Below are 115,343 nucleotides of genomic sequence, written 5' to 3'. Positions count from 1 at the left end.
TTCATTACATCTCCTGAAATTAATAAATAATGTCATTTGCTCTGGCAATGTAATATAGAATTAACACAATTAAGAGATTAAAAAATTAAACCTAGGTCACCAATATTGAACATTACTAAATAAAGAATGGATAGGTTTCAATATTGCTAAACATATCACCAATATTGAAATTAGTTTTAATTGAAGTGAACAACTTTCAATATTGCTACATCGATCAACAATATTGAACATAATAAAGATAATGGTATTTAACGTTCAATATTGCCACCAAGATCAACAATATTGAAAGACGGAATATAACAACCCTATTACATACAAGACGATAGATATAATTATCAATTAGTTACAATGAAAACGAAACGTTATAAAACGTAACATAAAATCGACAAAAAGAATAGTGTGAAGTGAATAACAGAATGGATTTCTTATAATATCCATTATTCATCATCATTAATCGATTTGTGGATTAGCCAATAACTTTATTTTTCTATTATGATGAAACGCCAATAGACGAAATACTCATAAATAAACTTAAGTGCTTTATTAGATATTAGGAATTAACACTACTTAAACTTCTGCGTTAAATATATTTGGAAAATTTACCTATGAGCAAAGATAATAAAAAGGCAGGAATAGAACCGAAGGTTTTTTTTCCGCCATTAATCATTGTTGGTATTTTATGCTGGCTAACGGTACGTGATCTTGACGCTTCAAATGAAGTGATTAATGCCGTATTCAGCTATGTTACCAATGTCTGGGGTTGGGCCTTCGAATGGTACATGGTCATTATGTTCGGGGGTTGGTTTTGGTTAGTCTTCGGTCGTTATGCCAATAAACGCCTAGGAGAAGATAAACCTGAATTTAGTACCGCAAGCTGGATCTTTATGATGTTTGCGTCTTGTACATCAGCAGCCGTCCTCTTCTGGGGTTCGATTGAAATATACTACTATATTTCAAGCCCTCCTTTTGGGATGGAAGCTTACTCAACTCAAGCTAAAGAAATTGGTCTTGCTTACAGCTTGTTCCACTGGGGTCCTTTACCTTGGGCAACTTATAGTTTCCTTTCTGTTGCATTCGCTTACTTCTTCTTTGTTCGCAAAATGGAAGTTATCCGTCCAAGTAGTACCTTAACCCCATTAATCGGTGAAAAACACGTTAATGGGATCGTCGGAACCATTATTGATAACTTCTATCTTGTTGCTTTAATTCTGGCAATGGGAACTAGCCTTGGTTTAGCAACACCGTTAGTGACTGAATGTATTCAATACTTATTTGGTATTCCTCATACCCTGCAATTAGACGCCATCATTATCTCTTGCTGGATCTTATTAAACGCAATTTGCGTGGCATTCGGTCTGCAAAAAGGGGTGAAAATTGCCAGTGATATTCGTACTTACCTAAGCTTCTTAATGCTGGGTTGGGTATTTATCGTTGGTGGTGCAAGCTTTATCGTCAATTACTTCACAGACTCTGTTGGTACATTGATGATGTATATGCCTCGTATGCTGTTCTATACAGACCCTATCGGTAAAGGTGGATTCCCTCAAGGTTGGACAGTCTTCTATTGGGCATGGTGGGTTATTTACGCCATCCAAATGAGTATCTTCTTAGCTCGTATCTCTAAAGGTCGTACTGTTCGTGAATTATGTTTAGGGATGGTTTCAGGTTTAACCGCAGGAACTTGGTTAATTTGGACAATTCTTGGTGGTAACACCTTACAACTGATTGACCAAAACATTCTCAACATTCCACAACTGATTGAACAATACGGTGTACCTCGCGCAATCATCGAAACATGGGCGGCATTACCGTTGAGCACAGCGACAATGTGGGGCTTCTTTATCCTCTGCTTTATTGCCACTGTCACCTTAATTAACGCCTGTTCTTACACACTAGCAATGTCCACTTGTCGCTCTATGAAAGAAGGCTCTGAGCCACCTTTATTAGTGCGTATCGGCTGGTCTGTGCTGGTCGGTGTTATCGGCATCATTCTGCTCGCACTTGGAGGTTTAAAACCAATTCAAACCGCCATTATTGCTGGAGGATGCCCACTATTTTTCGTCAATATCATGGTCACCTTGTCCTTTATTAAAGATGCCAAAGTACATTGGAAAGACTGATCCGCTATACGCAAAGAATGACATATTAAGAGGTTATTAACATGGATTTTAGATTGAATGATGAGCAGGAACTGTTTGTTGACGGTGTCCGCGAATTAATGGCCAGTGAAAACTGGGAAGCTTATTTCGCACAGTGTGATCGCGAAAGTAAATACCCAGAACGTTTTGTCAAAGCCTTAGCGGATATGGAAATTGACAATCTGCTTATCCCTGAAGAGCACGGTGGCTTAAATGCAGGTTTTGTTACTGTTGCTGCAATCTGGATGGAATTAGGTCGCTTAGGTGCGCCAACTTACGTGCTTTATCAATTACCGGGTGGATTTAACACCGTCTTGCGTGAAGGGACTCAAGAGCAAATTGATAAAATTATGGCGTTTCGTGGTACAGGTAAACAGATGTGGAACTCTGCTATCACAGAACCCGGTGCAGGATCTGACGTAGGTAGCTTACAAACTACTTATACTCGTAAAGATGGCAAAGTTTACCTCAATGGTAGCAAATGCTTTATCACCAGTAGTGCCTATACCCCTTACGTTGTTGTGATGAGCCGTGACTCAGCATCTCCAGATAAACCTATCTTCACTGAATGGTTTGTGGATATGAGCAAACCGGGTATCAAAGTAAACAAGTTAGAAAAACTGGGTTTACGTATGGATAGCTGCTGTGAAATCACTTTCGATAACGTTGAACTTGAAGAAAAAGACATGTTTGGTCGTGAAGGTAACGGCTTTAACCGTGTGAAAGAAGAGTTCGACCACGAGCGTTTCTTAGTGGCTCTCACTAACTACGGTACAGCAATGTGTGCATTTGAAGATGCAGCGCGTTATGCCAACCAACGTGTGCAATTTGGTGAAGCAATTGGTCGCTTCCAACTTATTCAAGAAAAATTTGCCCATATGGCGATCAAACTCAATTCAATGCGCAACATGTTATATGAAACTGCATGGAAGAGTGACAACAACTTAATCACTTCCGGTGATGCAGCTATGTGTAAATACTTCTGTGCAAATGCGGCGTTTGAAGTGGTTGATAGTGCAATGCAAGTGCTTGGTGGTGTCGGTATTGCTGGCGAGCACCGTATTTCTCGTTTCTGGCGTGACCTTCGTGTTGACCGTGTATCTGGTGGTTCTGATGAAATGCAGATCCTGACATTAGGACGTTCAGTACTTAAACAGTATCGCTAATTAATCACGAATAACTCTCTCATCCAATGATGAGAGAGTTTTCACTCAGACCACTTACGAGGTGACGCTATGACAGAACATTTACCAATGCCACAATTCGGCCCACTTTCAGGGGTTCGTGTTGTGTTTTCAGGAATTGAAATTGCAGGGCCATTCGCAGGACAAATGTTCGCAGAATGGGGAGCTGAAGTGATTTGGATTGAAAACGTTGCATGGGCTGACACCATTCGCGTTCAACCTCACTACCCTCAACTTTCTCGCCGTAATCTTCATGCTCTATCGTTAAATATCTTTAAAGACGAGGGTCGTGATGCGTTCCTAAAATTAATGGAAACAACCGACATCTTTATCGAAGCGAGTAAAGGCCCAGCCTTTGCACGTCGCGGTATTACGGATGAAGTATTATGGGAGCATAACCCTAAATTAGTTATCGCTCATTTATCTGGTTTTGGTCAATATGGCGATCCGCAATACACCAACTTACCGGCTTATAACACCATTGCTCAGGCTTTCAGTGGTTACCTTATTCAAAACGGTGACAAAGATCAGCCAATGCCAGCCTTCCCTTATACCGCAGACTATTTCTCAGGAATGACCGCAACCACTTCCGCGTTAGCGGCACTGTATAAAGTTCAACAAACAGGGAAAGGCGAAAGCATTGATATTGCTATGTATGAAGTGATGCTGCGTATGGGGCAATACTTCATGATGGACTATTTCAATGGCGGCGAAATCTGCCCTCGTATGACAAAAGGGAAAGATCCGTACTACGCAGGCTGTGGGCTTTACCGTTGCCAAGATGGTTATATCGTGATGGAAGTTGTCGGTATCACTCAAATTCAAGAAATTTTCAAAGATATCGGACTTGCTCATCTGCTTGGTACACCTGAAGTACCTGAAGGCACTCAACTTATTCACCGTATTAATTGCCCACATGGTCAATTATTTGAAGACAAATTAGATGAATGGTTAGCTAAGCAACCCATCACAGAGGTACTTAAACGTCTTTCAGAACTCAATATTGCCAGCGCTAAAGTGCTGACTATTCCAGAGCTTGAAGACAATCCGCAATATGTCGCACGTGAATCGATTACCGAATGGCAAACCATGAATGGCGAAACCTGTAAAGGGCCGAATGTGATGCCTAAATTCAAAAATAATCCGGGAAAAATCTGGCGTGGAATGCCATCTCACGGCATGGACACTAATGCAATTTTGAAAAATATCGGTTATAGCGACGAACAAATCAAGGGGCTGGTCGATAAGGGACTGGCTAAAATCGTAAAGTAACACTGTAAAATTCAGGCGTTGTATAGGCATAAAACACGTCTGAATTTACAGCAAAAGAATAGGGTAACAGTTTAATGGATGTGATTGGCAAACAAAACTTACGTCAAATGTGGGATGATTTGGCAGAGGTTTATGGTACAAAAACAGCGCTAATTTTTGAATCCGCACAAGGACACGTGAGACAATTTAGCTACAGTGAATTAAATGAAGAGATAAATAGAACCGCAAATCTTTTTCATGCTGGTGGCATAAAAAAAGGCGATCACGTTGCCTTACATCTTGATAACTGTCCTGAATTTTTCTTTTGCTGGTTTGGCTTGGCAAAAATTGGCGCTGTTATGGTGCCAATTAATGCGCGCTTTATGTATGACGAGAGCGCATGGATAATCAATCACTGCCAAGCCCATTACGTGGTCACTCGCAATAATTTTTATCCTATTTACCAACCTATGTTGCAGGATGAACAATGCCCTTTAACGCAACTGTTTTTAATAACAGAAAACAGTCTACCCGCTGAAAAAGGCGTTATCGACTTTTTAAAAGAGAAAGCCAAGCACCCTGTTACGCTTAATCATCACACACCATTAAGTGTGGATGATACTGCTGAAATTCTTTTTACCTCAGGAACAACTTCTCAACCCAAAGGCGTAGTTATCACACACTATAATCTACGCTTTGCGGGTTATTACTCATCATGGCAAAACGCATTACGTGAAGACGACGTTTATCTTACAGTTATGCCAGCCTTTCATATTGACTGCCAATGCACAGCATCACTCGCCGCATTTTCAGTGGGTGCCACTTTTGTATTGTTAGAAAAATACAGTGCCAGAGCCTTTTGGAAACAGATCCTTAAATACCAAGCAACGGTTGCGGAATGTATTCCAATGATGATGAGAACCTTAATGGCGCAACCTGTTTCATCAGAAGAAAAGCAGCACAAATTACGTGAAGTGATGTTTTATCTCAATCTTGCCGATGAAGAAAAAGATGCCTTCCTTGAACGCTTTAACGTGCGATTACTCACCTCTTATGGCATGACAGAAACCATTGTCGGACTAATTGGTGACAGACCTGGCGATAAACGCCGTTGGCCATCAATTGGTAGACCCGGTTTTTGCTATCAAGCTCAAATCAGAGACAAACAAAACAACGAAGTCCCTGATGGGGTTGTAGGTGAAATTTGCGTAAAAGGCGAGCCCGGAAAAACTATTTTTAAAGAGTATTACAACCGACCTGATGCCACAGCAAAAGCATTAGAGCCTGATGGTTGGTTACATACTGGCGATTATGGTTATCGTGACGATGAGGGCTTTTTCTATTTCGTTGATCGCAGTTGCAATATGATCAAACGCGGTGGCGAGAATGTCTCTTGTGTTGAGATTGAAAATATCATTTCTTCACATCCTAAAATTCAAGATGTAGCTGTAATTGGTGTACCTGACAATATTCGTGATGAAGCAATTAAAGCGTTTGTCGTGCTGGTTGAAAATGAAACCTTGAGTGAAGAAGAGTTCTTCCATTTCTGTGAGCAAAATATGGCGAAATTCAAAGTTCCCTCTGAAGTTGAATTTAGAGACGGATTGCCTCGTAACTGCTCAGGAAAAGTGATTAAAAAGCATTTGAAATAAGGCATAGGTAGGTTTAACCACAAATTAATAACCTCAATCATAAATGCTTATTTTTGATGACGAAAAGGAATACAACATGAGCCAATCATTACACCTAACAACTCGTGGTTCAGTACTTGAAATTGTATTAGACAGACCAAAAGCGAATGCTATTGATGCGAAAACAAGCCATGAAATGGGCGAAGTTTTTCTCCGTTTTCGTGATGATCCAAGCTTACGTGTCGCAATTATTACAGGTGCAGGCGAACGCTTTTTCTCTGCGGGATGGGATTTAAAAGCCGCGGCGGAAGGCGAAGCACCTGATGCTGACTTTGGTGCCGGTGGTTTTGCAGGTTTAACTGAGCTTTTCAATCTGGATAAGCCTGTCATTGCTGCGGTTAATGGCTATGCTTTTGGTGGTGGCTTTGAATTAGCACTCGCCGCTGACATGATGGTGTGTTCAGATAATGCTTCTTTTGCTTTGCCTGAAGCCCAATTAGGTATTGTACCTGACAGTGGCGGTGTTCTGCGTTTACCTAAACGTTTACCACCCGCTATCGTCAACGAAATGCTGATGACAGGTCGTCGCATGAATGCTGACGAAGCACTGCGTTGGGGTATTGCAAACCGTGTTGTCAGCTCCGCTGAACTTATGGACAGCGCACGTGAACTTGCAGACCAAATTGCCAACAGTGCCCCACTGGCTGTAGCTGCATTAAAAGAGATTTATCGTGCCACCAGCGAGCTTTCCATTGAAGAGGGTTACAAACTTATGCGCAGTGGTGTGCTAAAACATTACCCAAGCGTTTTACATTCAGAAGATGCCACAGAAGGCCCATTAGCCTTTGCTGAAAAACGCGCACCTGAGTGGAAAGGCCGGTAATTATCGTTGATCTCGATAATACAACAAAGAGGAAAACTGATGAGTATCTACGCGTTTGAAGGTCTTATTCCTGTGGTTCATCCAACAGCTTATGTTCATCCATCTGCTGTATTAATTGGTGATGTGATTATCGGTGCAGGTGTTTATATCGGTCCATTTGCATCACTCAGAGGGGATTATGGGCGCTTGATTGTTGAAACAGGTGCTAACCTTCAAGACGGTTGTATCATGCACGGTTATACCGATATGGATACCATTGTTAGAGAAAATGGGCATATTGGACACGGCGCAATTCTCCATAGTTGTATTATCGGGCGTGATAGTTTAGTGGGTATGAATAGCGTGATTATGGATGGTGCAGTGATTGGCGAAGAAAGTATTGTTGCCGCGATGAGCTTTGTGAAAGCAGGCTTTCAAGGACAACCTCGGCAAATGCTGATTGGTAGCCCTGCAAAACATGTACGGGATATTACTGATAATGACATGGAATGGAAGCGTATGAACACACGCGAATATCAAGATTTGGCCGTTCGTTGTCGCCAAAGCTTAGTTGAAACCACACCTTTAACCGCACCTGAACCTAATCGCCCACGTTTACGTGGCACAACAGATGTAAAGCCGAAAGGTCAGTAACAAACTACGACAGGCGTTGCGAGCGCCTGTCGTCATTATTCAAATTGTTTAGTATGAAACGAAGTCTCGTAAATTAACGACGTTGGGATTTTGACAACATCCATTGCCATTTTTGCTCATGGTTCAATCCATGAGGGATCATCGCCGCTAATTTTTCAGGAGAACTTTGACTACTTTTTTCTTGAATATGGCCTTTTAAACGTGAATAGACTTGAGGATCAATATGACTAACTTTGATCATCCGTTGACACTGACAGCCTCTACCTTCTAGTTGGTTAGGAACACTTTTCGTTTCACACTCAATTTCTTTTACATCAGAAAGAATGTAAGAAACGATATTAATTGCGTTGCATTGAGGAATATCGAATTTTTTTGCGATTTCCTTTGCACTTACCCAACGTTCTTGCTCTTGAACCCAGTCAGCAATTGACAGATAGAGTGGCTTACTCATGTATTCTTCACACATAATTACTCCAATATCACAAATGAAATTTATTTATCGCTAAATAAAGATAATAACTATATATGTTAATTATCATTGCACCGCGGAGTATCGGTTTTCCCTGTTAATTTGAGAAGTTAACAAACTTATCAAAATAATACTTAGTTTATTTTTAACAACCACACTCTTTAATTAACACGCCCGTCACAATTTATTATTTTGTTATTAAAGCCAAAGTAATAACAATTAAACCGAGTAAAAACAAAAAATTAATTAAATATAAAAATATAAAACATACTTTTAAAAACAGAATTTATCACATTGATTTTAAAAGCATTTCAAACAACAAAATAAAAAAGAAATAGATTATATTAATAATCCATTTATAGACTAACATTATAGTAATAGATTTTAATTTAGATTGCCAGAAAGGTGGCTTATTATTAGATGTAAATCAATAATCGTTTATCTTCACTTGCCGATAGGCCCATAAAAGATTCATTAGAAAAATTAAAGATTAAATAGAATGATAGGAAAGGATTTAATTTTAATACTCATTTACCTATTATATTATCAATAATGCATCTAGATAATAATAATTACAAATCATACATCTATAATATAATCCTATGAAATTAGCTAAAATAGGCAGATGATCGCTCTATTTAAAATCACTAATAAAAGAAGATTATTTCAACAAAGAACATCTATTTATTTTTATTTAAAAATAATGAAATAATATTTCAAATAAGACTCATTTACGCTTATCTCAAATAAATATCAACTAAGCGCTATATAAATAGAATAGCGCTTGATCATATAACGTTGAAGTAGATCCCATTATAAAAGGCGGCGATCAAATGCAGCTTGCCAATCATCGGCGAATCTATTTACCGCATCATCCACAACGGGTGAACGAATAATAGAGTAAGCAAGTTCAATCGGTAATGTCACCGAAGAAGCCCCCGCCAATAAACAATCAACAACTTGTCGTGGTGTTTTAAAACTCGCTGCTAGGATTTTTGTGGGTAAATTATGCATCGTAATCAGAGTTTGTAATTCTTTTACCACTCTTACCCCATCAGAGCCTTGTCTATCCATTCGATGTACATAAGGGGCAATATAATCCGCGCCAGCTAATGCTGCCATTAATCCTTGTGAGACACTGTAAATCGCAGTGCCCAATACCAGCATATTTTTTTGTTTTAATTGTTTAATGGCGACAAGTCCTGCTTCTGTAACCGGAATTTTAATCACCGTATTATCTGCAATATTTCCGATACGCAATGCTTCTTCAATCATGGTATCAACATCACTGGCAATGACCTGTGCAAATACCCGACCTTTACCGCCCATAGCTGCTTTTAATTCAGGTAGTAACGTTTCAATATTTTGTGCCGATTTAGCAATAATGGACGGATTGGTAGTGACACCTGCAATAGGAAGAACTTGAGAGAGTTTTCTGACTTCTTCGATATCCGCTGTATCTAAATAGATTTCCATAATCGCGCCTCAATAATGTTGGTTTTAAGCTAAATAATTATAGGTATAGATTAGAAAGTAGCATTGTAAGCGAGGGATTTCTAGTGGGATCAATAAAAATAGCGCCCGAGTAAAGGCGCTATTAATTAAATAACGATAATAAATAGTTATAGTTTTTATTTAATAAAAAAATTAGCACTTACCCAAATTTAGAATTCAGATTTATTATCCATTTATAATTTAAAATAAATAAGATTAACTACAATGCTATTATTGATATTAAATAATTTCTTACATTAAGTTAATTTGATTATTTTTTAAAGTCAGCATCAATAACTTGATAAAATGCATTATTTGTATCTGCAATATTCCAAACACCTAAAATAACCTGATAACCTGAACGTTCTGGTATATTACAGTTTAATTCTACAGTTGCTGTTGGTATTTTTCCATTATCATCTTGTTGGCAAAATGGTGTTAAATCAAAATCAGCACGAGTCAGTGGTTTATTGACATCCCACTCTGGTTTGGTAATAAAGAATTGCCATGAAGCTGTACTGTGTTTAGCGGTTAATGTCCATTTAAAGGTATTTTCTCCACTTTTCATTGCCACTTTATGCCAGCGATCAGCACTTTGTGCATTTAAAGCAGAAAAAACTTCTTTTCCACCACTAGCAATTTGACCATCAGCAGGTCCATCGTTAGGAAAGCCTTTTGTCCCTTCAATTGATTGAGGTTCATACTGTATTGGACCACAATTTTTATTTAAATTTTTCCCTTTTTCTGAACACAGGAAAGCTCTGCTGGGAGGGACATCAATATAGCCATGTTTTAACGTCACATCAGCTGACGCTGTTGAAATAAAACCCGCTGATGATAATAATAATGTTGCAGTGAATACCATAAGTTTATTTTTCTTCATAATAAAACCTCATAATTATTAATAAGTGTTTTTAAATATAATGATTGCATCAATCACAATATATATTAGTCAAAAAAAGATAATTAAATATTCCTTTATTTATATTTGTGAGCGACATCGCTATTTAATTTAATATTAAAATGGAACTAACACTGTTATTTAATATTTATTAGATGACTATCAATAATAAAAATAATAAATTAAATTGTTTTTATTACTTTTTTATATTTTATTAAAAGAAATAAAATCATCGATATAAAATAAAAACAACCCAAATAAGACAGAAATGCTGTCTCTCTGGGTTGCCTGTTTTGGGTGTACTCTAACAATACATAATTTGTGTATTAATGAGTCTTAGTGATGCAGCTCAATCTCCGAAGAAAACGATTTCCCCTAGTTAAACCATCTGAATGAGTTAATGAAGCCAAGTTATTACTGGTTTTATTTATTTCTCCATCACTCATCCCATATGTAGCAATTTCGCTATTACGGTCAACATGTTTCAGTCTTATATAGGTAATATATTGTTCCTTTCCTCTGTGATTATCACCACTGAAAGATGTAAAATTTATGATTTCGTATTGTCCATTTTTTGGTAACAGTACTTCACGCTGTGGCATGCTCACTGATGTAAATGGCCTGAACGGTAAACGTGTTCCCATAGTAGAATGAATATCATAAATAATGACCTGTTTGTGCATCTGATAAAACTGTTGCGTCTTGAGAGCACTGACACTACTCGTCGTGGATAAGTAAGCAGGGTCACCTAACCTATCTCCAATTTTCAATACTCCCGAAGCTAGTTTACTGCTAATTCCAGAATCAGGCACTGCACGAAGAAAATCCCCCTCTATTTTTGGCATCTTATTTAAAGCTTTTTCAAGATTATTTATTTTTTTTGTTATCTTTCTCGACAAATCGTTGGCATGCGGTCCATTCTCTCGCAAATAGGCATTTATTTTATTACTGTCCCCTGCGGTATAATCTTTTATAGCCTCCACGTATTTGCCAGCCATTTTTTTCGCTAAAGCACTGCCTTCGGCCAATTCATTATCTAAATTCACCATAACATCCTGATAATAAGAATCATTCAGCTGTTTAGGTGTCATTTTTTGTAATACTTCATCTTTTCTTCCTTCAGGCGTAAAGCTAGGATTTCTTCCATCTGGGTCTGTTATTGTAACTGGGTTATTACGCACCATTCGGTATAAATTCAGTCCATCAATCGTACCGGCTGGGTCGGCACTTAACCAACGACCAATCCACGGTTGATAATAACGATAACCGTAGTAATACATACCCGTAGCGTCTTTTTCTTTACCTGAGTAACGAATGGTTTTGTAATCTGCTTCTACCGCATTTTCGCTAGACCAAATCGCAGTGCCACCATAAGGGTAATACTCTTCATAGCTAACTAATTGCCCTTGACCATCGGTTTCTAATCCACTGTTGCCAATACCGTCATCATAGCTATAACGCAGTGAGTTATTTTCAATTCCTTTCGGTGTGCCAATCTCCCAACACAGCGCCCTGACTTTTGCACTCGTGCCTGCTTGAATATGAACCACATCATATTTTTCTGTAGCAGGATTGTTATTCACTTCCCATTGTTCAATATTCGGTAAATAGAGCGTAGTGACTCTTTCTAAATCACCGCCAGCAGCTTTACGCCCGCGTATTTTCGTCATACGTTGGCTCGCACTGTTATATTGATAAGTTTCGCCCTCAGACAAATGTCCACTTTCCATTATCTCTTTTGTGGCTTTCAAATGATTACGGCTATCCCAAATAATGGCATCACCATTAAGAAGCTGGGTTAAATTACCGCTCTCATCAAAATAGCTATCGACTTGCTTCGGATCAGAACATTGTGATTTAAGTAATGCCCGATTAGTTTTATTAGATATGGTTATATCTTGGGTAAAACTTTGTTGCGCAATAGCGGAGTTATGACGGATTTGCGTTAAATTACCACCGCGATCATAAGCGTATAAACGCGTGTAATTGGTATAACTTTGTCCATCTTTGACCAACGTGGTAATGGTTTGAGATTGCATTGAAGCAGGTGTTTTTTGATTGGCCGATTCACGACCTGTTGCACTCACTAATTGATACAGAGAGTCATAGATATAACGATTTTCAGGCACAATTTTCTGATTACGCCAGTAGCGAGTCGCTTCAGCATCATTTTTCAGACAAATAATATTGCCGACAGGATCGTACTCATAACGCAGATCTTGCATAATCTTCGCACCCAAAACATGGTTTTGTAGACGCACTGTTTTGACATGCAGTAAACGTTGCGTTTCAGGCTCATATTCATAAGTGGTGACTAAGCCATTACCCTGCTCTTCACGCAGTTTTTGCCCTGTCGCACTATAAGAGAGTGACCGTAAAATCACTTGTTCTGATTGCCCTTTTAAGGTCAACCAAGATTGCTTAACAAAGCCTGCAATATCATAGGCAATACGGCGTTTATTCCCTTTTGCATCGGTTTCTTCTAATACACCCCCTGTCGCATCATAAGTATATTGAGTGGTAAATTTTTCAGCTCGCTCAATACTCGCTTCTTCATTATTATTTGAATTCCAGTCAATAACACTGCCCATATGCAATTGTTGTGTTTCTGCAATAACATGCCCCAAGAGAGAATAATTGCTATACGTTTTTTTACCTGCCGTATCAAAGTGTTCAATACATTTTCCCACTTGATTGGTATCGATTAACTCACTCGCGTTTCCTTGTCCCCATTTAAATTTTTGAATAACCTTCGTGTCTGAATTCCCTAATTTTCCTTCTTTGACTTGCTCTAAATATCGCTCAACGCTGGGCTCAGAATATTCATACGTTGTCACCGTACCTTTTGCATTAATCTGTTGTGAAACGGTACCCTCAATATCATTAAGACTAAAGCTTGTACCATTATCAATCCCTTGAGATACAGCAATCGCGCCACCTAAACTCACCGTTTGTTGAATATTCGATTGAATTGCTGAATTTGATTGTTGTGCTTCATACAATCTTGCATCAATACTGCGTTCTAAATAACCGCGAGCATGATAATGGTGACGCGTAATGCGTTCATCCGTTTGGTTAACCGTATCAGGATGACGGCAATAGCTAATTTCACGGATTGTTGATCCTCGATTATCAAGAACTACTACCGTTGGCGTTCTTGTGTGTAATTGTTTATTTAACATATTTTTAATTCCTTTCAATTTTCTTTTTATAGATAATAAATATTTCGTTAGTGATTAATGGCGGTTAAATATATTGGGTCATGAAGATTTATTATTAATTTATTTCTAAACTAAATTCCTCATGATTAATTTAACCGCACTTATCGTCTAGCCTCTAAACATTATTAAGAGCGTTACAATAAGGTTATTCACGTATCTGTCGAATAGGATCATAGTCCATATTGGGCCTGTCATCTTTGGAACGACAAAATGAGCAGACAATATTGTCATATTTAATATTATTTACCCTTAAGTCATTGAAAAGTCTTCCCATTGTCGTAACTGAAGGAAAAGAAAGCCCATCAGAAGTGATCGTATCACTTACTGTGACAATATCCGTTCTTACTGTTTGATCTTGAATTGTTTGCGTAATCGCTCGATTGGCAGCCAACGCATTACCTATTTTATCGGGTGTATCGGCCTCATATGTGGTTAATCTATAATTTGTAATATTAATTCTCCCATTATTATCTTCTTCTGCTACTTTAGAATTCATATTATTATACTCGCCTGTCACTGTCCTTATTCCCAATAATTCCATTTCTTCAATCGCGAATTGATTATGTAACTCCATATGATGATTTGAAATGGAAAATAACGTAAGACTCTTTTCTATTGCGACATTATCAATCCCCGGATCCAATAAAAAAGTTCTGTGTGGATTTAAGAATTCTAATGTCATTCCATCGGGTATTGGAACCGCTCCACTGTTTAAGTTAAAACCACCATGGGCAGTAACAATGAGTTGTTTTGATGGATAATCAGGGGTTGAATAGAGCGAAAAATGCCGGCCTAACTTACTGACTGTATAGTGAGTTTCTCTTTTAAAGTCGAGTGAATCTTCTTGATTCCAAACCTCAGCCTGATTAATAACCTCCCTCGCCCAATTATTTGTTTTTATTTCATGAAATGAAGTCGGTAATCGATTGATAAAATGCTCACTTGTTGTTGCAGAAGTCGATGCGGTTGAAGGCGTGGGCGCTCGTCCATCCGGATCATGCAATGTCACTGGGTTATTGCGCACCATTCGGTATAAATTCAGCCCATCCACCGTACCGGCGGGGTCGGCACTTAACCAGCGACCAATCCACGGTTGATAATAACGATAACCGTAGTAATACATACCCGTAGCGTCTTTTTCTTTACCTGAGTAACGAATGGTTTTGTAATCTGCTTCTACCGCATTTTCGCTAGACCAAATCGCAGTGCCACCATAAGGGTAATACTCTTCATAGCTAACTAATTGCCCTTGACCATCGGTTTCTAATCCACTGTTGCCAATACCGTCATCATAGCTATAACGCAGTGAGTTATTTTCAATTCCTTTCGGTGTGCCAATCTCCCAACACAGCGCCCTGACTTTTGCACTAGTACCTGCTTGAATTTGTACAACGGCATATTTCTCTGTCACAGAACTTGTACTCACGTCCCATTGTTCAATATTCGGTAAATAGACCGTAGTAACTTTTTCTAAATCACCGTCAGCAGTTTTACGCCCGCGTATTTTCGTCATACGTTGGCTCACACTGTTATATTGATAAGTTTCGCCCTCAGACAAATCTCCACTTTCCATTATCTCTTTTGTTGCTTTCAAATGATTACGGCTATCCCAAATAATAGTATCCCCATTGAGAAGCTGGGTTAAATTACCGCTCTCATCAAAATAGCTATCGACTTGCTTCGGATCAGAACATTGTGATTTAAGTAATGCCCGATTAGTTTTATTAGATATAGTTATATCTTGGGTAAAACTTTGTTGCGCAATAGCGGAGTTATGACGGATTTGCGTTAAATTACCACCGCGATCATAAGCGTATAAACGCGTGTAATTGGTATAACTTTGTCCATCTTTAACCAACGTGGTAATGGTTTGAGATTGCATTGAAGCAGGTGTTTTTTGATTGGCAGATTCACGACCTGTTGCACTCACTAATTGATACAGAGAATCATAGATATAACGATTTTCAGGCACAATTTTCTGATTACGCCAGTAGCGAGTCGCTTCAGCATCATTTTTCAGACAGATAATATTGCCGACGGGATCGTACTCATAACGCAGATCTTGCATGATCTTCGTACCTAATGCATGACCTTGAGGACGCACCGTTTTGACATGCAGTAAACGTTGCGTTTCAGGCTCATATTCATAAGTGGTGACTAAGCCATTACCCTGCTCTTCGCGCAGCTTTTGCCCCGTAGCTGAATAGGTTAAAGCGCGTAAAATCACTTGTTCTGATTGTCCTTTTAAGGTCAACCAAGATTGCTTAACAAAGCCTGCAATATCATAGGCAATACGGCGTTTATTCCCCTTTGCATCGGTTTCTTCTAATACAGCCCCTATCGCATCATAAGTATATTGAGTGGTAAATTTTTCAGCTTGTTGAATATCATTTACTTCACTAGTTGAATTCCAGTCAATAAGACTACTCATATGCAATTGTTGTGTTTCTGCAATAGCATGCCCCAAGAGAGAATAATTGCTATACGTTTTTTTACCTGCCGTATCAAAGTGTTCAATACATTTTCCCACTTGATTGGTATCGATTAACTCACTCGCGTTTCCTTGTCCCCATTTAAATTTTTGTACTACGGCAATACGGCTTTCACCCAATTTTCTTTCTTTGACTTGCTCTAAATATCGCTCAACGCTGGGATCAGAATATTCATACGTTGTCACCGTACCTTTTGCATTAATCTGTTGTGAAACCGTGCCTTCAATATCATTGAGATTAAAGCTATTCCCATTATCAATGCCTTTTGAGAAAGATAATGCGCCCCCTAAACTCACCGTTTGTTGAATATTCGGTTGTATTGCTGAATTTGATTGTTGTGCTTCATACAATCTTGCATCAATACTGCGTTCTAAATAACCGCGAGCATGATAATGGTGACGCGTAATGCGTTCATCCGTTTGGTTAACCGTATCAGGATGACGGCAATAGCTAATTTCTCGAATAGCCGATCCTCGATTATCATGAACCGCCACCGTTGGCGTTCTTGTATGTAATTGTTTATTTAACATATTTCTATAATTCCTTAATTCGCTTTCTTTTATGATCTAACTCATGAGTACCAAGCTAATTTTTTGTTACCAATATTTCTGCTACCGCTTTTTTATCGGTATTACATTTCTCTAATACCAACATTAAACGTGCCACATAATCAGGATAATCCCCCCATACTTGCACATTAAAAAACGGTGCTGAACAGGGCTGTAGTAAGTGTGTTGGTACAAATTTTTCGGGTGCTTTAACGACGGTTAAGGGTGTTTTGCTGCAACTGGATAACAGCGTCAGGCACAGACTCATTAGCACAAGGCGTTTGAGCCAGAAGTAGCCGTAATTCTTGGCGTATTGCATGATTTTCTTCCTCTAAATATTGTTGCTCCTTTTGTTGATGAGTGAGCGTTTCAGAGATTTTTTCCGCTTGCTCGTGCCATTGCATTAATTGTGATTGCAATGTACGTTGTTGATATTCAAGCTGACTATTTTGTTCTGAAAGTCGATTAATTTGGTTGTGCTGATAGCGGATCACCAGAAGCGTGGTCAGAATGACTAACAACACGCCTCCTTTTAATCCCCAGCGTAGAAGCCAGGTTAAACTCATGAATATACCTCTCTAGACAGCTCATAATGAGGGCCATCACGAAACGATACCCAATCACCGCCCCAATTCATTGAAACACCCAATTGATGTGCCGCTTTTTTCATCACTTTTGATACAGATTCAAACGCAGACCAATCGTGCCAAGGGATCGAGCCATTCACTAACGGTACAATATCTACAGCATGACCCGTTAAATGACGGCTATTGAGTGTTTTGCTTTTGCCTTCTTTCATTAGCACTTTTTGGCGCGCGAATGAGCGTAGCCCTTCGATGACCACAAAATCATATTCACTCAATGTCAGCGCCTGATGAACCACTTGCACTAAATCTTGATGCACACCTTTTAAGTTGTTTTGACTACGTTGACTTAATGTATACGTATTCATTTAGGCTCCTTAAGGTTGTTCATGCCAAAAATACGATTCCATAGCCAAATCAATGTGGTACTTCCCATTGAGCCAAAAAGCCCTGCAATCATGTAAGACATATAGCGACTTGCACCACTTTCAAAACTCAATAATCCCCCTAATAATCCTGTGAATACTGAAATCACAATTTGGCTACCAATGCCACACCAAGACCACCTAATTTGTTTTTGCCTAATTTCCATTAAATACCTCACGATACCTCCCCAGGCTGAAAATCCACCGATAATCATCCAAGCCAGCGCATCGCTTTCAGATGGGATTGCTACCAGCATAATAAAATTCCTAAATAGAGCGGATAAATGGTGTTTCCCATTAATCCGCGTAATAAATAACCTACACTAAGGTGTCATTTTCATCTTCCTGAGCCACAAACCAAGGCGTCATCATCGTATAGCGGCGATATTGTTTTGCAGTAATCACTTGATATAAACGACCTAATGCATCGTAATAATAGGTATCCGCAAACCGATTAGGCTGAGATGAACTTTCCGAAACATAACGCCAATCATTCAGGAAATAAGGCTGGTAAACGCGCTTTACATTCCCTTTATTGTCATATTCGGTTTCACCTGAAATTGCCCAACGTGTTGTGGTACTTTTTTGCTGTGCTTGCTGTACACAGTCCACCACTAATTCCCCTTTTTCACTGCGCAAAAAAGACTCACCCGCTTCAACTCTGATAGAGGTTTGCAATAGGCGTCCAAAACCATCGCTAAACGCGATTTGTTGGCGAATTTGTTGTTGTGAGTCGCTGTCATAACGGTCAGTCATAATTTGCAGAGCGTGTGGAGGCAGTTTTGACGATGAAGACATCCAACTGTCCGTGACATAAACAAAACCCGTAGCAATAGGCAGAGTGGATGTCAGGACCAAAGCCTCATCGATAGTATTTGGCATCGTAAAGGCTTTATGGCTATAACCACTTTCCAGACCTTTTTCAGCCCCTGAAAAACGGGTTGTCGTTACACGACCAAAACCATCAAAGGTCACTTGACGAAGATTTTTGTTTTCATCTGTTATTGAATTAGGTGATAAAAAGCGCCAATCATAAGTAAGATGAAAATCTTGTGTATTTAAAGGAGATCCTTTACCCATTAATACACAGAATTGCTTATCCCACAGTAAGTTATAATCACAAGAAAGCTCTGTTTTTTTATACACCAGTGGCTTATAGAACTGGGCTAATGAACCATAGGCTTTAACGCCTAATAACGGTTTTACCCACAATTTTTTGCTTTTTTCTGTTTCATCAGCGAATAAATAGTCTTTTTGCTGATAACCTGCATTTTTCATCACGCCATCCAGTTTTAAATCTGGATAAGGTTGTGAAATGACTTTTGCGGTTTCTTCATCTAATTCCGCGGTTTTACTGTAAGCTAAACGTACAGGGAAATCGGGTTCTGCTAATGTTGCATTACCACTCACATCCAGATAAGCAAGCTGTTGTTGCCCTACAAAAACTGAAGCTGATTTTTGTGTGAGCAAATTATTGCTCGCTAATAATGCTTCGACATTCAGGCCTTCTTTCGGCTGCTTTTCCGCACCGAATATCCAACTATCTTGGCGACTGGCGTTGGTGATCTCGAGCTGATAAACCTGTTTTTCAGGATGAACAAGATGATGGCAAGTCTGACGCGACAAACCTAAACGCAGAGTGTGTTGTTGCTCATCATAACTGGATGCCCATAACGTCTCGGGTAGGCTTTCGTAGTGCTGATAAGGGTTTTCCCCCCCCTTAGCACGTCTTGGATAGTTAATCGAAACGGCTTTAGATACAAAACCATAACCGTCTTGCTCTAAGATAATGTGTTGATGACAAGCAGGATCAGAAGCAATACGCTCATAATGATAGTCACGGCTTTCGACTACAGAAGGCATCACCACTGGTGAGCGCCCTTGCGCTTCAATTAAACGCACTTGTGGCCGTTGTTCCGTAACGACATAAGGCACATCAGATACAACGGTATTGTCTAATCCATAGACCTCTTTTCTAAGCAATTGACCTTGCAGTCCACGCTCAAGCCAATAGGCGAGTTCTTGATGCACTGTGTTATCACACGCTTTTTCTGAACTTCCATCACCTTGGGTAAAGCGTGGTGAGAAGTGAGAAAACGCCGCACTGTCGCCTTGCCAAAACTCATTAAAAAACTGGTTATCAACTAAGGATTTTCCCGTTAAAAACCACTGACGCGTTAATGCACTTGGCGTTTTATCCGTGGTATTTTCTTCACTTTTAAAAGACTCGGCATTGGTGGCTTCTACACAGCCAAAACCACGAAACTCATTTTCTTCGCCATCCCAGACACCATGACGATAGTTGTAAGTTTGCGTTAAACGGCTTTGCGTGATTTCATCAATGGTTTCAATTTTCCACAACGTATGTAGTGCGAAAGGTAAGTGGCTAACCGCTTTAGCTTTATTTTGCTGTTGACGAGTTAATTTTTCATCTAACCAATATTGCGCTGAACTACGGTAATGCAAATTCTGAATAAGCCCCATATTGTTATTAATGGACGTTAATAACCACGGCTTTTTATTTTGTAACGAAAGCACCCAATGTTGCGGTGTTGGATAAGCTTTTGTCAGTAAAATACTAGCGACACCAAGACCTTGGATATCCGCCACTTGCAGTTGGTATTGGTTATCAAAACGCACACCTTTAGGTAATGCGATATCATCACCACGCACAAATTGATTACCACTTTGGTTAAAATACACCTCTAAATGAGTAGATTGAGCATAAATAATATCAGTCGTACCGCTACCATCTAAGTCTGCTAAATAGAATTGATTAGGATTAAATTTCAGACGATCCGCAGAAAAACCAGGGATCGTCATCGGAGTACTAAATCTCCCCTCACCTAAATGCACCCAACAGGTTACGCCTTGGTAATCCACTTTAATCAGGTGTTGTTGACCTGAACCCAATACATCACTAAATGCCACCAAGGTACGTCGATTAACGTTTTTAATCGGCAACGTCACGCCATCAGCCTGCATGATATCTTTGCTTTTTTTCCAGCCTTGCGCAGAGCCCGCATAAAGACGAATACTGCGAGGACCAATTAAAGCTAAATCAGCAAAACCACTGCCTGTTAATGAGGTGATTTCCGCTCTAGAATGAAAATATTCTACTGGCAGTGCATCAAGTGGCACAAAATTTAGCCAATTTTCTGCGTTGGTTTCATCTTGAGTGTAATAACCATTCACATCACCTTGAGTAACTAACCATTCCAGTTTTCCATTACCCGTCACGTCGGTCAGCATGGCTGAATTCCGCAATGACGGAATAACAGGAAGCTTTTTTGCTTTATCCCATGTTATGGCATTCGGATTTTGTTTATCTTCTTTTCTGACGGGGGCGCGATACCACCAAGCACCACGATCTTGATACAACACGCCAGCCAATCCTTCTCCTAATAAATCAACATATTGATAAGGCGGTTGTGGTATAAAAGAAGCAAGCTCATCCAGTGATTGCCACTGGGCTTGTTTAGTCGCCCCCACCATTTGCCAATCAAATTTAACCGGTGGCAATGTCACTAACGACTGCGCATCTTTATTATTGTTAAACGCGGATTTTTGTGCTGAGACTAAAACAGTACCTGATGCGGACTCATCGTAAGTGAGCGTTAATCGAGCGACTAATTCAGGGGTTTCTGCCAATACTGTTTGTTTTTCTAAACTTTCAAGACGGTGATACATCAGTACTTGGCGACATAAACGGCGAGTACGAACTTCAAAACCATAATGGTACAGCGAGAAACAGTCTTTACGCAGTGCCCATGCGGAATTACTTTGCCATTGTGGATAGGTGGCTAATGCGCTATCACGCTCACCGTAATCAAAGACCAAAGTAAACAAGGCATTTTTCGGTAAGGTGTTATCCGTTTTCGTACATGAAAAAGCACGCTCTCCCTCAGGGTTACCGTAATACACTTTCTCTAAATAACGCTGTGTATTAGCATTTTTATGGGATTGAATTTCTTGTTTATCACAACCTTGTTCATCTTCAGCGCGATAGTGATATTCAATTTGTTCACCCATCGCTGAAACCGAAGCATTGAGATCCCATTGCGCAATATGTGCACTGTTTTGGCTATCCACGATCTGTGCTGTGGTTTCATAACCGAATAAGTGAACCTCACCATTTGCACTCAACATCACCCAAAATTGTTTTGGTGTATTGGCTGAAGCATTAGCCTCATTTAATGACCAATATTCAAAACGACTAAAACTTTTTTCAATACGTGAACGATAAGTTGTCACTTGATATTGATGAGCGAGTTTTATGCCAAGTAACTCATTACGTTGTGCCGTTTCAATTTCGCCTTTCTTATTGATAATTGGCACAATCACTTCACCTTCAGGCCCAACAAATTCATCTTGTTGAGTATAAGTAGGCACGCCTTTTGAAGTACGACGACGAATCGACATCACACCCATAGACCAGCCAAAGCCAAAAGCGCCATTACCGGCTTGATTTTGATAACTTAGACCTAAAGAAGGGGCATAACCACGACCTTGGCTAATGGGCAACGGCAAGCTAAAAGTAGCTGCACCATCAGGACCAACAGCACCCATGTTGCCCATTAATCCTGTGACAGCCCCACCACCTTTTGGTAAGTTTGGCGCATCAAAGGTCAATTTCTCTGAATTTTGCATGTAGAACTCCTGACAGGCTCCCTAAGGAGCCTGTAATTAATTAAGATTTGGGTAATTAGCGAATGGTGTAATTAATGTGGAGAATGATGTCGTTTAGTGTCAGTAACATCTCTTTTTGCTTATCTGTCGCATCAGGGAAGCTTAAAGTCAGTGTACTGCTATCATTCACAGGTAAACCTTCAAATGGCAGATAACGCTCATCATTAAAGTTCAGTTGGAACTGACCACTGTCATTCATGCCATGAGAAATCGCAATCGCACTACAACCTCGTGGTTTCACCGCACTACCGCCATAACTCAACACCGCACGAATATTCTGATACGTGCCTGTTAACGCAGGTAATGTCACACTAATTTGTTTAACGCGACGTAATTGACCTAAATCTGCAGGATAATCTTTGTCGATAGCTAAATCAGAGAGCTTAATCGAAGCCTGTAATTGACCGTTTTTCAGCGTAATACCATTTTCTGCCGTACCTAGCTGGGTTTTCGATTTATTAATCACATCAGCGACTTGTTCAAAACCAAACTTATTAGTGCCTAAACCTTGGTACACGTCTTCCAACGACACAATCTTGGTGATTTCCAATACACGTTTATCTTTTTCGAGGTAGCTGTTTTCCATTTGAATCAGGTTATGCATTAAGCTTTCACCCGCCATCAAACCGGAATAATTACTTTGCCATGCCCCTGGGCGAATAAAGGTTTGTGTTTCATCTAAATCATACTGATAAGCCGATTCCGCCATACGGCAACGGGAGGCAGTTAAGTCGTAGAATGGCTTATAAATCGCCATCAATTTACCGCGTAACCAGCTATACAGCGCTTTATTGGTAAATTTATTTTGTAAGAACGTTAAATGTGCCTGCATATGCACTTGCTGTTGCATCAGAAGTCCTAATTGCAAATTAGCTGCTTCTTTACGCACACCCAGTGCTTTAATTTGTGCATCAAATTGTTTTAATTCTGATTGTGCTGTATCACGTAATAATTTCCACTCTTCACGACGACGACGATATACTTCAGATTGACTTAAAATGTCTGACGCCATATTAGATATACTACCAGCACTAAGGAATCCAGTACCTACTGCATTAAGTAGCCCACCATAATTTGATCCCCCCACTGCCATACCGAATGTATTTGGTGCTAAAACCGCTATACCCGCGCTCACATAAAATGGTTGACTGATTGTCGTAAATCCCATGCCCATAACGCGAAGTGCTAGTGCTCTTGTTTCTTTTGCACTAATGTTTTCATTATATAATTTGCTATAATAATTATAGCGGGTTTGGGCACCTTCCCGTAAACCCTGTAATGAATTTTCGGTATAATCAAACTTTTCAATCATCTTCTGCTGATACTTGATATTTTGGAGAGTAATTTCATTACCCTGCGTTGCTAGTAATTCTGACAACGCTTCCACATCTTGACGTTCAATGATGCTAGAAAGCGAACTACCAAACTGTATTAACTGGCTGACGACTGATTTTGCGCTATTTAATATCACAGGGAAACGCTGAGCCGGTATCATCACTTTCGGCAATACACCATCCTCTTGCGATTGATTAACTGCGGTGATTTGCAGTGCCTTAGGATCTGCTGGTGTTGCATACATTGGTAATGACAGCGATTGCCCATCAATCGATAAGTTGTGACGCAAATTAAATAAACGCGATTTTAACGTGTCTCGATACTGCGCTAACTTCTCATTAATTTGTGGTAAAAAAAGCGAAGTTAAGGTATTTGCTGTGCGTGATAATGTTGTTTCTTTTTTCTCATCATTAACAGAAGATTTTTCTTGATGTGTTATGGTTGCTGCATCAATTAATGTCGGTGCTGACCACACATCGTCCTCTAATAGTTCTGTCTCATTTCCTAATAATTTTAGCGCTTGTACATACCACATTTTAGCTTCATTTAGTGTGTCACGCTCAAGTTGACGATAAGCACTGTCACCTCGTGCCACAAGAATATCAAGGCACTTCATAAATGTAGCCAATTTATAGTGCATTGGATCAGCTTGTGCCACAGCATCAGGATCAGTTGAATCCAGTTGATCATGATCCCAAGCTATATCCGCTAATAATGGCTGTGAATTCCAAACACGATGAGTACGAGTATTGTTATCAATATAACCATTTGGACTAAACACATAACGTAACCAACGACTAGCTTCGTCGTAATTTTGCTCTTCTAGCATCACATTTGCTAACATCATCGGGGTGTAATAGAACAGTTCCCAAAAGTAGAGAGCATTCGCACCATTAAAATCCATCGGTACATCAGCGCCTTTTTCCAGAGCAGGTTCAGGCAGTCTCTGAGAATTTAGCGTTAAAATAGCATCAATTCCGTTATTCGCACGTTTGACTAATTGGCGTGCAAATAATGTATTTAAACGCACTAACAAAGGTTCATTTGCCACTGTCATTGACATATATTGGGCATGCTTTTGATTTGTTTTTAAGCTAATAATACTCTCATTTATATGTTCTAATTCACTGACTTTAAAGTAACATAGGCTTTTAGCAATAATTTTTTGGTTCTTATTAACCGCTGTTACATCCGCAGTTAATATTAACTCACCATTGTCATTAAATGCATTCTGAGGAACATCAAGCTTAAGCGTTTTATTTTTACTATTGAAGCTATTACTACCCTCAACTAAAGAAGTATTGGCGTTAGACCATTGTTCGAGAGAATAGGTGACTTTATTATCCTGACTAGAAAATAATGTTATCTTAATATCATTAACCATTTCGTCATCACTATAGATAATTTTATTTAAATCACTAATAGTTAATGGGTAAGATATTCCTTTCCCATATGCTCCCATAAGTAATTGAGTCGTTGTTTTTCCCGAAACATAAAAAAGAAACATTGGTGTTTCTTTATCTAGAAAATGTTGTAACGAGAAATTGCCTAATTCATTAGAAAGCGTAAAGGCAGTTTTATTTTTCGATGTATATTTTAATAAACCATTTGACTGTTTAGTGAAAAAAGACAGTCCTACGCTATAATCTTCTCCATTATTAACATCTAAACCGTTAATTACCGCACCTTTAGTATTATCGTAAATAAAGAAGTAAATTATATTTTTTTTAACATCAAAACCTAAATAATAACTAAAATCGGTTTTTCCATTAAAAGACAAGGTTGTCAACTTACCAACACTACCTGAAGTATAAACAATATCCTCTAATAGAGAACCACTCTTTAATAAACCTTTAAAGATATCTTTAATAGGTGCAGGAGCAAAATGTCCATAATTAATATTACAGTTAACAAAAGCAGAAAGGTAGCAAGATAATGTTTTATTTTTCGACTCTACACTGACACCATTAATTAAACTTCCAGAAAAAGAGACATGTTGAGAATCCATTGTTTTTATATCATCAATAGGATCGTGAGATATTGAGTAAGCTAATTCACCTCTCAATGCAAATTTATTATTAATATTTTTAGTGCATTTTTCACCACTCAAATCAAATTCAGACTTCACATTAATATAAATATTTTTTGCATTTTCCTCATTTAAATATGATATATTAGAAAACATCATTTTATTATCAATAGAATAAACTTGATACTCTTCATTTTCATCTTTATAGACATCACTTGTGACATAAGTTAAAAAATATAATTTATCTAATTCTTCGTTATAGCTTAAATAAAAATTTCCTTTTTCATTATCTATAATATTATTAGGTAGTTGAAAATCAATAGGTGAACTCCAAGTACCATCATAACGGATATGTGATAAAATTAAACTATATTGTGTCTGCTTAGAAATTGGTGTAGATGTATTTTCTTCTTTATTCTCAGACTTTTTACTTTCAATTTCTTTTTGTTCAATCCAAGCAATATATAATCGATTATTAAAAATAACAGGACGAATTAAATTATTGTAAGGGTTAGCACCATTCTCAATTTTAGTCCACTCTGTCCAAGCATTTGCTGCCATGACTCCTTTTTTTATTTTACTATGATCTGCACTACGCCAATAATAACTTACTTTTTCTGACGCATTACAACCAATAAAATATGTGTGCCCATCTTCTAATCTCACACTATCATGATAACCACTAATCACATCTAAATTAGCAATTTGTTCAAAAGAAGTTAAATAGGTTTTAAATGCATCATCAACCGTATCACTATTAATACTATTTTGACTGATTGACTGTGACAACGTATCCATCATTTTAGTTTGACCAATACGTACTGTAGGATCAATATAGTTTTCAGGATAATAAGCTAATAAAGAGACACCACTCCAAGTGCTATAACGCTTATTATATTTATCCCAATCTATAAAAAATTGACGAGACTTAATAAGTGGACTAGCATCTTTCATATCCAAAGATAAAAATTCATTAATATATAGCTGTATACTTGCAATAGCTTGTTCTATCTTTGTGGTTTTTACTTCAGATGAAACTTTATTATCAATCAGTAAATAATGATAAATATCATCACTAGTTACTAAATTTAATTCCTTAAAGTTATGAATATAAAATGCACTAAGTGCAACACTCTCTTTTTCATCCATTTTATCTTTTAGTAAAATAACTTGTTGAGCATTTAGCCCGCTTTGTAAAATTTTACTAATTCTATCCCAATTCAAGTAGTCTTTTTCTTTATCCCCACTTGTAGAAAATTTTAACTGAGTTAATAGATTAAAGTTATTTGGTGTGATGTTAAATGTTTTAACCATATCAATATAGCTAGAGATTTCTTTGATATTATCAAATTTAATTTGATCACCTAGTTTTAATAAAGAAATAATTTGCTCAATTACCTCATCAGAGACTCCATATGCCTTTGATAAAATTGAAACAGTTCCATAACCGAAAAAAAGGTTACTTATCTCATCTTTATTATTTATTTTATCTAAATAGAAACGATGGAATTCAGATATATCTTTTATTGATTCAATATTAGGAAGAACAGATTCATAATTAAGCAAACGACGTTCTCCCAATATATTTATTTCATTTTCATTTAATCCTAACTTAGTAAACATAGAAATCATTTGACACAAAATTTTTATATAAGTAACAAGTTTATTTTTATCCTCTAATGTTTTATCATCCTTCCTTACCAAGTCTCTAAAATCATCAATAGATAAGTTTAATATCATATTATTATCGAGATATTTCCATACAGCTTTGGCAACACTTAATGAAGGAAGGAATAAATGATAACCTAGTATAGGTAAATAGCACGGTATAATTGCCCGTTCGGTGAATTCATCTATATAAAAATCATTAAATTTCATTAACTCGTCAAAGAGTCCTTTCATTTCTCGAGTATAAGATAAATCATATTTTTCAGCTGTCATTGAATATAGTTCTGGAATACTAAACTTATACTCTTTGATAAACTTGCAATAATTATCTATTGTATAAATTAAATTACCTGCATCATCTGATAAAGATTGTTCATTAATGGGTTTACTGAAAGGTTCAGGTAACATATCAAGTAATAAAGAAAGAGAATAAATGTCTAGACTATGTACTGTTGCTAATAAATATACTCGATATAAAAGTGATATATCCTTTATAGAACAAGTAAATCCCGTTTTTTTACCAGAAGCTAATTTCCACATAGCAACAATACCAATATCATCGATATGAAATGCACGTTTTAAGGTATTAATACGTATAATATCATCTGGAGATGATGAATTAAAATCAAGTGCTTTATTATCTGCAATAAATTTACTTTTACCTAATGGAGGAGAATTAAATAAAATATCAAATAGCGATAAAGAGTTATTCAATGTTTGACGATTAATATTAGCACCATTAAGTACTATAGATTGCTCAATATTAATATTGTATTTCTCCATAATATATTGTACATGAAGAATAGAACGAATAACCTCAGAGTCAATATTATTATCATCGTTTTTTATTTTAATTAAAATTAATAGATTATCAACAGAGATCCCGGTTGCTTTATGTAAGCGAATAATCTTATTTAATACCAACATACTTTTTGCAGATAGTTCATTATTTACTTTAAGAATATTAAATAATGGTAATATTTCTTCTTCTGAAACAGAATAATATTCTGATAAGTACTTTAAATTATTCTTTAAACTGATATCTTTATTTCCGAAGTTTTTCTCTATTAGTTCATCAATTTTATCGTCAGAGATTAATTCTGTTAAAATAGCATATAATTCAGGAGAAATAGATGAATTAATCATTGAGATCCATTCTGTATCTAAAATATTAAGATAATCTTTAGCCTTTATTAATTTATCAGCCAAGCCATCACGTAATAATAATGTTTGTCGAATAGTTTCATAAGGCTGATGATAAGGATTTTCACCCATTACGCGATTTGTTGCTAGTTCTTGAAATAAATCTTTATCATTGCCAAATTTATTTTGCAGTGCGGTAGTAAGAATTTGATTTGATAAAGAAAGAGTAGAAACTTCTTTATCCATATTGTCTTGAGAAAGTATTAATTGTGCTAAATCAGGACGACGTATATCAAGACGATACATTGGGCTATCAGAATGTATTTCTTTTGCTTCACGATAAAGTTCAGTTAAATAACCCGCAGGTGAAAACATCGATGCCACAGATTTAGAATCGACATAGTGGTTGTCTCGATTTGGGATCCAATTTTCTAACGTACTACTTTGAGCTGCGTGAGGTTGAATATCTAAAGCCACGGCATTTTTTACTTGTGGATTATTACGTGTTAAATAATGAGCTTCTTTATATAATGTTTTTGCTTCATGCCAACTAAGCTTCTCTTCACTCAGCGTGTGGATTTCATGAAGTGATAAGGGAGCTAGATCATTTAACGTGATATTTTCCACTGTATCAGAATTCATTTTCGCTAAAAGTGTATTAATGTTTTTCATTAAATATTTTCCTAATATAAGTTAATTTAAAATTAATAGAATAAAATCGTCGTTTCATCTCGATAATTAAAATACCAAGAAAATAAGAATTGAAAATTGAATTTTTTATAACCTAATATTGAGTTTTTTTATTCTTTATAGATTGATTGCGGTTTTTAATAAAAAAGATTGAGAAAAACAGAGAAAATTAATAAATAAAACATGGAAATAAAAAACAATTAATCGTTTGATTTTATTTTTATCAAAAATACACTTATTTATTATCAAAATTAGTCAGTATTGTTGTTTTTTTTAATTTATTCTTTATCCTTTTTTCATTTTTAGTCGCATCAAAATGATTATTGATAAATATCAATATAACGATTACATTTAGGAGGATTATTTATTCGTAAGATATATATAAATAAATATGGAGAACGCCTGCATGTTTTTCTCACGAAAAATAAATCAGTTCTTTGCCGTCGCAACTTGTCAAAGCCTAGTCAAAGCTGCAGAACAAATCAATGTTACCCCATCCGCACTACGCCACGGGATTAACGAACTTGAAAGCCAAATAGGTAAGTCACTGATTAAACGCTCCAAAAGCGGAATGGGTCTTACCCCTGCAGGAAAAACACTTTATGATCGTTTATATCCCTATTATGAAAAAATTAGAAAAATTGAAAATCAGATAATGAATCCCAATGAAAATAAAACCTCGCTCTCCATTAAATTAGATGGTCTTTATTATCCTGACTTAAAAACAAAACTGTTGGAGATCCGACAAAAAAACAATCAATATAGACTATCTTTAGAAGATGGTTATATTGATGATATTAAAGAAGAACTTTTTGATAAAGAGTTTGATCTTGTTATTTCCTCTCTTGAATTTGACTATTCTCATAAAAATATTAATACGATTAATTTATGCACACAAAAAGTCGGCTTATTGGTGAGTAGAAAACTCTTTGAACAATATCCCAACACCAAAACATTTTTTGCCAAAGAAACCTTAATACAAAGAAGCAGTACTTTGCAAAACCCCATATTTTCAACGATTTTAGATAAGCTAAAAAATCAAGGTTATCAATATCATACTTTAGGGTTAACAGAGATGGCGGATGTCTTGCACTGCGTTGATTTAGGGGCGGGTTACTGCTTTATGCCTGAAAATATTCATTATATTTCAACGATCACAAATGATGAGGTTCAATTTATTCGCTCACCATTTCCTTTTAATATTTTCTTACATCAAAAGGTCTATTTTAAAAAAAATAATGATAAAAAATTAGCTGATATTGCAATGACACTACGTTAATCAATTAAAACAGCGCATTGATATAATCAGAGGTAAACCCACGATATTGCAGATAACGAATTTGCTTGGCTCTCTCTTTAAAGTCTTTGGGTTTAGCGGTACCGAATTTTTTCTCTTTCAGATCTTGGCAGAGTGCGTACCAATCAGTGTCTGTTTCTTCTAATACACGCTCAATAATTTCGCTAGGAAATCCTTTTAAGCGTAATTCTTGGCGAATACGTAACGGTCCATAGGATTTATTTAAATAACTACGAAAAAAACTATAAATAGTTCGATTGTCATCAAGATACTGGCTTTCAAGCAAGCGCTCGATGACTTGAGGCAAACATTCGGGGGCAGTCGGTGAATCCTTCTCAGTTTCGCGAATTCGACGTTCAATTCGACGTTGCAGTTCGCTTGTACTGTAATCACGGCGAGACAGCATAAAAATGGCGTACTGATAAAGCTCTTGATAGGTCATAACGTTCCTTTATTAAAAGAGTCCATATAAAGCAACTATTATCATAACGGTTTATCACCGAAATAGCTTATTTCGATGTTAATTTCATCAGTAATATCGAGAGAAATAAAACAGTAATAATTAAAAGAAGAATTATCATTCTCTTTTATAATTTCAATCGACTAGTTTTATTAAGGTTTTCTTAGGAAAAATAGGGATATTAACTTAATAATCCCTTAATAATACTACAATAATGCGAAATACAAGCATCAATTACTGTATATCGCACTTATAGCTGGTGACCATCAATTAGAAAAAGATTAAAATTTTCCGCTACTCTTTTACTACTTACTTTTTTAATTTCCTGTGGGTTATGTATGAACTTTTCCAATTTAAATAAGGTGGTATTAACCGCCTCTCTTCTTGCGACTGGCTTTTCTTACGCGGATAGCGATCGCCCACTGCTTTCTTTAAGTGTTAGCCAATCCGGTGGTACTGCTTTAAATAATGAAGGTTCATTAGATACTCGTACCCCAGCAAGCCAATCTCGTGTTTTACCCATTTGGGGCGATGAAGCTCGTGCCCGTGGTTATGATATTCCAGAGCCTTTTGGTGCTAGCTACAACTATATGAATCTACGCCAAGACGTTATCGTAGATAAAATTGCGTTTGGCTCTGACAAACCGCTAGGACAAAATATTCTTTCTATTGTTGGTGTTGATGTTGGTCATACTCGCAGTAGCAATGAATCTCATATGCTAAAACTCGATACTTGGATTTTTCCATTTATGAATGTTTATGGGATCTATGGTAAGACAAAAGGATCGTCTAGAGCACAGCTAAATGCAGTTACACTAGGTGGGCAAGAAATCGCAAATGACTTACCCTTTAATTTAGATTATGAAGGTAAATCTTATGGCGGTGGTTTTACTTTAGCCGGTGGTTATAACCAATTTTTTGGTACTTTTGATTTAAACTACACTAAAACAAATTTAGATATTATCGATGGTGATATTAAAGCGTTAGTGATCACACCTCGTGTGGGTTATGAATTTATTTTCTCACCATTAATTTCAGGTCAAGGTAATACTAAACTGCAAGTCTGGACAGGTGCAATGTACCAAGATATCACCCAGCGCTTTAAAGGTGATGTGAGCAGATTAAGCTTACCAGAAGAGCTTGATGGAATGATGAATATCCTTCCACCTTCTATGATGGGTAATATCAAATTCGATGTTGAACAGCATCTTGCCCATAAATGGAATAATACTATTGGTGCACGTTTAGAATTAACGCGTAATTTTAACGTCACAACTGAGCTTGGTTTCAACAACCGTAATAGCTTCTTTGTTTCAGGTGAGTTCCGTTTTTAATGGTTAAATACCCTTTTATTTTTGGGCTGGCATTTGCCAGCCTATTTATTTCGCATACAGCACAAGCACAACTCTTCCCCGATAGACAACAAATAGACCAATGGTTAGTTGGACTAGGGGGAGAAAATAACTTCGACCGCAGTAAAACTATCGACTGGGGCATATTACCGGGACCATTTTATACGCCAGAGCTAGAATTGGGTGTAGGCATTGCCCTTGTTGGTCTTTATCAAGCCGATAGTCGCCCTGATAGCAAAATCTCGTCTCTCTCGTTAAGTGGTTTTGGTTCATCAACCGGTGCTTTTGGTATGAACTTTAATAACTACACCTATTTAGCAAATGATACGTGGCGTTTTTATCTCACAGGAACATTAAATAATGTCCCTACCAATTATTGGGGTGAGGGTTATCACGAAGGACGTGTAAAAGATCATTTCGGTGAGTTTCGCTCTCAAGAATTGCGTCTAACCCCCACGTTATTGCGCCAAATTACCAAAAACACTTATATAGGATTAGGGTGGGATTACTCCAACCTACAAGCTGCTGCCCCAGATAATCCCTTTAAAGACTATATGAAGGCACGTGATTTACCTTTGCGTTCAACTAGTTCAGGAATCACAGTTCGATTTACTTACGATAGTCGCGATTTTTTACCGAATGCTTACCAAGGTCAGGCTTTTGATATCAGCTATACCCATTACTCACCAGATACGGGCAGTAATAATCGTTTTAATGCGACACAGATACAATATAACTACTATTATCCCTTAAGTGATAATGCGGTATTAGCATTTGATAATTATGCCCGTTTCACATCAGGTGATGTGCCTTGGAGCCAATTATCTAAACTGAGTAATGGGCAGCAAATGCGAGGCTATTACGAAGGGCGATATCAAGATAATCACGTATTTTCAACTCAATTAGAGTACCGCCAAAAACTCGATTGGCGTCATGGCATTGCACTTTGGGTTGGTGGTGGTACGTTAAGCGACCAAGCGAGTGATTTAGGTAAAGGCCATTGGCTACCTAGTGTCGGAGTAGGTTATCGATTTGAATTTAAACCACGTATGAATGTACGTCTCGATTTTGGTATAGGCAAAGAAAGTACAGGATTCTATTTTCAAGTAGGTGAAGCATTTTGATGTTTAAGCGGTTTCTTTTTATCAACACCATTGTCTTCTTCTTATTTATTGCAGGTTGCACTCAAGTCATGCCTGTTAAATCTCTGCACGCCAATCTTGATAGTGTCACCCACGAAGAAGCAACACAGCTTTGGCAAACACCCGAACCGTTAACAGCACCCAACGGCTTAAGACCTTGTTGTGCCTTTGGTTACGACTTAAAAGTTAAAGCATTCGAAATCCCTATTCCTTTCTATCGTATTGATAACGTTGTTGAGGCCTCAGCATTGGGTAATCATCGTTATAACGATAGTTTTTGGCTAGGTACAGGCGCAGTATTGGGCTTAGGAAGTGAAAAATCTGGCTTAATTTATTCTCATAAAGGGGGATTTCTTGATATCGCCCATATTCGTGATACCGCGGATTATACTTATTATCTCTTTAGCCATATCTATCCAAAATTAGGACAAGAGTGGACGCTAACGTTAAGTGATGAGTTGGCACAACGTAAAATCCGCTTTAATGCATTCACACCACCTAAAAATGAATTAGAACGTTATACCTTAAGTGCCTATCTTGCTGCACACCTCGGTTATCGCCTTGCGGTATGGCATGAAATTGCACAATGGTATGGTTTTCGCTCTGTACCCGGTTTTTCAGAAGGTATCTCTGCATTTTCACCCGAAGACCTCTACTCCAATTTAATTGGAGCAAGGCTTTCTCTTACACTGATCTTAAAGGGTCACGCCACCAGCCTTGAGCAATATAATCAATCAATGCAGGGTATTATTCCTTCTGCACTTTATCAATTAGAGGCTCAACCTCGCCAATTAACGCAACAATGGTTTGATGTTATTGATGGACAATGGTGGGATAGTCAGCAACGAGTCCCCGATAAATTCTTAGTTTTGCTGCGTGATTATCATATCTCAGACCAACGGTATCCAGTGTTACCTTTTGAGGAAATAACGTCGCCTCACTACCTCACTTTACCTAGTGCTTATTCTGGTTACGTTTTAGAACAATTAGCAGAATTTCAGCTTTGGCCAACAAAGGAAATGGGAAATTTACCGCATCCTAAAACCTACTGGAGTGAAGCGGATTTTACTGATTTAACAGAAAAAGCACGTGAAATTGATAATAAAACCAGACCAAAAACAACAAAAATTGACTAAATAATAAACAAAATTGACACATTAAAAACCCTTAATTTTACTAAATTTAGGTTAAGTCACTGCTTTTATCATAAGATAAATTTAAGTTTACGATGAAAAAGCACTTTTTGTTAAAGGAAAAAAGCGATTATAAAACGAGGCTTTCCAGTAAACCTTATACATTTATTTAACAAATCACTCGTAGTTATCCTAATGTGAGGCGATATTTTGTAGATATGAAAAAAGTAATTTGCTAGTATTCGTTCGATTTTTATCCAGTTAAACGAGGAGAAGCAATGCCCTCTCAATTGATGAGGACAAGTGCCGTCTTCGCTTTCTTGATTTCACTACTATTTACTGGTGTAAGTTTTGCTTCAACCAGTACCGGCAGTTCCCAGATACTGCAGGCGTATTCTTTCAAAAGCACGTCAACACCGTTGCCAGATTTGAAAAGATACCCTTCGGGAACACAGCGTAAGAAAGCGTTTTTAAATGTCATAGTTCCTATTATTGACAATGTTAATAATAAGATAATGAGAGATCGTGAGTGGTTAACTGCTCAACGTAAAGCCCAGCACTGGGGCAGCGCAGATTTAAAAAAACTGCGTGAAATCTGTCAATACTATGGCGTCACATGTACCAGCCCGAAAAAAGTAAATTGGGATTCGTTATTAACTCGCGTTGACATTATTCCGACACACTTTGTCGCAACGCAAGCTGCAACGGAATCAGGCTGGGGAACATCGAAGTTGGCACAACAAAATAACAATCTATTCGGTATGCGATGTGGGAGTCAGTCTTGCAATAACGTTCCAGGGAAAACCAAAGGCTATGCAGCCTACCCTGATATTGAAGGCTCAGTGATTGCTTATATGCGTAATCTCAATACGCACCGCGCCTATAATTCATTGCGCTCCTCAAGAGCACAGCAAAGAATGACGCAGCAACAACTCGACTCTCGCCAGTTAATCACTGACTTGAAAGGTTACTCAGAATTGGGTTCAAGTTATAACGATTATCTGACCGAAATGTTCGACTCAAATAAAAAACTGATCACTCAAGTTCAGTTGCAGTCGAAGCAAGATAGCTAAGCTTTAACAAGCTTTCATCTGACAAAAAGCCACTTTTCTTTCTAGAGAAAAGTGGCTTTTATTTATTACAAGATAATCTTTTGATTGAAAGCCTGCTTAGAATTCATAATATATGGGGTAACACGTTTGGTATGACTTTTAAATCACACCCTTAGAGCCCTTTATGAATTTTTTTTCATTCGAGTTTCTCGGAGCCTTTGTTAGCTTTTTTGTTCTATACTGGCTCTTCCAAAATCACGTCAAGATCCAAAATATCCTACTGATTACAGTCAGTTATGCTTTTCTTTTTTATGCGGATTATCGTCCTGCGATTATCTTATTAAGTTACACGCTCTTTATTTATTTACTGGCGAATATATTAACTAAGTACACATCCTCTAAAGTCATATATTGGCTATTAGGGTTATTAGTTGCGGTCTATTTTACTGCCTTTAAATATTACTCATTCTTCCAAGAAACGCTGACACAAGCATTCCAGCAATGGGGACTCAGTATTGAGCTGCCTCTTATTGAGTTGCTTGCGCCACTAGGACTCTCTTTCTATATTTTCCATTCAGTTAGTTATGTCGTTTCTGTTTGCCGAAAAGAGATCCCTAAAGCACCGTTTTTAGATGTCGTTCTTTATCTATGCTTTTTCCCAAGCATAGTTGCGGGGCCGATTAATCGCGCTAAAGAATTTCTTCCACAAATTCAGGCTCCAACCCGAAAAATCATTGATTATAAAGGGGCGATAATGCTGATTGTTTTAGCTATCGCAAAACTCTTTTGGTTAAGTGGTTGGTTTTCAACAAACTATGTTGATCCGGTATTTAACGCGCCTGATTTAGCGCAAAGTGGGCAAGTGCTGACGGCGGTTTATGCCTATGCATGGCATATCTATTTTAATTTCTCTGGTTATACCAATCTTGTTACAGGTATTGCCTTATTACTGGGCTTTGTTGTCCCTCGCAACTTTAATGCACCTTATTTAGCGATAAACTTAGCTGATTTCTGGCGTCGCTGGCACATCAGTTTATCTACCTTTATTCGTGATTACGTCTATATTCCTTTAGGGGGTAATCGTAAAGGAGTGATTAGACAAAACTTTAATGCCTTTGCCGCGATGGTAATTTCTGGATTATGGCACGGTGCTGCTATGACCTTTATTATTTGGGGTGCTATTCACGGAATTGGTGTGGTGTTATTAAATATTAAACACCGTCTCTTCCCTGTGAAGAAAAATGCCCCACCAAGCGCGTTATCGTCATTGAATATGTTGTTGTCATGGATAATTACTTTCCACTTTGTTTGCTTTGCTTGGATATTTTTCCGCAGTCAAACCGTGGGAGATGCTTTTGTTTTAATACAGCAACTCTTTAGTGTGGGTGCTTGGGCGTCATTACAAGCTGAAGGCTTAACCCTCTTTATGTTCTGGGGACTTTTCTTACTTTACCCTTGCTTTGTAACATTAAGGGATATTGTGGCTCGTCTTGAGAAAAGAGTGCCGTGGTATGTTTATCCGCTACCACTTGCGTTGATCCTCACGATTATTTTCATGTTGTCTCCAGATGGGGTGCCAGGATTTATTTATGCCAGCTTTTGATTTCTGCTCAAACTTAAAAAAGACAGCAAAAGTTGCCTTAATGGTGCTATTCAGCACCCTCTTTCTGATTTGGCTAAACCAAACATCACTAGAGCGTTTTTGGCAACAACAATATCATCGCCCTGCACCTTGGTCTGGACTTTCTCACTATTATGCTTGGCAAGTGGGTGGACAACTGCGTGATGGCGTATTCGTTGCGATAGAAAGCTATGGAGATTACCTACAAGTTAATCATCCTGATAATCAGGCTAAACCAATAGTGCAAACCTCAGCCCCTGAGCAGCTCCCTGAAGGCTTTGCTGTTGGCTTACACTTCTTTAATGGGTACACACGACCAGCGACTCAATTAACGCAACGCTTTCCTCAATTATTAGAGCGCAAGCAGGCAATGGGTGGGTTACCTTACCATTCTGTTACAGACGTGTCTGATGCCGCATTAGAAGCCTTAAAACCTATCGTTCAAAAAACAGAAATTATCTTATCACCAGAAGATAAAGTGCTATTTGCGGGCGATTCAATGATGCAAGGTGTTGCACCTTTACTTAAACGTCAACTGCAAACGGATTACAACATCAGCAGTATCGATTTAAGTAAACAAAGTACAGGACTTGCCTATCCACGCTTTTTCAATTGGCCACAAACTATTGCGACACGCTTAGCCAATGACGACTCCATCAAATTATTAGTGGTCTTTTTAGGCCCTAACGATCCTTGGGATATGCCGCCTGATGGCGGAGGACGCTACTTAAAATTTGCCAGTGAAGCATGGGAATCTGCCTACCGATCACGTATTGCAGGCATTATAGAAAATGCAAGACAGAATAATGTCACGGTGATTTGGGTTGGTCCCCCTAATATGCGTAAACAGAAGTTATCTGAAGGTATGGCATATCTTGATAAACTTTACCGCGAAGAAGCTGAGAAAATGGGCGAAATTTACCTTTCCGTCAATGATATGTTTAAATATGAGAAAGATATTTATTCTGATTATATGGGCGATGGTAGCAGTCGTGTTAAGTTAAGAGCCGGTGATGGCATTCATTTTAGCTTAAAAGGTCAGCAAATTATTGCTCAACACGTATTCTCACGTATTCATCTTCAAGAAGAAATTAAAGAAGATAATGCAGTCGATGATGTAAAAGATAAAAACACGGTTATTGTAAATGAAACAAATAACGCACATCCTTGAGCGTAAGACTTTAGTCAGTAGCTCAATCGTACTGGCTTTAGTTTCACTCTTAGTTGCTTGTAACCAAGACACTGAAAAAACAGTAAAGCTCCCTGCACCAACAGTATTACCTGCTGATGGTTCAAGACAGCTTTATAACTATCATGATCCCCACTTTGCCGGCTTTGTTAAGAAATTACAGCAAGGTCGCCAAACTGTGCATATCGTTCAGTTAGGTGATTCCCATACTGCGGCCGATTTTTTCAGTGGTAAGTTACGTGAACGTTTTCAAGCTGACTATGGTAATGGCGGTATTGGTTTTATTCCTCCAACGAATATCGCAGGTCAGCGTATTGCGAATGTACAATACCAAAGTGACAAAAAAGCTTGGACACTGCTTTCAAGCAGAAAAGATAGCGATCCTGATTTCCCATTAGGGGGTTTTATTAGTGAACCTCAAGCTAAATGGGCAAAATTACAGTTATCTGAAAACCCAGTAACTCAGCAGCGCTATCAATTACAAGCACTTTATAAAACGCCAACGACAGCGCAAGTGAATGTACAGTCATCGACAAGCAAAGTCCTTTCACTGTCACAAACACAAGGTAAATGGCAATTTTCAAATCCGACTGCCATGACATTCCCTGTCAGCATTACCGTTAGCAAAAACCAGCCTGTTAAATTAGGCGGCTGGTTGATCACCAATCAACAGCCCGGCGTCATGCTTTCATCATTAGGCATTAACGGTGCCACTATTAATATGATGGATAGATGGGGTTCACAATGGACCGAAACGTTAGGACAATTACATCCTGATATGGTGATTTTGGCTTATGGTACAAACGAATCCTTTAATGACACTTTTGATTTAAGTGCCTATCGCCAGCAACTTACGGATAAAATTCGCCAAATTCGCCAGCAAGCCCCTAATAGCGCTATTTTATTAATTGGGCCGTCTGACTCAATCAAAAATAAAGAAGCCTCTGACTGCCGTTCACAACAGCCTCAATGGCTAACTGATATTGTCAGAATTCAAAAAGAAGTCGCCCAACAAGAGAAAACGCTATTCTGGGATTGGCGTGACTATATGGGTGGAGAGTGCTCCATAAAAGCGTGGGCGTTGTATGATTTAGCAAGACCTGATGGTGTTCATCTTTCTCGTGAAGGCTATGAAAGCAGTGCCAATACACTTTATAGTCAATTGAACACATTAATGAACAAAGGCTAATTCACGCTTTACAACACACAAAAAGGAGCTTATTGCTCCTTTTTTTCTTATTTTTATTTAGCTGATTAGTAATCTACTGAGTTTAATAAAACATCCACATACTTGATAACATCGACACTAGCCTGTTCCATTCGCTCTATATATTGCGTTACCGCTTCTTGATCACCTTTTATATTAGCGCTTAGCGCTAAACGACCGCATTCATGCACTAATTTATGCGGCTCATCTAAACGACGAAAAGCCTCTGTGCCCGCAAATTTCCGTCCATCACCTTGGTAATACCATTTCCCTAATCGACATTCAGTATGCTGATTAACGCAGTGCTCATCATCATTATTTAATAAATGAATATAAATAGCTTCTTTCCATAAAACATGATCGAGTTTGACGGTATTAAAAAATTGCTGCATCGAAATAAAGGTAAAAATATGTTTAAGCTCGCTCGCTTGTTCCGACAATGATGTTAAATTTTGATGCCCTTCTTCAACCTGTATTTTTATTTGTTGAACCTGCTCTTGGTTTTTTTCTGTGGTTTCTTTCACAGGAATAAAGCGAGCACCTAAATTATTATTAATACTGGCAATAGAAGAAGCTTGCTTCTGGATTTCTAATGATAACTTTTTCATCTCTTGGGCTAAGACTGAAAATCCCGCACCTTCTCGCCCTATATGCCCTGCTTCAATCGCTGAATTTATCGATAAAAGATTCGCCTGACTGGAAAGCCTATCGATATTGCTGGCGCTCTCTTTGATTTTTTTTAGCCAACCAGAGAAATTTTCTATCTCTTCTCGGCTATGTGTAAAATGTGTATCAACCTCATTTAAAAATTGAGTTAATAAGCGGGAATTATCCAGCATTTTGCTGAATAGATGTTCCATCTCATCGAGCAAATTAAGCTTATCTTGTAGCTTATTGCTTGATGCTAAAATCGAATCACGTATAAGTGTGATTGTGTGAATATTACAATCCGTGTGTTTAATAAAAAGCGAATTATAGTCAACCATAATATGACAACCCCAATGTGCCCACAGAATAAAGAAACCTATAGGTTAATGAGACACGAGGTATTTTCTGTCATATTTGATAGCCATTTATAGCAATGAAAAAAGCGCGTCAAAGGACGCGCTAATAATTTGAAAAATAAAGATTAGATATCAAAGAAATGCGAAGAAAATCATACCAATTACAGCACCGGTTGTGCCAAGAATAGTTTCCATTAATGACCATGTTTTTAAGGTTTGAGCTTCTGTTGCGCCTGTAAATTTACCAAACAACCAGAAACCAGAGTCATTAACGTGACTAAGAATAATAGAGCCACCCGCAATACAAACTGATAATGCAGCCATTTGAGCACCGCTGTAACCCAATTCATTGATAACAGGTAAAACTAAACCGACAGCAGTTAAACAAGCAACTGTTGCTGAACCTTGAATAACACGTACTGCACCCGCCAGAATAAAACATGCTACTGCGATTGGCATACCTGCACCAATTAAAGCATTACCCAATGCAGGACCAACACCCGAATCTACCAGCACTTGTTTAAAGACACCGCCAGCACCTGTTACCAGTAAAATGATCCCCGCAGGTTGGATTGCAGCAGAACAAATCTCCATCACTTTTTCTTTACTCATACCACGGCGGATTGCTAAGCCGTAAATAGCCACTAAACAAGCGACAAGAATAGCGATAAATGGATGACCAACAAATTCAAGAATGTTATATAGCTCTGAACCTTTCTCAACGAAACGCGCACCAATGGTTTTGCATCCCACTAACACTAAAGGTAATAACACCAGTGCAAGACTGAAACCAAAGGAAGGCATTTTGTTTTGACCTAAACTTGGTTCAGACAAATCTTTTGGTAATTCTAAGGTAACGTAACGGCTGATAAAGTTACCGAAGATAGGACCTGCTAATAACATGCCCGGAATTGCCGCACACAGACCAATTAAGATCATCCAACCAAAATCTGCATTCATTTGGTCAGCTAATAACATTGGTGTTGGTCCCGGTAATAAGAAGGCTGCGGCACCTGCAACACCCGCAAATAAAGGGATCGCCATTTTCACTACATTGCCACCGGTACGGCGAGCAACAGCAAATACAACACCAATTAATAAAACAACGGCGACATCAAAGAACAGAGGTAGAGCACAAATTAAACCTGCGATACCTAATGCGTAGTTGGCACGTTTCTCACCAAAATACTTTAATAACCGTACTGCGATTTGGTCTAATGCCCCTGTTTCATGCAGCACCTTACCAAACATTGCACCCAGTGCGACAACGATAGAGAGGAAACCTAAAGTACCTCCCATTCCGTTTTGCATGGTTTGTGTGATTTTTTCCAAAGGCATGCCTGAGAAAATACCCGCACCAATCGCAACAATCATTAATGCAATAAAAGCATGTAAGCGTGCATACATAACAAAAAAGAGCAGTAATAAAACAGAGCCAACTGCTGTTAGCACAAGTGTTAATGTACTCATACCGTTTCCCCTTCAAAAGTCCCTTGAGTGACTGAATTTATCTTACTAATTGCACTTTCAATCACATCATCAAGTGGCATTGAAATATCAATTTCATACACATCATTTTCAGCTGTTGTTGGCTCTTCTAAGGTTTCAAATTGTGTCACTAACATTTGAGGTTTAAAGAAGTGCCCTTTACGTGCTTTTAAACGACTTTCAATCAGCTCATAGTCACCTTTTAAATATAAAAAGTGCAGGCATTGATTGCCGTCTCTTAACATATCTCGATACTGTTTTTTCAATGCAGAACAAACAATTAACGAAACACTATTGGTTCTTTGCATTGCAAATGCGGCATCATTTAATGCTTGTAGCCAAGGTTTACGATCTTCATCATTTAAAGCATGGCCTGATGCCATTTTAGTAATATTTGAGCGAGGATGGAGGAAATCACCGTCTAAAAATGCAGCACCTGTACGTTGTGCTACACCGCTTGCGACCGCAGATTTACCGCTGCCTGATACCCCCATTAAGATGAAAACATGGTGTAGGGATTGGGTATCGTTCATAGAATGCTCCTTTAAGGCAGATATTAAGTCTTTTTTGTAATGTTACCCGTAACTGTTACGGGTAACATATCCGAAGTGACAAGGTAAATACAACAACGAAGATCAACTAAGAAGTGAAAATGTGAAGCGACTCTCAAATGAAAGTAAGATGATCTACAAAATGACAACAAAATATCTGACCAACTTCTTTTTATTCACAGCCAAATTGGGAGTAATAACACTAAAAGAGAAAAGGCATCTCAATAAAAAACCCTACTGTTACAAACATAACAATAGGGCTTAAAAATCATTATTTTTAAAATTATCAATAAGTTAATTAATTATATACTTTCACCCGTAATAATGCGGAAACCTACATCAATCACTTGACCACGAGCAATTTTACCTTTCATCCGTTTAAGCAATAAATCAGCAGCTTGTTGCCCCATTTCATCACGAGGGGTAAAGATACTCGCCAGACGAGGCGTCATCACTTGTCCAACATCGTGTCCATGGAAACCCGATATCGCAATATCCTCTGGCACAGAAATACCTAAACGTTGACACTCAAAAATGGCACCAATTGCGATATCGTCATTAGTGCAATAAAGCCCATCTAAATCAGGATATTGCTTACGTGCAGCATGTAATAATTCAGCACCTAACGAATAAGATGAGCTTTTTGGCGTCATCACATTGCCAATAGGTAAGCCTGCATTTTGCATTGCTTTTTCATAACCTTGTAACCGCATTAAGGTTCGTTCATCCTGTCTTGCACCGAGGTAGATAACACGTTTACATCCACGTTTGATCATCTCATTGACCATCTGTTCTGAAGCGTCAACGTTATCTAATCCTACTGCCGAATCAAAACAAGGCGAGACACTGTCCATGATTTCCACTACAGGAATACCTGCGGTTTCTAACATTTTCATTGTCTTTGGTGTATGCGTTCTTTCAGCAAGAATAAGCCCATCGATATTATAAGAGAGTAATGAAAGTAGACGCTCTTCTTCTTTTTCAGCACGATATCCGTAGTGCGCTAACATGGTTTGATAACCGTATTTATCGGTCACTGATTCAATGCCACGAATAACTTCAGCAAAAACTTGGTTAGTTAAAGAAGGTAGCAATACCCCAATCGCATGACTGGTCGAATTCGATAAAATATCAGGGGCGCGATTAGGAATATAATTGAGGCTATCTAATTCACGCGCAATTTTTTCTCGTAAAGCTTCAGAGACTTGTTCGGGATTACGCAAAAAACGACTAACCGTCATTTTGGTAACACCGACTCGTGAAGCGACATCCTGTAATGAGGGGCGTTTTTTCTTCATTTTATATCGCAACTATCCAAAAACACTCGTATTAATACGCGCTTTAATTTTCCAAGAACGCTGATTATAGCCCTAGGTTATACACTATTTCGAATAAAGTTTTTCAGATGTGTGCTTAGATTTGATTTTGACTGATGATCCCTTGACTTAAGCCAAAGGAAATATAGTATTCTTCGCTGTATAATAAATGAAACAACGATACCAATATAAAACAATAAATAGTGTGAACTTATGGCGATCCGTAGACGACAATTTCTAACTTACCTCACGACAATTGCGACATTATCGGCACTTCCGCATTCTGTAAGAGCAGCAATAACCTCACGTATTGCAGCACAATTCGGTCATGTTCCGGCATCAACTGCGATCCATCGCGTAATAAGTGCAGGGCCTCCGACTGATCAATTGTTACTTGCATTAGCGCCTGAAAAATTATTGGGCTTTTCCTCACTTAATTTAGAAAAAAGTCCTTTGTTTTCAGATGATCTGCGTAAATTGCCTCGTTTAGGGCGTTTATCAGGACGAGGAAGTACACTCTCTTTAGAAGCTTTACTGACGTTAGAGCCCGATATTATTATTGATAGCGGTAATGTGGATGAAACCTATCGTTCATTAGCGAAACGTGTTTCTGATCAAACCGGTGTACCTTATGTGTTAATTGATGGCACATTAAAAGATAGCCCTGCCCAATTACGTCAAACGGGAGCTTTACTCGGTGTTGCAGAAAGAGCAGAAACATTAGCGCTTATTGCAGAGCAATATCTTAGTGATGCCGCTTTGTTTGCTTCTACACAAAAAACAAACCCTCGTTTTTACCTTGCCCGTGGTGCAAAAGGGCTACAAACGGGTGCAAGAAGCTCTATTCATACCGAAGCGATTGAAACATTAGGCTTTGAAAATGTGGTAGATATTCCTGACTTCACTGGATTAACAGATGTTTCACCAGAACAACTGTTGATGTGGGACCCTGAAATTATCATCACACAAGATGAAAATGCCTATCAGCAAATTATGCAAGACTCGGTATGGAAAAGTATTCAAGCCGTTAAAAACAACAAAGTGCTACTGTTTAAAGGCTTACCATTTGGTTGGTTAGATGGTCCTCCGGGGATCAACCGTTTAATGGGAATGCGTCGCTTACAAAGCCATTTTGACGCTCGAATAGAAAAACAAGCGGCCCAAGATCTGCAAACTTACTTTGCTCATTTTTACCATACACAATTAAGTGCTGAACAATGTCAGCAATTGCTGGGGTATTCATGAGTCAATCTGTACGCATCACGCTTTTATTTGCATTATTTTCCATTGTTGCGTTAATTGCGATCACAAGTGGTAAGTATTCACTTACTACTGGTGAACTGTGGACACTGGTAAGTAATAAATTAACGGGCAATGTAGAGTATAACCGCACTGAAACTGTCTTTTGGCAAATAAGATTTCCCCGCGTTTTGGCGGCAATTTTAATTGGTGGAGGACTTGCGATTGCAGGTGCAGCTTATCAAGGCATGTTCCGCAATCCTTTGGTATCACCTGATATTCTCGGCGTTTCATCAGGTGCTGGCGTGGGTGCTGTATTAGGTATTTTTCTTGGTCAATCGATGTTATCGATCCAGCTTTTTGCCTTTGCTGGCGGTTTGGCAACAGTTGCCCTTGTCTACTTTATTGCAAGGCTTGCGAAACAACACGATCCGGTGCTTTCCCTTGTGTTAGTTGGTATTGCTATCAGTGCCTTATGTGGCTCCGTAATTTCATTAATGAAAATTCTCGCCGATCCTTATACTCAATTACCTTCCATTACCTTTTGGCTATTGGGTGGTCTTTCGACTATTACCGCTTCTGATTTAATTTCTGTTGCACCTTTAATGTTAGTCGGATTTATTCCACTGATTTTATTACGCTGGCGTATGAATATTCTCAGTTTATCTGATGAAGAAGCCAGAGCATTAGGTTTAAACGTCGAAGTCACTCGGCTTATTTTTATTTTGTCAGCCACATTAATCACCGCAAGTGCGGTTTCTATCGCGGGTATTATTGGGTGGCTAGGTTTAATTGTTCCCCACATTGCAAGACTGTTAGTGGGCGCTAACTTCAGCCAACAACTTCCCGTTTCCTTACTTGTGGGAGCCATAATGTTGTTAATTACAGATACATTAGCTCGCACAATTGCCAATATTGAACTTCCACTAGGCATTTTAACATCTGCCATTGGTGCGCCATTCTTCTTAATGTTGTTACTTAGAACGAGGAAAGGCTGATGATTATTGCTAATGCGAAGCAGCTCGCCATTGGTTATAAAGGCAAAACCTTAATTAAAGATCTCTCATTTCACATCGAACAAGGGCAAATCATCTGCTTATTAGGTGCCAATGGCTGCGGTAAAACAACGCTAATGCGAACACTATTAGGGCTAATACCTTGTATTGATGGTGAGATTAATATTGCAGGCAAAACACTAAGTGAGTGGTCACCAACAGAACTTGCAAAAGTAGTTGCCTATGTTCCTCAAGCTACACATATCCCCTTTTCTTTTAATGTCATTGATATGGTTGTGATGGGACGAGGTGCGCATCTCTCCTTTTTCTCTATGCCAAGCTCGAAAGATAAAGCGATGGCAATGGAAACCTTAGAAATGCTCTCACTTTCTCATCTTGCTCACCGAACTTTTGATACTTTAAGTGGCGGTGAAAAACAGATGGTTTTGATTGCTCGTGCTTTAGTGCAACAACCTAAGTTGCTGATCATGGATGAACCAGCAGCAAGCCTTGATTTTGGTAATCAAATCAAACTGCTTACCCAAGTTAAGGCATTAAAAGCGTTGGGGATCAGTGTTTTTATGTCGACACATCACCCTCAACATGCTGCCTCTTTAGCGGATGATGTTATTTTACTGACACCTCATACCCCTGTTTTGCAAAACAGCCCTGAAGTTTTGCTAACACCCGATAATTTAGCGCACCTTTATGGTGTACAACCAACAGATATTCAGGCGCATTTTCACGCCTACTCTGATAATAAAAATGACCATAGGCAAGAATATGAACACTATTGAAACCACGGATTTTGCTGAACTTTATAAAAACCACATGGTACAGGCTGAAAGAACCAAAAAAGAGCCTGAGCATTGGGATAAACGAGCTGAAAAAATGGCAGAAACTTGTGCCAATCCTAATGATCCTTATTTAATAAAATTTCGTGAAATGATGGATTTTACTGGCGCTGAAACTCTATTAGATGTGGGTTGTGGCCCTGGATCTATCAGTATTCATGTGGCAGATAAATTCAAAAAAACCATTGGTATTGATTACAGTACAGGTATGTTAGCGGTTGCTAAACGCAGAGCTGAACAAGCAGGTATCAACCACGCTGAATTTATAACTTGCTCATGGGAAGATAGTTGGGATGATCTTCCTCGTTGTGATATCGCGGTTGCTTCACGCTCAACATTAGTGATGGATTTACAAGCCGCACTCTTAAAACTGAATCGCCAAGCTAAATTACGTGTTTATACTACTCATACAGTTTCTCCAACCTTTGTTGACCAACGCATTATTCGCTTATTAGGTCGTGAAGTTCCTACGCTCCCAACATACATTTATGCTGTGAATATGCTAAACCAAATGGGTATTCACCCTAAAGTGGATTATATCCGTAGCCGTAATTGTCAAAGTAATTTCAATAGTCTTGAGCAATTTATTGAAGGTATTAATTTCTCCGTAGGGCCTTTAAGCGAAGACGAAATTGTACGCCTAACAAATTACTATCATGAAAGTATTGAAAAAGGCGTTTCACTGATTTCACCAACTCGTGATTGGGCAATGGTTTCTTGGGATGTCATTCCTGAAAGCGAGTTAAACCTATGATTTATTATCCTGATGCCTTTCTTGATAATTTATTGATGGAAGATATCCAATATGGCGATCTCACCAGTCGAGCTCTCAATATTAGTGATCAGCTAGGTACAATGACATTTACACGCCGTGAAGCGGGTTGTGTCAGTGGGATCATACTAGGTTGTCGTTTACTAGAAAAATTAGGATTGGTAGTAACAGCACATCGACAAGATGGTGATTTTGCTGATAAAGGTGATTGCTTAATCACCGCCGAAGGCCGTGCTGATGCACTGCACCAAGGCTGGAAAGTCGTGCAAAACGTGCTTGAGTGGAGTTGTGGCGTGAGTGACTATATGGCAAGAATGCTGGAAATCTATCACCGCTATCAACCTAAAGGGCAAATTGCGTGTACACGTAAAAATATCCCTAATACCAAATTACTGGCAACTCAAGCGGTACTTGCGGGTGGTGGTGTTATTCATCGCCAAGGCTGCTCTGAAACTATTTTACTCTTTGCTAATCATCGTCGATTTTTATCAGAGCCTGATAATTGGGCACAACATGTTAAGCAGTTGCGCCAAGCTGCGCCTGAAAAATGCATTGTTGTAGAGGCCGATGATATTGAACAAGCAAGAGAAGCGTTAAAAGCACAGCCTGATATTTTGCAGCTAGATAAATTCTCAATTGAAGATATCTCACAATTACAACAAGAAGCACCTCAAATTGCGCCTCATTGTCACTTATCTGTGGCTGGCGGTATTAATCTCAATACTATCGAGAAATATGCACAAACAGGCATTACCTTAATGGTAACGTCTGCGCCTTATTATGCACCACCGACGGATATTAAAGTTCGCCTTTATCCAAAAGGTTAAATAAAAATAATAGCTTACATGTAAGTGAGTATTTACATATTTAATCAACAATAAATAGAGACAACATCTACTCAATATGAAAGAAGTTATAACAAGGAAATGGTTGTAGTGGCATAGAGGAACATCTTTGCTGAGCTTCTTTTATATGCGTTTGTTGCTTTATTTTATAAAAAACGAGTGCTAACACATTGTTAGTGCTCCCTTTATTCATTTATTTTTACGCATATCGTTATATAAAAAATTATATATAGATTGTAAACTGGGATTGGAATGATGAAATTAAAACCTCTATGCTACTGTTTATCTCTTGCTCTACTGCCTAGTATTGCACTTGCTGACACCACTTATGGGCAATCAACACCTGATTTATTAACCGTTTGGAGTAGCCCTATCGCGGCAAACCCAGACGTGTTAACGCAAGAGCAGATGCTTGAACAAAATAAAGTGAATGCGGCACAAGCTATTGCAACATTACCCGGTGTTGTTATGCAAAAATCAGGCAACCGCAATGAATACACCATAAAAGTGCGTGGTTTTGATAGCCGTCAAGTACCTGTATTCTTTGATGGCATACCAACGTATGTTCCTTATGATGGCAACTTAGACTTAGCGCGTTTTACCACTAACGATCTAGCCAGTATTGAAGTTAACAAAGGTTATACCTCATTATTGCAAGGCCCTAACTTAATGGGTGGTGCAATTAATATCACTACAGCGACGCCGAAAAAACCATTAGAAGGAAGCATTGCTTATTCTCAAGGTTTTGCTCGTGGTGCTGATTATGCACATAACATGAGTGCCCGTTTAGGTGCACGTAATGACTTAGGCTTTATTCAAATCAGTGGTAGTCAATTAAAGCAGCGCTTTACGCCAATTCCTGGTGCTGATGAAAATAATGCAGCAGCAGGAACTCATGGACGTCGTGATAATTCAGCAACTGATGATAAACGTGGCATGATCAAAGTGGGTTGGACGCCACGCGCTTCTGATGAATATACCCTGACTTATGTAAAACAAGACGGTGAAAAAAATAGCCCACCAAATACTTCGGCTAATGCAAAAGGTAAATATAAATATTGGGCATGGCCGGATTACAACAAAGAAAGTTACTACTATAGCGGTATCACTCAAATCACTGATGGTATTAATCTGCAAAGCCGTGCATACCACGATAAATTCGAAAATACCCTCTATATGTACCCTAAAAAAGGCGATACTGCTGATTACAGCCACTATGACGACTACAGCACCGGAGCTGCATTACAGTTAGGCATTGATACACGCGAAAATGATCTACTCTCTTTTGCTGCTCACTGGAAAGATGACGTTCACCGTTCTCAGAAAGAGAAAAATGGTGATTGGATGCGTTATAAAGACAGAACATGGTCTTTAGCGACAGAATATCAATGGGCTGCCACAAATGATCTCGATTTAGTCGGTGCAATTAGTTACGACTGGCGTGATAGCGTCGATACTGATAAAGGGGCTGATGATAACAAACAAACAGCCTTTAACTGGGAAATGATGGCGAAATATTCATTAGCCAATAATGATAACGTTCGTTTCTCTGTTTCTGATCGTAGCCGTTTCCCGACACAAAAAGAGCGTTACACCACTGAAAAACCAAAAGATGGATCAAAAGGAATTATCAATCCAGATTTAGATCCTGAGCGTGCATTATCTTTCGATCTAACCTATGAAGGACACATTACGGATAAATGGGGCTACCAAACTAGCATTTACTATAACCGTGTCAGTGATGCAATTATGGCACACACTGTTTATCGTAACGGTACTGCCTTTTTCCAAAATCAAAATAGCGGACGTATTGACTATGTTGGTCTTGATTTAGGTACTAAAGGCAATGTGACAGATTGGTTAGAGCTTGGTTTAAACTACAGCTATATCCATAGTGATCCGAAACAAGTAGCACATGTTGAAGGTTTACCAAAACATAAAGCCTATATGTGGATGACGTTTATTCCTGTTGAGCAAGTTCGCTTTACGATTATGGAAGAAGCACAAGGTTGGACTTATAACCGCATTGATGAAAATGAAAAATTAGCAGGCTATGCAAAAACTGACCTTCGCTTAGATTATGACTTTGGTTACGGTGTTTCTGCAAATGCTTCTGTTAATAACCTCTTCGATAAATCTTATGAGTACACTCAAGGTTATATGGAAGACGGTCGTAATTACTGGTTAGGTGTAGAATATAAATTCTAATCTAAACCGTTATTTTTAAATTCAAGAGCTGATATTAATCATATATCAGCTCTTTTTATCCCTAAAATAATTTTATTATCCATAATATTACTCTACATAAAATTAAAGACGTAAAAATCCTTTTGCCATTTCTAATAAAGTATTCATAGTACTACTCACTATTTTAACAAAGTTATCATAGTTACTATTTGCTGAACTGTATTTTTTTGAAAGTTCATCAAGATTTGTATTTATTTTTTTCTCTAATGCATCAAGAGCCTTCTTTAAAAGATCAAATTCCGTTTGTAACATATCTTTTTTACCTAGACCATTTTCTTTTAATGATTTTAAAAAATTTTCAATAGCAGAGAGATCAATACCTGCTTCAATTTTAAAATACTCCTCCCCTGTTGAGGGATCTTTAGAGCTGCTTTCACTAAAAACAATACCTTTTATTCCTTTGAATAAATCAGCAATTTTTGCCCTTGCATTATCTAAATCGTAAAAACTTTTATAATATATTTTTTCATTATCCACGATGCGATAATAACGACCATCCTCATCTTGTAAATAAGGCATTTTAAATTCAAAAAATGTGTACCCAGTTAATTCGTTATTGCTAAAATCATTAACAATTTTATCTAATTCACCAAAAAATTTTGTCAAATCAACATTAATATAACCATCCTTTCCACCTGCTTCAGTATATTCACTTAGCTTTGATAATGCCTCTCTAAGTGCATTAACAAAATCCATATACTTAGAAAAAATATCTTTTAGCACATCCAAGTAATCGTTTTTTCCTGCAACAATAGATTGTTTTATATCATTAAATAAATCACTCAATGAATCTATAGGATAATCATCTTCCGAAGCATCACTTGGCATGGCACGAGAGATTTTATCAAAAATAGAAATCGTTTCATTAATGTCAACTAACGCTTTGTTTTTCTTTATATTATTTATTGTATCTTGTTCAGACAATACAAATTTGGACTCTTTATTCGTTATTTCTTGTGTTTTTTTATCATTATTAAAATGATCAATAAAAATATTTTTAATATTAATAACTGATAATAAAACCTCTGCTTTTTTAAAAAACTCTATTTTATTCTTACTATTTAAATCATTAACTAGTGTATTAACCCGCTGTCTATCAATAAGTTGAGTAGGAGTAAAAGAAATAAAATCCACCATAATATTAACCTTGTATTTTCATAATAAATAATAAATTACAATTATAAATTTAAAAGTTTATTAATTTATAATTAAGGTTATACATTAACATTTAGTATGCTGGGTGTTTATCTAAAACTCTATTTTCTTTTTTAGATTAAAAATCATGCGCGTAAAAAATTTTTAGCCATATCTAATAATGAATTTATTGAATTAGTAATTATTTTTATAAAGTTATCATAATTACTATTTGCTGAGCTGTATTTTTTAGATAATTCATCAAGATTTGTATTTACTTTCTTTTCTAATGCATCAATTGATTTTTTAAATAAATCAAATTCTGTTTGTAGCATATTATTAAATTTTTCTTCATCTCGTTCTTTTTTTAATCTTTTAATTTCTTCATTAGCCCTCGGCTCAAGTCCGATTTCAAATCTTTTCATTAATTCAGAATTAATAAATAGGCTATTTGCTGATAGTTCCTTACGATAACCATCAATTATGCTGTTTTTTTTACTTTCTATCTCTTCATTTGTTAATATTTTTTTATCTGGTATTTTTTCTTGAACTCTATTGATAATTTTATCAAAATCATCAAAATTAATATCAACAATAAAATCAACATTAATATCGTTATTTATTTTTGGTGAATTATCATAATTTACTACTTTAACTCCCTTAATAGTCATCAATAATTTTTCAACTGAACTTAAAGCATGATCAACCTGTGATTTATTTGAATAGCTTATTTTTTGCTTTTCTATATTTCTAATATACCCTCCATGATTATATTCAAATTTAAACTCACTTTTAAAAAAAGGTTTATTTTTGAATTTATTATGATAATCACTTCTAATTTTTTCTAGTTCATTTTTAAATTCAATAAAGTTAACAGCAATATATCCATCTTTTTTTCCGGCTTTAGTATATTTGCTCAAAGAAGACATCGCTTCTCTTAATTCTCTAACATAATCCATATAGCTAGAAAAAATATCTTTTAAAATATCTAAATAATCATTTTTACCAGCAATAATAGATTGTTTAACTTCCTGAAAAAAGTCACTTAATGAGTCCGTAGGATAACCATGACTAGAAAGTGCATTTTTTATTATTGGTGATGATTCATCCAGTAAAATGAAACACTTATTCTTTTTAATCGAACTTACATCATATTGTTCGGAGAGAGTAAAATATATTTCCCTCTCCGATTTTCCTTTTAAATTATTACAACTCAACCAGTTATTAAAATCAAAATCTTTATAATATTGTTTTATCTTTACTAGTAGGTTTTCTATTTCTTCATCAAATTTTTCTATTTTATCTTTAAAAGTGGAAATGCTATGACTGGTTGATGAAGTTGTTTTCAATTGATCAGCTATATTATACATCCCTGAATCAATAGCTTTAGACATTTTATTATCCTCTAACATTAGCTCCAATAGAAGATGCCGCATCTTGCTGAGCATGGATGATCCCTTCTATTGCTTGCAATAACGCTTTTACAACTTCGGTAATTTCACGTTGGATATCATTATTATTATTAACAACATGATTATTTATACTTGCCCTTGCTTCTAATACTTTTTGTTCACCATCAATTTTAATCCCTTGTGATTGTAATGTTTGATCTGCAACTCTTGCTAAAGGATCTGCTGTTGATGAGATTAAATTACCTTTAATAATAGTTGGGTTTGAATGACCAACTTTATCTTCCCCCATATCTTTATTTTTTCCTATACCTTTAATAGAAACAAAGGCTCCTATACCATTAATCGCCATTGAAAGACCTGCACTCGTAATCGCTGCACCAATCATAATATTAGCTTTTTTATTAAGATTATCTTTCATTTGTTCAGCCAGATTTAATTCAATATTCATCAGTATAACGCCCATTTCTCGAGATGCCTCATACTTTTTAATTAATGCTTCTGAATATTTTACAATTAAATTTATTAACTTCATTATATCTTCAGAGATAATATTAAAAGCGCCTAAATTTTCTGTTTTTATATTATCATAAATATCACTATCATTATCGACATCTAATTCTTTTAAAATCTTTTTCAAATCTAGACTATTTATTTCAGGTTTTGATAAAATAGGCTTAATATTATCCTTTACTCTTTCAACAAATTCCTTAACTATAGGCTCAAATTCTTTATTTAATTTATTTTCATAAACAATAGTTTCATTTTCGCTAGTTTTATCTACTTTATCTTTATACTGATTTAATTCGTAACGAACATTATTTATATTCATATTTACACCTCAATAAAAATAAATATTATTAAATAGATATATTTCTTACCATATCTGATTTAGCTTTACTGCTTACAGAAGATTTTTCACTCATTTCTTTTAATATTTCAGTTATAGAATCAATATTTTCATGATAACTTTCCATTATTTTATCCATTAATTTTTGAATAAGTGTTAATATTGCTTCTAATTTCTTGCTGTCAGCCATAGACTGCAAAATTTTCGCAGAAAGTATACTACTATAAATATTGACTGCATTAGTTGCCGTGGAATTAACTAATTTAGAAGTAACAACTGTTCTTTGTAAAATAACACCCGCTTTATTACCAAGATCTTTTGCTAATAATTTATTAATTTTTTCCATCGCCTCTTCGAGGGCTTGGGTAATAATTTCTTTAATCATTTTACCTAACATGGCTTCAAGATAATCATGTAATACTCTTTTTAATGTGTCTCTAACCTGTTGGTTAAATATTTTGTTGGCAACATTTGAAATACCTTTCGCTGCTGGCCCAATAATAAAACTCAATGCAATTGCGGCCACAAATAAAATAACAGTGACTAAAATTTTTAGTGCCATTTTCAATTTTTCTTGAATAGAATTTTTCATCTCTTCAATGATTTTTTTATCTACACCTAATCCTTTAAGCCCATCAATAGTGCTGTTAATTATATCCGCAAGAAAATCAACGATAGCATCGACTGCTTTCATTATGGCTTCTGAAACAGGTGCCATTATTTCATCCATAAATGACTTATCATGAATGGCTTGGTACACTTCATCAGCAACTGTTAATGCAACATCTGCAGCAAATAATACAACTGCCACTGCCATTAATGCCATTGAAGCACCTGCTGTAAAAATAGAAGCAATACCTGCGACAAGTGCAAGTAATCCACCTAATATTTTTAAGCCTATGCCAGCCCAAAATTGAATTTCCTCTTGTTTTTTAATTTGAGCTTTTTGATCTTCGATTTTATCTTTTAGCGACTTTTCGGTGACTTCCTGCATTTCCTCAAAAAGCTTTTGCTCATTTTCAGTACGCTGTAACATCACCTTTAATGTAAGCTCTCGGGTTTTAGCCAACAAAAAAGTCAATAATGCCATACCTGATAATGAGTCAGACATTATCTCTATTTCTAATGCATTCTGAGAAAAAGATAATCCTCGATAGGTTTCTTTAGCTTGTTCTAACTTTTCATTTATTGATTTATTTTCTTTTTTATCAATTAATGCCTTTAATTCATCTCTATTTGACGTGATTTTATTAATCTGTTCATTGCTCATATGAACATCAGGCATATATTTAAAAATATTATCAAAGAATTTTACTAATTGAGAATATAAATTATCTAATTTGTCTAATGAAAAATCAGAAATATCATCAGGAAGAACGAGAAATGGAAAGGCTTTTTCAAGCGCTTTCTCCATATCAGCTTTAGAATTAATTTTACCTAGAAGTAATTCTTTGATTAAAGAACTAGGTATATTTTTATTTTTTAGAAAGTCCGCTATTTCTTGTTCAGTTTTAAATTTACCATCTTTTATCTGATTATTAATTTCCATCCAATAATCAACATAAGCATCTTTGTTTTTTTTAATTTCGTCTAATATAGATTCAAATTGATCTCTTAAACCATCAATACCTTTAGATAAAATATTGAGCTTATCTAGATAATAATCAAGTTTATCAGGATCTTTAATTCTATCTAGAACATTTTTATGAATAATGTTTTGATAAGATAACTGCAAGAATAAGAAGTCATAATCTTTATTAGATTTTTTATCTTCTGGTTGAGTTGGTGCTGAAGATATAGATGATAACGATTTGTTTAACTTATCCTCGTTCATTTTATTATTTTTATTAAAAATAAGTTTACTGTTATCACTCTCACTTTTTGTTGAAAAAACATTTATATTATATTTAACATCTTCTTTAATATTAATTTTTTGATTATTCTTTTTTTGTTCGATAGGAGCACGAAGAAAAGGAATAATAAAGCTATTTTCTTTATTCTTGAGTTGTGATGCGACAAGATGCTCACTTGCCGCATTAATTTTTTGTGCTTGCTGTACGTTATCTTTAGTTACTTTTTCTACTTCTTTATAAGTAGATGGGGTAGATAACATAGCATCATTTTTACTAATTTCAATCATACTGTTCTTCCTTCTCGGTATTCAAAACAACAAGAGGAACATCTTTTAAAGATCCCAAATAAACATCAGCTCTCTCTTTTATAGAAAGATCACTGATATTTTTTGAAACCTGATCAAAGCAATATTTAGCTTTTTCTTTTTCACCTAATGATAAATTACATTGCCCTGCATAAAAAACAGGTCGATAATCATTCTTTGCATTTAGATAAGCCAATGCATAAAGATCAATTGCTGCTTGATATTGTTTTTTTAATTGTTTAACAGCTGCGAGACCCATAATATAATCAACGTTATAAAAATCATAAAGGCATAAGAATTTAAAAATAGCCTCCGCTTCATCCAGCTTTCCTTTCTGGTAAAAATCATATGCAAATGAATAAATTCCTTCCATAAATCCTTCTGGAATAGCATTCTCATCCTTGAGTGAAGCGCCGTTCTGAGCAATAGAAACAATATAGCTTGCTAATTGATCAAGTTCTTTCTCTGACATTTTTTCATATAAAGACATAGTGTTAATCCTTTCATCTATGATGAATAATTAATAATTAAATAATAATTTATTCATTGTTTAATTTCTTTAATAAAACGCACGCCCATAATTATAAATTAAATACATAATTTTTATAATTTAGGCATGAATAACTTAAGAGCAATGATTAATGATGTGTATAATCCATTTCCTCTCTTAATAGGCCTTCAATTTCTATCTTTTTAAGCCAAATAAGAATATCCATCACGTCTAATAAATCTTGATCTATCATTACGTCAAATAAATGATATTTATGATAAACTTTTCTCGCAAGTTCTGGATAACGAATAACAGGAGTGCCCACTTTTTTAGCATAGGCTTTTACTGCCAATGCTTTATCATTAATACACCTCAGTGAAACTAATGGCATAATGCCATTATCAGGATCAAAATAAATACCTACTGCAACGTGTGTTGGATTCACAATAACAGCAGATGAATCTCGGATCACTTTTTTCATCGGTTCATCAAGTAATTCTTGATGGAGTTGTCTACGTGTTGACTTTATTTCAGGATCGCCTTCCATATTCTTATTTTCTTGCTTAACTTCATGCTTTTCCATCATCATATCTTTCATAAAAATAAAGAAATCAGCAATAATATTTAAAATAAGAATAGGTATTGATAGAATAAAAAATACAAATATAAAGCTAACAACTAGCGAGCACCATTTATCAATAACAACAGGCAAACTTGAGCGATATAGTATGAATATTTCTGGGCCATGTAAAATAATAAAAATATAACAAGTTACTAAAAATATAATTATAAATAATAATGTTTTTAAAAAGTCTTTTATTGTTCTTATGCTAAATATTTTTTTAAATCCAGAAATAGGATTAATATGATTAAGGTCTATTTTAATTGCTTCCGTAGCAAGTTTAAAACGTGAACTAAATAAAGAAGGAATAGCACCAGATAAAAAGGTAACAATCAGTATAGGCAGAATAATATCAAAAAATAATTTTGAAATAACATCAACATAGCTTTTTAAGGTAATATTGGTTGGATGAAGCAAAAGAGATTGATAAAAGCGACTAAATTCATCTAAATCAACTTGATGGAATAAATACATAACTCCAATAAGATAAACAAGCCCTGATGTTAACTCCTTACTCTTGAAACTTTGTCCTTTCTTTGCAGAGTCATCAAGTTTTTTCTGTGTTGGTTTTTCTGTTTTTTCAGCCACGATAAATACTCATAAAAATAGTATAAAAGTATCTATTATTAAAAAATTCATATAACTCTGAAGTCATTACAGAAGCGAAGAAAAAAAGCAGTGAAATAAATGCAATAATACCTTTTATACATAATGATAGAGAAAACGCATTCAATTGAGGACAAAATAGAGAATAAACGCCTAATGCCACTTCACTTAAAAACATAATAATCAAGACGGGTGATACTAAAACAATAGCAGTACGGATCATGCCATTAAGCCAATGACCAATAAACGAATAACCAATCTCTTTATTAAAATAGCCGATGGGAAATACATCATAGCTATCCTTTATGGTACTCATTAACGAGGTTAATCCTCCTGCTGATAAAAAATAAGCCGCACAAAATAACCCTGTTAATGAAGCAAACTCAGAAGATTCAATTCCTGTTGTTGGATTAATGGTATCCCCAATACTTGCCCCTCTCTGATTATCAACAAATTCACCAAAAGCAGAAGCAATCCAAAAAGGAGTAGCAAAAAGAAGTCCAATTAAAACACCAAGAATTAACTCACTTAGAATTATTATTTCCCATGTATTTCTTATTTCATCAGTAATTAAAATGCTTGGTTTTATTCCCATAGCAATATAAAAAATAATGACGTATTTTAATAGTTGACTATTTAATACTCGGCTATTTAAGAAGGGTATAAAAAGAAAAATTGGAAATAATCTTGCAACAAGTAAAAAAAGATCAATTAAATAAAGCTGTATATACCCTTGCAGTATTAACATTTTATTTATCCTGCTAATCCTAATGTCATCATCTCTTTGGCATACACTAATATTTTATCACCCATCCAACCCATCATGACTAGCAAGCAAACAAAAACACCTACTAGTTTTACACCAAAAGGCAATGTTTGCTCCTGTACTTGAGTGATGGTTTGTAAAAGACCAATTGCCAATCCAATAAATGTTGCTATAGCAATAGGTGCAGCTGAAAGTAATATCACTAAATAAACGGCTTTATTCGCCGCATAAACCATATCCATTACCTTACCGCCATGAGATCAAGATATTGATTAATTAATCCCTTAGCGAGAAGAGTCCAACCATCCATAGCAATAAATAAAATTAATTTCAAAGGTACTGATAATGTAATTGGGCTCATCATCATCATACCTAAAGCTAACAAAATACAAGAAACGACTAAATCAATAACAATAAAAGGTAAATAAAGATAAAAACCAATAATAAAAGCAGATTTTATTTCACTTAACGCATAGGCAGGAAGTAATGATAATAAAGAATTTTCTATATTCTCTTTATCTCCGTAACTATCCGGTCGATTACCTTGTGCTTGTTCAAAAAAATCTAATAATTCAGGCTCAGAATATTTGTACAAATATCGCTTATATTCCCCTAATGCATCATCTGAAAATCGTTCAAGCGAATCAGAAGAAGTAACATCAATTGGGTTTTCAATAAGATACTGATAGGTATTTTTTGCAATAGGGGTCATAACAAATAAAGCCATCATCAATGCAATCGCATTAAGCACCATATTAGAAGGTACTTGTTGAACACCTAACGCATTACGAGTCATAACCAGCACAATAGAAAATTTTAAATAGCAAGTCCCCGCCGCAATAATAAAAGGTGCTAATGTGGCTAATGCTAGTGTTAAAATGAGTGTTGTTGAGCTTTCCATATCTTTATTCTTGCTGTAAATAAGCGTGTTGTATTTCAACAGCTAATCGCTCACCAATTTTAATTAACTCTCCTTGAGCAATAGCGACACCATTAGCAATTAATGTAATATGGCGTAGTGCATTATCTGGTAAAGAAATTTGTTGTCCAGGTGATAACTCTTCGATTTCTTCAAGTAACAGAGCCTTACTTGCAAGTAAAAAAGAGAGTGTAACGGGAATAGATTGGATCGCTTTTAGCTCTATTTTTTTCTGTAATGTAATTTCTGTTTCTTCAGCTAACTCTTCATGTTCTGTTTTATTAGTAAATAGCTCTTCATCTAAAACCACTGCATTTTCTCCTTCTTGCCACTGATAACGCATCCATTTTTTTTCGCCAATAATGAGTGAAAAATCTACGCTATCAATCAACACAATATCGCCCAAAGAGAGCGTTTTTAATAATGAAGATGACATTGTACTTTTGCCAAATTGAAATTGAGCAATAGCACTAATTTTATTTTTTGATGACAATTTCCATTCATAATATTTCTCAAAAGAACAAATAAATATGTCACCAATTTCAGTATTAATAACAGGGTAGCTAAAATTTTCTTGCTCTCCTAAACAGATATTATCAACGATTAATGGCACGGGTTCTTTCGAAAAAGGAAACAATATTTGTGAACATTTTTGAGAGAAAAGTGTGTGAAGATAAGTTTCAGGAACAAGCTCCCAATCTATTTTTTTCTCCGGGTAGATTTTATCCATTACTTGGCCAACTTCGACAATGCCTGTAAATGAACCTAATGTATTATTACCCTTTATCTTAAAATAATGAGCCGAAGAGATAGGTAACTGAGATGTATATAAAGATGATAATATATCCATTGAATAACTATCTTCTTTATTATTAATACTATTTCTAGGATCTAATCTTATCATTTTTCATCTTCTTTATTTTCAGAAGAAGGATCTATCGCATTAATATGCCAATGGCTATTCTCATTCCCTGATGAAAGCGATAACCGTCCTTGATATTGACTAATACCGTCTAAAGAAGACTGATAAACTCGCCCAGTAGAAGCAATTAGCTGGATCTTTTTATCGGTATCAAAGTTCACCTTCATTTGATGAAGTTCGCTTCCCCATTTTTTAAAAACATAGGTAATACTAGGTGGCTGAGACAAAGTGGATACTTTTTTATAGAGAACACTAAAGGCTGGTATATCAAGTATTTTTCTATCAGGTAATGGTTCTGATGACATTTGTTGAGATTCTGGCTTTATACTATTAAATTGGGGTATTTCATTGATATCTCTTTTTATTTTTTCTTTATGTAGACTTTCTATATTTGATTTTTTATTTTCACTATTCATAAAAATAGTATTTTTATTTATCTCTTTATTATTTGAATGAGCTATTTTTTCAGATATTTCATCATGTTCAATAACTATATGCTTATTAACATTTAACTTATTTTCTTCATTTTTTAATACAATATTATTTTCAAACCCCTTTGTTTTTAATTCATAATTATAGTTTTTAATTCCAACATTTTCTTTAATGTTATTAATGTAATTTTTTCTTTCTAATTTTTGATTTGGTTTATCTTTATTTAATTCATCATTTAGACCATTAATATTTTCATTTACTGTTTTTTTATTATTAGAAATATCAATATTTCCGTCTCTCTTTAGCTCTGAAGTAGTTGCTAGCTTTAGAGAGTTTTTAATGATCGCCTCATTATGATTATTACTTTTATTAACTAAATAACTCAATAAATCTTTTTTTTCTATTTTATTTTCTTTTGAAAAAGAGCAAATTTGTGAATATATTTTTCTTTGAGTTAATAATAACCCCTCTATATTTGAATAGTCATTTTTTTCATCTTTATCATCTAATTCGCCAACTGGTTTATCAGATTTTATTTTTATATTTAATTTTAAACTATCTTTTAATTCAATAACGTCCTTACAATCAAGATTATAGAAATCATTTAATTTTTGTTTTATTTTACTGAATTCTTCAGATGATAATCGATCTTTCTCGATATCTAATAATCCAATGTCTTTAGAAAATGATGATGATTTTTTAGAAAAAACAGTTTTATTTTCGCTATTTTGCTCATTGATTAAATTTTTATTTAATCTTAAATTATCTGTCTTTATGGACATCATATAACACCATCTCCTGAATTTCATTTTGTTCTAATCTTTCAATATATAACTCTTTTTCTAGTGCTTTTCTTTCAAAATAAAGCTTCATTTTATTTTGTTTTTTAATCACATCATTTCTTTCTTGTTGTAATTTTAGGCTGCCTTTTTTTAATTTTTCAATTTGATATTCAATTTCCTTTAATTGAGTAGTGATAATATTCAATGATGCTAAAACAATAGCTTGTTTTCGTTTTTGTTTGTTTAAAGAAATAAAAGAATAGAGCCCCGCTTTTTCATACATGGGTACCTCATTTTTTAATGCTGAAGCTAATAATATCTGTTCTCTTTGCTTACTTTCTGCCTCTGCCATTAACTGTTGATATTTGTGCTGCTCTTTTTCTATTCTTTGCTGGCGTTTAGCTATCGCCTTTATCAATTTTTGTTGATTAAGAGGTAAGCGCATAAAGTTGCTTTAATGTTTGCTGAAATACTACTTTTTCTTTAAATGATTGAACAAGAAAAGCTTCTATTGCAGGTTGTGTATTTACTGCATGATCATTTAATTTATTCTCACCAGCATGATATTCACCCAATTCTTGTAATAACTTAATATCCTGCAAACGCATCAATATTTGTCTTATTTTTAATGCCGCCTTCTGTTGCTCAATACTGGTAACTTGCTGAAAAACACGGCTTACACTTCCTAAAATATCAATCGCAGGGTAATGACCTGAAGCCGCTATTTTTCGTGAAAGATAAATATGCCCATCTAAAATAGAACGGATCTCTTCCCCTATGGCATCAGGTTCATCATCGCTTTCAAGCAGAACAGTATAAAAAGCCGTGATCGATCCTTTATCAGTGACTCCTGGGCGTTCTAAAATCGCGGGTAATTTATCAAAAACAGAAGCGGGATAACCTTTTCGAACTGGAAGCTCCCCCGCTGTCAATGCAACATCTCTTAATGCTCTACAATAACGAGTCATAGAATCAATAAATAACACAACATTCTTACCTTGTTGTCTGAAATATTCCGCAACGGTAGTGGCAACTAATGCTGCATTACAGCGTTCGATGGCGGGTTGATCAGAAGTCGAACATATTAATACTGTTTTTTCACACCGCTTATCTTGTTTTAGCTCTTCAACAAATTCGGTTACTTCACGTCCTCTTTCGCCAATTAATCCAATAACAAAAATATCCGCCTGAGAAAAACGGATAAACATATTCATCAACATGGTTTTACCCGTTCCTGCACTGGCAAAAATCCCTATTCGCTGTCCCAGTCCACAACTTAATAACCCATCAACTGCACGAACACCAGATTCAAATATTTCCGTAATCGGGCGTCTTTCATTAAATGAGGGAGGATGACCATCAATAGGTAAATATGAATAGAAATTTTCTTCTACCATTTTTTTATCACTAAAATGTAATAAATAATTACCTTTAATATCAATCATACTCCCTAAAATATTGGGGCTTAAAGCAACAGAAAAAGCATTGCCGGTAGGTACTACGATTATTTGCAAAGAATAACCTTGTGAGCTCCCCATCATACTTAAAATCGTAATACCATTGCGAAAACCAATCACAATCGCTTCACCAATAATTTGTCCATTAATTACAGAGTCTTTTAATAGGCAAATTTCTCCAATAAATACACCCTGCAACATCACTTCAAGAATATTGCCTTGTATTCGTATAGGATGAGCAGCATGATGAAATATTGAAAGCACGTTATTCATTTTTTAATTGATAAATTGTTGGTGAATACTATTCATCATTTGAAAATATTCATCTATTGCTTTTGCCATTGATTCGCCGTTTTGCAAAGCAATCGGCATAAATGAAGCTCGTAACTCTAATTCAGATTCTACTTTCACTAAAGCAGGCTGACCTGGATAAAAACTTTCTGTTTGATTATTAATATTATTTAATAATAATGAAGTACTTGTTTGTGATAATAAGTTTTCATTATATTCACCCAGTACAGACCAGATCATAGGAACTTCATCAACAACTAATAAATTTATATCCGGCATATCTCCTAAGCTAATTGTTATTGTTGAATGATTATCAACAGATTTTCCTTCAGAGAATAAATCGTTTCTTCCAATTACATTCATAGCATCCATAATTAAACTCGCCAGATCAAAAGACATAATTTCTCCTAAATAGATTGTAGAACGTTAATTTCAATATCTGATGTAATTTCATCATAAGACAACACAGATAATTGTGGATATTGTGATTCTATTAGCTTTTTAACAAATCGTCTTATATCTATTGCGGTTAAAAATATATAATCTTGTACATATTTAATTTCATCAATAGCAGTAGATATTTTCTCTATTATCATATCAAGCTCAGCGGGTTCTAAGTTCAAAAATGTTCCTGAAGAACTCTGTCTTATTCCGCCCCGGATTATTTCTTCTACATCATGAGATAAAATAATCACATTAAGTTTTCCATCATCTGAAAAAAAATAGCTAATATAACGCGAAAGCAAAGAGCGAATATGCTCAGTTAAAAGTATCGGATCTTTTTCTTTGCTTCCCCATTGCACTAATCCACCTATAATTGTTTTTATATTTCTAATAGGAATTTTCTCTTGTATTAAACGTTGTAAAACATCATTAATACGTTGAATAGAAACTTGTCTATAACACTCTTTTAAAAGCTCTGGTGAATTCTCTTCTATTTTATCAAGAATATTTTTTGTTTCTTGTATTCCAAGGAACTCAACAATATTAAATGTAATTAAATTAGAGAATTTCCTATAAAAATAAGTCTCAGCTAACTCTAACCTATAACCTAATAATTCTATTTTATCTTTATCATTTTTACTAACCCAATAATTTTTAATATTATTATCTTGAGTTTCTATTGCTTTAAAATTTAGAGATGAAAATTCATCATTAGGATTTTCTATATGAATAAATGGAAAAGGACAATCAAACTCATCAGCCTTAACTTCATTTATTAAAATAATAATTTTATTCTCTTCAATTTTGTCTGAATAATGAACGACAATATCGGGAAGCAATACACCATACTGTAAAATAAATTCTTTTTTTAACCATTTCTCAAAAACAATTTTTGAAAGATATGTTTTTTTCTTAGAAGATACTGAGATGATTAAAGGTAATGTTTCCGCTTGAGATAATGTAATATTTTCTTTTGATAAACTATTCTCATCTTCTGATTCATTTTTATTTGAAAATAAATTTGAGATAAGTCCTTTCTTATTGTCAGGATCATCATCATTACTCTTGTCTTCTTCATGATCTGTTATCGTTTCTTTTTTCTTACTTTTCCATTGTTTTTTAAAGAAATATCCCCCTAGTAAGACAGATAGAATAAGGAACACTGGTGTTGGAAAACCAGGTAAGAAACCAATAACAAAAGCAAGGATAGCAGTCACTAATAGTGCGAAGTCTTGAGCTAGCAGCTCATTCATAATACTAAAACCAAGATTATTATTTTCACCACCAACACGAGTAACAATAAAACCAGCACTAATAGAAATCAGTAATGCTGGAATTTGCGCAACCAGTCCATCACCAATGGTTAAAAGAGTATACGTATGTAATGCCTGTGTAATTGAGAGATCCATTTGTGCCATACCAACAGAGATCCCTCCAATTAAGTTAACAAATATGATCACAATTCCGGCAATGGCATCTCCTTTAATAAATTTCATTGCACCATCAAAAGAACCATATAATTGACTTTCTTGTCCCAACTCTTTTCTTCTGATTTTCACTTCTTCATTATTAATGATGCCGGATTTTAAATCCGCATCAATGCTCATTTGCTTTCCAGGCATACCATCTAAAGAAAAACGAGCCGCTACTTCAGCAACACGTTCAGATCCCTTTGTAATAACTAAAAACTGAACTATTGTAACAATTGAGAAAACAACGAAGCCAACAACTAAGTTTTCACCAATGACAAACTCACCAAATGAAGTAATAATTTCACCCGCATCAGCATCTAATAATATTAGTCGGCTAGTACTAATCGAAAGAGCAAGCCTAAAAAGAGTCGTGATAAGTAATAATGCTGGAAAAGTCATAAAGTTCAATATTCTTGTAATATAGAATGAACTCATAAAAATAAGCAGAGATATAGTAATATTTAATCCAATAAGAAAATCGACAATGTAGGTTGGCAATGGAATAATTAACATCATAATAACCAAAATCATAACAGATAATACAATGAGTTCTGGTCTGTTTTTTATTGCCAATAGAAATCTATAAATCATAAACATTACCCATAAATTATTTTAGTCTATTTTCTTTGCTGATATTGTTCTAATGGAAGATATTTATCTATAAATTTCTGTATAATTATTTGGCATTCATCTCTAAAATCATCAGACAAATATAATGATTCAGGGTATTTATTAAACATTGTTTTTAACCCTTGTAGTAATTTCATTTTTATATTAACTAAATAGCTTTTCCACTCTTTCTCTAAAAAAGAGATTAGTAGCTTTTCCATTTCTTCTGGATATGTCATTCCATAAAAAACCAACTGGTAAATTTCTTTTTCTATCGTTTTATTACTAAGATTTTGTTTTTCTAACTTATCTATATTAATTTCTATAAAACTATATAACGCACGTAATTTATTTATTTTATCAAATAAATAACCGAATTCTAAACTGTGTGATGGTGATGATTGCATATCACAAATCAAACTTTGAGTGAGAAAACTTAAAATAATTGTGCATTGCTTAATATCATAATCTTCTATCCACATTTTAAAAAAATAAATAGGCTTAAGATCGAGATTAATATAACTACGATAAAGATCTCGTAATTTTGATGCATCTAAAGAAAGTAATTTTGCAAATGCCTTTGCTTGAAGAGCAATATTAATGCCAGCACTAATTTCCCGTCCCTTTTCACCTTCAAGCAAACGTTTTATTTCATCTTCAATCTCTCCGTTTAATTGAGAACCTAACTTTTTCTTTCTAAGTAATTCTCGTAAAACCATAACGAGATCACTTTCATCAGGAAACATTTTACGTAAATAACGAAGTAAATCTTGCAAACTTCGCCCTGACTTTCTAAATAACATCATTACATTATCAAGTTTTTTATCCGCATCCTCTTCTAGAATATATAAAGAGCTTTGTCCTCTATTTGCTTTTTTATCTAATAATTGACCAAAACGTTGAGAGAATAGAGTTGCAACCATAGACATATCATCAGATATCTCAATTAATTGGTTTTGGTAATTTTGATGCTCATTAACTTTAGGCTGCTTATATTCAGTCTCTTGTTGGCTTTTTTTACCAACATTATTCTCTTTATTGATTAAATGCGAAGTAGAGGTATTAATTGGTCCAATCATGGCATTACCTCATAAAAACCTGAAGTTTTTGCAATGCTCGAGCTGTTTTTTCATCCATAGGCTTGAAAGGGTTTTCTGTTAATCCCTCTAAAACTTCAGTCTGCGTTTTTTCTAGTAAACGAGGCTGTAGCATAAAAATACGGATCATTTTTTTATTATTATCAGATTCATAACTAAATGCTCGACCAATTAAAGGTATAGCACTTAAAAAAGGCACTTTACTTTCTGCCTTCACATTATCTTCTCGTGTATATCCACCAATCAATAAGCTTCCACCTTCTGAAACACGAGCAACTGTACTGATATTTGTTCGATTAATAACGGGTAATTTTTCAACACTTTCATCGTCGCCATCATCATTTTTTTTCTCAGCACCATCTTCAAGATTAATGATCATCTCAATATCTTTATTTGTATTACCAATTCTTGGTAACACACTGATCATAGTGCCAAAGGTTGTTGATTCTAATGAAGCGACTCTTTCACCTTTTATTTGAGTATAAAAAGTCGTGTTGTTATCAAAAATTGCAGGGGTATTTTCTTGTGTTAATAAAATCGGGCGAGACACCATTTGAGCTTCACCATCTTCACTCAATGCTTTAATTTTACCTAAAAAGCTAAAGCCAGATGCGGCACTCAAACTTGCCGTATTAAAAAAGAAACTGCCTTTACCTGAGCCATAACTGGCTTGCCAATTAACACCTAAACTGTCTGCTTTATTTTTAGAAATATCGATTATCCATAACGACAGTTCAACTTGTCTTTTTGGTTTATCTAATTGAGCAATTAATGAACCTATTAATGCTAAACCTTCTCGGCTTGTTTTCACTAAAAGGCTATTTGAACCCGGCAAGGGGACTAATTCGACGTTATATTGCCCTACTTTAGTGATAATAGGAGCATTAGTTTCTTCAATATCATTTATCTCTTCATCGTATTTCTGGCTATCGTTATTTTCTAGAGCTTGACGAGGCTCCACCGTTGTTCTTTTTATTTCTTTAGAAGACATAAATAACTGCTGTAAAACAGAAGTAATACCTGGCAGTACCACTTTTTCATCACGTAAGGTATAAGCTCTATCTTGTACAAAGGTATTTTTTAATGGAAATATCTGTACAAACTCATCACCATAGCGAGAACTTCCCACCGGCACTTGGTTATTTGTATTTTCATTAATTTGCTCTTGAACATTATTATCTAAAAATTTAGCTGCGGCTTTAACCAATTTAATATAAACCGGTGGGCCAGAAATATAAAAAGTACGTTGATCTCGACCTGCACGTAGTGGATAACGTGGGTCATATAATCCTACGTCTTGTAAATACTCTTTTAGCTCGGTTAGGTTTATATTATTTACCTGAAAGAGTTCTTGTAAAATTTCACTACTCTCATAAATATAGATTGACTTTCCATCGTTAAAATAGAGCAATGACAAGCGTTTTACCATCAATTCAAATGCTTCTTCAGGTGAAGAAATATCAAAATTTCCAGTAATTCTCTCCTTTTTTACCGCACTACTCAGAATAAAAGGTTTATTTAATTTATCTGATAGCACAAGAAAGAATTGTTCTACCCGAGTATCAACAGCGATAAACACATCAGGTTTTTTTACCTGATGTGTATAGATAACCTTTCCTTGTGCAGCTTGGATTTGAAAAGAAAGACCACAACAAAGTACTAGCCCAATGACACAATAAATCTTATTTTTTATTTTCATAAAGATGCTGACCAATTCGACGAAATTCTGTTGGTGTAATACCAAATAGCGTCTTGATTTCATTTGAGAAATGAGACGCTGAACTAAATCCATTATCGACGGCAATTTGTGTTAGTGATTCATCAGTTGATAGCGTGGTTAAAATGGAAGATGCCGCACGCCATGAACGTAATTGACTTTTTCCACAATTACCTAAATAACGTTTACACAGTCGTCTAAAATGTGTACCTGATACACCATATCGTTCTCCAATTTGTGCAATATTACTTTTCTTCTCATCTAAATAACTAATGAGATGTAAAATAAGCCAATAACTTTCACTGTGTCTTATCGTGACAAATAAAGGCTCTAATTGGCTTTCTGCTTTTATTGCTTCATTTATTAATACGTATTCGAGAGATTTATTAGTATCTTCTATATAAAAAATCTGCTGATTAATATCAAATTCAGATCCTATTGCTGTCATTTTTGAAAAATCACGAGCATAATCAATGAACGCCAATAATCTTGCACAAATAAAAAATGAGCGTTTTTCAATTTTCCATGACTGATTTTCAGATTGAAAAATAACATTTTCATTTTTTGAATTATAAATAAAAGCCTTTCCTTTTATAATTTTAGTCATTTTGTCATCATGTATTTTTACTGGAAACTCATCATTCAGAGGAATACAAAAGAATAATGAATTTCCAAGTAAAATATTTTTATCACCACTTATTTTTATATCATTTATTAACATAAGAAATACCTTAATTTATCCTATTGACCAATAAAAAATTAAAGATAGTAAACTATCAACTAATTTATTTTTATGTTTTTTCTTTATATAATACTACATTAATATTACTAATTATTAACTATAAACATGAATAACAAATTTTTTCTGTTTATTATTTAAAAAAAGTACTAGCAATATATCAATACTCACTATCAAATAAAAAACATGTGCTTTTTTTTAAAAGAATATTAATTATTATTTCACTAAACTATATTTAAATTATGAATTAATAACATTTTATCATTAGGTTAACTCTATGCTTTATTACATTTACATTCTTTCAGGTCCATTAAAAGGAACAATTGTCCCCTTACCTCCTAATCGCTATTCATTTTTTTTACAAAATGAAAAACAACATAATGATAATAAAGAAGAAAATGAAAAATCAGTACTTTATATTCCTTGTGATAATAAGGAGTGTGAAAAAAAGCTAACTATTATACTTGATGGAAATAATAGTGAAAATAATAAATATATAATTGAGCGTAGTTTTATACCAAAGGAAGTTAATAAAGAACATGCTTTACCAATAAATAAACCATTGTATTCAAATGGCATTCCTATTTTTTTAGTCAGTAACAAAAGTGATTTATCTCTTAATTCATCTCATTTTAAAAAAAATACCAAGAGATTAATCACCAGTAAAAAGGCATATATATCATTAATACTAATAATTTCAATCCTTATGATATTTATATTTTATACAAACAGGCCAAAAGAAAAAACAATCACACCAATTATGTCAGAAAGTCTAAATTTTAAAGGTTTTCAAGGAGAAAACGGGTATTATTGTATTTTTGATGATTTATACCTTCTGTCAAAACCAAAAAATAACTCAGAAAGTAAAGTTTTTTATATAGATAAAAGAAAAATAGAAAATTTAATGATAGAAAATAGTCATAAAAAAATACATTTAATTTTAAAAGATAAAACTAAGCCTATTGTTAACTTCATTTATCATAATGATAATGAAAAACTAAAAATCATTGATGGCATAAATAATCAATTCTCAGAAAGTTGTTCCCCTACAATTAAAGAGATTTCAATTCCAAACATCATTAGTGATATAAATAAGTTAGAGATAACTAAAACAATAGGTTATACCATTGAAGAGAAAAATAATGGTCTAATATTTATTTTTGATGGTTTATTAGATAAGAAGAATAAAGAAAAACTTGATACTTATATCAAAAAACAAACGGCCATTTTTGGAAGAAAATTTCTCTTTTATCGTGAAAATATAAGTAATCCAATTTTGAAAAACAAAGCAACCTTACAAGAAGAACGTGGATATATCTTTCTTGATAATCAACATCGCTATTTTCCTCAAGGGTAATAGTGATATTTAAAAATCATAACTTAGTATTAAAACTAGAGGAATAATATTATGCCAGCCTATCCTGTTGCTGATGATGTCAGTTCTATTGATAAAATTGATGATTATTTTCAAGAACCTGTTAAAGCCCAAAGCGAAGCGCTAAAAGTTGCATTAGATGCATTAAAAGCAGATACATCAAATGCCGCTGCCTTAGCTGATTATCAAGCCAAACTCGCTGAATATAATATTACGCGTAATGCACAATCAACGTCGATTAAAGTTGTGAAAGACTTGGCGATGAGCATTATCGGGAATATGCGTTGATTTTTATTTAATGGAGATTATATATGGCAATTAATCCTGTTGTTCCTGTGCATTTAGCAGCGCTACCAAATGATAACAGTGATAGTGATAATAATTTATCTTCAATGATGATTAACACTGTAACAAGCGGCTTTCAGTATGAAAAACAGATCCAAGAAAAACTAGCGACATTAAGTCAATTAAGTGATGTTCAAAGTTATACCAAGCTACAAACCACACTTAATGACTATACAATTACAATGAATTTAGCGAGTACTTTAGCTAGAAAGTCACTGAATATTGTCGAAACATTACTCAAGGCCCAATAGTAATGAAAATGCGATATTTGTTATTGGCGTTATTATGTTGCCTGTTTCCATTATTAAGTGGTTGTAAAGATCAATCACTACTCACTAATTTGGATCAAAGACAAGCAACGGAAATTCAAGCTGTTTTACAGAAGCACCAAATAACCAGTACTCGTAAAGCATTAGGAAAAGGGTTATTTGATATTTCTGTTAACAAAGAAGATATGGGCATTGCAATTCAAATTTTAGAGGAATATCAATTACCCACATTATCCCGAATTGAAGTGACTCAGCTATTTCCATCAGATGCATTAGTATCATCACCACAAGCTGAAAAAGCACGGTTAATTTCCGCTATTGAGCAACGATTAGAACAATCATTACTCACTATTGATCATATTATTGATGCTAGAGTTCATGTGAGCTATCCCATCTCTCCGACCGAACGCGTTATTCCGACGCCTCATGCTTCAGCATTAGTTTTTTATGAAGAAAGTACGCTCGATAATGATCAGTTAGGTGAAGATGTTCGTGCTTTTATTCACAATGCCTTTAATGATATGAATGAGGATAATATTACCGTTTTGTTGTATCCACGAAATATTAATAAGTTCAATATAATAAATAATCAGCTTTCTCAAAATAATTCTGATTCATTTTTTAATTCTTGGTTATTTCTAAGCTTATTATTGGTGGTTATCGCCGCTATCATTGTAATTTTATTAATAATATTCCGACGGAAAAAAGCACAGAAGGAGCTGGATAATGACTAATCTTACTTCTGAGCAATTCGAAATAATATCTAATGTAATGTATGAACCGCTCAGTTATCTTCATTCAGATTACAACGTATTAGCTTCAAGAGAAGAAAATACAATTTGGCAAAAATTAGCTAATCGCCAATTAATTAAGCAATACCAACTTATTAATCAACTTGATTGTGATATTGATATTATTGTAGAAAAAATTTTTACTCATTGGATATTACTTCCTCGTTGTGCTCTGTTTTTAGGCTATTTTTACTCTAGAGAAACGCTTTTATTATCTGGTAATTATTATCATCTAGAACCACAATTAAAAGCGTTTTTATCTCTTTATCCAGTTTTAAATATTGATAAGAAAACAACTATTTCTCTGAAAAATATCGCGACAATGGATATCGGCTATCAATTGCTATTTGATTTCATTCATTCAATTTCAATTGCACTTTCTCAGCGCTTTACATTACTTTTTCCACCACAATCCTTGTCGATTGAACTCCCTCAATCACTTTTTTTGTCTCGTTCTCTTTTTCTTTTGGTACTTGATTATGCTGCGCTCTCTGCCTGAAGATCTTTTAACATATACGTGTGAAGGTGTATTAATACGAGCTCGCTATGTTCGACAACTCGATAATATTTATAAAACAGAATTAGCTGCCAAACACGCAGCAAAAAAAATCATTCGAGATTTTAACAATAAACTAGAAAAACATAATGAAGAGATAGTAAGCCAAGCTTATAGCAAAGGATTACAAGCATTATTAAGGGATATCTTAAATTTTGCAGTGCAATATCAAGAGAAGTTGACGCATTATGAATTTCAGCAAAGAGAACACGTTACAGCGACGATTGCTCAATTTTTTGACTCTCCCGATATACAAGTTGAACTAACTCACCGTTTAATTTCAGCTATTCCGAAAGAGAAAAAAATCACTTTGAATATTCCTGCGACATTGCGTCGCTATCTCGAACCTAAACTCAATAATGCCAATATTGAATTGATATCTCATAACAGTAAAACGATCGCTATTCATGCTGGTGATCAAATTACTTTTTTTGATCCCGCCCTTTTAATTAATGATCTAAAAACACAATTTCATCGGCCTTTTTCTGAGTCTTATCAGCCCATTTTCACCCAAGAAATAAAAGAGGCTTTACTAAATTTAATTGAGACCTTTGATATAACGGACGATATCTCCTCTCCAATAGACACAATAAGTGAAGATCATAATGAAGATTGATGCCTTAGCACCACACTCTTTATATAAATCACAATCCCATTTATCGACCTCAAGAAGTGTTACAGACCAGACAGTAGATCCGATAATGGCAACATTAAATCCTATTTTTTATCAACTCTTAAAAGTATCTAAAATTAATAAAGTACAAGATGTATTAACACTTATAAATCAATTTGATGTAAAAAATGAAGGCAACCAAACCTTAAAAGAAAAGCGCCAAGTCACTCTCTTAATGTATGCACGCCAAGCGAGTGAATTAGAAAATAGTGATGATAAAGATGTGATTAATCAGGCTTTAGTTTCGCTTCTTTCTTATCAAGGTTTTTACCATCAAGTTACCCTTGAATTATTGGGAATGACTGATAACCAAGAAGACTATGATGGCTTTTTCAAACCAGATAGCGCCTCATTCTCATTTTGATTATAAGATCTGAGGACCTGCTCCTTTTTCACCTAAAATATCATCAGGATTACGTAACGGACAATCACTCAATGATAGACAACCACAGCCAATGCAGTGATCAAGCCCATTACGTAGCCGTTTAAGACGGCGAATACGTTCATCTAGTCGCACTTTCCAGTCCGTTGATATTTCGTGCCATTGTTCTGCCGTTAATTTACTATTTGGCGGATATTTTCCTAGTATTTCCTGAATTTCTTTTAACGGAATACCTGTGCTTTGCGCCGCTTTTATAATCGCCACATAACGTAATACAACGGGTGGGTAACGGCGCTGATTACCGGCACTTCTATAACTTTCTATCAATCCTTTCTCTTCATAAAAATGCAATGTTGAAATAGCAACACCACTACGCTTTGCCACTTCACCTACCGTAAGTGCTCTATTGAAATCTATTTTCTCTTTTTCCATCTTTTCCTCTTGACCTCAACTTAACCTGAGGTTTTATAGTCCCCTCCTCAAATTAAGTCAAGTCAGTCGGATGCTGGCTTTTGTTTTTTAAGATTGTTGAGGTCAGACAAATGCCAAATTCAATTGCACGTATTCTCGAAAGTCGCTCTATGTGGCTTATCGCTAGATTACTCATTCTTGTTTTGTTTCTCTCCTCTGGCTTTGCCAAGGTTTTTGATTACCAAAATAGTTTGGCTGAAATGCGTGCAGCAGGATTAACTCCGGATTGGTTCTTTAATATTGCCACTGCGATCGTCTTACTTTGTGGCTCACTTTTAGTGCTTTTCGATCGCTATCTATGGCTAGGTGCTGGCGCTTTAGCTGTCTTTTTATTTTTAACTATTGTGATTGTTCATACTTTTTGGGATATGACGGGAGATAAAGCCATGTTGTCGATGTTTTTTGCAATAGAGCATCTAGCCGTTATTGGTGGATTAATGACCACAGCAATGACAAGTCATTTCAGAGCGTTATGGAAAAAAACTAACGCATAAAAACGATAAGAAATATAAAAACTTTCACTATGGGATCGGCAATAAAATGAATAAAAAACTTACTATTACGATATGTGCCTCACTCTTTTTACTCAGTGCAGGTGCTGCGGTTTATGCAACTACGTCATCTGATGAAGATGCAACACAGCAATTTGCTTACCCACCCACGAAAGTGGCATTAGCAACCGTACAATCATCAAAATTACCGAACAATATGCAAGGTGTTGGAGAATTAGAGGCTGCACGCCAAGTTTATTTAGCCGCTGAAACCAATGGTCGAATCGCTGTGATTAATTTTGAGTCAGGGCAAACTGTTAAAGCAGGCCAAGTTTTAGCTAAATTAAATGATGAGCCTGAACAAGCGGAATTATTACGTTTACAAGCTCAATTAACTAACGCAGATAAACTCTATTCCCGAACAAGACAGCTTTATAGTAAAAATGTCGCCGCCGCTGCGCAATTAGACAGTACATTATCTGAGCGCGATATGATTGCCGCATCCATTCGCGAAGTGAAAGCGCGAATTGCACAAAAAGCAATAAAAGCGCCTTTTGATGGCATTGTCGGAATAAAACTAGTTCATGAAGGACAATACCTTAATGCTGGCGAACGTGTCGCTTCACTTGTCGATGCGAGCCATTTAAAACTCAATTTCTCACTTGATGAGCAAGCAGCACCAAAAATTTCCACAAAACAGCCTATCAATATCGAAGTCGATGCTTATCCTGAAATGGTATTTACAGGTTCTATTAATGCCATCGATCCTCTTATTGGCCCTTCTCGTACTGTACAAGTACAAGCTGTTTTACCTAATACCGATAACAAATTAAAAGCGGGCATGTTTGCTCGTGTACAAGTTACCTCTCCAGATAGTCCTATGGTATTAACCGTACCAGAAACAGCAGTCACTTATACTGCTTATGGAGATACCGTGTTTGTAGCGCAGTCTGACAATCAAAAAAACCTTATCGCTAAGCGTGTCTCTGTGAAAGTTGGATTGCGCTACAACGGCATGATCGAAATAAAAGAGGGTTTAGCCCTTGGTGATCAAATTGTCTCATCAGGCCAAGTTAAATTAAGTGATGGCATCTCAATTGAGCCTATTGAGCAAGATACATTAGCGTTGGCTCAATCAGCGACAACAAAACCATAACAGGAGTTAATAATGAAATTTACCGATATTTTTGTTCGGCGACCTGTTTTGGCATTAGTTGTTAGCACACTGATCCTTTTACTGGGCGCATTTGCGTTCAGTAAACTGCCTGTTCGCCAATATCCAATGTTACAAAACTCAACAATTACAATTGCAACAGACTATCCCGGAGCATCATCTGAACTGATGCAAGGGTTTGTGACACAACCGATCACTCAAGCTGTTTCCTCTGTTGAGGGCGTTGATTATATTTCCTCTTCGTCTGTTCAAGGGAAAAGCTTAGTCACCGTCAGAATGGAATTAAACCGTGATCCAACTCAGGCCTTAACGCAGGTAATGGCGAAGGTAAATCAAGTTCGTTATAAGTTGCCAGAACAAGCTTATGATCCTGTTATTGAGCTTTCATCAGGAGAATCTACAGCGGTAGCTTATGTCGGATTTTCAAGTGAGCAGCTTTCTATCCCTGAACTCACTGACTACCTTTCTCGTGTTGTGGAACCGATGTTCTCATCCATCAATGGTGTTGCTAAAGTACAGGTTTTTGGTGGTCAACAATTGGCGATGCGCTTGTGGTTAGATACAGATAAACTGGCTGGTCGTAACTTAACGGCAAGCGATGTCGCAAATGCAGTACGTCGTAATAACTATCAAGCCGCCCCTGGGAAAGTTGAAGGCGAATTTGTGATTGCCAACGTTTATGTCAATACTGATCTCACTAATGTCGAAGAATTTAAAGACATGGTTATCATTAATGATGGCAATAACCTTGTACGTTTACGTGATGTCGGTACTGTCGAATTAGGTGCTGCGGCTACTGAAACCAGCGGTATTATGAATGGTAAAAAAGCCGTATTCTTAGGTCTGTTTCCGACACCAACGGGGAATCCATTAGTCATTGTTGATGGTATTAGAGATCATCTTCTCGATATTGAAAAAACCTTACCTCCTAGTGTCGATGTAGAACTGGCATTTGAAACCTCACGTTTTATCAAAGCCTCTATTAACCAAGTAGTACAAACCTTAATTGAAGCTATTTTAATTGTTATTGCCGTTATTTATCTCTGTTTGGGATCGTTCCGCTCTGTTCTTATTCCTGTGCTTGCTATTCCATTATCGATGTTAGGTGCCGCCGGTTTAATGCTTGCCTTTGGTTTTAGTATTAACTTGCTCACTCTACTGGCAATGGTTTTAGCAATCGGATTAGTTGTGGATGATGCGATAGTGGTTGTTGAAAACGTCCATCGCCATATTGAAGAAGGGTTATCGCCTGTTCAAGCCGCTTTAGTCGGTGCGAGAGAAGTTGCCGGCCCTGTTATTGCAATGACGATCACGTTAGCCGCCGTTTATGCTCCTATTGGTTTAATGGCTGGATTAACGGGTGCATTATTTAAAGAATTTGCCATAACATTGGCAGGTAGTGTGATTGTATCCGGTATTGTGGCATTAACCTTGTCGCCAGTGATGAGCTCGTTAATGTTAAAACCAAAAGAAAATGAAGGCAGAATGGCCAAAATAGCCGAATATGTCTTTGATAAACTGGCTCATTATTATGGTTACGTACTCAATTTTTCTTTAGCTAATCGCTGGTTAACCGTTGTTTTTGCCTTAGCCGTGTTTGTCAGCTTACCGTTTTTGTATAGTCAGACAAAACAAGAGCTAGCTCCTTCAGAAGATCAGGCGAGTGTCTTAACCGCCGTAAAAGCACCGCAACATGCAAATCTTGCTTATGCTGAACGCTTTAATCAGAAGCTTGATGAAATTTATATGAGTCTGCCTGAAACAGACAGTACGTGGATAATTAACGGTACAGATGGGCCTTCAGCCAGCTTTGGTGGCATTAACTTTGATGGTTGGGATTTACGTGATCGCGACGCAGATCAAATCCAAGCTGACTTACAAAACCGCGTCAATAATGTTGAAGGTACTAGCATTTTTGCTTTCCAATTAGCGTCTTTACCCGGCTCAGTAGGTGGATTGCCTGTACAAATGGTTTTACGTAGCCCGTTAGGTTATCCCGTTCTATTTGAAACAATGGAAAACATTAAACAGCAAGCAAGAGAAAGTGGTTTGTTTGTCGTGGTGGATAGCGATTTAGATTACAACAACCCTGTCGTTCAAGTCGCCATAGACCGAGCTAAGGCCAATAGTTTAGGTATTCGCATGCAGGATATTGGTGAATCACTCTCACTATTAGTCGGTGAACACTATATCAATCGCTTTGGTATGGATGGTCGCTCTTATGATGTTATTCCACAAAGTGTACGCCACCAACGTTTAACACCAGCTGCACTTGCTGGACACTATATTCGTACTCAAGATAATGTTCTGATCCCATTATCAACAGTTGTGAATATTACAACTCAAGTTGAACCCAATAAACTGACACAGTTTAATCAACAAAACGCCGCTATTTTCCAAGCGATCCCCGCACCTGGTGTCACGATGGGACAAGCAGTCGCGTTTCTTGAAACAGTGGCAGATTCATTACTCGCGGGCTTTAGCCATGATTGGCAATCTGATTCTCGCCAATTCACTCAAGAAGGAAATACGTTAGTCTTCGCCTTTATTGCCGCGCTTATCATTATTTATTTAGTGTTAGCGGCACAGTATGAAAGTTTGGTTGATCCTTTGATTATCTTAATTACCGTACCGCTATCAATTTGCGGCGCATTAGTTCCTCTCGCTTTAGGGATGGTGACACTAAATATCTATACTCAAATTGGTTTAGTCACACTAATAGGGCTTATCAGTAAGCACGGCATTTTAATGGTGGAATTTGCCAATGAATTACAAGTTCATAAAAATCTAAACCGTCGTGATGCCATTATTGAAGCTGCAAAAATCCGACTGCGCCCTGTTTTAATGACAACGGCAGCAATGGTGATTGGACTTATTCCTCTGTTATTTGCCAGTGGTGCAGGTGCTAATAGTCGCTATGGATTAGGGCTGATTATTGTGTCAGGTATGTTAGTCGGCACACTGTTTACCCTATTTGTGTTACCAACAATGTATAGTTTCTTGGCTAGAAACCATCAAATCAGTGCTCAAACTGAGCGTCAAAAACAGTTACAGCAAGTCGGTGAGCAGTAAAAGTAAAAAATAAAAAGCAGTCATGTCGTAAAACCAATCCCCATTGTGAATGCAATGGGGATTTTATTTATTAATGGGAATACTTTGAAAAATAAACACTACCTTGCTACTCTAACGAGTATTGAAATATAAGTTGTAGCTTATTACCCTAAAAATAAGCTATAACTTATATGAGGTGAACTGTGTGGAATGTATTATTTACAAATAATTTCGATTCTTGGTTATTAGAACAAAGTAGCGAGTTACAAGAACGAATTTTAGCAGCCTTACAGAATCTGGAGGTTTATGGACCGAGGTTACCAAGACCCCATGCTGATAACATCAAAGGTTCAAAATATCCCAATATGAAAGAGCTCCGGATACAACATATAGGGAAGCCTATACGAATATTTTTTGCGTTCGATCCAACTAGAAAAGCCGTTGTACTGTGCGCAGGAAATAAAACTAACAATAAGAAATTTTACCAAACGATGATCCATATCGCGGATCGAGAATTTGCCTCATATCTTTTATCAATAAGAGAAGACAATGAAAACACTTCAACAAGCTATCGCTGAACGTTCTCCTGAAAGCCAAGAGCGTATAAAAAAAATGGCTGATGAATTGATACTAGAAACAGGACTACAAATCTTAAGAGAAGAGTTAAATATTTCACAAAGAGAACTAGCTACTCACCTAGGAATTTCTCAACCTGCAATTACCCAAATCGAGCAAAGAGGTAACGATCTAAAACTGGCAACATTAAAACGCTATGTTGAAGCTTTGGGCGGTAAACTTAGCTTAACAATTGAATTACCTACTGGTGAAGGTCGTGTATTTCATCTTTAAATTTAGATAAATAAAAAGCAGTCATGTCGTAAAACCAATCCCCATTGTAAATGCAATGGGGATTTTATCTTTAAAGTTATCAAGATAAACTCAGATCTGTTTTGAAAAAAATCGTTAACTGAAATCATAGTATAAAAATATCATATCGTGATTTTTTATATTTAAAAAAATAGAAACACTGAATCTATTTCATCTAACACTCAGTGTTTCTATTAAAAATAATTAATATGCAACTACATAGTAGAGAATGTATTCATAATTATCCCACCAGAGATAATCAATGCCATCGAGAATATGGCTGGTAAATCTGGTTTTTGTTTATATAAAATCATCGCAACTAAGGTCACACCGACAATACCAAATCCACACCACAGCGAATACGCCACACCAACAGGGATATATCCCATTGCGCGTGTTAAGGCGAAATAACAAATACAGTAAGCAGCAATAACTAAAACAGAAGGGGCTAATTTACTAAAACCGTTGGTCTTTTTAATCATTGACGTACCAGTGATTTCAGAACCAATAGACAGCGCCAGCCATAAGAATCCGGTAAACATAATTGTTATCCTTATTTGTTTTAATAAAATAACTATTATTAAAAATAGACTTATTAAAAATAGATTTATTAAAAAATATTTATCAAGAAATAGACTTATTTATTAACTGGCGATGCAGTTTGTTTAATATTAGAGGTTTCAGTTGTTTCTTCTTCCTCTTCTTCAGAACCCATTTTCGAGAAGAGATTCATAATCACAATACCACTGGCAATAACAGCCATACCAATCATGGCAGCCGTATCAGGATGTTGGCCATAAAACAACATACCTAAAGAAGAAACCACTAAAATCCCTGTACCTGACCACGTTGCATAAGCCAAGCCAACAGGAATATTTTTAACTGCACGTGATAATGAGTAATAACAAATAACGTATAAAACAACAATTAAGCCTAATAATAATGTTTTGGTTGTTCCTTCACTATTATCAAACATTTTTAAAGTAGAGGTTGCTGAGGTTTCTGAAATAATAACCGCCAGCATCCAAAGCCATGATTTAGCTTTTGGTGACATAATAAGACTCCTGAGTTATCAGATATAATTTAAGATTAATTTTTCAAACTTTTTAAATATTCAATAGCAGAATCCGTCAATTTATCTTGCGATAAATGATATTCTCCAGGATTATTCATTACTTCTTTCAAAGTAATATAGCGATTATTATTCTCTTGTTTAATTTCAGGTTTATATTCAGGTTTAGCTTGATGCTTAACATCATGGTTTATTAAATTAGCTTCAACATCATTTATAGAGTGAAACATAATACCCATTGATTTTAATCGGCTAATATTTTCCTGAATAAGCAGGTTGTACTCTTTATTTTTATTTAAACCTAAAATCTCATTTAATTCACTTTCTGGTTGGCAAAAATAAGGTAATGCAATAACAGGAATATTTTGAGAAAGTGCAGAATGAATTAGCTTTCCTTCTTCACTTATAAATAATCCGTTAATAATTTCACCCACCAGCTTTTTATCAAAATAAGGAACAAACAGTGCGTGATAAGTCGATAACTGCTGGCAATCGAACTCACTCGCATTATATATTTCCCCTAGATGACGCCATTTCGACAAATCATGACTGATTTGTGCCGATGCTGTAACAAAAAGAGAAAATCGAATATGAGAAAAAGTGTTAATACGCTGACAAATTTCATCTTGATATCCCGGCGCAGGTGTAAGTGCCAACAACACCGACTTTTTCATTCTTTTTTCTATTTCAGCCACTATCCTTTCAATTAACTGATTGTCCATTACGTCACCTCATTGTCTTAGCTGACAATAAATACGCTATCGTTGTTACGAAGTCCTGCTGCATTAGCTTCATCAGTATCTATATGAAATTCCAAAGCAAATTTTTCACTAACACGAACGACAACTTCATCAAAAATCAGACTACGCTCACCTTCTGTTTTAACCTGTACTTTTTGCCCATTGATGACATTTAGCATTCTGGCGTCAATTTCACTCATATGAATATGGCGTTGAGCACAGATCACTTGCTCTTGTAATTCAACATGACCCGCAGGTCCCATTAATACAGCTTGACCAGAACCAACCAAATCACCTGACTCACGTACTGGCGCTTTAACACCTAATGCAAAACAGTCTGCTTTTGAAATTTCTAACTGACTTTGTGGACGAACCGGACCTAAAACACGAACTTTACTGATCGAGCCTTTTGGTCCTACAACCATCACACACTCTTTTGCTGCAAACTGACCCGGTTGTTTTAAGTCTTTAAACGGCGTGAGCTGATAACCCTTACCAAATAACGCTTCAACATCTTGCTGTGAAAGATGCACATGACGATTAGAAATACCAACAGGGATAGCCATTCCTTGTGCCTCGCCTAGCATCACTCCATGAGCGGGTAAGCGAGAGAGAATTTTTCCCATGAGTTGTTGATTAATCATTATTTTTTACCTTTACGGCTTTCTGGTTTGATCTCTTTTTTACTGCTTTGTGCTTTATCTGTTACTGCTTTAGTTTCAGAAGCAATATTTTGAGCCTTCAAATCCGCAACTTCTTTTGTGGTTTCAATGTGCTCAATTTCGTTTTTAACAGGGGCTTCAACTCTTGTTTCAACGGCGGTTTCAACAACTTTTTCAATGACTGTCTCTTGTGCTTTTTCAGCAACAATAGGGGCTTTTTTCTTACCTTTTACTGTAAGCAGTTTAGTAATAACGCTTGGCTCTGGTCTTGCGATAACCAATGAACCAATCACCAGCTCTTTTTGGCTCACCACATCAACGCCATGATCAACTGCTGTTCTTACTGCACTGATCTCTCCCTGAAAACAGATTGATACCAAGCCAGATCCCACTTTTCGGTATCCGATAATTTCTACATTTGCCGCTTTACAAGCCGCATCTGCGGCTTGAATAGCTGCGGTTAATCCTCGTGTTTCAATTACACCTAAACTGTTCATCTTTCTCTCCTACTTAGTGACGGACAAGACGGATATCGAAATCAAATTTCTTAAAGAAGGCTTCTAAACTGTCTAACTCTTCTGGCGTATAACTTGGATCGTTTTTTATCGGGTAGATCATTTCCAATTTTTCGTATTTGTTACGTCCAAATTGGTGATAAGGAAGAATATCGATACGCTGAATATTGCCGCGTTTAGAGAGTTCCATTGCGTAGTTAATCGCCCCAGTGATCGCGTCATAAGAGTCGTTATAGCCTCGTACTAAAGGCATACGGATCACCACATTTGCACCGAGATCCATTAAACGTTCTAGGTTACGACGGACATTCTCATTACCAATGCCAAACAGCGCTTTATGCTGAGTGGTATCAATGTGTTTGATATCAATAAGAAATTGATCAACCACTTCCGCTAATTTTTCATAATTCGCCACGTTGGTAGTCGCTTGTGTTTCCACCGCGGTATTGATCATCATCTTTTTACATTCACGTAAAAGCGCAACCGCAAAATCAGTTTGTAAACTCATTTCACCGCCACCGATTGTGACACCACCTCCTGAAGAGATGTAAAAATCATAATCTTGCATGATGATTTTCATTAGCTCAGGGACAGAAACATCTTTTCCCATAATATCAAGGGCATCAGAGATACAGACTTCTTCACATTTACGACAACCAATACAATCAACAGCGCGATCAACACGATGAACTTGTTTACCACTTTCATTGGTTGTCATGTAGTGCACACCCGCCGGACAAACATCAACACATTTACCGCAATCTACACATTTGTCGTGAGAGTACATTACCTGAAACTCACTGCTGAGACCTTCTGGATTTGAACACCAAGGGCAGCGGATATTACAGCCTTTTAAAAAAACGAGAGTACGAATACCATCACCGTCATAAATAGAGTATTTCTGGATATTAAATATCCGCCCTCTTATTTCTGCTGCCGTCTCCATCTTTACGCCTCCAAATCTGCATCAAACATCCCTGTTCGATAAATTTAAATCTTGTCTTGTCGATTAAAAGGGATAGCCTACGCCATCCCTATAGCTGTAATTAGAATTTCTCAATCACAGTACGACTGATAATTTCATCCTGAACTTCTTTACATAATTCAACAAAGTAAGCACTGTAGCCTGCAACGCGAACAATCAAATCGCGGTATTTTTCAGGCTCTAATTGCGCTTTTTTCAGCACTTCATTATCGACATAGCTAAATTGCATCTGACCGTTACCCAAAATGGAAGCCGTTCTTAATAAGGTAATTAAACCTTGGCGACCTTCATTGGTATCTAACAATCCTTTCAGGAATTTGAAGTTATGAACCATACCAATGTTCATGGTTTCAACATTCATCTTGCTGATTGATTTGATAATCGCAGTTGGACCATGTTTATCAGCACCTTGTGTTGGGCTGATACCATCTGACAATGGTTTCCATGCTAAGCGACCATTTGGTGTAGCTGCTGTTAACTCACCAATTGGCGTATTGTTAGAGATAGACAGCGTACCGTGGCTCAGAGTGGAATAGAGCATTTTGTATTTACGGCATTCACGCTCAGTCCATTCCGTAATATCTAGCGCATATTGGTCAACAACATCATCATCGTTACCAAATTTCGGTGCATTTAAGCAGTCGCGTAGCAACTCTTCTTGGCCTTCAAAGTTAGCTAATAACGCATCACGGATTTGTTCTAAGGTGTATTTTTTATCTTCATAAACAAGTTTGCGAATAGCTGCCATTGAGTCCACATAAGTCGCTAAACCTGAGAAGATAAGACCAGGGCCATGGTTAACCATTGCACCGCCGGCAGTAACATCTTTACCTTGTTCCATACAGCCTTCAACCAGCAGAGACATTAATGGTTTCGGCGCAACATCGCGGTGAACACGTTGGCTGATCACTGTACCAATTGCGGATAAGCGAACAATATGAGCAACTTGCTCTTTTACAGCGCGGTCGAAATCTTCATAAGTACGCAGATCACGTAAATCACCGGTATCTAGACCTTGATAGCTATCGAACAACACCATACGACCACGGTTTAATACAAACTCAATCGCAATAGGCCATTGGGTGTAACCTGTTGATGTCCATTGATAAATACGACCAGATTTTTGTGGCTCAACACAACCCATCAGACAATAGTCACGCGCATCTTCAAAGTCGAAGCCTTTACGTAGCATCATTTTGATATGAGAATCATCGAAGTGACATGCAGGGAAGCCCATACCGGCTTTAACCACATCAACAATTTTTTCCATATATTGCTGTGGAGATTGGTTATGAATACGACATGCTAGTGATGGTTGATACACTTTCACAAAGCGCACTGCATCCATAATCAGGTAAGTTAAGTCGTTACACGCGTCGCCACCAGAGCGTTTTTGTCCACCGATAGTTAAGTTGATAAATGGCTGATAACCTGCGAAATACTTCGCACCTAGCTCACTCGACATCCACATTAACTCAGCACATTTGATGATAAAGGCTTGCATCATTTCCAGTGCTTGTTCACGTGTTAAACGACCTGATTTGATATCGTTTTCATACATTGGGAAGCAGTATTGGTCTAAACGACCTAAAGAAAGACCAGTTTGGTTCTCTTCCACTTCAAACAATGACTCAACCGTCCAGATACTTTGCAGTGCTTCTTGCAGTGTTTTTGGTGGATTAGCAGGTACGTTTTCGTTAACTTGAGCAATCGTCAGTAACTCTTCACGACGTTGTGGATTGCTCTCTTTTGATGCTAATTCACGCGCATGTTCTGCAATGCGATGGGCGTAAGCAATCACACCTTCACAGCTTTCAATAGATGCTTTGTAGAAGTAGATACGGTCGATATCAGCAGGGTTTTCCATGCTTAATTCAGCCAGTTTTGCTTGCGCATCGGCTTTAATACCGTTCATACCTTTAGTGAAAAGCAATACGTCATAACCTGGGCAAGTATCGCCACCACCATTAATTTGGTGATAAGAAAGGTCACTGACAAAGGTTTCACCACTAAATTCCCACACACCCGCTTCGCGATATTGTGCTTCACAAATTTCATCTAAAGAACGACCTTCCCAGAATGGAACAATCTCTTCGCGAATGACTTTTTTGTCTTCTTCTGAAATTTGGAATGGATCTTGTGGACGTGTGCTCATGGTATCGAGTTCATCACGAACCCAGCGCCATGCGATATCAGGAGAGAAAGCACCCGCACGCGCTTTTCCACAAGGATGTCCAACAATCAGCTCTTCATCTTGAATTAAGATAGGTGCGGTTTCACATGCACGACGGAATGCTTTTGCACGCAGTAGAATCGGTGGTAAGCCTGGGTTATTACGGACAATTTCAGTAAACGCTAATGCTCTGTAGATAGAGACACTTGGGCGAGCTTCTAAATAGCGATTACGTAAGCGTTGTAAGCGAGGCGTTAAACCTTCCATCACTTTGAATTCACCTGCATCAGCGCTTGGTGCAACAACGTTTGCAGAAGGTGCGGCATATTGAGGTTGTGAATTCATACGACCATTGTATAAACGCACTTGCAGTGAACTATGTAAAGTTGACAGATTAGCACGAGCAGATAGCAACATTTCTGATAATTCGTTAATGCTGACACGTGGATCGTTGATATCAACGCCTTGCGTCATGGCATCAAACATTGGATAACCATCAACTTCTTTAGTCGCACGTACTTCTGAAAGCTCAGCTAATTTCAGCCATACGCTTTCAACAATTTCATACGCTTGTGCTTGTGTTAAACGACCTTGGTCGAGATCACGTTGGTAGAACGGATAAAGTGCTTTATCAAATCCCATTGGATTAATGGCATAGCTACCATTTTCCAGATGTAAGACTAATTGCAGTAAATAGAATACTTGGACCGCTTCTTTAAAGGTTTCTGCTGGTTTTGCAGGTACTTTACGTAATACCGCTGCGCTATCTAATAATTCTGCTTTACGGTATGGGTTACCTTCCATTGCAGCTAAATTCTCTGCTTTTGCAGACAGAATTTGTGCAAAATACAGTGCTGCATCACATGCATAAATAGCTGATTTACAGTAATTAGCTTCATCCATACTGCTACGATTTACGGCACTACCAATGCTTCTAATTCTGTCTTCAAGCTGTGCTTTGATCGCTAAGAAACCTTGGTTTACCACCAGCATATAATCAGGTGATGCAACGCTATTATTAATACTTAAAAAGCGATAGATAGAGTCGCTACGCACTTCATCTTCAGTGTGAAAAATCGCACCGCGTGGTGTTGATGACTGGCTGCCGATAATCAGTTCATCTTGTGCAATATAGCTTGGAAAATGACGGATAAACTCATAAAAACGTTGTGCAGGTTTAATCGCTTGTGGAACACCCGCAATGCTGTTGTCCAATGAATCAAAAATTGTCGCACGCTCTGTACTGATTGAGCTATTACGTGAAACTAAACGTTCTGCCAGCATTTTTACGCGTGGCGTCAAAGAATATTTGGCCATGTGAGGCTCTCCTGATGTTCTTTACTTGACCTAATCGGTATTAATTCGGTTGAGCATTAACTGTGTGATACACCGGCAAATGCCTGACGATACAATGTTTCTAATTGGTGTGTGTTCACGTCACGTGGATTTGTCGGCGTACAGCTATCTCGTAAAGCCTGTCCGACCATTTCCGTTAAACGGGCATAAAAGTCCGCTTCACTGACACCGGTATCGCGAATACTCTTCGGCATACCCATTTCATCTTTCAATACATTAATGGCGACGATTAAACTGGTTACCCCTTCTCTTACTGTGTTAGCCGGAAGTCCTAAGCTTTGAGCAAGATAAGCGTAACGTTTTGCTGCTTCACTATTACAATCACCATGAAGATTGGCGTTAAAGGCAACGACATGTGTCATCAATAACGCATTTGCACGACCGTGAGGAACGTGGAATACACCGCCTAATGCGTGGGCAAGACTGTGAGTAATACCCAACGAAGCATTAGTAAATGCCATCCCTGCAATACAAGATGCGTTATGCATTTTTTCGCGAGCAGGTAAGTTGTCACCTTGATGGTGGCAATCAATAAGATGACCAAATACTAACTTGACGGCTTTCTCTGCCATTGCATCAGAAAAATCAGATGCCGCTTTAGAAACATACGCTTCTAGTGCATGACAAAGGACATCCATACCTGTATCTGCGGTGATCGCAGGTGGTACAGATTTCACCAACTCAGGATCGAGAATGGCGACATCAGGCAACATAAACTCATCAACCAAGACCAGTTTTTCACTGCGTGATTTGATCACTGAAAAAGAGGTCACTTCCGAACCGGTACCGCTAGTAGTTGGGATAGCAATAAATTGTGGTTTTGTTCTGTTGCTCTCTTTACGGGTATGCCAGAGGGAGTACATAACGGCTTTCGCAGCATCAATCACTGATCCACCACCGAGTGCGATAACCAAATCTGGATAATGCGCATCCATCATCTTCATGCCACTTACGATGGCTGAAATATCCGGATCTGAAGCAACATCATCGTAAACTTGGAACTCGACACCCCGTTGCATTAACTTGTCAGTGACTTTATTTGCAAAGCCAAACTTCACCATTGCTTTATCTGTCACCACAAATGCGCGGCGGGCAGTTAACCCAGAAAGAAAATCCAGTGCATTGGTGCCAAACTGAATTTTGGGTTTTATCAGAAACTCACTCATGTCGTTATTACTCCTTACTGTCCCGATAAACCTTCTCAACAATGGCAACCACTGACATCGCTTTGTAACGCTCTTTATTCAGTGCGAAGTATTCTTCAGCCAACACAACATCGTTGATACCTGCACCTACACTATCCACTGCAACATACGTTTTATTTTTCAGTGGCTTAAGCTCATCATCTAAGGTGGCTATCATTAATAAATTGCTACCTTTAAGTTCTGGGCTTTTCTGTGTCGCTACTACGTGTCCGATTACCTTTGCGAGGATCATGGTTTATATCGCCTTATATCAATGAGTTATTTACTCAGACGTCCGAGAACTTCCTTGATAATGCGTTCCACGTTTTCTTCGGTAATATCACCTTGTTCAATCACTTGTTGCGCACAAGCACTGACCGTCGTTGCATAAGGAGATGCGCCAAAACGATCATCACCTTGAGTTTGACGTTGTGCAGTTGCACATTCAGCATGAACAGGCGTTAAAGAAGGTGAACGAAAACGATCATCATCAAGAATGCTGGTCTGGTGATTTGCGCTAGAAACAGCACAAGCAGAAACAGCAGGTTGAGCAGCTTCTTGTGCTAAAGGACAAGGTTGTTTCAACTCTTCAACGGTACGCACGCCATAACCTACTTTACGAATATTCAGTAGATTCATTGGGCCGACATTGTCAGAGCTAGAACCGCCCCCAACAGCACCGCAACCTAAAGTAAGTGCAGGAGTAATATTGGTTGTTGCACCGATACCGCCTAATGCCGCAGGGGTATTAATCAGAATACGGTTAACCGGTTTTTCTAAAGAGAACTGACGAATAACATCTTCATTCTTGGTATGAATAACTAAGGTATGACCTAAACCTTCGTTAGTCAGTAATTGCACCACACGATCGCACGCTGATTTCCAATCTTCTTCGATATACATCCCTAAGATTGGGCATAGTTTTTCACGTGAATACGGATTTTTTGGTGAAACAGTATCTTGTAATGCGATTAATACACGCGTATTTGCGGGTACACTAAAACCTGCACGCTGGCTTAAATAAATCGCATCTTTACCCACAACCGCTGGGTTAATTGTGCCGTTAGCACGCAGTAACATTGAAGCCACTTTTGTTGCTTCTTCGTCATTCATAAAGTAAGCACCTTGCGCTAATAACTCGCGGTGAACTTCGTTATAAATGCAACGTTCAACGATAATGGATTGCTCTGATGCACAGATAACCCCATTGTCGAATGTTTTACTGGTGATAATATCGCTCACTGCTTTTTTGATATCGGCACTGCGTTCGATAAAGGCAGGGCCATTACCTGGACCACCACTGATTGTCGGTGTGCCTGATGCATAAGCTGCACGCACCATACCTTCGCCGCCAGTCGCTAAAATTAATGACACATCTTTGCTGTGCATTAATTCTTTTGTCGCTTCGAGTGTTAGTAATGTCACACCATCAACGATACCTGCTGGCGCACCGGCTTCTAGCGCTGCTTTTTTAACAATTTCTAACGCACGGAAACTACACTGTTTTGCATTTGGATGCGGAGAGAAAATAATCGCATTACCCGCTTTCAGTGCAATTAGGGTTTTATAGATAATGGTTGATGTTGGGTTAGTTGAAGGAACTAACGCCGTGATAACACCTAAAGGCACGCCAACATCCATGACTTTTTTCACTTTATCGTCATTGATGATGCCAACGGTCTTCATGTCTTTCATATGTTCATACACACGCAAGGACGCGAAGGTATTTTTCAGGACTTTGTCTTCCCACTTACCAAAGCCTGTCTCTTCGTTTGCCATTTTTGCCAGCTCTTCTGCATGACGAGCTGCTTCAAATGCAATGTGTTTTACAATACTGTCGATTTTTTCCTGCGAAAACTTAGCATAAACAAGTTGTGCATTTTTCGCGTTACGAACTAGCTCACGAGCCAGTTGTCTGGATTGCAAATCTTTATCTAATGCAACCATGTCTTCCCCCATACAGGAGTTAAAAAATTTAGCTGAATAACTTATTTCTTTGCTTTACAGCACGCCTGAAAAATCAGGCTTTGTGCTGTTGTGCGATTTTCTCGATATCGTTATGCGGTCTTGCAATAACACGAGAAGTCACCACAGTGCCGATACGTTTTGCCGCTTCAACACCTGACTCAACCGCTGCATTTACTGCACCGACATCGCCTTTCACCATTGCTGTCACTAAACCTGAACCGACGTTTTCATAACCAATCAGTTCAACATTGGCTGCTTTGCACATTGCATCAGCAGCTTCAATGCAAGCGACAAGACCTTTGGTTTCAACTAGACCTAGTGCTTCTTTCATATTTATTTCCTTCGTTATTCAGTCACTTTGTACTGGGCAACGATTTTTTGAATATCGTTATGTGGACGAGCGATAACTAATGAAGTCACAACAGTACCAACACGTTGAGCAGCTTCTAAGCCAGATTCCACAGCGGCTTTAACGGCACCGACATCACCTTTCACCATTGCAGTAACTAAACCTGAACCCACATTTTCGTAGCCGATTAACTCAACATTTGCCGCTTTACACATCGCGTCAGCTGCTTCAATACAAGCAACCAGCCCTTGAGTTTCAATAAGTCCTAATGCATCACCCATACGTTCTCCTAAGGCAAAAACTATGCCTTGTGTTTGATAACAATCTTGTTGATGTCATTGTGAGGACGAGCAATCACGAGCGATGTAACAACTTCACCCACGCGCTGTGCTGACTCCACACCTGAATCTACTGCAGCTTTCACTGCGCCTACGTCGCCTTTCACCATCGCAGTCACGAGACCTGAACCCACATTTTCATAGCCAATAAGTTCAACGTTCGCGGCTTTACACATAGCGTCAGCGGCTTCAATACATGCCACCAGACCTTTGGTTTCGATCAGACCTAATGCATCACCCATTTTCATTTCCTCCGAGAAGCCGTTTAACGGTTTACGTTTGCCCATTGTGTCTGCGTGGTGATTTTTTAAACGCAGACTTTGGTTTCAAAATCACTATAACGCGTAAAAACGAAAACAAAATATAAATCCATGATATGAACATATATAGAATTTAACTCTGCTATTTAGTGTTTTTTATGCCTACATTTATATATCCATGCTGTTAATTTGTTTTTTTCATCGTTATAAATTTATTGATCCCCGCAAAAAATAGATGAAAAAACAGGCGAATTAACTTTGTTAGGAGGATGTTGAAAAGGTGCAAAAAGGCAGTACATATTGAGGAGAAAGATGTGCGAGATATCACTGATATTTCAATGTGAGATCAATAATTGAAAAAGGCTAAATCGAGTCTATATACAAATCGTGCTATTTTTTTGTTGATAACGTATTTATTAAATCTAAACCTTCATTGCAGTGTATAAAAAATAAAGGTGAGTACTCTTATGTGATAAAAATCATGCAGACAATCCGTTCAAATTACGGAATAAGTAAAACGCTAAATCTAAGAGCTAAACCTAAGGCTAGGTGAGAATAGAAAGTCAATAAAATGGATGGGATGCATTGAGTTTTAGATAAACAAAAAGGCGGCTATATAGAGGCCACCTTGCAAAAATAGATTCAGATAATCAGGACAATTAATCGAATTTACTACCCGGTTTTAAGGTACAAATATAGAGCGGTGAATTGAGCGAACTTAATAGTAATGTTTTTTCATTTAGCTTCTGTGCATTAATAAATAGCCCATCATGGCTATCTGACATTTCACGCATAAAATAGTCAAAAATAACGTCTGGAGATTCATCGATTGATGATGCACTCGCATCCCATTGGCTAACAAAATAGTGACGTTCAGTCGGTGAAACTCGTTTAGTTGTATAATCAAATTTCACATAACGTTGTAAATACAACCATCCTGCTTTTGAAGTAGTATATCCTTCAACAACAATCGATCCTTTACCATTGGCACCAAATGAAAAATGAATATTGCCATTTACATTTTCATCTTCCATATTTTCAAAACGCATAATGCCTTTGGTTGAACAAACCATGACACCTTCATTTTTAATGGTTAATAATCTTGTGGCTGCATAAGTGGCGACCAAGATAAAAATCAGGGCCGATAAAAAACATAAAAGTTTCCCTGAGATTTTCATTAGTATTTCCAAGAATAGTAAAAGTAATTGTCGCAATAACTAAATGGATTATCTTCATTCTTTGCACAGTGCGCTAAAAATACTCGCCCCAATCCATTTGTTTGTAATTTATCACCATAGAAGAAAACAAATCGCTCACCTTTCACACACTGTAAATTAAGCTTCTTTCTTACAGCATCAAAATTTCGAACATAATTATCACTTACCGCAGAGTTAATCATGGCTTCATTAGAGAGTAATTCACAATCATTGTGTGTTAATGGTGTCAGCGAAATTGGCTTTGATTGATGTTGATTAAAAAAAATGATCACCGCAAGAAATACTGCACCTAATAGAAAACCAATGCTGGCTAAATACCAACAAATTTCTGGTTTCTGTTTTTGTTGCGGTGCTTCTTCTTGTGTAGACTCTAAAGGTGCTTGAGTTAAAGATAAAGGTGTCGTTGTTTCAACGGCTATTTTGTTTTCATCCTTAACTAAAATAGGTTCTTCTTCATTTGTTTGAGTTGAAGGTAATAACGTTGAATCATCAATGAGTTCAACTGAAATATCCGGATTGAACTCTAATCGCCCTTTCGCAATAGTGACAATGATATTTTCAATACCATAATGACGAAATGTTTTTCGTAATAAACTCAAATATTGGTTTAAATTACTGTTTGATGAAACCAGCCCATTATCATCCCAAACACGTTTTAATACTTCATCACGATTAACAACACCTGGATGCTGAATAAAATAAAACAGTAACGCATTTGCGGTAATAGAAAGATGTGTATCAACACTCTCTTTTTCTAACGATATCGCGCCATCCGTTGCGTCGTAATAAATTAAGGCATTTATTTTGTATTTCATTGTGCCCTCATTCATCCTGATTAAAATTACTGATTTGCTGTGTTTGCCATATAGTCAAATGTCATCTCAGATAATCTTTCAACTAATGCGCTACGCTCTTCTTGTGAAATCGTAGGGCCTTCTGTTAATTCAGATAACCAAAGACCATCTGCGGCATAACGAATTAATGTACCTAAATAGCTATTATCTAATTTATCGCCTTTGGCTAAATGATCTAACATCCAATCTCGCCAGCATTTACGCATAATAGGCTCGTTTGGCATTGCTAAAGACAGTATAGCTAATTGGCGACTTTCGTCTGACTGTTTTAAATCAGAAATATAAGTTAAATATGCGCGAGAAAAACGCCCCGCTTCAATAGGATCATTTTCCATAATAACTGCAATGCGACTATCCATAATACCTAATAGCCGTTTAAATACTGCCTGCACCAATTCTAATTTTCCGGGGAAATGATGAAGTAGACCACCTTTACTTACCCCTGCTTCTTTTGCTACGGCATTTAAAGAGAGGGAAGCTATTCCTTCATTAGCCACAATAACACTTGCCGCTTCCAATAATTGCTCTTGAACTCGGATAGGGTCTTTTTTTCGGTGATGCGCAGTTGTATTCATGCATAGGATGATACCGACCAGTCGGTATGTTCCTTATTGATCGAAATCAATCTGATTTCGACTGATGCTTATTATATGTAAATAATGGAGTTGACTTCACATTCCTTTATTTTTTAATAAAACTTAATTTAAAAAATAAAATTATTTTATAAAATTGATCTAATTAATTAAATTGAAATTTAAGGATAATTAAGATTTGATTTTTATCAAAAAATAAATATGTTTATTATTTCATCTATTAATAAAAGTTAATAAAAATAAAGAAATCGATATCTATTGATTTCTTTATTTTAAATTACGACTATTCGGGCATATAGATTATTATATCTTTATGCAGATACATTTTATTAAAAATATAATACCATTTAAATGGTATTATATTTATTTCCATCAGAAAGAGCAGCCTCGTAAGGCTCAGAATAAATATTTTCACTAGATTCTTCTATGCTATCAACTACAATACTATATTCATCTTCAATTACTGATGATTTATTTTCATTCCTTGACTCAGGGAGTTTTCTTATTAAATCTAAAATATTTTCATTTATTTCTTCATATATAGGATCTTCTTTATTATTCATTTCTTCATATATATTCCTTCCTTCATATATGTCGTTTTCTATATTATCTATTTCTCCATTCACTTGATCTTCTGTCGTATTCATTCCACATTTTTCATTTAAAAAATCCTTTAAATTACCGAGTGAAGTTTTTTTTGGATCATTATGATTAATAAGACTCAGATCTGTTGCTGCTTGTCTAAAAGAAGTATTACTATTAAATAAACCCGTTATACCCGAACGAAGACTAGAAAAAAAATCGACAACACTGTTTATTGCTTTTCCTGCTCCTGTTGTCAGTTGATTCACTGCATCTCTAAATATAGAAGTAATATTCATTATATATCCTTATATTAAAAATAATAAAATTAATCCTTCTAAAATAGATTAGTAAATTTAAGAAATTTAAGTATAAAAAAACCTCCTTTAAATAAAGAAGGTTTTAAATTGATAATTGATAACTGTAATTAAATGCTAGCTTTTAATGCCTGCTCTAAATCTGCAAGAATATCGTCAATATGCTCAATACCAATAGATAAACGAATTAAATCTCGTGAAACACCCGCGCGTTCTAATTCTTCATCATTTAATTGGCGATGAGTGGTTGAAGCTGGATGACATGCTAATGATTTTGCATCACCAATATTCACCAGACGAACAATAAGCTGCAATGCATCAATAAATCTAGCTCCTGCTTCTGCACCACCTTTGATCCCAAAAGAGAGAATACCGGCTGGTTTACCTGACATATAACGTACCGCTAAATCATGCTCAGGGTGATTGCTTAAACCTGCATATTTCACCCATGCAACTTGAGGGTGATTTTGCAGATATTCTGCCACTTTTTGGGCATTCTCAGTATGACGATCCATACGCAATGCCAGTGTTTCTAATCCTTGTAGGATCAAGAATGCATTAAATGGCGACAACGCCGCACCAGTTCCACGCAAAGGCGCAACACGACATCTTGCTATATAAGCAGCGGCACCAAAATGCTCGACATAATTTACCCCGTGATAAGAAACATCAGGTGTATTTAATATCTCAAAACGATCTTTATGCTCAGCCCAAGGGAATTTACCGGAATCAACAACAATGCCACCGATAGAATTACCGTGACCACCAATATACTTGGTTAAAGAGTGAATAATAATATCCGCACCATGCTCAAAAGGACGGCATAAATAAGGTGTTGCAACCGTATTATCAACAATTAAAGGTACGCCATGACGATGAGCTACATCAGCCAATGCTTGAATATCGACAATATTTCCACTTGGATTTGTGATGGTTTCACAAAATACCGCTTTTGTTTTATCGTCAATTAACGCTTCAAGAGCAGCAATATCATCATGAGGAGCAAAGCGGGCTTCAATACCAATACGAGGGAATGTGTGCGCCATTAAATTATAAGTGCCACCATAAAGCTTAGCGACAGAAACAATATTATCCCCCACTTGTGCAATAGTTTGAATTGCATAAGTGATAGCCGCCATGCCTGATGCTACGGCAACTGCCGCAATTCCACCTTCTAATGCTGCAACACGTTTTTCTAATACGTCATTGGTTGGATTCATTATTCGGGTGTAAATATTACCAGGCACTTTTAAGTCAAAGAGATCCGCACCATGCTGCGTATCATCAAATGCATAAGATGTTGTTTGGTAAATAGGTACAGCAACGGCTTTTGTAGTTGGATCAGGTGAATAACCCGCGTGAACAGAGAGTGTCTCAAGTTTCATAGCAATTCCTTTTTTGTTGCATTTGTTCTTATAGTATTACTTATACTCTAAATAATTCGAGATGCAGCTAGGCGACAAGTGAATAAGTCACTAATCAGTAACACTACAACTTGAAATATGATGAGTATAGATAAGCCGATATTCATCTCATCGCATAGTGAAAAAATTTCAACTTACACAAATGCTTCTTTTTTTAAATAGCATTTATTGAGCCAATGACCTCTATTTATATCAATATTTAACTTAATAACCCTCTATTTTGCCGTTTTTAGTGGTTTTATCGTTTTTTGACGAGTTGCCAACCAGCAAATTAAAGAGCCTCCTGTCACCATCATTACCCCTTGCCAAAATGAGAAAGAGAGTGCGGTAGACAATAATATTGATGAGAATGCAGTAGAAATAACGGGAGTAAAATAAGAGAGTGTAGCTAATAAGGTCACATTGCCTCTGATCATACCAACTGTCCAAGCGGCATTTGCAAGCCCAATAGCAGCACCTGTTATTAATAATAGCGTGATGCTTTTTGTATTAACGATCCACTCTACTGGCGCTGAGAATAGGTATTGCCCCCACAAGGCAAGTGACGTTAATAGAAAGAAAGGTACAATGCCGTTATTCCCGCCAGACATAAGGCGAGTTAAATTACTATAAAACGCCCATAAGATGGCACCTGAAAACGCCAATATATAGCTTAATGGATTACTTTGAATATTCTTCCATAAACCGTCAATTGTCAGCGGATTATCACCACTAACAACCCAAACTAATCCACTAAATGCACATAATAATCCAACAATCAGCAAAATAGAGAATCGCTGTTTATTAAGTATTACGGCAAGGGCTAACGTAAAACTAGGCCATAAATAGTTAACCATTCCTAGCTCTATGGCTTGTGTTCGGTCTGTTGCAAATCCTAAAGCCAGAGATAAGCACACTTCATAAGTGACAAATAATAGTCCCCCCCAGAAGAGATAGCGTTTAGGAAAGCGTGATAACTTAGGTACACCTAAGATCAAAATAAGAAAGAGTGTGCCTGTGGTATAAATCAGTGCAGCACCCCCTACGGCACCAAAATACTCACTAATATTACGAATTAAGCCAACAATGGTGCTCCAAAGAAAAATAGCAACAATGCCATATAACGTCCCTTTTGATGAGCTAGATATCATTTTGTGCCTTCAGATTTAAGATTTTATCATTAGAACCGATATTAAAATAAAACCAGCATAATTGCTTTAATCACTTTTATGCAAAAATAATAAAAAAAATTGAATGGTGAAACATTTTGTTACAATTAATATCAAGTAGAAAACACATTGATCTACTCCCATAGGTAGTGAAAAAAGTATCATCAATTTTATATTTTTAAAATATGTCTTTTAATTTCAACTTAAAATGAATAAATAATATTTCTACTTTTTTTATAAAATATAAATTTAAAATTTATATTTGAATAAAGAAACAGACAATATTGTCTTTTTTGATCACAAAAAGTGTTATTTTTTGTATCATTCTATAAATAGTTTCACTATGAAATATATTTTATGAAACATCATCTTATAAGTATATTTACATCATCTTTTTAAGACATTCTTTATTGGAATTAAATAACAGAGCAAAAATAAAAATTAAAAATATGATGTATATCAACATGATACAAAACACCCAGAGAATCATTAGATAAAGTAATATATTTATCCACTTTTTAACACTAACTATTACCGATAGTTATCACAACATCAATAGGTACCACCTATAAAATAAGCTAAAAACGATCGTTTAAAACGATTTCTCTATTTTTTTTAGCACATCTATAATTTTTGAAAATTTGACTTAGGTGTGAATATGACTGTTTTATCGTTTTTACGATAATTGCGGTAATCAGCTCTCTGTTGAATATATATAAATAGCCTTACGTCACACGTCTAAAAATAATTTATCCCCTTTTATTCTCTATCTAAGAATAGGAAATAAATAGAGTTAACCGTTAGCTTAATTTATTAAGTTAACGGTTAGATATATATTTAAAAAATAGGAACAATTAATGAAAAAGTTATTATTATCTGCAATTATCACTTCTGCAATGGCAGTTATTGCAGCACCTGCATTTGCAGAAGACACTGGTACTCCTGCACCAACAGAAGTAACAGTCAATGGCGGTACTGTTAACTTTGAAGGTTCTGTTGTTAATGCAGCCTGTGGTGTTGATAGTAGCTCAGCAAATCAAACTGTTCGTTTAGGTCAATTCCGCGTTGCCGAATTTACCAAAAAAGGTGATGAAACAGGTCGCATTCCTTTTAGTATTAAATTAAATAACTGCGATATTACAGTTTCAACATTAGCTGCAATTACTTTTAATGGTACCGCTTCTGATGGCGATGCAAACGCATTTGCATTACAAGGTAGTGGTGCGGCTGCAAATGTAGCATTAAAAATTACTGACTCAAGCAGTAAAAATGTTATTCCAGGCCAGCCATCAACTACTCAAAAGTTAATTGAGGGCGAAAACCAATTAAATTATAACGCATCTCTAGTTTCAACTGATGATACTGTTAAGGCGGGTAGCGCAAACGTTACCACAAACTTTATGGTTACTTACTCTTAATCGCTAATCATTTTTGATTGATATCTTATTGCCAAGGACGGCATATTTTTATCAAAAAAATAATTGTCCTATATTCATTGTCTAATATATTTCTATTATGAAAAAAATACTTATATTCCTTATTATTTTTCTCTTTCCATTATTATCTTATTCTAATGGTGTTTCATTAGGTGCCACACGTATTATTTATAACTCTAATATTAAACAAACCAATCTTGTTATTACTAACTCAGATAAAGAAAATAGCTTTTTAATTCAGTCATGGGTTTCTGATAATCAAGGAATTAAAAATAATGATTTTATAGTAACACCTCCTTTATATATTCTTGATGCCAATAAAGAAAATGCATTAAGAATTATGTATACCGGAGTACCATTACCTGAAGATAGAGAAAGTTTATTTTGGATGAATGTAAAAGTGATCCCTTCATTACAAGATGAACTAGCTAAGGAAAATACACTACAAATCGCAATACAGAGCCGAATAAAGCTTTTCTATCGTCCCGGAAATTTACCTGCTTATAATGAAAAATTTGCAAATGAGATTTCTTTTTCTTACCTGAATGGTGAGCTTATTGCGAATAATCCAACGCCTTATCATATAACTATGGTCAATTTAGCAGTAGTGGATAATCAACTTCCTGCAAGCATCATGATCAATCCGTTATCTCAATTAATTTTAGGGAAAATAAAGAGTAATGCGAACCTAATTTCATTCCAAACAATCAATGATTATGGCGCACAGACGGCTGTATTAAAAAAAGAAATTTCTCATTAATGATTACATCGGCTCCAAGCTTTTTGGTCAAAAAAACATGATTAATAAAAATACAGCTCATTTTTTCTTTTCTGGTGCTATCACTATATTAATGGCGTTGCCATTTTTAGCACACAGTGCAAACCGATTTAATCCTGCATTTTTGGCTGACTCTCCCGATTCTGTCGCTGATTTAAGCTATTTTGAGGCCGGAAATAGTATCAAACCAGGGGATTACCCTCTTGATATTATTTTTAATCATGAATATCTGAGAACAGAAAATATCCGTTTTATTAGCCAAGATAAAAATGTAATCCCTTGTTTAAATAAATCTTTTTATCAATCATTAAATATTAATACTAAAATATTTTCTGATATTGAGAATGCCTTAGATAATCAATGTATTAATATTGAAGACATTATTCCTGACTCTGTTGTTAATTATGATATTGAGAAGCAAGCATTAAAAATTCAAATTCCTCAAGCTGCTTTAGATCTTAAAGCTCGTGGTTATATTCCACCAGAGAAATGGGATAACGGTATTACTGCGGGAATATTAAATTATACCTTTAGTGGAGCCAATAGTTGGGGAAATTCCCATAATAATAGTTACTATCTAAATCTACGTAGTGGGATCAATATTGGTGCTTGGCGATTAAGAGATTATTCCACTTGGAATTCATCGAATGGAAAAAACCAGTGGAACCATATCAATACTTATCTTCAACGCAATATTGTATCGTTAAAAAGCCAATTACAAATTGGCGACAGTTATACGTCATCAACACTTTTTGACAGCATTAATTTCCGAGGTATTTCCTTAGAAAGCGATGACACCATGTTGCCTGATAGTCAAAGAGGTTTTGCTCCTATTGTTAGAGGAATAGCTAATAGTAATGCCAAAGTCGTTATAAGACAAAATGGCTATATAATTTACCAAACCTTTGTCGCTCCCGGAGCATTTGAAATTAGAGATCTTTATCCAACATCAAATAGCGGAGATCTCTATGTTTCTATTGAAGAAAATGACGGCGGAAAACAGGATTATGTAGTGCCGTATTCTGCGGTACCCATTTTACAGCGAGAAGGTCAAAAACAATTTGTTATTCAAGCGGGAGAAATTCGCCAAAATAACCAAAATAAAAAGCCACGCTTTTTACAAGGCCACCTAATTTATGGATTGCCTTATGACACAACAGTATATAGTGGGGCTTTAGTTACAGCGGATTATCAATCTTATGCACTTGGGGCCGGTAAAAATATGGGCACTTTGGGCGCATTATCAACGGATATCACTTTTGCTCATAGCAAACTACCCGATGATTCGATATCTGAGGGCTACTCTTTACGCTTTCTCTACGCAAAATCACTTAACCAATTTGGTACAAATTTTCAATTATTAGGCTATCGCTACTCTACTTCTGGATTTTACACCTTAGAAGAGACGCTCAACACGCGTATGTCTGGTTATCTCTATGAAGATAATCAACAAACACCTTCACGCTATTTTGATCTGCGTAATCATAAAAAAGGCAGTCTCCAGATCAATTTGTCACAACAACTTGCTGATTATGGCTCTGTTTTTATGACAACACACTGGCAAAACTATTGGGGAACAAATGAGAAAAATGTATTAATACAAACGGGTTATAACGGCAATGTCAAAGGGCTTTCTTACAATATTATTTATAGTTATAACCGCATGATGAATAGTGGAGAACGAGATCAAACACTCTCCCTTGGGGTTTCTATTCCGTTACAACTTCTTATGCCTTCAAGTTATCAATCCACCAATAGTGCCTATCTCACTTATAACTACAGCCATAATAATAACGGCTATTCTGCTCATAATGCAGGTGTTGCTGGCACATTACTCGATGACAATACATTAAATTACAGTGTCCAACAGGGATATAGCAATCAAGGTGGCAGTTATACAGGAAGTGCATCTCTTGGATATCAAAGCCGATATGGCAATCTCAATGCAGGTTATAACTACCATCAAGATGCTCAACAACTCAATTACAGCCTTGCAGGTGGTATGTTGTTACATAGTGAAGGGATCACATTAAGTCAGCCATTAAGTTCAAATACCATTTTAGTTGATGCCGGCAAAACAGCAGATGTGCCTATTGATAATGCAACGGGGATTTATACTGATTGGCGCGGATTCGCAGTCATTCCCTATGCCACAGCTTATCGCCAAAACAAAGTTGCTCTTGATACCACAGCCCTCCCTGATAATGTTGAAATTGAGCAAAATATTCAGCAAGTTATTCCTACTCAAGGTGCAGTTATTAAAGTTAACTTTGACGCCAAAACAGGATATCGCTTATTACTGACATTAAGACAACAAGGACGACCTCTACCTTTCGGTGCAATTGCCACCGATAAGCTAAATAATCTCTCCGGTATTGTGGGCGATGATGGTTTGCTCTACCTCTCTGGTGTACCGCTCTCAGGTCTATTAGATATTCGTTGGGGCAATGGATCGTCCAAACATTGCCAAGTGAACTATCAACTACCTCTTGAACAACAGAATGAGCCCTTTGTAAAAATGACACAGGAGTGCCAATAATGCGCAGATTAATGCTTGTTTTGGCTTTATTGATGCTTTCTATAAGTAAAGGCAATACTTATGACACTTTGGTTCAAATTAATGCCCGAGTAACTGGCAACACTTGCACGGTAGAAACCAACTCAAAAACAATTACGGTAAAACTAGGTAATATTGCGACTAAAGATTTCACTTCAACGACGATCGCTCAACAACGTACACCTATTATCCCTTTTAGTATTAAGTTGGTAGATTGCCAACCCGAAGCCAGCGGCGTGAAAGTCAGCTTTAAAGGAACACCTTCTGCATCTGATAATACATTACTTGCAGTTAATAAGGATGGTGCTCAAGGTGTTGCTATTGCGCTTATGGATAAGTCAGGCACACCTATTGCCATCAATGAAAAAAGCCAATCTTACCTGTTATTGCCTAATCAAGATAATACCTTGCAATTCTACGCCCAATACATCGCAACACATTTACCAGTCAGTTCAGGGCAAGCTAATGCGACTACGACTTTTTTACTGGAGTACCAATAATGAAATATTCCCTTTCTTTCTTATCATTACTGGTTTTTTTAGTGTTTATTCCTGAAAAAATGGCATGGGCAGTGGCAGATCCTCTTATTGTATCACCTGTACCAATGAGTTTTGATGGTGCAGCGGATGGAACGCCAGCTGGTACTCCAATCACTTCAACATGGATTGGAGAAACATCCGTTCATAATGGTTTTAAATGTGAGAACAAATTTCTACAAAAATGCTGGGTTGAAACGCTCTATGCTAATGCATTGGGTTCAAAATTAAGTGGGATCTACTATTACGAAGGTAGCAATCGATATCCAGTGTATACCCTTGCTGGTGTAAAAGGTATTGGTTATGCCTTTGGTTTAAAAGATAATAATGACAATGTTTCTTATGTTCCTATTGATGTAGGCACAGGCTCAAGTGCAACAATTATTTATCCCGCAGCAGGATCAACAGTAAATAAAGGCGTAGACCGTGTTTCATTAAAAGCAAAAGTTGTCTTTGTTGTCACTGACGAGCACTTAGAAACGGGTGTTTATAATATTCCTTACACCGTAATTGCCAATACTTGGTCTGAATATGGGGGTGGGCATAAGGGAAATAACACATCACTTGTCGCAATAAATCCCGTAACAATCACCATTAAAGCCCGTGGTTGCACAGTAAATACCAAAAACCTAACCTATGAGTTGGGTGATATCTCAATGAGAGATATGAGTGCTATCGGGTCGACCTCAAAAACACAAACAAAACCTATTTCAGTAACTTGTGATACCAATGTTCACTTGTATGCCAGCATGACCGATCAATCTACTTATTCTAATAATACGGATATTCTCACATTAACATCAGATTCAGATGCATCAGGTATTGGTATTCAATTTTTCTTTAATGATACCCCTACACCAGTAACTTATGGACCTGATATTAGTGCTACGGGACAACCTAATCAACGCTTACTTCATATAACAACATCTAATAACGAAAACTACACATTAAACCTGTCAACTCGGTATATCACGACTGGAACACTAAAACCTGGTAAAGCAAACGGGTTGGCCAGTCTGACTTTTTCTTATCAATAATGATTTGAATTTTTAAGGTTGATAAATGATAGATAACAGCAAAACCATTAATTTTCGTATAGGCCAGCGAATACGCCATTTACGAAAAAAATTAAAATGCTCAGGTACTTTATTTGCTAAAGAATTAGAGATAAGCCAGCAACAGCTTTCTCGTTATGAACGTGGAACAAATAGGATCAGTATAGAATTAATTTATCGTATCTCTGAGAAATTTGATGTTCATATTAGCTATTTCTTACAAAGTAACCATGCTTCAAGTATTGAACAACGAAGAAAAACTCAAGAAAAAAATAATCGGTTAATTGCCGAAAGCTGTATTAAGAATGATTTTAATTAAGCGTAGTCTATTTACGCTTTTCCTCATCACCGACTCTCTTTTACTTCTCTTTATTTTTAATTAAATAAAAAATGTATTCTCTTCTCTTATAAAAAAGCCACCTTAAAGGTGGCTTTAGCATAAAACATGAAAATGATTAACGACCCGCTTTTAGTTTCTGGTAATAACTTTCATATAAAACAGTTGCATCACCAACATCGTTTTGCCATTCACCTTTATTGATAATCTCTTCACTTGGATAAAGTGAGCTATCTTTTGTGATGGTATTTGGCAATAATTTTTGTGCCGCTAAGTTAGGAGTTGGATAGCCAATATTTTCAGCTACTTTTGCTGCAACTTCTGGGCGTAATAAGAAGTCGATAAGTTTATGAGCACCTTCGACATTCTTGGCATTCGCAGGAATAGCTAAGCTATCCATCCAGAAAATGCCCCCTTCTTTTGGCCACACCATTTCAATAGGTGCACCCGCATCGCGCGCAATAAATGCCGAGCCATTCCAAATCATCCCTAAATTAACTTCCCCTTGCATATAAGGGTTAGCGGGATTATCTGAATTAAATGCTAATACGTTTGGCATCAGTTTTTGCAGCTCTTTATAGGCTTCTTCAATCTCTTTAGGATCGGTTGTATTGCCTGAATAGCCTAATTTTAATAATGCCATTTGGAAAACTTCACGGGCATCATCGGTTAATAACAGGCTATCTTTATATTCAGGTTTCCATAAATCTGCCCATGACGTTATGTCACTCACATCAACTTCATCACTATTAATACCAATAGCGGTCGCACCCCAAATATAAGGAATGGAGTAGTCATTTTGGGGATCGAATGATTTATGTAATAAACTAGGATCGAGATTATCAAAATGGGTTAATTTTGATTTATCGATTTTTTGTAGCATTCCTTCATGACTCATTTTAGAAATAAAATAAGTAGAAGGAACCACCAAGTCATAAGCACCATCTTTATAGGTCTTTAACTTGGTATACATGCTTTCATTGGATTCGTAGGTGGAATAAATCACCTTAATCCCAGTTTCTTTCGTAAACTGTTCAAGCAGACCAGGCGGAACATACTCCGTCCAGTTGTAGAAATATAATGTCTTACCATCATCAGCCGATGCTGTGCCGATACTTAATGCCATTACGCTGGCAGCAAGTACTGAGGACCACTTTTTCATTTATGTTTCCTTCAGTGGTTGATGCGTTAATATCAAATAGGCAGCGAGCCTACCTCCAACAGATTGGTCTTCAAGACCCCAAAAGTGCGAGAAACTCGCACTAATACATGTTTATGCTTTGCCAGTTCTGTCTCTTAAGATCAACTGACTAATTAACACTAATACTAAGGATAGACCTAAAAGGATGGTTGCAAGCGCATTCACCTCAGGTGAAACCCCAACTTTTACCATTGAGTATATTTTCAATGGCAAAATTTCATAGCTTGGGCCCGTCACAAAAGAAGAAACCACAACGTCATCCATAGATAACGTAAAGCTTAATAACCAACCTGAAGCCACTGCTGGCATCGCCAGAGGCATAATGATTTTACGCAAAATAGTAAATTCACCTGCCCCTAAATCTTTAGCTGCTTCCAACATTTTCACATCAAATCCACTTAATCGTGAGTACACAGTAACCACAACAAAAGGCAGACAAAATGTAATATGTGAAAATAGAAGCGACCAAAATCCTAATGAAACACCTAGGATCATAAACAGTACAAGCAACGAAATCGCCATAACAATATCTGGCGACATCATCACAACAAACAGCATTCCACCGACAAATTTTTTGCCACGGAAACGGTAGCGATAAAGAGCAACTGCCGCTAACGAGCCAATTAATGTCGCAAATGTCGCAGAAGTGACCGCCATTGTTAATGAATGTCCAGCTGCTTGAAGCAGACTGTCATTATTAAATAAAATGGTGTACCAATCTGTGGTAAATCCTTTCCAATTAATCCCGAAACGTGATGAGTTAAAAGAGTTAACTATCAGAATGATGATCGGGATATAAAGATACGCGTAAATAATGGACATAAATCCACCACGCAATAACCGTCCTATCATTCTATTTCTACCTTCTTATGCAGTAGCTTCACGGCTCGGTAATACACAAACAGCATTAATCCCATCACCAATGTTAAGCAAATACTTGTGGCTGCACCGAAAGGCCAGTCACGAATATTTAAGAATTGGCTCTTAATTACGTTACCAATTAATAAATTTTTCGCACCACCCATTAGATCAGCGACAAAGAATAAGCCCATTGCAGGTAGCATTACGAGTAAACAACCCGCAATAATTCCCGGCATTGTTAATGGAATAATAATACGAATAAAGGTCTGAAATTTATTAGCACCTAGATCACGCGCTGCTTCTAAACAAGGTTTGTCTAACTTTTCAATGCTGGAATATAACGGTAATACCATGAAAGGTAATAAAATATAAACCAGCCCCAGTACAACCGCTTCTGGGGTATAAATAATTCTGAGTGGTTTATCAATAAGTCCAATCCACAACAGGAATTCGTTAAAATAACCTTTGGTACTTAGGAATATCTTTAATCCATAAATACGAATAAGCGAGTTTGTCCAAAAAGGTACAATCAATAAAAACAACATTAGTGGTTGTATTTTTTTAGGCATTTTTGCAAGAAAATAAGCAAAGGGATAACCTAATAATAAACAAGCTAATGTTGCGACTACTGCCATATTAATAGAATGCAGTAACACTTCTGCATACATAGGATCAAATAAGCGATAGTAGTTATCGAGTGTAAAGACCATCTCGACAAGATTGGCATCATCACGTGTTAAAAAACTGGTCGCAATGATCATGATATTCGGCAAGAAGACGAACACCATCAACCAACCCACAACACCGGTAATTACGATGTTTTGAAATAGTTTACGTGTTTTCTTCATCTGCCAGCACGACCTCCCAGCTTTCAACCCAAGTTACTGCAATTTTTTGGTCTAACGAGTGATCAACATCCGGATCATCTTCATTAAAGAACTCACTGACCATTACCACCTTGCCATTTTCCATTTCAACAACAGAATCTAGCGTCATGCCTTTATAGTTACGTTCACGAACATAACCAATTAGCCCAGGAAGGTTTTCGAGATCGTGAATTTCTTCAACACGGAGATCTTCAGGTCGAAGCAATACTTTGAGTTTCTGGTTTTGTGTCACAGGTAATGTGGTGTAAATATCACATTCATGACCTTCAACATCAGCACGAATACGCGTTTCATCAATACGATGGAGAACGCGAGCATCAAAGATATTAATTTCACCTATAAATTGCGCAACAAACAGATTTGTTGGCTCTTCATAAATTTCACGCGGAGTACCATCTTGCTCAATACGCCCTTCACGCATCACCACGATCCGGTCTGACATCGTCAGCGCCTCTTCTTGGTCATGAGTCACGAAAATAAAGGTGATCCCTAATTTACGTTGTAAGGCTTTTAATTCATTTTGCATCTGTTTACGTAATTTGTAATCCAGGGCAGATAATGATTCATCAAGCAATAAGACCTTTGGTTTATTCACAACAGCACGCGCAATCGCGACACGTTGTTGTTGTCCACCAGAAAGGTGTGCAGGACGGCGTTGTGCGAAATCTTCAAGTTGCACCATACGCAAAGCTTCTTCAACGCGAATGTTAATCTCATCAGCAGGTGTTTTCTGCATACGAAGACCAAATGCGACGTTTTCAAAAACAGTCATATGTGGGAAAAGCGCGTAACTTTGAAAAACCGTATTTACAAAACGTTGTTCCGCTGGGATATCCGTAATATCTTGCCCATCAAGGATAATTTGCCCATCGTCAACGTCTTCTAAACCCGCGATTAAACGCAAAACCGTCGTCTTACCACAGCCCGAAGGACCGAGGATGGTTAAAAACTCGCCATGGTTGATAGTGAGATCGAGGCGGGAAATAATTTGTTTTCCGTCGAAACCTTTACTTAAGGATTTTAATTCGACAACAGGTGTCAGAGATGTTTTCTCAGTCATTTAAGGTAATACTCTATCCCGAAGAATAATGCAGATAGAACCGCCACTGGAAAAGACTGTGTGAGCTGCCGGAGCATTATGCTCCACAGAAGCCCAAAACCAGCGACGCCGTATGTATAGTACAAGCGGAAAATGATAAACGCAGTGGCGTGAAATTGAAAGCAAAAAGGTGCATAAACAATGAAAAACTATTCATATTTAAGTTTTTCATAATAAACCACACCCTTCGAGGATCATGATAAAAACCCAATAAAATCAAAATATTATTGATTTATACAAATCGTAAAAAACGACTAAGTTTATGATTAAATAAATTTTCTCTTAGAAGTTGTCTAATCACCTTATTTTCCTATAAAAACTTATTACCACGTTTATTTGCAACGCTATTTTATGATTGTTATTTATACAAAAAAGTGGATTAAATTGTACTTATTTTTAGATCCCTATCTTAATTATGATGATAAAAACTTTATATATCATAGAGATGAACTTTAAATAACACCTCCTAATATTTAGAAGGTGCTAAAAGAATTAATACTATTGTACTTAATGACGTTTTATTAGTTTTTTTAAATACAGAATTGCGTTATTCACATTGGGTAAAGGCCCAATTTTGTCATTTAACAGTGGAAAAGTACCTGTTCTAATTAATAAGTCACGCATTTGTATCGGCGTTAACACACTGTTTGTATGGTCTTTATACCAAGATTGGATCACAGCGGCAGCTCCTGCAACTAAAGCACTGGCTGACGATGTACCACTAAAATTAGCCGTATAAGTATGGTTATCGTCACTTCGAAACAGATCACCATAACCTGCGGTTGCAACATCCTCTCCCCACGCTTGTACATGAATAGGTGAACCATGCGTTGAGAAAGGTAATCGATTTAATGTATAAGGCGAACCAGCACCAACACGTATTGAATTATTATCATAACGTTGTCGATAACTTTCATAAGCAGGCAAATCTAGATCTACCCCTCCATTACCTGCCGCCATAATCACAATAATCCCAGCATCGGTTAAGGCGCGAGTCGCCTCCCAAATATGCATTTCATAATCCGCAGGTACGTAAGCTTGATGCTCGCAGATTGTCTGCATTTCATATAACACGATATCACCAGCATGTAGTATGCGTTTACTCGCGATGATCGCATCAATACGTCCACAAGTTAATTCGGAGATGGCATAAAACATATCTAATTTATAAGCGAGTCCAGTGATCCCTTTACCATCATTTTTCCCCATAATTAAGCCAGCTACTGCCGTTCCATGATCTGCCTGACTGGTTTTTTCATTAAAAGGTAATAATGATGTAATGTTATCCGTTGATAAATCATGATGAGAAAGATTAAAATCCCATTCAATATCAGCAACTTGTATTCCTTGCCCATAGGCTTCTTGTTCCCATGCTTCGCAAATTCCTAGCCCTTTAATTTTATTAATATTCACCGTTTTTTCTGGTGTATTTAGATATTGCTGATATTGAGTAAAGTCAGGCGTAATATTAGGAGGTTCAATAGGCTGTATAGGCACTGTTTGTATATATTCAATATCAGGGTGTTGTTTTAATACTTTAATAATTTCATCGAAAGCATAATGATTATTCTCTGGTAAATTAAGATAATAATATTTATTTAGATCATTAAAGTTTATTGAGATAGAATCAATATGACTTCTAGGTGGTAATTGATGAACAGATGAAATTACTGGAACTAAAGATATATTAGTTAAAAGGGAATGATGCATTTCATGGGAAGTAGGAAATGACAGATTTTTATTATCACAATCAAGATTGTTTAATTTTATAAGTATCTTTCTTTTAATGTTCATATTCAATGCTCCTCTTTTTATTTTTTCGCTTTATAGCGTAAAATATTGAGCAATGACTATTTCCATTTTTAATAGAGATAATATAAATAGGTTATTTTAAAAAAATTAATATTTTTTAACTAAAATCGATATGTAGACGTAGTTTTCCACAACAACAACACTTAAATAAATAACCTTGGCAATGGTCTCCATTGGTTAAATTATTAGGTAAGTCATCCATATTCATACCTATTTCACCAATATCGTCTTCCAAAGAAACAAATTCATCCAATTTATCAGCAATATCTTCCCACCCAACATAACCAACAAATGCACAAAGATCGCCACAATGTGTAAGCCAATGTTCTTGTTGCCATCCTTGATATCCCGGCGTTCTACGGATCAACTCTTCAAGATTTTCTTTAGGTACACCTGATTGATAACCTGAATATTCACCGTTACTGTCATAGGTTGATAATGTTCCTTCAACAGAGGAGAAATCTTGAAAATCACCTTCAAATTTTTCACTGGCAGAGCCATCTGCGATACACCAAGGACAAAGTGCTTCAATATCATCAACACTAAAAAAAGGCCCTTCGTAGTAAATATCAGTTTCCTTTCCACAACAATCACATATAACGGTATCATCTGTGATAAAAGCACCTGTTTTTATCGGTTCAGGGTGATATTTAAAATAAGGTAATGCTCTTTTTTCTATTGGCATTATGTTTTCCTATTTTGTTTTTTGGCTATTCATCTTCGATTTGGTAAAAAAGATGATCTTTATCTAGAAAAACAATATAAAACGTATTCGTATCGAATTGCACTTTATATTTTTCAGTTAAATGATTAAAAGTCGATGGATGGATCACAAAACCAATAAGCCGCACTTTATTGCCTAATCTAAATCTTGCCCAATGAGCATCTTCAGGTACAAATGCGGGATGTTTAAAAACCGTATTTCTAGGAAATTTTCCATAATATTCAAGTATTTTAAGCCCACCGCTACCAACACGCTGGTTCTGCCAATAATTTAATGGTTCCTTTGTATATTCTTTTAGTTTTTCCATTAAATTTTCAAGTGATGAAATACCAATATTATTATTCCAATCAGTAAAGCTTTGTCCCGCTTCCTGATCAGCACCAAAATAAGCAAAATTAAACTTACACTTACTCTCAATACCTGATTTATCAATGGTATAATGAGGAATATCCTTAATAAAGTCTCTGACTAATCTATTATTTTTAAAATTCTTTTTAATCATTTAACATCCTTTTACTTTATTAGATTATTTCATTAAAAAAAAGCTTTAGGAACACCTCCGATTTTCCCTTTATTATAAAAAGGAGATATTGCTCTATCATTTCTTAATAAAGGAATTTCATCTAAACGATAACAATAACTTTCATTATTTTCTTTATTTACTAATAGCGTCTGATATCGTCCTAACTTATCGATTATTTCAGTATTATGTGTAGTAACAATAAGCTGAGCACCTTTAGTATTAATTGATAAATCTGTAAATAAATTAATAATTTCTGGTAATATCATAGCATGTAAATGAAGATCAAATTCATCTACAATTAATAACCCTCCACTCTTCAATATAGCCCAATAGTTAAAAAGAACATTAAATAGTGTTTTTGTGCCCATAGATTCATCTGAATAAATAAGGTTAAATTCCTTATCACCATATTTATGAATAAACAAAGGAAAATCGACATTATTACCAGATGCGTCTTTTACTGTTTCAATGATAATATCACTAATTCCATCATCACTATTTTTTATTATCTTTTTAACAAAATCTAGAGCATCTAAATTATTTTTATAGAAAGAAGCTCTAATATACTTAGTATTTTCTTCAAAATCCTTTTTTAATCCGTCATAGCCGACATTAAAAATAAATAAGTCAAAGAAATTTTTTATATTAAGTAGATCAGTCATTTTTTTATTAAAACTAAAATCCGTGATTAAGCTAATTATAGATTGATCTCCTTTTAATTTTATTCTTTTTAACTCTTGATACTCTGATATACAAGAAACAATTTTATTTTTATATCTTTCAATAAATACAACATCTTTACTTCCATCTTCATTTTTATTTCTAATTAAAATTTCTTTTTTAATTCCTTCTTTTGTTATTTCTAAACCATAATAATAAATCATACCTTCTATTTCCAGTTCGATATAAAATTCTATATTCTCTTTAGAAAAGAAAAATGATTCTATGGGTATACGCACTTCCTCACTGTTTTCTAGTGTATTAAAATACTTTGTAGTCATTCTTTTTGTAACGAAACAAAATAGAAAAGAAAGCGCTTTGAGAATATTTGTTTTACCTGAACCATTAGCACCTTTAATACCGATAACAGTACCAATATGTTTACCATGAGAAATATTGATTGGTGTATTACCATCATATTCAAAGCTAATTTCAGCGCCTTGTTTGAAACTTGAGAAATTTTTAAAACCAAAGCGCCTAATCATTATTTGAATCATCCATTCTCTATCAAACCTTTGAGGATTGTACAATAAATAGACCAGTCAAATATACTTTTTTTGTCATTTTTGTCAAAAGTAGCCAATTGAATTATTTATTCTCTTAACAACCATACTTCTTTAAGTATATATCTAGCATCAGATCCAGCATGTGTAAGCTATCCTCTATGCTATAATACGCGCTCATTTTATCTCCTTAACAATTTAGAGATAATCACCGCCTAAATAGACGAAAGAATTACAACATGTCAGAAAATATAGAACTCAATAAATCAACAGAACATCATGATGTTAATAGCAATTCAAAAGAATATAATTTGAACCGCTTCTCTGTTGCGCCGATGCTCGACTGGACTGATCGTCATTGTCGTTATTTCTTTCGTCAATTAAGTAAAAATACGTTGCTCTATACTGAAATGGTCACAACGGGTGCCATTATTCATGGTAAAGGTGACTATCTAAAATACAGTGAAGAAGAACATCCAGTCTCTTTACAGTTAGGTGGAAGCGATCCTCAAGCGTTAGCGCAATGTGCAAAATTGGCGCAAGAACGTGGCTATGATGAAATTAATTTAAATGTGGGTTGTCCTTCAGATCGCGTACAAAATGGGCGCTTTGGTGCTTGTTTAATGGGAGATGCACAACTCGTCTCTGACTGTGTGAAAGCCATGCACGATGTCGTTGATATTCCTGTTACAGTAAAAACACGTATCGGGATCGACGACCAAGATAGCTATGAATTTCTCTGTGATTTTATTGATACTGTTAGCCGAGATAATAACTGCGATACCTTTATTATTCATGCACGTAAAGCATGGTTATCGGGTTTAAGCCCGAAAGAGAATCGAGAGGTTCCGCCTTTAGATTATCCTCGTGTTTATCAATTAAAACGTGATTTCTCGCATCTTACCATGGCAATTAATGGTGGCATTAAGTCATTAGAAGAAGCAAAGGAGCACTTAAAATATATGGATGGTGTTATGGTTGGTCGTGAGGCTTATCAAAACCCGTCAATTCTAGCACATGTCGATCATGAGCTTTTTGATAATCAGTTACCTATTGCTGATGCAGTCGCAGCAGTAAGAGCAATGTATCCTTATATTGAAAAAGAGCTTTCACAAGGCACTTATTTAGGTCATGTAACTCGTCATATGTTGGGAATTTTTCAAGGTATTCCGGGTGCTAGACAATGGCGTCGTCATTTAAGTGAAAATGCTCACAAACAAGGCGCTGATTTATCTGTTTTAGAAAATGCACTTAAATTTGTGACTGAAAAATAATTGATACATAAGTATTTAAAACCTGTTTAATGGATTTCAAACAGGTTTTAAATCTTACAAACAATGATTAAGGAATAAGTAAGCTTGATCCTTGAGATTGTCTACTTTCAAGATAACGGTGTGCATCTTTCGCATCTGCTAACGCAAATTTCTGATTATCTGGCACACTGACATCAATTTTACCGCTACCAATTAACGCAAATAACGCTTCACTTGCAGCATCTAGCTCTTCACGTGTTGTGATATAACCCGAAATAGATGGACGCGTGACATACAAAGAGCCTTTTTTATTGAGAATACCTAAATCAACACCAGTTACTGCACCTGATGCGTTACCAAAACTCACCATTAAGCCACGATGCTGCAAACAGTCTAATGAATCTAACCAAGTTGCTTTACCAACAGAATCATAAACAACAGGTACTTTTTGGTTATTTGTTAGTGTCAAAACACGTTCTACAATCGACTCAGTCTGGTAATTAATCACTTCCCATGCGCCTGCGGCTTTTGCTTTGGCAACTTTTTCATCACTACCTGCTGTACCAATCATTTTTGCACCAATTGCTTTCGCCCATTGGCTTGCAATTAAACCAACACCACCAGCAGCTGCGTGGAATAAGAAGGTTTCACCTGCTTGTAATTTATAGGTTTCATTGAAGAGATAATAAACCGTTAATCCTTTTAAGAAAGAGGCTGCGGCTTGTTCAAAAGAGATATTATCAGGCAGACGTGCCACTTTATTTTCTGGTACATTATGCGTATCGCTATAA

General features: G+C 36.3%; 102 protein-coding genes (2 of these 102 cut by a window edge). 39 read left to right on the top strand and 63 right to left on the bottom strand.

Translation table 11 applies throughout. The features are described 5' to 3' along the window. Positions 1-5: the 5' portion of an electron transfer flavoprotein FixA gene (locus tag AB4J89_RS09100; protein WP_088494514.1), read on the bottom strand. The gene continues 769 nt to the left of window position 1, outside the view; 5 of the gene's 774 nt are visible here — the first part of the coding sequence; the start codon lies at positions 3-5; its stop codon lies beyond the left edge, outside the window. A gap of 600 nt (positions 6-605) precedes the next feature. Here AB4J89_RS09100 and caiT point away from each other — a divergent pair. The 6 genes from caiT (at position 606) to caiE (ending at position 7,720) form a co-directional block, all read left to right on the top strand. Continuing rightward, positions 606-2,120 carry an L-carnitine/gamma-butyrobetaine antiporter gene (gene caiT / locus AB4J89_RS09095; protein WP_088494513.1) on the top strand — a complete coding sequence of 505 codons (1,515 nt, stop codon included), beginning with the start codon at positions 606-608 and terminating at the stop codon, positions 2,118-2,120. Positions 2,121-2,161: 41 nt separating this feature from the next. After that, entirely contained in the window at positions 2,162-3,304 is a 1,143-nt protein-coding gene (caiA, locus tag AB4J89_RS09090) for a crotonobetainyl-CoA dehydrogenase (protein ID WP_023582983.1), read from the top strand. 69 nt (positions 3,305-3,373) lie between these two features. Beyond that, positions 3,374-4,594, top strand: coding sequence for an L-carnitine CoA-transferase (gene caiB, locus AB4J89_RS09085; RefSeq protein ID WP_368468989.1), 1,221 nt, complete (start codon positions 3,374-3,376; stop codon positions 4,592-4,594). A gap of 74 nt (positions 4,595-4,668) precedes the next feature. Beyond that, positions 4,669-6,225, top strand: coding sequence for a crotonobetaine/carnitine-CoA ligase (gene caiC, locus AB4J89_RS09080; RefSeq protein WP_088494511.1), 1,557 nt, complete (start codon positions 4,669-4,671; stop codon positions 6,223-6,225). A gap of 76 nt (positions 6,226-6,301) precedes the next feature. Then, on the top strand, positions 6,302-7,087 hold the full coding sequence (gene caiD / locus AB4J89_RS09075) for a crotonobetainyl-CoA hydratase (RefSeq protein WP_088494510.1): 786 nt from the start codon (positions 6,302-6,304) through the stop codon (positions 7,085-7,087). 39 nt (positions 7,088-7,126) lie between these two features. Next, a complete protein-coding gene (gene caiE / locus AB4J89_RS09070) occupies positions 7,127-7,720 on the top strand; it encodes a carnitine operon protein CaiE (protein WP_088494509.1) in 594 nt (197 codons plus the stop codon). A gap of 73 nt (positions 7,721-7,793) precedes the next feature. Here the strand turns inward: caiE and caiF are convergent, their stop codons facing one another. The 10 genes from caiF to AB4J89_RS09020 form a co-directional block, all read right to left on the bottom strand. Continuing rightward, entirely contained in the window at positions 7,794-8,186 is a 393-nt protein-coding gene (gene caiF / locus AB4J89_RS09065) for a carnitine metabolism transcriptional regulator CaiF (RefSeq protein WP_088494508.1), read from the bottom strand. Positions 8,187-9,002: 816 nt separating this feature from the next. After that, positions 9,003-9,665 carry a fructose-6-phosphate aldolase gene (fsa, locus tag AB4J89_RS09060; RefSeq protein ID WP_088494507.1) on the bottom strand — a complete coding sequence of 221 codons (663 nt, stop codon included), beginning with the start codon at positions 9,663-9,665 and terminating at the stop codon, positions 9,003-9,005. 289 nt (positions 9,666-9,954) lie between these two features. After that, on the bottom strand, positions 9,955-10,566 hold the full coding sequence (locus tag AB4J89_RS09055) for a lytic polysaccharide monooxygenase (RefSeq protein ID WP_088494506.1): 612 nt from the start codon (positions 10,564-10,566) through the stop codon (positions 9,955-9,957). Positions 10,567-10,910: 344 nt separating this feature from the next. After that, entirely contained in the window at positions 10,911-13,766 is a 2,856-nt protein-coding gene (locus AB4J89_RS09050; RefSeq protein WP_368468985.1) for an RHS repeat-associated core domain-containing protein, read from the bottom strand. 184 nt (positions 13,767-13,950) lie between these two features. After that, positions 13,951-16,827: an RHS repeat-associated core domain-containing protein gene (locus AB4J89_RS09045; protein WP_368468983.1), complete on the bottom strand. Its 2,877-nt coding sequence runs from the start codon at positions 16,825-16,827 to the stop codon at positions 13,951-13,953. 227 nt (positions 16,828-17,054) lie between these two features. Next, positions 17,055-17,411: a DUF2570 domain-containing protein gene (locus AB4J89_RS09040; RefSeq protein WP_088494503.1), complete on the bottom strand. Its 357-nt coding sequence runs from the start codon at positions 17,409-17,411 to the stop codon at positions 17,055-17,057. Continuing rightward, positions 17,408-17,797 carry a M15 family metallopeptidase gene (locus tag AB4J89_RS09035; RefSeq protein ID WP_088494502.1) on the bottom strand — a complete coding sequence of 130 codons (390 nt, stop codon included), beginning with the start codon at positions 17,795-17,797 and terminating at the stop codon, positions 17,408-17,410. Before AB4J89_RS09035 ends, AB4J89_RS09040 begins: the two co-directional genes overlap by 4 nt. Beyond that, on the bottom strand, positions 17,794-18,111 hold the full coding sequence (locus tag AB4J89_RS09030; protein WP_088494501.1) for a phage holin family protein: 318 nt from the start codon (positions 18,109-18,111) through the stop codon (positions 17,794-17,796). Before AB4J89_RS09030 ends, AB4J89_RS09035 begins: the two co-directional genes overlap by 4 nt. A 61-nt stretch (positions 18,112-18,172) precedes the next feature. Beyond that, a complete protein-coding gene (locus tag AB4J89_RS09025) occupies positions 18,173-22,504 on the bottom strand; it encodes a SpvB/TcaC N-terminal domain-containing protein (protein ID WP_368468980.1) in 4,332 nt (1,443 codons plus the stop codon). Between the two features lie 55 nt (positions 22,505-22,559). Beyond that, on the bottom strand, positions 22,560-29,390 hold the full coding sequence (locus tag AB4J89_RS09020; RefSeq protein ID WP_368468978.1) for a neuraminidase-like domain-containing protein: 6,831 nt from the start codon (positions 29,388-29,390) through the stop codon (positions 22,560-22,562). A 424-nt stretch (positions 29,391-29,814) separates the two neighbouring features. Between AB4J89_RS09020 and AB4J89_RS09015 the strand changes: the two genes are divergently transcribed. Further along, the gene (locus AB4J89_RS09015) at positions 29,815-30,687 is read left to right on the top strand and encodes a LysR family transcriptional regulator (protein ID WP_193775143.1); all 873 of its coding nucleotides are present in this window, start codon (positions 29,815-29,817) and stop codon (positions 30,685-30,687) included. Positions 30,688-30,691: 4 nt separating this feature from the next. Here the strand turns inward: AB4J89_RS09015 and AB4J89_RS09010 are convergent, their stop codons facing one another. Beyond that, complete coding sequence (locus tag AB4J89_RS09010; RefSeq protein ID WP_075673485.1) at positions 30,692-31,147, bottom strand: regulatory protein RecX; 456 nt, start codon at positions 31,145-31,147, stop codon at positions 30,692-30,694. 356 nt (positions 31,148-31,503) lie between these two features. Here AB4J89_RS09010 and AB4J89_RS09005 point away from each other — a divergent pair, with 356 nt between their 5' ends. The 7 genes from AB4J89_RS09005 to AB4J89_RS08975 all read left to right on the top strand — a co-directional run bounded on the left by AB4J89_RS09005 (position 31,504) and on the right by AB4J89_RS08975 (position 39,843). Continuing rightward, positions 31,504-32,499 (top strand): hypothetical protein, encoded by a 996-nt coding sequence (locus AB4J89_RS09005; protein ID WP_088494496.1) that lies wholly within the window; start codon positions 31,504-31,506, stop codon positions 32,497-32,499. Further along, positions 32,499-33,641, top strand: a complete 1,143-nt coding sequence (locus tag AB4J89_RS09000) for a BamA/TamA family outer membrane protein (RefSeq protein ID WP_088494495.1) — start codon at positions 32,499-32,501, stop codon at positions 33,639-33,641. Before AB4J89_RS09005 ends, AB4J89_RS09000 begins: the two co-directional genes overlap by 1 nt. Next, positions 33,641-34,795 (top strand): DUF4056 domain-containing protein, encoded by a 1,155-nt coding sequence (locus AB4J89_RS08995; RefSeq protein ID WP_088494494.1) that lies wholly within the window; start codon positions 33,641-33,643, stop codon positions 34,793-34,795. Before AB4J89_RS09000 ends, AB4J89_RS08995 begins: the two co-directional genes overlap by 1 nt. 275 nt (positions 34,796-35,070) lie before the next feature. After that, positions 35,071-35,865, top strand: coding sequence for a protein bax (locus AB4J89_RS08990; RefSeq protein WP_088494493.1), 795 nt, complete (start codon positions 35,071-35,073; stop codon positions 35,863-35,865). Between the two features lie 163 nt (positions 35,866-36,028). Beyond that, entirely contained in the window at positions 36,029-37,447 is a 1,419-nt protein-coding gene (locus AB4J89_RS08985) for an MBOAT family protein (RefSeq protein WP_368468974.1), read from the top strand. Further along, positions 37,434-38,636, top strand: a complete 1,203-nt coding sequence (locus AB4J89_RS08980) for an SGNH family hydrolase (protein WP_088494491.1) — start codon at positions 37,434-37,436, stop codon at positions 38,634-38,636. Before AB4J89_RS08985 ends, AB4J89_RS08980 begins: the two co-directional genes overlap by 14 nt. Continuing rightward, the gene (locus AB4J89_RS08975) at positions 38,611-39,843 is read left to right on the top strand and encodes an SGNH/GDSL hydrolase family protein (RefSeq protein ID WP_368468972.1); all 1,233 of its coding nucleotides are present in this window, start codon (positions 38,611-38,613) and stop codon (positions 39,841-39,843) included. The genes AB4J89_RS08980 and AB4J89_RS08975 overlap by 26 nt, the downstream gene beginning before the upstream one ends. Before the next feature lie 65 nt (positions 39,844-39,908). Here the strand turns inward: AB4J89_RS08975 and AB4J89_RS08970 are convergent, their stop codons facing one another. From AB4J89_RS08970 to gntR, 4 genes are all read right to left on the bottom strand, one after another. Next, on the bottom strand, positions 39,909-40,847 hold the full coding sequence (locus tag AB4J89_RS08970) for a methyl-accepting chemotaxis protein (protein WP_088494489.1): 939 nt from the start codon (positions 40,845-40,847) through the stop codon (positions 39,909-39,911). Positions 40,848-40,997: 150 nt separating this feature from the next. Beyond that, positions 40,998-42,335 carry a gluconate transporter gene (gene gntU / locus AB4J89_RS08965; RefSeq protein ID WP_088494488.1) on the bottom strand — a complete coding sequence of 446 codons (1,338 nt, stop codon included), beginning with the start codon at positions 42,333-42,335 and terminating at the stop codon, positions 40,998-41,000. After that, positions 42,332-42,886, bottom strand: coding sequence for a gluconokinase (gene gntK / locus AB4J89_RS08960; RefSeq protein WP_088494487.1), 555 nt, complete (start codon positions 42,884-42,886; stop codon positions 42,332-42,334). The genes gntU and gntK overlap by 4 nt, the downstream gene beginning before the upstream one ends. A 320-nt stretch (positions 42,887-43,206) precedes the next feature. Continuing rightward, a complete protein-coding gene (gene gntR / locus AB4J89_RS08955; protein WP_088494486.1) occupies positions 43,207-44,202 on the bottom strand; it encodes a gluconate operon transcriptional repressor GntR in 996 nt (331 codons plus the stop codon). Positions 44,203-44,433: 231 nt separating this feature from the next. Here gntR and AB4J89_RS08950 point away from each other — a divergent pair, with 231 nt between their 5' ends. The 6 genes from AB4J89_RS08950 to AB4J89_RS08925 all read left to right on the top strand — a co-directional run bounded on the left by AB4J89_RS08950 (position 44,434) and on the right by AB4J89_RS08925 (position 51,133). Continuing rightward, the gene (locus AB4J89_RS08950; RefSeq protein WP_088494485.1) at positions 44,434-45,465 is read left to right on the top strand and encodes an iron ABC transporter substrate-binding protein; all 1,032 of its coding nucleotides are present in this window, start codon (positions 44,434-44,436) and stop codon (positions 45,463-45,465) included. Further along, a complete protein-coding gene (locus AB4J89_RS08945; RefSeq protein WP_088494484.1) occupies positions 45,462-46,457 on the top strand; it encodes an iron ABC transporter permease in 996 nt (331 codons plus the stop codon). Before AB4J89_RS08950 ends, AB4J89_RS08945 begins: the two co-directional genes overlap by 4 nt. Further along, positions 46,457-47,251, top strand: a complete 795-nt coding sequence (locus tag AB4J89_RS08940; protein ID WP_088494483.1) for an ABC transporter ATP-binding protein — start codon at positions 46,457-46,459, stop codon at positions 47,249-47,251. Before AB4J89_RS08945 ends, AB4J89_RS08940 begins: the two co-directional genes overlap by 1 nt. After that, positions 47,238-48,062, top strand: coding sequence for a class I SAM-dependent methyltransferase (locus tag AB4J89_RS08935; RefSeq protein WP_088494482.1), 825 nt, complete (start codon positions 47,238-47,240; stop codon positions 48,060-48,062). Before AB4J89_RS08940 ends, AB4J89_RS08935 begins: the two co-directional genes overlap by 14 nt. Beyond that, positions 48,059-48,907: a ModD protein gene (gene modD, locus AB4J89_RS08930; protein WP_088494481.1), complete on the top strand. Its 849-nt coding sequence runs from the start codon at positions 48,059-48,061 to the stop codon at positions 48,905-48,907. Before AB4J89_RS08935 ends, modD begins: the two co-directional genes overlap by 4 nt. Positions 48,908-49,180: 273 nt before the next feature. After that, positions 49,181-51,133 (top strand): TonB-dependent siderophore receptor, encoded by a 1,953-nt coding sequence (locus AB4J89_RS08925; protein WP_102949526.1) that lies wholly within the window; start codon positions 49,181-49,183, stop codon positions 51,131-51,133. Positions 51,134-51,235: 102 nt separating this feature from the next. On the opposite strand, the gene AB4J89_RS08920 is transcribed toward AB4J89_RS08925, so the two are convergent. The 18 genes from AB4J89_RS08920 to AB4J89_RS08835 all read right to left on the bottom strand — a co-directional run bounded on the left by AB4J89_RS08920 (position 51,236) and on the right by AB4J89_RS08835 (position 70,070). Further along, complete coding sequence (locus tag AB4J89_RS08920; RefSeq protein ID WP_102949456.1) at positions 51,236-52,309, bottom strand: IpaD/SipD/SspD family type III secretion system needle tip protein; 1,074 nt, start codon at positions 52,307-52,309, stop codon at positions 51,236-51,238. A gap of 143 nt (positions 52,310-52,452) precedes the next feature. After that, on the bottom strand, positions 52,453-53,700 hold the full coding sequence (locus AB4J89_RS08915) for an IpaD/SipD/SspD family type III secretion system needle tip protein (RefSeq protein ID WP_368468967.1): 1,248 nt from the start codon (positions 53,698-53,700) through the stop codon (positions 52,453-52,455). Positions 53,701-53,704: 4 nt separating this feature from the next. Continuing rightward, positions 53,705-54,547, bottom strand: a complete 843-nt coding sequence (locus AB4J89_RS08910) for a type III secretion protein (RefSeq protein ID WP_368468965.1) — start codon at positions 54,545-54,547, stop codon at positions 53,705-53,707. 28 nt (positions 54,548-54,575) lie between these two features. Continuing rightward, positions 54,576-56,705, bottom strand: a complete 2,130-nt coding sequence (gene sctE / locus AB4J89_RS08905) for a type III secretion system translocon subunit SctE (RefSeq protein WP_102949454.1) — start codon at positions 56,703-56,705, stop codon at positions 54,576-54,578. After that, entirely contained in the window at positions 56,698-57,213 is a 516-nt protein-coding gene (gene sicA, locus AB4J89_RS08900) for a type III secretion system translocator chaperone SicA (protein ID WP_088494475.1), read from the bottom strand. The genes sctE and sicA overlap by 8 nt, the downstream gene beginning before the upstream one ends. Before the next feature lie 148 nt (positions 57,214-57,361). Next, positions 57,362-58,423, bottom strand: coding sequence for an EscU/YscU/HrcU family type III secretion system export apparatus switch protein (locus AB4J89_RS08895; RefSeq protein WP_088494474.1), 1,062 nt, complete (start codon positions 58,421-58,423; stop codon positions 57,362-57,364). Next, positions 58,416-59,189: a type III secretion system export apparatus subunit SctT gene (gene sctT / locus AB4J89_RS08890; RefSeq protein WP_088494473.1), complete on the bottom strand. Its 774-nt coding sequence runs from the start codon at positions 59,187-59,189 to the stop codon at positions 58,416-58,418. The genes AB4J89_RS08895 and sctT overlap by 8 nt, the downstream gene beginning before the upstream one ends. Positions 59,190-59,194: 5 nt before the next feature. Then, positions 59,195-59,449, bottom strand: coding sequence for a type III secretion system export apparatus subunit SctS (gene sctS / locus AB4J89_RS08885; protein ID WP_088494472.1), 255 nt, complete (start codon positions 59,447-59,449; stop codon positions 59,195-59,197). Beyond that, on the bottom strand, positions 59,449-60,108 hold the full coding sequence (locus AB4J89_RS08880) for an EscR/YscR/HrcR family type III secretion system export apparatus protein (RefSeq protein ID WP_088494471.1): 660 nt from the start codon (positions 60,106-60,108) through the stop codon (positions 59,449-59,451). Before AB4J89_RS08880 ends, sctS begins: the two co-directional genes overlap by 1 nt. A gap of 4 nt (positions 60,109-60,112) precedes the next feature. Then, the gene (locus AB4J89_RS08875; protein ID WP_311755247.1) at positions 60,113-61,030 is read right to left on the bottom strand and encodes a FliM/FliN family flagellar motor switch protein; all 918 of its coding nucleotides are present in this window, start codon (positions 61,028-61,030) and stop codon (positions 60,113-60,115) included. Continuing rightward, positions 61,027-62,265 carry a hypothetical protein gene (locus AB4J89_RS08870; protein WP_368468961.1) on the bottom strand — a complete coding sequence of 413 codons (1,239 nt, stop codon included), beginning with the start codon at positions 62,263-62,265 and terminating at the stop codon, positions 61,027-61,029. Before AB4J89_RS08870 ends, AB4J89_RS08875 begins: the two co-directional genes overlap by 4 nt. Further along, positions 62,243-62,707: a type III secretion protein gene (locus AB4J89_RS08865; RefSeq protein ID WP_088494468.1), complete on the bottom strand. Its 465-nt coding sequence runs from the start codon at positions 62,705-62,707 to the stop codon at positions 62,243-62,245. The genes AB4J89_RS08870 and AB4J89_RS08865 overlap by 23 nt, the downstream gene beginning before the upstream one ends. After that, positions 62,691-63,992: a type III secretion system ATPase SctN gene (gene sctN, locus AB4J89_RS08860; RefSeq protein WP_088494467.1), complete on the bottom strand. Its 1,302-nt coding sequence runs from the start codon at positions 63,990-63,992 to the stop codon at positions 62,691-62,693. Before sctN ends, AB4J89_RS08865 begins: the two co-directional genes overlap by 17 nt. A 3-nt stretch (positions 63,993-63,995) precedes the next feature. Beyond that, entirely contained in the window at positions 63,996-64,409 is a 414-nt protein-coding gene (locus AB4J89_RS08855; protein ID WP_088494466.1) for a type III secretion protein, read from the bottom strand. 8 nt (positions 64,410-64,417) lie between these two features. After that, the gene (locus AB4J89_RS08850) at positions 64,418-66,517 is read right to left on the bottom strand and encodes an EscV/YscV/HrcV family type III secretion system export apparatus protein (RefSeq protein WP_088494465.1); all 2,100 of its coding nucleotides are present in this window, start codon (positions 66,515-66,517) and stop codon (positions 64,418-64,420) included. A 26-nt stretch (positions 66,518-66,543) separates the two neighbouring features. Further along, positions 66,544-67,614 carry a type III secretion system gatekeeper subunit SctW gene (gene sctW / locus AB4J89_RS08845; protein ID WP_088494464.1) on the bottom strand — a complete coding sequence of 357 codons (1,071 nt, stop codon included), beginning with the start codon at positions 67,612-67,614 and terminating at the stop codon, positions 66,544-66,546. A gap of 4 nt (positions 67,615-67,618) precedes the next feature. Continuing rightward, complete coding sequence (sctC, locus tag AB4J89_RS08840; RefSeq protein ID WP_311755245.1) at positions 67,619-69,331, bottom strand: type III secretion system outer membrane ring subunit SctC; 1,713 nt, start codon at positions 69,329-69,331, stop codon at positions 67,619-67,621. Beyond that, entirely contained in the window at positions 69,315-70,070 is a 756-nt protein-coding gene (locus AB4J89_RS08835; protein WP_088494463.1) for a helix-turn-helix domain-containing protein, read from the bottom strand. Before AB4J89_RS08835 ends, sctC begins: the two co-directional genes overlap by 17 nt. A gap of 295 nt (positions 70,071-70,365) precedes the next feature. Between AB4J89_RS08835 and AB4J89_RS08830 the strand changes: the two genes are divergently transcribed. From AB4J89_RS08830 to AB4J89_RS08800, 7 genes are read left to right on the top strand one after another with little or no spacing between them, the layout of a single operon-like run. Continuing rightward, positions 70,366-71,445 (top strand): PrgH/EprH family type III secretion apparatus protein, encoded by a 1,080-nt coding sequence (locus AB4J89_RS08830; RefSeq protein WP_088494462.1) that lies wholly within the window; start codon positions 70,366-70,368, stop codon positions 71,443-71,445. Positions 71,446-71,496: 51 nt separating this feature from the next. After that, complete coding sequence (locus AB4J89_RS08825; protein WP_088494461.1) at positions 71,497-71,751, top strand: EscF/YscF/HrpA family type III secretion system needle major subunit; 255 nt, start codon at positions 71,497-71,499, stop codon at positions 71,749-71,751. Positions 71,752-71,774: 23 nt separating this feature from the next. Then, a complete protein-coding gene (gene sctI / locus AB4J89_RS08820) occupies positions 71,775-72,059 on the top strand; it encodes a type III secretion system inner rod subunit SctI (protein WP_311755244.1) in 285 nt (94 codons plus the stop codon). A 2-nt stretch (positions 72,060-72,061) separates the two neighbouring features. Then, positions 72,062-72,811, top strand: a complete 750-nt coding sequence (gene sctJ, locus AB4J89_RS08815) for a type III secretion system inner membrane ring lipoprotein SctJ (protein ID WP_368468956.1) — start codon at positions 72,062-72,064, stop codon at positions 72,809-72,811. Then, positions 72,804-73,367 (top strand): type III secretion protein, encoded by a 564-nt coding sequence (locus AB4J89_RS08810; protein WP_368468954.1) that lies wholly within the window; start codon positions 72,804-72,806, stop codon positions 73,365-73,367. Before sctJ ends, AB4J89_RS08810 begins: the two co-directional genes overlap by 8 nt. Next, positions 73,348-74,040: a type III secretion protein gene (locus AB4J89_RS08805; protein WP_088494457.1), complete on the top strand. Its 693-nt coding sequence runs from the start codon at positions 73,348-73,350 to the stop codon at positions 74,038-74,040. The genes AB4J89_RS08810 and AB4J89_RS08805 overlap by 20 nt, the downstream gene beginning before the upstream one ends. Continuing rightward, on the top strand, positions 74,030-74,461 hold the full coding sequence (locus AB4J89_RS08800; protein WP_368468952.1) for a hypothetical protein: 432 nt from the start codon (positions 74,030-74,032) through the stop codon (positions 74,459-74,461). Before AB4J89_RS08805 ends, AB4J89_RS08800 begins: the two co-directional genes overlap by 11 nt. On the opposite strand, the gene soxR is transcribed toward AB4J89_RS08800, so the two are convergent. After that, on the bottom strand, positions 74,462-74,911 hold the full coding sequence (gene soxR, locus AB4J89_RS08795) for a redox-sensitive transcriptional activator SoxR (RefSeq protein ID WP_088494455.1): 450 nt from the start codon (positions 74,909-74,911) through the stop codon (positions 74,462-74,464). A gap of 110 nt (positions 74,912-75,021) precedes the next feature. Here soxR and AB4J89_RS08790 point away from each other — a divergent pair, with 110 nt between their 5' ends. The 5 genes from AB4J89_RS08790 to AB4J89_RS08770 all read left to right on the top strand — a co-directional run bounded on the left by AB4J89_RS08790 (position 75,022) and on the right by AB4J89_RS08770 (position 80,515). Next, positions 75,022-75,444 carry a DoxX family protein gene (locus AB4J89_RS08790; protein ID WP_368468949.1) on the top strand — a complete coding sequence of 141 codons (423 nt, stop codon included), beginning with the start codon at positions 75,022-75,024 and terminating at the stop codon, positions 75,442-75,444. A gap of 46 nt (positions 75,445-75,490) precedes the next feature. Continuing rightward, complete coding sequence (locus AB4J89_RS08785; protein WP_088494453.1) at positions 75,491-76,597, top strand: efflux RND transporter periplasmic adaptor subunit; 1,107 nt, start codon at positions 75,491-75,493, stop codon at positions 76,595-76,597. A 12-nt stretch (positions 76,598-76,609) separates the two neighbouring features. Beyond that, entirely contained in the window at positions 76,610-79,687 is a 3,078-nt protein-coding gene (locus AB4J89_RS08780; RefSeq protein WP_368468947.1) for a MexW/MexI family multidrug efflux RND transporter permease subunit, read from the top strand. Positions 79,688-79,869: 182 nt separating this feature from the next. Then, positions 79,870-80,244, top strand: a complete 375-nt coding sequence (locus AB4J89_RS08775; RefSeq protein ID WP_088494451.1) for a type II toxin-antitoxin system RelE/ParE family toxin — start codon at positions 79,870-79,872, stop codon at positions 80,242-80,244. Next, a complete protein-coding gene (locus AB4J89_RS08770; RefSeq protein WP_075673532.1) occupies positions 80,216-80,515 on the top strand; it encodes a helix-turn-helix domain-containing protein in 300 nt (99 codons plus the stop codon). The genes AB4J89_RS08775 and AB4J89_RS08770 overlap by 29 nt, the downstream gene beginning before the upstream one ends. A 233-nt stretch (positions 80,516-80,748) precedes the next feature. Here the strand turns inward: AB4J89_RS08770 and AB4J89_RS08765 are convergent, their stop codons facing one another. From AB4J89_RS08765 to yddG, 19 genes are all read right to left on the bottom strand, one after another. Continuing rightward, positions 80,749-81,075 (bottom strand): multidrug efflux SMR transporter, encoded by a 327-nt coding sequence (locus tag AB4J89_RS08765; RefSeq protein ID WP_004245856.1) that lies wholly within the window; start codon positions 81,073-81,075, stop codon positions 80,749-80,751. Between the two features lie 95 nt (positions 81,076-81,170). Beyond that, positions 81,171-81,587: a multidrug efflux SMR transporter gene (locus AB4J89_RS08760; protein ID WP_088494450.1), complete on the bottom strand. Its 417-nt coding sequence runs from the start codon at positions 81,585-81,587 to the stop codon at positions 81,171-81,173. 35 nt (positions 81,588-81,622) lie between these two features. Continuing rightward, a complete protein-coding gene (locus tag AB4J89_RS08755; protein ID WP_368468944.1) occupies positions 81,623-82,327 on the bottom strand; it encodes a hypothetical protein in 705 nt (234 codons plus the stop codon). Between the two features lie 17 nt (positions 82,328-82,344). Continuing rightward, positions 82,345-82,989 carry a phosphate propanoyltransferase gene (locus AB4J89_RS08750; protein ID WP_088494448.1) on the bottom strand — a complete coding sequence of 215 codons (645 nt, stop codon included), beginning with the start codon at positions 82,987-82,989 and terminating at the stop codon, positions 82,345-82,347. After that, entirely contained in the window at positions 82,989-83,504 is a 516-nt protein-coding gene (locus tag AB4J89_RS08745) for a BMC domain-containing protein (protein ID WP_088494447.1), read from the bottom strand. The genes AB4J89_RS08750 and AB4J89_RS08745 overlap by 1 nt, the downstream gene beginning before the upstream one ends. 13 nt (positions 83,505-83,517) lie before the next feature. Continuing rightward, the gene (gene cutD, locus AB4J89_RS08740; protein WP_088494446.1) at positions 83,518-84,468 is read right to left on the bottom strand and encodes a choline TMA-lyase-activating enzyme; all 951 of its coding nucleotides are present in this window, start codon (positions 84,466-84,468) and stop codon (positions 83,518-83,520) included. 100 nt (positions 84,469-84,568) lie between these two features. After that, positions 84,569-87,997, bottom strand: coding sequence for a choline trimethylamine-lyase (gene cutC / locus AB4J89_RS08735; protein WP_088494445.1), 3,429 nt, complete (start codon positions 87,995-87,997; stop codon positions 84,569-84,571). Between the two features lie 56 nt (positions 87,998-88,053). Continuing rightward, a complete protein-coding gene (locus tag AB4J89_RS08730) occupies positions 88,054-89,202 on the bottom strand; it encodes a 1-propanol dehydrogenase PduQ (RefSeq protein WP_088494444.1) in 1,149 nt (382 codons plus the stop codon). 7 nt (positions 89,203-89,209) lie between these two features. Next, a complete protein-coding gene (locus AB4J89_RS08725) occupies positions 89,210-89,473 on the bottom strand; it encodes a EutN/CcmL family microcompartment protein (protein ID WP_036934514.1) in 264 nt (87 codons plus the stop codon). Between the two features lie 26 nt (positions 89,474-89,499). Continuing rightward, positions 89,500-91,167, bottom strand: a complete 1,668-nt coding sequence (locus AB4J89_RS08720) for an acetaldehyde dehydrogenase (acetylating) (RefSeq protein WP_088494443.1) — start codon at positions 91,165-91,167, stop codon at positions 89,500-89,502. A 73-nt stretch (positions 91,168-91,240) separates the two neighbouring features. Next, positions 91,241-91,519 carry a BMC domain-containing protein gene (locus AB4J89_RS08715; protein ID WP_006536328.1) on the bottom strand — a complete coding sequence of 93 codons (279 nt, stop codon included), beginning with the start codon at positions 91,517-91,519 and terminating at the stop codon, positions 91,241-91,243. A 14-nt stretch (positions 91,520-91,533) separates the two neighbouring features. Then, positions 91,534-91,818 carry a BMC domain-containing protein gene (locus AB4J89_RS08710; RefSeq protein WP_006536329.1) on the bottom strand — a complete coding sequence of 95 codons (285 nt, stop codon included), beginning with the start codon at positions 91,816-91,818 and terminating at the stop codon, positions 91,534-91,536. Between the two features lie 20 nt (positions 91,819-91,838). Further along, entirely contained in the window at positions 91,839-92,117 is a 279-nt protein-coding gene (locus tag AB4J89_RS08705) for a BMC domain-containing protein (RefSeq protein ID WP_004249182.1), read from the bottom strand. A gap of 677 nt (positions 92,118-92,794) precedes the next feature. Continuing rightward, positions 92,795-93,313, bottom strand: coding sequence for a FidL-like protein (locus AB4J89_RS08700; RefSeq protein ID WP_006536331.1), 519 nt, complete (start codon positions 93,311-93,313; stop codon positions 92,795-92,797). Beyond that, positions 93,313-94,167, bottom strand: coding sequence for a winged helix-turn-helix domain-containing protein (locus AB4J89_RS08695; protein ID WP_311755240.1), 855 nt, complete (start codon positions 94,165-94,167; stop codon positions 93,313-93,315). Before AB4J89_RS08695 ends, AB4J89_RS08700 begins: the two co-directional genes overlap by 1 nt. A gap of 26 nt (positions 94,168-94,193) precedes the next feature. Continuing rightward, positions 94,194-94,781 (bottom strand): TetR/AcrR family transcriptional regulator, encoded by a 588-nt coding sequence (locus AB4J89_RS08690; RefSeq protein ID WP_088494441.1) that lies wholly within the window; start codon positions 94,779-94,781, stop codon positions 94,194-94,196. 365 nt (positions 94,782-95,146) lie between these two features. Beyond that, entirely contained in the window at positions 95,147-95,680 is a 534-nt protein-coding gene (locus tag AB4J89_RS08685; RefSeq protein ID WP_194951322.1) for a hypothetical protein, read from the bottom strand. 128 nt (positions 95,681-95,808) lie between these two features. Next, a complete protein-coding gene (locus AB4J89_RS08680; protein ID WP_088494439.1) occupies positions 95,809-97,083 on the bottom strand; it encodes a bifunctional O-acetylhomoserine aminocarboxypropyltransferase/cysteine synthase in 1,275 nt (424 codons plus the stop codon). A 254-nt stretch (positions 97,084-97,337) separates the two neighbouring features. Then, positions 97,338-98,252: an aromatic amino acid DMT transporter YddG gene (yddG, locus tag AB4J89_RS08675; protein ID WP_102949452.1), complete on the bottom strand. Its 915-nt coding sequence runs from the start codon at positions 98,250-98,252 to the stop codon at positions 97,338-97,340. An 875-nt stretch (positions 98,253-99,127) separates the two neighbouring features. Here yddG and AB4J89_RS08670 point away from each other — a divergent pair. From AB4J89_RS08670 to AB4J89_RS08645, 6 genes are all read left to right on the top strand, one after another. Next, positions 99,128-99,688 (top strand): fimbrial protein, encoded by a 561-nt coding sequence (locus AB4J89_RS08670; protein ID WP_088494438.1) that lies wholly within the window; start codon positions 99,128-99,130, stop codon positions 99,686-99,688. Positions 99,689-99,785: 97 nt separating this feature from the next. Next, on the top strand, positions 99,786-100,466 hold the full coding sequence (locus tag AB4J89_RS08665; protein WP_088494437.1) for a fimbria/pilus periplasmic chaperone: 681 nt from the start codon (positions 99,786-99,788) through the stop codon (positions 100,464-100,466). 37 nt (positions 100,467-100,503) lie between these two features. Continuing rightward, a complete protein-coding gene (locus AB4J89_RS08660; RefSeq protein WP_368468937.1) occupies positions 100,504-103,023 on the top strand; it encodes a fimbria/pilus outer membrane usher protein in 2,520 nt (839 codons plus the stop codon). Next, a complete protein-coding gene (locus tag AB4J89_RS08655; RefSeq protein WP_088494435.1) occupies positions 103,023-103,541 on the top strand; it encodes a fimbrial protein in 519 nt (172 codons plus the stop codon). Before AB4J89_RS08660 ends, AB4J89_RS08655 begins: the two co-directional genes overlap by 1 nt. Then, on the top strand, positions 103,541-104,614 hold the full coding sequence (locus tag AB4J89_RS08650; protein ID WP_088494434.1) for a fimbrial protein: 1,074 nt from the start codon (positions 103,541-103,543) through the stop codon (positions 104,612-104,614). The genes AB4J89_RS08655 and AB4J89_RS08650 overlap by 1 nt, the downstream gene beginning before the upstream one ends. Positions 104,615-104,639: 25 nt before the next feature. Beyond that, positions 104,640-104,951, top strand: coding sequence for a helix-turn-helix domain-containing protein (locus AB4J89_RS08645; RefSeq protein ID WP_088494433.1), 312 nt, complete (start codon positions 104,640-104,642; stop codon positions 104,949-104,951). A 136-nt stretch (positions 104,952-105,087) separates the two neighbouring features. Here the strand turns inward: AB4J89_RS08645 and potD are convergent, their stop codons facing one another. The 8 genes from potD to AB4J89_RS08605 all read right to left on the bottom strand — a co-directional run bounded on the left by potD (position 105,088) and on the right by AB4J89_RS08605 (position 113,293). After that, on the bottom strand, positions 105,088-106,131 hold the full coding sequence (potD, locus tag AB4J89_RS08640) for a spermidine/putrescine ABC transporter substrate-binding protein PotD (protein WP_088494432.1): 1,044 nt from the start codon (positions 106,129-106,131) through the stop codon (positions 105,088-105,090). 111 nt (positions 106,132-106,242) lie between these two features. Further along, positions 106,243-107,022 carry a spermidine/putrescine ABC transporter permease PotC gene (gene potC / locus AB4J89_RS08635; RefSeq protein WP_088494431.1) on the bottom strand — a complete coding sequence of 260 codons (780 nt, stop codon included), beginning with the start codon at positions 107,020-107,022 and terminating at the stop codon, positions 106,243-106,245. Continuing rightward, positions 107,019-107,879, bottom strand: coding sequence for a spermidine/putrescine ABC transporter permease PotB (gene potB / locus AB4J89_RS08630; protein ID WP_023583058.1), 861 nt, complete (start codon positions 107,877-107,879; stop codon positions 107,019-107,021). The genes potC and potB overlap by 4 nt, the downstream gene beginning before the upstream one ends. Then, positions 107,863-108,978: a spermidine/putrescine ABC transporter ATP-binding protein PotA gene (potA, locus tag AB4J89_RS08625; protein WP_194951326.1), complete on the bottom strand. Its 1,116-nt coding sequence runs from the start codon at positions 108,976-108,978 to the stop codon at positions 107,863-107,865. The genes potB and potA overlap by 17 nt, the downstream gene beginning before the upstream one ends. 546 nt (positions 108,979-109,524) lie before the next feature. Beyond that, complete coding sequence (locus tag AB4J89_RS08620; protein WP_311755234.1) at positions 109,525-110,811, bottom strand: S8 family peptidase; 1,287 nt, start codon at positions 110,809-110,811, stop codon at positions 109,525-109,527. 115 nt (positions 110,812-110,926) lie between these two features. Beyond that, complete coding sequence (cbrC, locus tag AB4J89_RS08615) at positions 110,927-111,514, bottom strand: PF03691 family colicin E2 tolerance protein CbrC (RefSeq protein ID WP_368468932.1); 588 nt, start codon at positions 111,512-111,514, stop codon at positions 110,927-110,929. 25 nt (positions 111,515-111,539) lie between these two features. Then, a complete protein-coding gene (locus tag AB4J89_RS08610) occupies positions 111,540-112,055 on the bottom strand; it encodes a hypothetical protein (RefSeq protein WP_368468930.1) in 516 nt (171 codons plus the stop codon). A 32-nt stretch (positions 112,056-112,087) separates the two neighbouring features. Further along, a complete protein-coding gene (locus tag AB4J89_RS08605) occupies positions 112,088-113,293 on the bottom strand; it encodes an ATP/GTP-binding protein (RefSeq protein WP_368468928.1) in 1,206 nt (401 codons plus the stop codon). Positions 113,294-113,538: 245 nt separating this feature from the next. Between AB4J89_RS08605 and dusA the strand changes: the two genes are divergently transcribed. Then, the gene (gene dusA / locus AB4J89_RS08600) at positions 113,539-114,573 is read left to right on the top strand and encodes a tRNA dihydrouridine(20/20a) synthase DusA (protein ID WP_368468926.1); all 1,035 of its coding nucleotides are present in this window, start codon (positions 113,539-113,541) and stop codon (positions 114,571-114,573) included. Positions 114,574-114,640: 67 nt separating this feature from the next. Here the strand turns inward: dusA and AB4J89_RS08595 are convergent, their stop codons facing one another. Continuing rightward, on the bottom strand, positions 114,641-115,343 hold the 3' portion of the coding sequence (locus AB4J89_RS08595; RefSeq protein ID WP_311755231.1) for a quinone oxidoreductase. The gene runs 281 nt beyond the window's last position; 703 of the gene's 984 nt are visible here — the last part of the coding sequence; its start codon lies beyond the right edge, outside the window; the stop codon is at positions 114,641-114,643.

The sequence above is a fragment of the Proteus sp. STS61-E genome (assembly GCF_040932335.1).
In the GTDB taxonomy this organism is placed as follows: domain Bacteria; phylum Pseudomonadota; class Gammaproteobacteria; order Enterobacterales; family Enterobacteriaceae; genus Proteus; species Proteus mirabilis_B.
Note: the sequence above shows the minus strand (reverse complement) of the source record. Positions and strands in the feature narration are given on the sequence as shown.

Excerpts from the sequence above, each read along its gene's own strand:
- gntU (WP_088494488.1), bottom strand. The coding sequence starts at position 42,335 with ATGAGTACATTAACACTTGTGCTAACAGCAGTTGGCTCTGTTTTATTA.
- AB4J89_RS08945 (WP_088494484.1), top strand. The coding sequence starts at position 45,462 with ATGAGTCAATCTGTACGCATCACGCTTTTATTTGCATTATTTTCCATT.
- gntK (WP_088494487.1), bottom strand. The coding sequence starts at position 42,886 with ATGAACGATACCCAATCCCTACACCATGTTTTCATCTTAATGGGGGTA.
- AB4J89_RS08865 (WP_088494468.1), bottom strand. The coding sequence starts at position 62,707 with ATGCGCTTACCTCTTAATCAACAAAAATTGATAAAGGCGATAGCTAAA.
- AB4J89_RS08605 (WP_368468928.1), bottom strand. The coding sequence starts at position 113,293 with ATGATTCAAATAATGATTAGGCGCTTTGGTTTTAAAAATTTCTCAAGT.
- AB4J89_RS08765 (WP_004245856.1), bottom strand. The coding sequence starts at position 81,075 with ATGTTTACCGGATTCTTATGGCTGGCGCTGTCTATTGGTTCTGAAATC.
- AB4J89_RS08925 (WP_102949526.1), top strand. The coding sequence starts at position 49,181 with ATGAAATTAAAACCTCTATGCTACTGTTTATCTCTTGCTCTACTGCCT.
- AB4J89_RS09025 (WP_368468980.1), bottom strand. The coding sequence starts at position 22,504 with ATGCAAAATTCAGAGAAATTGACCTTTGATGCGCCAAACTTACCAAAA.
- AB4J89_RS08650 (WP_088494434.1), top strand. The coding sequence starts at position 103,541 with ATGAAATATTCCCTTTCTTTCTTATCATTACTGGTTTTTTTAGTGTTT.
- AB4J89_RS08880 (WP_088494471.1), bottom strand. The coding sequence starts at position 60,108 with ATGGAAAGCTCAACAACACTCATTTTAACACTAGCATTAGCCACATTA.
- AB4J89_RS08790 (WP_368468949.1), top strand. The coding sequence starts at position 75,022 with ATGCCAAATTCAATTGCACGTATTCTCGAAAGTCGCTCTATGTGGCTT.
- AB4J89_RS09000 (WP_088494495.1), top strand. The coding sequence starts at position 32,499 with ATGGTTAAATACCCTTTTATTTTTGGGCTGGCATTTGCCAGCCTATTT.
- potD (WP_088494432.1), bottom strand. The coding sequence starts at position 106,131 with ATGAAAAAGTGGTCCTCAGTACTTGCTGCCAGCGTAATGGCATTAAGT.
- AB4J89_RS08665 (WP_088494437.1), top strand. The coding sequence starts at position 99,786 with ATGAAAAAAATACTTATATTCCTTATTATTTTTCTCTTTCCATTATTA.
- AB4J89_RS08805 (WP_088494457.1), top strand. The coding sequence starts at position 73,348 with ATGCTGCGCTCTCTGCCTGAAGATCTTTTAACATATACGTGTGAAGGT.
- AB4J89_RS08935 (WP_088494482.1), top strand. The coding sequence starts at position 47,238 with ATGAACACTATTGAAACCACGGATTTTGCTGAACTTTATAAAAACCAC.
- AB4J89_RS09010 (WP_075673485.1), bottom strand. The coding sequence starts at position 31,147 with ATGACCTATCAAGAGCTTTATCAGTACGCCATTTTTATGCTGTCTCGC.
- AB4J89_RS09050 (WP_368468985.1), bottom strand. The coding sequence starts at position 13,766 with ATGTTAAATAAACAATTACACACAAGAACGCCAACGGTAGTAGTTCTT.
- AB4J89_RS08770 (WP_075673532.1), top strand. The coding sequence starts at position 80,216 with ATGAAAACACTTCAACAAGCTATCGCTGAACGTTCTCCTGAAAGCCAA.
- dusA (WP_368468926.1), top strand. The coding sequence starts at position 113,539 with ATGTCAGAAAATATAGAACTCAATAAATCAACAGAACATCATGATGTT.
- caiE (WP_088494509.1), top strand. The coding sequence starts at position 7,127 with ATGAGTATCTACGCGTTTGAAGGTCTTATTCCTGTGGTTCATCCAACA.
- AB4J89_RS08725 (WP_036934514.1), bottom strand. The coding sequence starts at position 89,473 with ATGATCCTCGCAAAGGTAATCGGACACGTAGTAGCGACACAGAAAAGC.
- sicA (WP_088494475.1), bottom strand. The coding sequence starts at position 57,213 with ATGTCTTTATATGAAAAAATGTCAGAGAAAGAACTTGATCAATTAGCA.
- sctW (WP_088494464.1), bottom strand. The coding sequence starts at position 67,614 with ATGATTGGACCAATTAATACCTCTACTTCGCATTTAATCAATAAAGAG.
- AB4J89_RS08730 (WP_088494444.1), bottom strand. The coding sequence starts at position 89,202 with ATGAGTGAGTTTCTGATAAAACCCAAAATTCAGTTTGGCACCAATGCA.
- AB4J89_RS08835 (WP_088494463.1), bottom strand. The coding sequence starts at position 70,070 with ATGTTAATAAATGATATAAAAATAAGTGGTGATAAAAATATTTTACTT.
- AB4J89_RS08720 (WP_088494443.1), bottom strand. The coding sequence starts at position 91,167 with ATGGTTGCATTAGATAAAGATTTGCAATCCAGACAACTGGCTCGTGAG.
- AB4J89_RS08750 (WP_088494448.1), bottom strand. The coding sequence starts at position 82,989 with ATGATTAATCAACAACTCATGGGAAAAATTCTCTCTCGCTTACCCGCT.
- caiT (WP_088494513.1), top strand. The coding sequence starts at position 606 with ATGAGCAAAGATAATAAAAAGGCAGGAATAGAACCGAAGGTTTTTTTT.
- cutD (WP_088494446.1), bottom strand. The coding sequence starts at position 84,468 with ATGGAGACGGCAGCAGAAATAAGAGGGCGGATATTTAATATCCAGAAA.
- cutC (WP_088494445.1), bottom strand. The coding sequence starts at position 87,997 with ATGGCCAAATATTCTTTGACGCCACGCGTAAAAATGCTGGCAGAACGT.
- cbrC (WP_368468932.1), bottom strand. The coding sequence starts at position 111,514 with ATGCCAATAGAAAAAAGAGCATTACCTTATTTTAAATATCACCCTGAA.
- AB4J89_RS08610 (WP_368468930.1), bottom strand. The coding sequence starts at position 112,055 with ATGATTAAAAAGAATTTTAAAAATAATAGATTAGTCAGAGACTTTATT.
- sctT (WP_088494473.1), bottom strand. The coding sequence starts at position 59,189 with ATGTTAATACTGCAAGGGTATATACAGCTTTATTTAATTGATCTTTTT.
- AB4J89_RS08760 (WP_088494450.1), bottom strand. The coding sequence starts at position 81,587 with ATGTCACCAAAAGCTAAATCATGGCTTTGGATGCTGGCGGTTATTATT.
- AB4J89_RS08620 (WP_311755234.1), bottom strand. The coding sequence starts at position 110,811 with ATGAACATTAAAAGAAAGATACTTATAAAATTAAACAATCTTGATTGT.
- AB4J89_RS08655 (WP_088494435.1), top strand. The coding sequence starts at position 103,023 with ATGCGCAGATTAATGCTTGTTTTGGCTTTATTGATGCTTTCTATAAGT.
- sctE (WP_102949454.1), bottom strand. The coding sequence starts at position 56,705 with ATGATTGAAATTAGTAAAAATGATGCTATGTTATCTACCCCATCTACT.
- AB4J89_RS09015 (WP_193775143.1), top strand. The coding sequence starts at position 29,815 with ATGTTTTTCTCACGAAAAATAAATCAGTTCTTTGCCGTCGCAACTTGT.
- AB4J89_RS08855 (WP_088494466.1), bottom strand. The coding sequence starts at position 64,409 with ATGTCTTTTGATCTGGCGAGTTTAATTATGGATGCTATGAATGTAATT.
- AB4J89_RS09055 (WP_088494506.1), bottom strand. The coding sequence starts at position 10,566 with ATGAAGAAAAATAAACTTATGGTATTCACTGCAACATTATTATTATCA.
- AB4J89_RS08680 (WP_088494439.1), bottom strand. The coding sequence starts at position 97,083 with ATGAAACTTGAGACACTCTCTGTTCACGCGGGTTATTCACCTGATCCA.
- AB4J89_RS08850 (WP_088494465.1), bottom strand. The coding sequence starts at position 66,517 with ATGATTTATAGATTTCTATTGGCAATAAAAAACAGACCAGAACTCATT.
- AB4J89_RS08870 (WP_368468961.1), bottom strand. The coding sequence starts at position 62,265 with ATGATGTCCATAAAGACAGATAATTTAAGATTAAATAAAAATTTAATC.
- yddG (WP_102949452.1), bottom strand. The coding sequence starts at position 98,252 with ATGATATCTAGCTCATCAAAAGGGACGTTATATGGCATTGTTGCTATT.
- fsa (WP_088494507.1), bottom strand. The coding sequence starts at position 9,665 with ATGGAAATCTATTTAGATACAGCGGATATCGAAGAAGTCAGAAAACTC.
- AB4J89_RS08985 (WP_368468974.1), top strand. The coding sequence starts at position 36,029 with ATGAATTTTTTTTCATTCGAGTTTCTCGGAGCCTTTGTTAGCTTTTTT.
- AB4J89_RS09005 (WP_088494496.1), top strand. The coding sequence starts at position 31,504 with ATGAACTTTTCCAATTTAAATAAGGTGGTATTAACCGCCTCTCTTCTT.
- caiD (WP_088494510.1), top strand. The coding sequence starts at position 6,302 with ATGAGCCAATCATTACACCTAACAACTCGTGGTTCAGTACTTGAAATT.
- gntR (WP_088494486.1), bottom strand. The coding sequence starts at position 44,202 with ATGAAGAAAAAACGCCCCTCATTACAGGATGTCGCTTCACGAGTCGGT.
- AB4J89_RS08645 (WP_088494433.1), top strand. The coding sequence starts at position 104,640 with ATGATAGATAACAGCAAAACCATTAATTTTCGTATAGGCCAGCGAATA.
- AB4J89_RS08745 (WP_088494447.1), bottom strand. The coding sequence starts at position 83,504 with ATGAACAGTTTAGGTGTAATTGAAACACGAGGATTAACCGCAGCTATT.
- AB4J89_RS08975 (WP_368468972.1), top strand. The coding sequence starts at position 38,611 with ATGAAACAAATAACGCACATCCTTGAGCGTAAGACTTTAGTCAGTAGC.
- AB4J89_RS08710 (WP_006536329.1), bottom strand. The coding sequence starts at position 91,818 with ATGGGTGATGCATTAGGACTTATTGAAACTCAAGGGCTGGTTGCTTGT.
- AB4J89_RS08810 (WP_368468954.1), top strand. The coding sequence starts at position 72,804 with ATGACTAATCTTACTTCTGAGCAATTCGAAATAATATCTAATGTAATG.
- AB4J89_RS08910 (WP_368468965.1), bottom strand. The coding sequence starts at position 54,547 with ATGAATATAAATAATGTTCGTTACGAATTAAATCAGTATAAAGATAAA.
- caiB (WP_368468989.1), top strand. The coding sequence starts at position 3,374 with ATGACAGAACATTTACCAATGCCACAATTCGGCCCACTTTCAGGGGTT.
- sctC (WP_311755245.1), bottom strand. The coding sequence starts at position 69,331 with ATGAAAATAAAAAATAAGATTTATTGTGTCATTGGGCTAGTACTTTGT.
- potC (WP_088494431.1), bottom strand. The coding sequence starts at position 107,022 with ATGATAGGACGGTTATTGCGTGGTGGATTTATGTCCATTATTTACGCG.
- sctN (WP_088494467.1), bottom strand. The coding sequence starts at position 63,992 with ATGAATAACGTGCTTTCAATATTTCATCATGCTGCTCATCCTATACGA.
- AB4J89_RS08920 (WP_102949456.1), bottom strand. The coding sequence starts at position 52,309 with ATGGTGGATTTTATTTCTTTTACTCCTACTCAACTTATTGATAGACAG.
- AB4J89_RS08990 (WP_088494493.1), top strand. The coding sequence starts at position 35,071 with ATGCCCTCTCAATTGATGAGGACAAGTGCCGTCTTCGCTTTCTTGATT.
- sctJ (WP_368468956.1), top strand. The coding sequence starts at position 72,062 with ATGAAAATGCGATATTTGTTATTGGCGTTATTATGTTGCCTGTTTCCA.
- AB4J89_RS09035 (WP_088494502.1), bottom strand. The coding sequence starts at position 17,797 with ATGAATACGTATACATTAAGTCAACGTAGTCAAAACAACTTAAAAGGT.
- caiA (WP_023582983.1), top strand. The coding sequence starts at position 2,162 with ATGGATTTTAGATTGAATGATGAGCAGGAACTGTTTGTTGACGGTGTC.
- caiF (WP_088494508.1), bottom strand. The coding sequence starts at position 8,186 with ATGTGTGAAGAATACATGAGTAAGCCACTCTATCTGTCAATTGCTGAC.
- AB4J89_RS08915 (WP_368468967.1), bottom strand. The coding sequence starts at position 53,700 with ATGTCTAAAGCTATTGATTCAGGGATGTATAATATAGCTGATCAATTG.
- potB (WP_023583058.1), bottom strand. The coding sequence starts at position 107,879 with ATGAAGAAAACACGTAAACTATTTCAAAACATCGTAATTACCGGTGTT.
- AB4J89_RS08695 (WP_311755240.1), bottom strand. The coding sequence starts at position 94,167 with ATGAAATACAAAATAAATGCCTTAATTTATTACGACGCAACGGATGGC.
- AB4J89_RS08785 (WP_088494453.1), top strand. The coding sequence starts at position 75,491 with ATGAATAAAAAACTTACTATTACGATATGTGCCTCACTCTTTTTACTC.
- AB4J89_RS08875 (WP_311755247.1), bottom strand. The coding sequence starts at position 61,030 with ATGATAAGATTAGATCCTAGAAATAGTATTAATAATAAAGAAGATAGT.
- AB4J89_RS08970 (WP_088494489.1), bottom strand. The coding sequence starts at position 40,847 with ATGGTTGACTATAATTCGCTTTTTATTAAACACACGGATTGTAATATT.
- AB4J89_RS08825 (WP_088494461.1), top strand. The coding sequence starts at position 71,497 with ATGCCAGCCTATCCTGTTGCTGATGATGTCAGTTCTATTGATAAAATT.
- AB4J89_RS08780 (WP_368468947.1), top strand. The coding sequence starts at position 76,610 with ATGAAATTTACCGATATTTTTGTTCGGCGACCTGTTTTGGCATTAGTT.
- modD (WP_088494481.1), top strand. The coding sequence starts at position 48,059 with ATGATTTATTATCCTGATGCCTTTCTTGATAATTTATTGATGGAAGAT.
- AB4J89_RS08995 (WP_088494494.1), top strand. The coding sequence starts at position 33,641 with ATGTTTAAGCGGTTTCTTTTTATCAACACCATTGTCTTCTTCTTATTT.
- AB4J89_RS08685 (WP_194951322.1), bottom strand. The coding sequence starts at position 95,680 with ATGAATATTACTTCTATATTTAGAGATGCAGTGAATCAACTGACAACA.
- AB4J89_RS08705 (WP_004249182.1), bottom strand. The coding sequence starts at position 92,117 with ATGGGTGATGCATTAGGTCTGATCGAAACCAAAGGTCTGGTGGCATGT.
- AB4J89_RS08800 (WP_368468952.1), top strand. The coding sequence starts at position 74,030 with ATGAAGATTGATGCCTTAGCACCACACTCTTTATATAAATCACAATCC.
- sctI (WP_311755244.1), top strand. The coding sequence starts at position 71,775 with ATGGCAATTAATCCTGTTGTTCCTGTGCATTTAGCAGCGCTACCAAAT.
- AB4J89_RS08940 (WP_088494483.1), top strand. The coding sequence starts at position 46,457 with ATGATTATTGCTAATGCGAAGCAGCTCGCCATTGGTTATAAAGGCAAA.
- AB4J89_RS08715 (WP_006536328.1), bottom strand. The coding sequence starts at position 91,519 with ATGAAAGAAGCACTAGGTCTAGTTGAAACCAAAGGTCTTGTCGCTTGC.
- AB4J89_RS08755 (WP_368468944.1), bottom strand. The coding sequence starts at position 82,327 with ATGGACAATCAGTTAATTGAAAGGATAGTGGCTGAAATAGAAAAAAGA.
- soxR (WP_088494455.1), bottom strand. The coding sequence starts at position 74,911 with ATGGAAAAAGAGAAAATAGATTTCAATAGAGCACTTACGGTAGGTGAA.
- AB4J89_RS08950 (WP_088494485.1), top strand. The coding sequence starts at position 44,434 with ATGGCGATCCGTAGACGACAATTTCTAACTTACCTCACGACAATTGCG.
- AB4J89_RS09040 (WP_088494503.1), bottom strand. The coding sequence starts at position 17,411 with ATGAGTTTAACCTGGCTTCTACGCTGGGGATTAAAAGGAGGCGTGTTG.
- AB4J89_RS08670 (WP_088494438.1), top strand. The coding sequence starts at position 99,128 with ATGAAAAAGTTATTATTATCTGCAATTATCACTTCTGCAATGGCAGTT.
- caiC (WP_088494511.1), top strand. The coding sequence starts at position 4,669 with ATGGATGTGATTGGCAAACAAAACTTACGTCAAATGTGGGATGATTTG.
- AB4J89_RS09030 (WP_088494501.1), bottom strand. The coding sequence starts at position 18,111 with ATGCTGGTAGCAATCCCATCTGAAAGCGATGCGCTGGCTTGGATGATT.
- AB4J89_RS09045 (WP_368468983.1), bottom strand. The coding sequence starts at position 16,827 with ATGTTAAATAAACAATTACATACAAGAACGCCAACGGTGGCGGTTCAT.
- AB4J89_RS08660 (WP_368468937.1), top strand. The coding sequence starts at position 100,504 with ATGATTAATAAAAATACAGCTCATTTTTTCTTTTCTGGTGCTATCACT.
- AB4J89_RS08690 (WP_088494441.1), bottom strand. The coding sequence starts at position 94,781 with ATGAATACAACTGCGCATCACCGAAAAAAAGACCCTATCCGAGTTCAA.
- AB4J89_RS08700 (WP_006536331.1), bottom strand. The coding sequence starts at position 93,313 with ATGAAAATCTCAGGGAAACTTTTATGTTTTTTATCGGCCCTGATTTTT.
- sctS (WP_088494472.1), bottom strand. The coding sequence starts at position 59,449 with ATGGATATGGTTTATGCGGCGAATAAAGCCGTTTATTTAGTGATATTA.
- AB4J89_RS08830 (WP_088494462.1), top strand. The coding sequence starts at position 70,366 with ATGCTTTATTACATTTACATTCTTTCAGGTCCATTAAAAGGAACAATT.
- AB4J89_RS08980 (WP_088494491.1), top strand. The coding sequence starts at position 37,434 with ATGCCAGCTTTTGATTTCTGCTCAAACTTAAAAAAGACAGCAAAAGTT.
- AB4J89_RS09020 (WP_368468978.1), bottom strand. The coding sequence starts at position 29,390 with ATGAAAAACATTAATACACTTTTAGCGAAAATGAATTCTGATACAGTG.
- potA (WP_194951326.1), bottom strand. The coding sequence starts at position 108,978 with ATGACTGAGAAAACATCTCTGACACCTGTTGTCGAATTAAAATCCTTA.